The organism is Phyllobacterium sp. 1468, from assembly GCF_031455525.1.
Taxonomy (GTDB): domain Bacteria; phylum Pseudomonadota; class Alphaproteobacteria; order Rhizobiales; family Rhizobiaceae; genus Phyllobacterium.
In genome coordinates, this window is sequence record NZ_JAVDSX010000006.1 from 1 (window position 1) to 115,343 (window position 115,343).

General features: G+C 57.1%; 101 protein-coding genes, 1 tRNA gene and 2 pseudogenes (1 of these 104 running past the window's edge). 78 read left to right on the forward strand and 26 right to left on the reverse strand.

Features of this window, described 5'->3' with window-relative positions; all coding sequences use genetic code 11:
- Positions 1-122: 122 nt before the first annotated feature.
- The gene (locus tag J2X72_RS16705; RefSeq protein WP_210002586.1) at positions 123-1,385 is read right to left on the reverse strand and encodes an adenylate/guanylate cyclase domain-containing protein; all 1,263 of its coding nucleotides are present in this window, start codon (positions 1,383-1,385) and stop codon (positions 123-125) included.
- Between the two features lie 401 nt (positions 1,386-1,786).
- Here J2X72_RS16705 and J2X72_RS16710 point away from each other — a divergent pair, with 401 nt between their 5' ends.
- The 9 genes from J2X72_RS16710 (at position 1,787) to J2X72_RS16750 (ending at position 10,848) form a co-directional block, all read left to right on the forward strand.
- On the forward strand, positions 1,787-2,500 hold the full coding sequence (locus J2X72_RS16710) for a type IV secretion system protein (protein ID WP_310073647.1): 714 nt from the start codon (positions 1,787-1,789) through the stop codon (positions 2,498-2,500).
- Complete coding sequence (virB9, locus tag J2X72_RS16715; protein ID WP_310073649.1) at positions 2,497-3,306, forward strand: P-type conjugative transfer protein VirB9; 810 nt, start codon at positions 2,497-2,499, stop codon at positions 3,304-3,306. Before J2X72_RS16710 ends, virB9 begins: the two co-directional genes overlap by 4 nt.
- 1 nt (position 3,307) lies before the next feature.
- A complete protein-coding gene (gene virB10, locus J2X72_RS16720) occupies positions 3,308-4,663 on the forward strand; it encodes a type IV secretion system protein VirB10 (protein ID WP_310073651.1) in 1,356 nt (451 codons plus the stop codon).
- Positions 4,660-5,775 (forward strand): P-type DNA transfer ATPase VirB11, encoded by a 1,116-nt coding sequence (virB11, locus tag J2X72_RS16725; RefSeq protein ID WP_310073653.1) that lies wholly within the window; start codon positions 4,660-4,662, stop codon positions 5,773-5,775. Before virB10 ends, virB11 begins: the two co-directional genes overlap by 4 nt.
- A complete protein-coding gene (locus J2X72_RS16730) occupies positions 5,772-6,458 on the forward strand; it encodes a lytic transglycosylase domain-containing protein (RefSeq protein ID WP_310073655.1) in 687 nt (228 codons plus the stop codon). Before virB11 ends, J2X72_RS16730 begins: the two co-directional genes overlap by 4 nt.
- Before the next feature lie 4 nt (positions 6,459-6,462).
- Positions 6,463-6,759 (forward strand): TrbC/VirB2 family protein, encoded by a 297-nt coding sequence (locus J2X72_RS16735; protein WP_210002598.1) that lies wholly within the window; start codon positions 6,463-6,465, stop codon positions 6,757-6,759.
- 4 nt (positions 6,760-6,763) lie between these two features.
- Positions 6,764-7,063 carry a VirB3 family type IV secretion system protein gene (locus J2X72_RS16740; protein WP_210002600.1) on the forward strand — a complete coding sequence of 100 codons (300 nt, stop codon included), beginning with the start codon at positions 6,764-6,766 and terminating at the stop codon, positions 7,061-7,063.
- Positions 7,060-9,492, forward strand: coding sequence for a VirB4 family type IV secretion system protein (locus J2X72_RS16745; protein ID WP_310073658.1), 2,433 nt, complete (start codon positions 7,060-7,062; stop codon positions 9,490-9,492). Before J2X72_RS16740 ends, J2X72_RS16745 begins: the two co-directional genes overlap by 4 nt.
- A gap of 195 nt (positions 9,493-9,687) precedes the next feature.
- Complete coding sequence (locus J2X72_RS16750) at positions 9,688-10,848, forward strand: type IV secretion system protein (protein WP_310073660.1); 1,161 nt, start codon at positions 9,688-9,690, stop codon at positions 10,846-10,848.
- A 5-nt stretch (positions 10,849-10,853) separates the two neighbouring features.
- Here J2X72_RS16750 and J2X72_RS16755 read toward each other — a convergent pair whose 3' ends face one another.
- Together J2X72_RS16755 and J2X72_RS16760 are read right to left on the reverse strand one after the other, a co-directional pair.
- Positions 10,854-12,074, reverse strand: coding sequence for a glycosyltransferase family 4 protein (locus J2X72_RS16755; protein ID WP_310073662.1), 1,221 nt, complete (start codon positions 12,072-12,074; stop codon positions 10,854-10,856).
- A 44-nt stretch (positions 12,075-12,118) separates the two neighbouring features.
- Complete coding sequence (locus J2X72_RS16760) at positions 12,119-12,688, reverse strand: MarR family transcriptional regulator (RefSeq protein WP_112531210.1); 570 nt, start codon at positions 12,686-12,688, stop codon at positions 12,119-12,121.
- Between the two features lie 199 nt (positions 12,689-12,887).
- Here J2X72_RS16760 and J2X72_RS16765 point away from each other — a divergent pair, with 199 nt between their 5' ends.
- The 16 genes from J2X72_RS16765 to J2X72_RS16840 all read left to right on the forward strand — a co-directional run bounded on the left by J2X72_RS16765 (position 12,888) and on the right by J2X72_RS16840 (position 36,889).
- Positions 12,888-14,657 (forward strand): type I secretion system permease/ATPase, encoded by a 1,770-nt coding sequence (locus J2X72_RS16765; protein ID WP_310073663.1) that lies wholly within the window; start codon positions 12,888-12,890, stop codon positions 14,655-14,657.
- Positions 14,654-16,072 (forward strand): HlyD family type I secretion periplasmic adaptor subunit, encoded by a 1,419-nt coding sequence (locus tag J2X72_RS16770; protein ID WP_210002608.1) that lies wholly within the window; start codon positions 14,654-14,656, stop codon positions 16,070-16,072. Before J2X72_RS16765 ends, J2X72_RS16770 begins: the two co-directional genes overlap by 4 nt.
- 293 nt (positions 16,073-16,365) lie before the next feature.
- Positions 16,366-17,025 carry a calcium-binding protein gene (locus tag J2X72_RS16775; protein ID WP_112531200.1) on the forward strand — a complete coding sequence of 220 codons (660 nt, stop codon included), beginning with the start codon at positions 16,366-16,368 and terminating at the stop codon, positions 17,023-17,025.
- 67 nt (positions 17,026-17,092) lie between these two features.
- The gene (locus tag J2X72_RS16780) at positions 17,093-19,369 is read left to right on the forward strand and encodes a glycosyltransferase family 2 protein (protein ID WP_310073668.1); all 2,277 of its coding nucleotides are present in this window, start codon (positions 17,093-17,095) and stop codon (positions 19,367-19,369) included.
- The gene (locus J2X72_RS16785; RefSeq protein ID WP_310073670.1) at positions 19,366-20,211 is read left to right on the forward strand and encodes a class I SAM-dependent methyltransferase; all 846 of its coding nucleotides are present in this window, start codon (positions 19,366-19,368) and stop codon (positions 20,209-20,211) included. Before J2X72_RS16780 ends, J2X72_RS16785 begins: the two co-directional genes overlap by 4 nt.
- Positions 20,208-21,467: a glycosyltransferase family 4 protein gene (locus J2X72_RS16790; protein WP_310073672.1), complete on the forward strand. Its 1,260-nt coding sequence runs from the start codon at positions 20,208-20,210 to the stop codon at positions 21,465-21,467. Before J2X72_RS16785 ends, J2X72_RS16790 begins: the two co-directional genes overlap by 4 nt.
- 10 nt (positions 21,468-21,477) lie before the next feature.
- Entirely contained in the window at positions 21,478-22,251 is a 774-nt protein-coding gene (locus J2X72_RS16795) for a hypothetical protein (protein WP_310073674.1), read from the forward strand.
- Positions 22,252-22,268: 17 nt separating this feature from the next.
- The gene (locus J2X72_RS16800; protein ID WP_310073676.1) at positions 22,269-24,509 is read left to right on the forward strand and encodes a hypothetical protein; all 2,241 of its coding nucleotides are present in this window, start codon (positions 22,269-22,271) and stop codon (positions 24,507-24,509) included.
- A complete protein-coding gene (locus tag J2X72_RS16805) occupies positions 24,506-25,834 on the forward strand; it encodes a glycosyltransferase family 4 protein (RefSeq protein ID WP_310073678.1) in 1,329 nt (442 codons plus the stop codon). Before J2X72_RS16800 ends, J2X72_RS16805 begins: the two co-directional genes overlap by 4 nt.
- Positions 25,835-25,872: 38 nt before the next feature.
- Positions 25,873-27,060 carry a polysaccharide pyruvyl transferase family protein gene (locus J2X72_RS16810; protein ID WP_210002623.1) on the forward strand — a complete coding sequence of 396 codons (1,188 nt, stop codon included), beginning with the start codon at positions 25,873-25,875 and terminating at the stop codon, positions 27,058-27,060.
- Between the two features lie 123 nt (positions 27,061-27,183).
- Complete coding sequence (galE, locus tag J2X72_RS16815) at positions 27,184-28,203, forward strand: UDP-glucose 4-epimerase GalE (RefSeq protein WP_310073682.1); 1,020 nt, start codon at positions 27,184-27,186, stop codon at positions 28,201-28,203.
- A 339-nt stretch (positions 28,204-28,542) separates the two neighbouring features.
- Positions 28,543-30,072, forward strand: coding sequence for a DUF6212 domain-containing protein (locus tag J2X72_RS16820; RefSeq protein WP_310073683.1), 1,530 nt, complete (start codon positions 28,543-28,545; stop codon positions 30,070-30,072).
- A 4-nt stretch (positions 30,073-30,076) separates the two neighbouring features.
- Complete coding sequence (locus J2X72_RS16825) at positions 30,077-32,944, forward strand: glycosyltransferase (RefSeq protein WP_310073685.1); 2,868 nt, start codon at positions 30,077-30,079, stop codon at positions 32,942-32,944.
- 2 nt (positions 32,945-32,946) lie between these two features.
- Positions 32,947-34,287: a polysaccharide pyruvyl transferase family protein gene (locus tag J2X72_RS16830; protein ID WP_114430622.1), complete on the forward strand. Its 1,341-nt coding sequence runs from the start codon at positions 32,947-32,949 to the stop codon at positions 34,285-34,287.
- On the forward strand, positions 34,284-35,123 hold the full coding sequence (locus J2X72_RS16835; RefSeq protein WP_310073694.1) for a glycoside hydrolase family 16 protein: 840 nt from the start codon (positions 34,284-34,286) through the stop codon (positions 35,121-35,123). Before J2X72_RS16830 ends, J2X72_RS16835 begins: the two co-directional genes overlap by 4 nt.
- Complete coding sequence (locus J2X72_RS16840; RefSeq protein WP_310073695.1) at positions 35,120-36,889, forward strand: CDC27 family protein; 1,770 nt, start codon at positions 35,120-35,122, stop codon at positions 36,887-36,889. The genes J2X72_RS16835 and J2X72_RS16840 overlap by 4 nt, the downstream gene beginning before the upstream one ends.
- On the opposite strand, the gene pcaF is transcribed toward J2X72_RS16840, so the two are convergent.
- Genes pcaF through J2X72_RS16855 form a run of 3 tightly spaced genes read right to left on the reverse strand, consistent with a single transcriptional unit; the run spans position 36,890 to position 39,740 of the window.
- Complete coding sequence (gene pcaF / locus J2X72_RS16845; protein WP_310073696.1) at positions 36,890-38,095, reverse strand: 3-oxoadipyl-CoA thiolase; 1,206 nt, start codon at positions 38,093-38,095, stop codon at positions 36,890-36,892.
- Entirely contained in the window at positions 38,095-38,868 is a 774-nt protein-coding gene (locus J2X72_RS16850; RefSeq protein ID WP_310073698.1) for a CoA-transferase subunit beta, read from the reverse strand. The genes pcaF and J2X72_RS16850 overlap by 1 nt, the downstream gene beginning before the upstream one ends.
- Positions 38,869-38,879: 11 nt before the next feature.
- The gene (locus J2X72_RS16855; protein WP_310073701.1) at positions 38,880-39,740 is read right to left on the reverse strand and encodes a CoA transferase subunit A; all 861 of its coding nucleotides are present in this window, start codon (positions 39,738-39,740) and stop codon (positions 38,880-38,882) included.
- A gap of 122 nt (positions 39,741-39,862) precedes the next feature.
- Here J2X72_RS16855 and J2X72_RS16860 point away from each other — a divergent pair, with 122 nt between their 5' ends.
- Entirely contained in the window at positions 39,863-40,618 is a 756-nt protein-coding gene (locus tag J2X72_RS16860) for an IclR family transcriptional regulator (protein ID WP_310073703.1), read from the forward strand.
- Here the strand turns inward: J2X72_RS16860 and pcaQ are convergent.
- Complete coding sequence (gene pcaQ, locus J2X72_RS16865; RefSeq protein ID WP_310073706.1) at positions 40,615-41,538, reverse strand: pca operon transcription factor PcaQ; 924 nt, start codon at positions 41,536-41,538, stop codon at positions 40,615-40,617. The two genes, J2X72_RS16860 and pcaQ, sit on opposite strands and share 4 nt — an antisense overlap.
- Positions 41,539-41,635: 97 nt before the next feature.
- On the opposite strand from pcaQ, the gene pcaD reads away from it, so the two are divergent.
- From pcaD to repC, 23 genes are all read left to right on the forward strand, one after another.
- Positions 41,636-42,442, forward strand: a complete 807-nt coding sequence (pcaD, locus tag J2X72_RS16870; protein ID WP_310073708.1) for a 3-oxoadipate enol-lactonase — start codon at positions 41,636-41,638, stop codon at positions 42,440-42,442.
- Positions 42,439-42,843 (forward strand): 4-carboxymuconolactone decarboxylase, encoded by a 405-nt coding sequence (pcaC, locus tag J2X72_RS16875; RefSeq protein WP_310073710.1) that lies wholly within the window; start codon positions 42,439-42,441, stop codon positions 42,841-42,843. Before pcaD ends, pcaC begins: the two co-directional genes overlap by 4 nt.
- 13 nt (positions 42,844-42,856) lie before the next feature.
- Positions 42,857-43,597, forward strand: a complete 741-nt coding sequence (pcaH, locus tag J2X72_RS16880) for a protocatechuate 3,4-dioxygenase subunit beta (protein ID WP_310073712.1) — start codon at positions 42,857-42,859, stop codon at positions 43,595-43,597.
- Positions 43,597-44,211, forward strand: a complete 615-nt coding sequence (pcaG, locus tag J2X72_RS16885; RefSeq protein ID WP_310073714.1) for a protocatechuate 3,4-dioxygenase subunit alpha — start codon at positions 43,597-43,599, stop codon at positions 44,209-44,211. Before pcaH ends, pcaG begins: the two co-directional genes overlap by 1 nt.
- A gap of 3 nt (positions 44,212-44,214) precedes the next feature.
- A complete protein-coding gene (locus J2X72_RS16890; RefSeq protein ID WP_310073716.1) occupies positions 44,215-45,270 on the forward strand; it encodes a 3-carboxy-cis,cis-muconate cycloisomerase in 1,056 nt (351 codons plus the stop codon).
- 182 nt (positions 45,271-45,452) lie between these two features.
- Positions 45,453-46,622: an ABC transporter substrate-binding protein gene (locus tag J2X72_RS16895; RefSeq protein WP_310073718.1), complete on the forward strand. Its 1,170-nt coding sequence runs from the start codon at positions 45,453-45,455 to the stop codon at positions 46,620-46,622.
- 32 nt (positions 46,623-46,654) lie between these two features.
- Entirely contained in the window at positions 46,655-47,518 is an 864-nt protein-coding gene (locus J2X72_RS16900; protein ID WP_310073720.1) for a branched-chain amino acid ABC transporter permease, read from the forward strand.
- On the forward strand, positions 47,515-48,513 hold the full coding sequence (locus J2X72_RS16905) for a branched-chain amino acid ABC transporter permease (protein WP_310073723.1): 999 nt from the start codon (positions 47,515-47,517) through the stop codon (positions 48,511-48,513). The genes J2X72_RS16900 and J2X72_RS16905 overlap by 4 nt, the downstream gene beginning before the upstream one ends.
- A complete protein-coding gene (locus tag J2X72_RS16910; RefSeq protein WP_310073725.1) occupies positions 48,510-49,277 on the forward strand; it encodes an ABC transporter ATP-binding protein in 768 nt (255 codons plus the stop codon). The genes J2X72_RS16905 and J2X72_RS16910 overlap by 4 nt, the downstream gene beginning before the upstream one ends.
- Before the next feature lie 245 nt (positions 49,278-49,522).
- Positions 49,523-50,242, forward strand: a complete 720-nt coding sequence (locus J2X72_RS16915) for an ABC transporter ATP-binding protein (RefSeq protein WP_310073727.1) — start codon at positions 49,523-49,525, stop codon at positions 50,240-50,242.
- 247 nt (positions 50,243-50,489) lie between these two features.
- Positions 50,490-51,323: an iron uptake transporter permease EfeU gene (efeU, locus tag J2X72_RS16920; protein ID WP_310073729.1), complete on the forward strand. Its 834-nt coding sequence runs from the start codon at positions 50,490-50,492 to the stop codon at positions 51,321-51,323.
- A gap of 22 nt (positions 51,324-51,345) precedes the next feature.
- Positions 51,346-52,536: an iron uptake system protein EfeO gene (gene efeO / locus J2X72_RS16925; protein WP_310073731.1), complete on the forward strand. Its 1,191-nt coding sequence runs from the start codon at positions 51,346-51,348 to the stop codon at positions 52,534-52,536.
- Positions 52,537-52,541: 5 nt separating this feature from the next.
- Positions 52,542-53,852 carry an iron uptake transporter deferrochelatase/peroxidase subunit gene (gene efeB / locus J2X72_RS16930; RefSeq protein WP_310073733.1) on the forward strand — a complete coding sequence of 437 codons (1,311 nt, stop codon included), beginning with the start codon at positions 52,542-52,544 and terminating at the stop codon, positions 53,850-53,852.
- Between the two features lie 11 nt (positions 53,853-53,863).
- Entirely contained in the window at positions 53,864-54,691 is an 828-nt protein-coding gene (gene efeO / locus J2X72_RS16935) for an iron uptake system protein EfeO (protein WP_210002675.1), read from the forward strand.
- A gap of 242 nt (positions 54,692-54,933) precedes the next feature.
- Positions 54,934-55,506, forward strand: coding sequence for a GbsR/MarR family transcriptional regulator (locus J2X72_RS16940; protein WP_112531168.1), 573 nt, complete (start codon positions 54,934-54,936; stop codon positions 55,504-55,506).
- A gap of 4 nt (positions 55,507-55,510) precedes the next feature.
- The gene (gene cydD, locus J2X72_RS16945; protein ID WP_310073739.1) at positions 55,511-57,283 is read left to right on the forward strand and encodes a thiol reductant ABC exporter subunit CydD; all 1,773 of its coding nucleotides are present in this window, start codon (positions 55,511-55,513) and stop codon (positions 57,281-57,283) included.
- Positions 57,283-58,971 carry a thiol reductant ABC exporter subunit CydC gene (cydC, locus tag J2X72_RS16950; protein WP_310073741.1) on the forward strand — a complete coding sequence of 563 codons (1,689 nt, stop codon included), beginning with the start codon at positions 57,283-57,285 and terminating at the stop codon, positions 58,969-58,971. The genes cydD and cydC overlap by 1 nt, the downstream gene beginning before the upstream one ends.
- A gap of 84 nt (positions 58,972-59,055) precedes the next feature.
- Complete coding sequence (locus J2X72_RS16955; RefSeq protein ID WP_310073743.1) at positions 59,056-60,633, forward strand: cytochrome ubiquinol oxidase subunit I; 1,578 nt, start codon at positions 59,056-59,058, stop codon at positions 60,631-60,633.
- Between the two features lie 6 nt (positions 60,634-60,639).
- Entirely contained in the window at positions 60,640-61,794 is a 1,155-nt protein-coding gene (gene cydB, locus J2X72_RS16960; protein ID WP_310073745.1) for a cytochrome d ubiquinol oxidase subunit II, read from the forward strand.
- A 15-nt stretch (positions 61,795-61,809) separates the two neighbouring features.
- Positions 61,810-61,935, forward strand: a complete 126-nt coding sequence (cydX, locus tag J2X72_RS16965; protein WP_210002685.1) for a cytochrome bd-I oxidase subunit CydX — start codon at positions 61,810-61,812, stop codon at positions 61,933-61,935.
- A 249-nt stretch (positions 61,936-62,184) separates the two neighbouring features.
- Positions 62,185-63,384 carry a plasmid partitioning protein RepA gene (gene repA / locus J2X72_RS16970; RefSeq protein WP_210002687.1) on the forward strand — a complete coding sequence of 400 codons (1,200 nt, stop codon included), beginning with the start codon at positions 62,185-62,187 and terminating at the stop codon, positions 63,382-63,384.
- 82 nt (positions 63,385-63,466) lie between these two features.
- Positions 63,467-64,429: a plasmid partitioning protein RepB gene (gene repB / locus J2X72_RS16975; protein WP_310073748.1), complete on the forward strand. Its 963-nt coding sequence runs from the start codon at positions 63,467-63,469 to the stop codon at positions 64,427-64,429.
- Between the two features lie 159 nt (positions 64,430-64,588).
- Positions 64,589-65,887 carry a plasmid replication protein RepC gene (gene repC, locus J2X72_RS16980; RefSeq protein WP_310073750.1) on the forward strand — a complete coding sequence of 433 codons (1,299 nt, stop codon included), beginning with the start codon at positions 64,589-64,591 and terminating at the stop codon, positions 65,885-65,887.
- Positions 65,888-66,282: 395 nt separating this feature from the next.
- On the opposite strand, the gene J2X72_RS16985 is transcribed toward repC, so the two are convergent.
- From J2X72_RS16985 to J2X72_RS17010, 6 genes are all read right to left on the reverse strand, one after another.
- On the reverse strand, positions 66,283-66,723 hold the full coding sequence (locus tag J2X72_RS16985) for a hypothetical protein (protein ID WP_310073752.1): 441 nt from the start codon (positions 66,721-66,723) through the stop codon (positions 66,283-66,285).
- A 447-nt stretch (positions 66,724-67,170) separates the two neighbouring features.
- Positions 67,171-67,539, reverse strand: coding sequence for a hypothetical protein (locus J2X72_RS16990; RefSeq protein ID WP_310073754.1), 369 nt, complete (start codon positions 67,537-67,539; stop codon positions 67,171-67,173).
- A gap of 345 nt (positions 67,540-67,884) precedes the next feature.
- The gene (locus tag J2X72_RS16995) at positions 67,885-68,586 is read right to left on the reverse strand and encodes an MgtC/SapB family protein (RefSeq protein ID WP_310073756.1); all 702 of its coding nucleotides are present in this window, start codon (positions 68,584-68,586) and stop codon (positions 67,885-67,887) included.
- A gap of 81 nt (positions 68,587-68,667) precedes the next feature.
- The gene (locus tag J2X72_RS17000) at positions 68,668-68,958 is read right to left on the reverse strand and encodes a DUF1236 domain-containing protein (protein ID WP_210002699.1); all 291 of its coding nucleotides are present in this window, start codon (positions 68,956-68,958) and stop codon (positions 68,668-68,670) included.
- Between the two features lie 131 nt (positions 68,959-69,089).
- Positions 69,090-70,151, reverse strand: coding sequence for a selenide, water dikinase SelD (gene selD / locus J2X72_RS17005; RefSeq protein WP_310073762.1), 1,062 nt, complete (start codon positions 70,149-70,151; stop codon positions 69,090-69,092).
- Between the two features lie 38 nt (positions 70,152-70,189).
- Positions 70,190-71,287, reverse strand: a complete 1,098-nt coding sequence (locus J2X72_RS17010; protein ID WP_310074217.1) for a transglutaminase-like domain-containing protein — start codon at positions 71,285-71,287, stop codon at positions 70,190-70,192.
- A gap of 478 nt (positions 71,288-71,765) precedes the next feature.
- On the opposite strand from J2X72_RS17010, the gene fdnG reads away from it, so the two are divergent.
- The 11 genes and pseudogenes from fdnG (at position 71,766) to J2X72_RS17065 (ending at position 83,710) form a co-directional block, all read left to right on the forward strand.
- Positions 71,766-74,852, forward strand: a complete 3,087-nt coding sequence (fdnG, locus tag J2X72_RS17015) for a formate dehydrogenase-N subunit alpha (RefSeq protein ID WP_310073764.1) — start codon at positions 71,766-71,768, stop codon at positions 74,850-74,852.
- Between the two features lie 9 nt (positions 74,853-74,861).
- Positions 74,862-75,806, forward strand: a complete 945-nt coding sequence (gene fdxH, locus J2X72_RS17020; protein WP_210002705.1) for a formate dehydrogenase subunit beta — start codon at positions 74,862-74,864, stop codon at positions 75,804-75,806.
- Entirely contained in the window at positions 75,803-76,498 is a 696-nt protein-coding gene (locus J2X72_RS17025; RefSeq protein ID WP_310073768.1) for a formate dehydrogenase subunit gamma, read from the forward strand. The genes fdxH and J2X72_RS17025 overlap by 4 nt, the downstream gene beginning before the upstream one ends.
- A 52-nt stretch (positions 76,499-76,550) precedes the next feature.
- Complete coding sequence (fdhE, locus tag J2X72_RS17030) at positions 76,551-77,468, forward strand: formate dehydrogenase accessory protein FdhE (RefSeq protein WP_310073770.1); 918 nt, start codon at positions 76,551-76,553, stop codon at positions 77,466-77,468.
- A gap of 8 nt (positions 77,469-77,476) precedes the next feature.
- Positions 77,477-78,910, forward strand: a complete 1,434-nt coding sequence (selA, locus tag J2X72_RS17035; RefSeq protein WP_310073772.1) for an L-seryl-tRNA(Sec) selenium transferase — start codon at positions 77,477-77,479, stop codon at positions 78,908-78,910.
- Positions 78,907-80,739 (forward strand): annotated as a pseudogene (gene selB, locus J2X72_RS17040) (selenocysteine-specific translation elongation factor); the annotation flags it as partial. The gene selA and the pseudogene selB, both read left to right, overlap by 4 nt.
- A 126-nt stretch (positions 80,740-80,865) precedes the next feature.
- A tRNA-Sec gene (locus J2X72_RS17045) sits at positions 80,866-80,961 on the forward strand.
- Between the two features lie 26 nt (positions 80,962-80,987).
- Complete coding sequence (locus J2X72_RS17050; protein ID WP_310073774.1) at positions 80,988-81,182, forward strand: hypothetical protein; 195 nt, start codon at positions 80,988-80,990, stop codon at positions 81,180-81,182.
- Positions 81,160-81,477, forward strand: coding sequence for a hypothetical protein (locus J2X72_RS17055; protein WP_310073776.1), 318 nt, complete (start codon positions 81,160-81,162; stop codon positions 81,475-81,477). The genes J2X72_RS17050 and J2X72_RS17055 overlap by 23 nt, the downstream gene beginning before the upstream one ends.
- Before the next feature lie 176 nt (positions 81,478-81,653).
- The gene (locus J2X72_RS17060; RefSeq protein WP_310073778.1) at positions 81,654-83,048 is read left to right on the forward strand and encodes a selenium-binding family protein; all 1,395 of its coding nucleotides are present in this window, start codon (positions 81,654-81,656) and stop codon (positions 83,046-83,048) included.
- 35 nt (positions 83,049-83,083) lie between these two features.
- On the forward strand, positions 83,084-83,710 hold the full coding sequence (locus J2X72_RS17065) for a hypothetical protein (RefSeq protein ID WP_310073780.1): 627 nt from the start codon (positions 83,084-83,086) through the stop codon (positions 83,708-83,710).
- Positions 83,711-83,771: 61 nt separating this feature from the next.
- Here J2X72_RS17065 and J2X72_RS17070 read toward each other — a convergent pair whose 3' ends face one another.
- Complete coding sequence (locus J2X72_RS17070; protein ID WP_310073782.1) at positions 83,772-84,467, reverse strand: DUF899 family protein; 696 nt, start codon at positions 84,465-84,467, stop codon at positions 83,772-83,774.
- Here J2X72_RS17070 and J2X72_RS17075 point away from each other — a divergent pair.
- Positions 84,466-84,810, forward strand: a complete 345-nt coding sequence (locus J2X72_RS17075) for a hypothetical protein (protein ID WP_310073783.1) — start codon at positions 84,466-84,468, stop codon at positions 84,808-84,810. The two genes, J2X72_RS17070 and J2X72_RS17075, sit on opposite strands and share 2 nt — an antisense overlap.
- 156 nt (positions 84,811-84,966) lie before the next feature.
- Positions 84,967-86,007 (forward strand): glutamine synthetase beta-grasp domain-containing protein, encoded by a 1,041-nt coding sequence (locus tag J2X72_RS17080; RefSeq protein WP_210002722.1) that lies wholly within the window; start codon positions 84,967-84,969, stop codon positions 86,005-86,007.
- A 46-nt stretch (positions 86,008-86,053) separates the two neighbouring features.
- Here J2X72_RS17080 and J2X72_RS17085 read toward each other — a convergent pair whose 3' ends face one another.
- From J2X72_RS17085 to J2X72_RS17095, 3 genes are all read right to left on the reverse strand, one after another.
- On the reverse strand, positions 86,054-86,416 hold the full coding sequence (locus tag J2X72_RS17085) for a DUF2147 domain-containing protein (protein ID WP_210002724.1): 363 nt from the start codon (positions 86,414-86,416) through the stop codon (positions 86,054-86,056).
- A 215-nt stretch (positions 86,417-86,631) separates the two neighbouring features.
- Complete coding sequence (locus J2X72_RS17090; protein WP_310073787.1) at positions 86,632-87,273, reverse strand: alpha/beta family hydrolase; 642 nt, start codon at positions 87,271-87,273, stop codon at positions 86,632-86,634.
- Positions 87,274-87,352: 79 nt separating this feature from the next.
- Positions 87,353-87,853 carry a hypothetical protein gene (locus tag J2X72_RS17095; RefSeq protein WP_310073789.1) on the reverse strand — a complete coding sequence of 167 codons (501 nt, stop codon included), beginning with the start codon at positions 87,851-87,853 and terminating at the stop codon, positions 87,353-87,355.
- A 199-nt stretch (positions 87,854-88,052) separates the two neighbouring features.
- Here J2X72_RS17095 and J2X72_RS17100 point away from each other — a divergent pair, with 199 nt between their 5' ends.
- Entirely contained in the window at positions 88,053-88,697 is a 645-nt protein-coding gene (locus J2X72_RS17100) for a CDP-alcohol phosphatidyltransferase family protein (RefSeq protein ID WP_310073790.1), read from the forward strand.
- Positions 88,698-88,752: 55 nt separating this feature from the next.
- Here J2X72_RS17100 and J2X72_RS17105 read toward each other — a convergent pair whose 3' ends face one another.
- The 4 genes from J2X72_RS17105 to J2X72_RS17120 all read right to left on the reverse strand — a co-directional run bounded on the left by J2X72_RS17105 (position 88,753) and on the right by J2X72_RS17120 (position 92,561).
- On the reverse strand, positions 88,753-89,805 hold the full coding sequence (locus J2X72_RS17105) for an alpha/beta hydrolase (RefSeq protein ID WP_310073792.1): 1,053 nt from the start codon (positions 89,803-89,805) through the stop codon (positions 88,753-88,755).
- A 48-nt stretch (positions 89,806-89,853) separates the two neighbouring features.
- Positions 89,854-90,273: an organic hydroperoxide resistance protein gene (locus J2X72_RS17110; protein WP_310073794.1), complete on the reverse strand. Its 420-nt coding sequence runs from the start codon at positions 90,271-90,273 to the stop codon at positions 89,854-89,856.
- Positions 90,274-90,483: 210 nt separating this feature from the next.
- Positions 90,484-91,824, reverse strand: coding sequence for a HAMP domain-containing sensor histidine kinase (locus tag J2X72_RS17115; protein WP_310073796.1), 1,341 nt, complete (start codon positions 91,822-91,824; stop codon positions 90,484-90,486).
- Complete coding sequence (locus tag J2X72_RS17120) at positions 91,821-92,561, reverse strand: response regulator (protein ID WP_310073797.1); 741 nt, start codon at positions 92,559-92,561, stop codon at positions 91,821-91,823. Before J2X72_RS17120 ends, J2X72_RS17115 begins: the two co-directional genes overlap by 4 nt.
- 237 nt (positions 92,562-92,798) lie before the next feature.
- On the opposite strand from J2X72_RS17120, the pseudogene J2X72_RS17125 reads away from it, so the two are divergent.
- The 5 genes and pseudogenes from J2X72_RS17125 to J2X72_RS17145 all read left to right on the forward strand — a co-directional run.
- Positions 92,799-94,094, forward strand: a pseudogene (locus J2X72_RS17125) (cytochrome c biogenesis protein DipZ); the annotation flags it as partial.
- Positions 94,095-94,163: 69 nt separating this feature from the next.
- Complete coding sequence (locus J2X72_RS17130) at positions 94,164-94,349, forward strand: hypothetical protein (protein ID WP_210002741.1); 186 nt, start codon at positions 94,164-94,166, stop codon at positions 94,347-94,349.
- 63 nt (positions 94,350-94,412) lie between these two features.
- A complete protein-coding gene (gene msrA, locus J2X72_RS17135; RefSeq protein WP_210002743.1) occupies positions 94,413-94,922 on the forward strand; it encodes a peptide-methionine (S)-S-oxide reductase MsrA in 510 nt (169 codons plus the stop codon).
- 122 nt (positions 94,923-95,044) lie between these two features.
- Positions 95,045-95,971 carry an alpha/beta hydrolase-fold protein gene (locus J2X72_RS17140; protein ID WP_310073800.1) on the forward strand — a complete coding sequence of 309 codons (927 nt, stop codon included), beginning with the start codon at positions 95,045-95,047 and terminating at the stop codon, positions 95,969-95,971.
- Between the two features lie 2 nt (positions 95,972-95,973).
- Complete coding sequence (locus J2X72_RS17145) at positions 95,974-96,735, forward strand: 4'-phosphopantetheinyl transferase family protein (RefSeq protein ID WP_405044734.1); 762 nt, start codon at positions 95,974-95,976, stop codon at positions 96,733-96,735.
- Here J2X72_RS17145 and J2X72_RS17150 read toward each other — a convergent pair.
- Genes J2X72_RS17150 through J2X72_RS17160 form a run of 3 tightly spaced genes read right to left on the reverse strand, consistent with a single transcriptional unit; the run spans position 96,729 to position 102,362 of the window.
- Positions 96,729-98,069, reverse strand: a complete 1,341-nt coding sequence (locus J2X72_RS17150) for a SidA/IucD/PvdA family monooxygenase (protein WP_310073804.1) — start codon at positions 98,067-98,069, stop codon at positions 96,729-96,731. The two genes, J2X72_RS17145 and J2X72_RS17150, sit on opposite strands and share 7 nt — an antisense overlap.
- 26 nt (positions 98,070-98,095) lie before the next feature.
- Positions 98,096-102,091, reverse strand: coding sequence for an amino acid adenylation domain-containing protein (locus J2X72_RS17155; RefSeq protein ID WP_310073806.1), 3,996 nt, complete (start codon positions 102,089-102,091; stop codon positions 98,096-98,098).
- 40 nt (positions 102,092-102,131) lie between these two features.
- The gene (locus J2X72_RS17160) at positions 102,132-102,362 is read right to left on the reverse strand and encodes an MbtH family NRPS accessory protein (protein ID WP_310073808.1); all 231 of its coding nucleotides are present in this window, start codon (positions 102,360-102,362) and stop codon (positions 102,132-102,134) included.
- Positions 102,363-102,530: 168 nt separating this feature from the next.
- Between J2X72_RS17160 and J2X72_RS17165 the strand changes: the two genes are divergently transcribed.
- From J2X72_RS17165 to fhuB, 7 genes are all read left to right on the forward strand, one after another.
- Positions 102,531-103,553, forward strand: coding sequence for a GNAT family N-acetyltransferase (locus tag J2X72_RS17165; protein ID WP_310073809.1), 1,023 nt, complete (start codon positions 102,531-102,533; stop codon positions 103,551-103,553).
- Positions 103,550-104,962 (forward strand): MATE family efflux transporter, encoded by a 1,413-nt coding sequence (locus tag J2X72_RS17170; protein ID WP_310073811.1) that lies wholly within the window; start codon positions 103,550-103,552, stop codon positions 104,960-104,962. The genes J2X72_RS17165 and J2X72_RS17170 overlap by 4 nt, the downstream gene beginning before the upstream one ends.
- Positions 104,959-106,143, forward strand: coding sequence for a PLP-dependent transferase (locus J2X72_RS17175; protein WP_310073813.1), 1,185 nt, complete (start codon positions 104,959-104,961; stop codon positions 106,141-106,143). The genes J2X72_RS17170 and J2X72_RS17175 overlap by 4 nt, the downstream gene beginning before the upstream one ends.
- 187 nt (positions 106,144-106,330) lie before the next feature.
- Complete coding sequence (locus J2X72_RS17180) at positions 106,331-108,487, forward strand: TonB-dependent siderophore receptor (protein ID WP_310073815.1); 2,157 nt, start codon at positions 106,331-106,333, stop codon at positions 108,485-108,487.
- A 10-nt stretch (positions 108,488-108,497) separates the two neighbouring features.
- Positions 108,498-109,277: an ATP-binding cassette domain-containing protein gene (locus J2X72_RS17185; RefSeq protein ID WP_210002759.1), complete on the forward strand. Its 780-nt coding sequence runs from the start codon at positions 108,498-108,500 to the stop codon at positions 109,275-109,277.
- Positions 109,278-109,290: 13 nt separating this feature from the next.
- Positions 109,291-110,145: an iron-siderophore ABC transporter substrate-binding protein gene (locus J2X72_RS17190; protein WP_310073818.1), complete on the forward strand. Its 855-nt coding sequence runs from the start codon at positions 109,291-109,293 to the stop codon at positions 110,143-110,145.
- Positions 110,142-112,136, forward strand: coding sequence for a Fe(3+)-hydroxamate ABC transporter permease FhuB (gene fhuB / locus J2X72_RS17195; protein WP_310073820.1), 1,995 nt, complete (start codon positions 110,142-110,144; stop codon positions 112,134-112,136). Before J2X72_RS17190 ends, fhuB begins: the two co-directional genes overlap by 4 nt.
- On the opposite strand, the gene J2X72_RS17200 is transcribed toward fhuB, so the two are convergent.
- Positions 112,123-112,641 carry a sigma-70 family RNA polymerase sigma factor gene (locus J2X72_RS17200; protein WP_310073822.1) on the reverse strand — a complete coding sequence of 173 codons (519 nt, stop codon included), beginning with the start codon at positions 112,639-112,641 and terminating at the stop codon, positions 112,123-112,125. The two genes, fhuB and J2X72_RS17200, sit on opposite strands and share 14 nt — an antisense overlap.
- Before the next feature lie 313 nt (positions 112,642-112,954).
- Here J2X72_RS17200 and J2X72_RS17205 point away from each other — a divergent pair, with 313 nt between their 5' ends.
- Complete coding sequence (locus J2X72_RS17205; protein ID WP_310073825.1) at positions 112,955-113,518, forward strand: methylated-DNA--[protein]-cysteine S-methyltransferase; 564 nt, start codon at positions 112,955-112,957, stop codon at positions 113,516-113,518.
- A 37-nt stretch (positions 113,519-113,555) separates the two neighbouring features.
- Here the strand turns inward: J2X72_RS17205 and fae are convergent, their stop codons facing one another.
- Entirely contained in the window at positions 113,556-114,095 is a 540-nt protein-coding gene (gene fae / locus J2X72_RS17210; protein ID WP_210002768.1) for a formaldehyde-activating enzyme, read from the reverse strand.
- 394 nt (positions 114,096-114,489) lie between these two features.
- On the opposite strand from fae, the gene J2X72_RS17215 reads away from it, so the two are divergent.
- Both J2X72_RS17215 and J2X72_RS17220 read left to right on the forward strand, forming a co-directional pair.
- Positions 114,490-115,143: a TerC family protein gene (locus tag J2X72_RS17215; protein ID WP_210002770.1), complete on the forward strand. Its 654-nt coding sequence runs from the start codon at positions 114,490-114,492 to the stop codon at positions 115,141-115,143.
- A 117-nt stretch (positions 115,144-115,260) separates the two neighbouring features.
- Positions 115,261-115,343, forward strand: partial view of a DUF930 domain-containing protein gene (locus tag J2X72_RS17220; protein ID WP_310073830.1) — the 5' portion only. It continues 865 nt past the right edge of the window; the window shows 83 of its 948 coding nt (coding positions 1-83); the start codon lies at positions 115,261-115,263; the stop codon falls past the right edge of the window.

A 115,343-nucleotide genomic window follows, 5' to 3' on the forward strand; every position in this document is an offset into this window, starting at 1 on the left:
ACCAACCGAAGTGTTCAGAGACCAGCTTGTTGAAATCATATCGCCACCACTATAGCCTACCCTCGCCCGCCGTTGCATTTGAAGTAGAACCCACAATGGCTGAGTGCCCTATCCGCGAATGCCTATTGAGATTGGGCGGCGTGTTGTGCCCGGCCAGCCGCTCTATATTTTTCGAGGATTATCGGATCAATCGTAAACAATTCCTGCGCTCTGCCTACGCCGCGCAGCGCGAACCGGCCGACGGATACCAGTTTTGCGCGCAGTTCTTCTGGCAAAGCTGCGGCGAAACGGTCGGAAAGAAGAACGTCCTGATCAACCGACCTGCACATGGAGGCAATGCGGCTGACTTCGTTGACTGCAGGTCCAACAACGGTAAAGTCCAACCGTGTATCGCTACCGATATTGCCGTAGAAGACCTCGCCGATATGAACGCCAAGATAAACATCCGTCGCGGGCGCACCGCTGGCTTTGCGTGTCTTGTTGAGTACCACAACGCGCTTGCGCAGGTGCATCTGCGCTTTCAATGCAGCGGTAGCCGCGCTTGCTGAATCCTCTTCGGTGAAAATCGCAAGTATGCCATCCCCGATCAGCTTCAATACATCGCCGCCCGCCTCCTGCACCGATGCAATGACGGCTTCAGCGTAGTCGTTCAACATGGGGATGATCGCATCAGGTGCTGCTGCATCGGAGATGCGAGTGTAATCCCGCAAGTCGGAATACCATAGCACCGCCTCGATGCGCTCGGCCGAACCGCGATTGATCCTCCCGGCAAGCACGCGTTTCGCTGCGTCACGGCCGAGATAGACATCGGCCAGTGTTCTGACGATGCGCGTGAGCGAAGCGCATTTGACGGCGAGAGCGAGACCCCTCACCAACCGTCTGAGCGCGTCTACATCCTGCTCGGAGAAACCCTCTGCATCAGCGGTCGACCAGGAGGAATAGAAGCAGTCCATCTCGCCGATGCTGCCTTCGCTCGAAAACCGATTCATGAAAGCGAGATAATCGGTACAACCCTCGCTCTTGAGAGTCGTCAGATGCCGGAAGCGGATATTATCAACCTCGGCAAGCCGATGGCGCATCTCGTCCTCGCCGATTTGCAGGAGATGGTAGAAAGTCGAATTCTGCCAGTTGTCAGCGCTTTCGCCTTGCTGTGAGGAGCCATATTCGATGATAGCTTTCTCGACTTCTCCATCTCGCCGCCATGGGAATGCCCTGCCCTCATATATCGGATGAAGCGTATCCACAAAGGCGCTCGCACGTTCGAGCTGAATGCCTGCAGCGAGGCATCGCGCGCAGAAGCCGTTGAACAGATCCATCTCTGACATGCCCGACAATCCTTGCAGATCAAGCCAGGTTTCGATTTCGACGATATCGGCTTCGTTCATGGTTTTGGCGCTCGCACTGCTCATTGTCCACGGCTTAACACGTTGCGGTTGTTTGAAAAAGATTGGGGTGCCGTATCGTGCCGAAGTTTTTCAATATTTTCAATGAAAGGTATCTTGGTAGAAATACAACTTAACTCACTGTAAATCGTCTAAATTTTGCCCATTTGGTAGCATAGAACGACGATTTCATAATACTTAAGTCTCATTGACAGAACTAGGCCAACTAAATACTCGCATTGTGTTGCAGGCTTTCACAAAGGCCAATTTTCAACTGACTTTGAATTTTAAACCGCATTTTTTGAACGTAAAGCGTATAATTCAACCGATTTAGGCGGAATGATTTTGAATCCAGTGTTTCAAGTGTCGCGTGCGTGCCCCGCGTTATTTTCCAGCTTTTTTCCATGAGCGACCACGCGTCAAAGCATGAAGAGAAAACCGGCCCTGACGCCCGCTATTTTAGCGAGGCGGTCCGCTGGGAAAACGATGTCATCCGTTCGGTCAAACGTTCTCGCTCCATGGCCTGGATCGTCGCCGGTGTCAGCGCACTGCTCGCGGTTACGGCTATGGCTTGTCTGGCGTTGCTCTTGCCCCTGAAGAGCTTTGAGCCCTATGTCATCGAGGTCGACAAGACCACCGGTTTCATGGAGATCAAACGGCCTCTCGCGGAAGGCGATCTGGCACAATCAGAAGCGGTCACAAGGATGAATGTCGTGCGCTACATACGGGCACGGGAGACCTACGATCCTTCTGCAGTACAGGACAATTTCGATATGGCGCAGATGTTGTCGACCGGTGACGCTGCGCGCGACCTTCTGAACCTGTATGCGCCGTCCAGTCCGACCAATCCCGTAAACCGTTTCAGCAACACCACACGGGTACTGCCAACCATCAAATCAATACAAGTCCCCAACAGCCGCACGGCAATCGTGCGGTTTTCGACGCAGCGCGTCGGCCAGGACACGGGACCGGAAGAGCACTGGGTAGCGTTGATGCATTTCCGCTATTCCCATGAACCGATGACCAATGAATGGCGTTTCGACAATCCGCTCGGTTTCCAGATTATCGATTACCGCCGCGATCGGGAAAGTGTACCGGGAAGCGGTGGCCAGCAATGACCGGGCGACTCCTGCAATTGATCGCGCCCCCTATGCGACTGGTGCTGATTGGCGTGAGTCTTGCGGGATCGATGACACAAACGTCTGCAGAGATAGCCCCGCGGCGTGGTGCGGCAGACGCGCGTGTCCGCACGGTCATCTACAGTTCGGCCAATGTGGTTTCCATCGATGCAAGCCACGGCGTCTCGACGATGATCGTGCTGGGGGATGCCGAAAAGATCGAGACCGTGGCGGTGGGTGACAGCCTCTCGTGGAAAATCGAACCCAACAAGCGTGGCAACATTATCTTTCTGAAACCTGTCGAAGCGAAGACGACAACGAATATGAATGTTGTGAGCGACAAACACGTTTACACCTTTATCCTGCGCGCTCACGCGGAATCGGAAGGCGATCAGACATACATGGTCAAATTTCGCTATCCGGATGAAGAGGCCGATTCAAAACTTCTGGCAGAAGCACAACGGCTCGTTTCGGAGCCGAACCGCGACAATTTCCAGTTTCAGGATACCAATACCAACTATAGTTTCCGCGGCGACAGCGAACTCAAACCCACGAACGCTTTTGACGACGGCGTGAAGACCTGGTTTCGCTTTGAAGGCGATATCCCGGCCATTTTTATCGTCGAAGGGGGCAAGCGCGAGATACTCGCCAACTTCCGCCGCGAGGGGGATTACATCGTTGTCGATAAGATCGCCAAGCAGTGGATGCTGCGGCGCGGCGACTATGCGCTCTGCCTTTTCAACTTGAAAAAAAGCGCCCCGGTTGCCTCCGCTGCCAGCAACTCCTCCGACAGAAGGATGAGGTGAGATGCCTGATCCCGATTACCATCTCAATGTAGAACTCGAAGAGGCTGCACGATCAAAGCTGGCCGAGCCGAAGCGTAGTTTGAACAAGACGGCGCTGATCGTGCTGTTCGCGTTGGTCAGCTTGCCACTGCTCGCAATGCCCTTCTGGCTTCAACGTCCGTCAGCGCCTGATAATGTCGATACGGGAGATGAAAACTTGCTGTCGCCAGTCGGCAAAGTTCAATTGGCAGTTCCGCCCGCAGTCAAAGAATCACCGCCTGAGCCAGCAACCGAGGTAGCGAAGCCATCGCAGACCGATGCAGATGCCGCTGCCGAGCGGGCACGACTGCAAGCGGAGGCGGAAGAAGCACGGCGCATGGCGGAGGCGGAGCGGCTGGCGCGGGAATCAGAGACCGACGAGAAAAAGTGGGAACGCTATCGCTCCCCGATGGTGGTGACCGAAACCGGTCAAACCGAAGGACAGGCAGGCGAGCCGCCGAAGCCACCGGCGGATGGGGAGAAAGCAGGCGCTACATTCCAGGACGCCAATCCCAACGGGCAGTTCTTGGCTGCCATGGCAGCCAAGCCGGTTGAAGTTGCAAAGGCCGAACGGACAAAGCGCATCGATGCACTTGTGCCGCAGGGAACGATGATCCGCGGGGTTCTTGAAACGGCCGTGCAGACGGATCTGCCTGGCATGGTGCGGGCCGTGACGACCGAGGATATCTGGTCGTTCGATGGAAGGCGAATTCTCATCCCGGCAGCATCGCGAATGATCGGCGAATACAATGCAGGCGTTGCACAGGGTCAGAATCGCGCCTTCATCGTGTGGACGCGGCTCCTGCGTGCTGACGGCGTTTCAATGAATCTCGGTTCGATCGGCACCGATGAACTCGGTCGGTCGGGATCAGCTGGTGATGTCAACAACCACTACCTGAAGCGGTTTGGCGCCGCAGGCGTGCTGAGCATCATCAGTGCGGGTACGCAATTGATGGCGGCTGGCAGCACGCACAAGACCACCTACACCGGACCCATACAGACGCTGGTTCCTGATGCTAAGTATCCCGGCGGCTTCAGGTCGGTTACGACCTATCCGGACAATGATGATCGGACCGGCGATTTGGCCATGCAAGGCGCTGCGCTTGCGGTCCAGAATTTCACGCAGCTCGCCCAGGAGGCCCTGAAGGCACAGATCAACATCCCGCCAACTATTACCATTGATCAGGGAACACCGGTGTCGATTTTCGTGCGGCGCGATCTCGATTTCTCCGAACTTTACCCGGATCCGGTCATGCAGAAGCTCAAGGAGCTAAAGAAGGGACGCGGCTGGGATACCGGAGAAGGTACACAGCCAGTCTACAAAGGGGGCACGCCGTGAGCCTTGCAGCACCCCTCTCCGCATTGATCGATTTGGCGTTTGCGCCCCTGCGCCACTTTCTTCAAACGCCGGATGTTGTCGAGATATGCATCAATCAGCCCGGCGCAGTGTTCATCGAACAGGCGGGGGGAAGCTCGGGCGCGGCGATGGTGCGCCATGCGGTGCCTGAACTGACGGCCGAACGAATCCGATTCATGGCGGAACGCGTTGCCGCGGCGAGTCACCAATTCGTCAATGACGAAGAGCCGCTATTGTCGGCCGCTCTGCCGGACGGCGCGCGTATCCAGGTTGTACTGCCGCCTGCCGCGCCGCAAGGGGGTGCCATTGTCCTCCGCCGGCAGGTCGCCCGCAGCCTTTTCCTTTCCGATTACGCGGCTTCAGGGGCGTTGGACTCGGCTCTGGTGACGGATAGCGAGCATCAGTTGACAGACGACGAAGACGATCTATGCAAATTGCTCGCTGCAGGGAATATCTGGACGTTTCTGCGTGAAGCCGTGCAACGTCGCGTGTCCATTATGGTTTCTGGTGGCACGGGCTCTGGTAAGACAACCTTTTTAAATGCGCTAATGCAGGAGATCCCGTCGCACGAGCGGCTGATTACCATCGAGGATACCCCGGAACTGACGCCTCCGCAGGAGAATCATGTCCGTCTTATCGCGACGCGCGGCAGTCAAAATATTGCCCGCATCGAGCCGCGTCACCTGGTCGAGGCATCCCTGCGCATGCGGCCGGATCGATTGTTGCTTGGTGAGGTCCGGGGTGGCGAGGCCCTTGATTTTCTCCAGGCAATCAATACCGGCCACCCCGGCTCGCTCTCGACCGTCCATGCCAACTCTCCGTCTGCCGCCTACACGCGGCTGGCGCTTCTCGTTATGCAAAGCGGCGCCGGCGGCGGGCTAGGTCTCAGCAAGACCGAGATCATCGATACGCTGCGCACGACATTGCCACTGGTCATCCAGCTTGGCCGTCGGGATGGCCGTCCAGGCGTTGTTACGGAGATCTTCTACGATCCCTTCGTTCGCGCCAATCTGCAGCGGCCGGTCGCACTTATGAGCAACGATCTAACCAGATTCGAGAACGCTGGGATCGTTTCGATAGGTCGAAGCCAATGAACAGGCGCGTTTTGTTTACCGCTATCGGCGTCGTTTTGGGCTCGGCTTTCTGCAGCTCGGGACATGCTGCCTCCGGCGAACAGCCTCTGAAGGTTACAGTCGTTCAAGACGACATGGTTTCGAACACGAACGCCGCACCGGCACCACTGCCCTCTGCGGCGGCGCCCTGCAAGCTTGCGTCTCCAATCGATTCAGTTCAGGGCGAGGCCATTGTTCGCAAGGTTGCCGGAGAGGAACGCTTCGACCTTGATCTTGTACTGGCGATCGCCCGCCAAGAGAGTGGCTTTCGCATGAACAGCGTCTCAAGTGCGGGCGCAGTCGGTTTGATGCAATTGATGCCGGCAACGGCGAAGCGTTTTGATGTCGATATCTGCGATCCTGAAGACAATGTGCGCGGCGCGATCCGTTATCTGCGTCTGCTGCAGAAGAGGTACCAAAACCCGCTCTATGTGCTGGCGGCCTATAATGCCGGTGAAGGGGCTGTCGAGCAAAGCCGCGGCGTCCCGCTTTATCCGGAAACCGTTCGTTACGTCTCTGCCATTCTCACCGATCTCTATGGATGGAAGCCACTTGAACCGCCGACAGCGAAGGCGGGTGGGGACGGCACCATCAACAAACAAGAAAAGCCCGAGGATGGCAGTCGGGAAACGTGGTCCCAAGGATTCGTTCTTCATGTGGAGTAATTCAATGTTTTTACGTAAAACAATTTTCAAAGCTTCCGTACTGTTATTATTCTCGATTTTTGCCGGGGATGCCTTTGCACAAAGTCTACAGCCGGTAACAGGTGTGCTGCAGACCCTTATTTCAATTCTCACAGGCCCAATTGCCTCCATGCTCGCAATCCTGGCTGTCATCAGCTGCGGCTTTCTGGCCTGGTCGGGACGCTTCACCTGGAGCATTGCGGGTTCCGTAATTATGGGGATTGTGCTGGTGTTCGGCTCGACGCAGATCGTGGCGTTCTTTCAGAGCGCTTTGGGTCATTGACTAGATGACCGAGGATGCGCCGGACATGACCCCGCTGGTCAAGGCCCTGACGAGAGCACCGACGCTTTTTGGCGTGCCGTACATGTATGCCATGTTCAACATGGTGGTAACCGCGGTGGTCTTCCTCGCAACCAAGAGCCTCTTCACGCTATTTCTGGTTTTGCCTATCCATAGTTTCGGCTACTTCCTCACGCTACGCGACGAGCAGATTTTCAACATTCTCCGGGTGAAAGGCGCAAGGACACCACCGCAGTCGAAAGTCCTGTGGGGCGTTAAAAGCTATGCACCGGGGGACCAGACATGATGTCCCCTCTGGTGCGCAAGGAGATGCGTTTTGGAGCACAAGCCAAGCGGGAGCGTTCCGTTGCCACACACGTTCCTTACGCACGCCATGTCGATGACACGGTGTTGCGCACCAAGGACGGGCTGCTCTTATGTATGCTGAAGCTCGATGGCTTTTGTTTCGAGACTGCGGACATGGCGCAAATCAATGGCAAGCTTGAGGGGCGCAATACGATCCTGCGTTCACTCGGCAGCAGTCGCTACGCGGTCTATGGTCACATGATCCGGCGCCGGCTCGAGCCGAAGCTCGAGGGCGAATTCGACAATCAATTTGCAGCTGAACTGAACCGCCGATATATGGCGCAGCTCGAAGAACGGCGCATGTTCGTCAACGAGATGTATATCACCATCGTCCGCCGTCCTTTGCGCGGTCAGGTCGGATTGATAGACAGCTTGACGCGCAGCCTGTTTGCTCACCGTGGCACCAAAGGCCAGGCGAAGGGTGCCCGGCTGGGAGAGGATGAGGAGCTTCGCGAACTGCACGACGCTGTTCTAGGTGTGCGTGAGGTCCTGCAGGATTATCAGGCGCGTGTGCTCGGTATCCGTGAATCTGCACCAGGGAACTATTTCTCCGAGCCGCTGGAATTTCTGGTTCAGATACTCAACGGGCTTGATCCAGTTTCGATGCGTTTGCCGCGCATGCCGCTCGATGGTGCGCTTGCGATGAAGCGGCTCCACTTCGGACGCAATGCTGTAGAGTTCGTCGGCGCTACACCGCCAAGAGACTCACGGCTAGGTGCCATGCTGTCGGTGCGCGAATATCCGTCCTATACGGGCCCTCTCCTTCTCGACGGCCTGCTGAAGGTTCCGCACGAATTTATCGTCAGCCAGAGTTTTTCCATTGTCGACAAGCCCGTGGCGCAGAACCAGATGGAGCGTGTCTACCGCCAGATTTCCATGGCCGATGAGGCCGGTTCGATTGTCGGAAATCAACTCGCCGGGGCACGCAATGAGCTTTTGAGCTCGCGCTCCATCTATGGCGAACACCACCTGTCGGTCATGTGTCTCGGCGGTGACAAAGCCGAACTCGATCGCTGCATCCGCTCCGTCGGAGCTACGCTCACCGATCAATCCATTATCTGGCTGCGCGAGGATCTGAACTGCGAACCAGCATTCTGGGCGCAGTTGCCGGGCAATTTTTCGTATATCGCCCGGTCGGCGATGATTTCGTCGAAGAATTTTGCCGGGTTTCTGTCGTTGCACAATTTTCCCAGCGGCCAGAAGGAAAGCAATCACTGGGGCAGCGCCATCTCACTGCTGGAGACAACCAGCCAAAGCGCATATTTCTTTAATTTTCACGTCAGAGATCTCGGTAATTTCACTATGGTGGGGCCGTCCGGCTCCGGCAAGACGGTGGCCCTTTCGTTTCTGATGGCGCAGTCGCAGCGCATCAAACCAACGCCACGCTGCATTTTTTTCGACAAGGATCGCGGCGGCGAAATTTTCATTCGAGCACTAGGAGGCAACTACGAAGTCCTTCAACCAGGTGCGCCGACGGGGTTCAATCCCCTCGCCCTGCCCGACACAGCGGGAAATCGCGAGTTTCTGTTCCAGTTGTTTTCGTTGATGCTGCGCCGCCCGGATGGTTTGTCGCTGCCTGCCAGCGAGGAAAGCGTCATCCGCGCAGCCATTGGACAGATCATGTCGACCGGGTCGGATAGCCGGTCGCTGCCGGCCTTTGCAACTTTGCTGCGTGGCCGGATACGCGCCGGCGATGACGATCTTCTGGCCCGGTTCGAGAAATGGCTTCGCCCTGATCAATTGGGCTGGTTGTTCAACAATCCGCAAGATCGGTTCACATGGTCGGAGATTTCAGGCTTCGACATGACGAAAATCCTGGACGATCCCCTCACCCGCAGCGCCGCGCTGATGTATATTTTTCATCGGTTGGATGAATTGCTCAACGGCAATCCTGTCCTGATTTTTCTGGATGAAGGTTGGCGGCTACTCGAAGATCCGGTGTTCGCGTCCTTCATCCGTGACAAAATGAAGACAATCCGCAAGTTCAACGGAATTATCGGTTTCGGTACACAAAGCGCCTCGGATATCGTCAATTCCCAGATCGCCAATACAATAATCGAACAAAGTGCGACGCATATTTTCTTTCCCAACCCACGCGCCGATCTGGAAAGTCACGGCAGTGGGCTTGGCCTCTCGTCGAGGGAAGTCGAATGGATCAAGACAACGGATCCGGCAAGCCGCTCCTTCCTGATCAAACACGGTCAGGAATCAGTGATAGCCAGACTTCGTCTGAACGGTATGGACGATCTATTGAAGGTGCTTTCCGGCCGGGCCGAAACAGTCCACGAACTGACGGTTCTGCGCGAACAGCTCGGGGATGATCCAAAACAATGGCTGCCGGTGCTTTGCGGGCAAGGAGACAAGCCTTGAGAATAATACCCGTTATCGCTGTGCTTTTCGCCGCTGCAATGTGCGTGGGGTGCGGAGGCGGTCATAAACTGAAGACGCCTTGCGACCTGCCCGCCTCGGCCTTGTCCTATGGTGCCCGGGACTGCGGCCCGCTGCGACCCGTCAACGAGGCGTTCGACATTGTCATCCGGCCGCCAAAGCCATCGGGAGTGTCCAGTGGAGGGAGCTAATTCTATAGCCGCACTATCGAGTAACATCGACAGCCTGGGGACAAATTTTACGGCTGCTACCTACGGCGTCTTCGCCTTTTATCTCACACCCGTCATGGCCGCGCTGTTCACGCTTTACCTGATCTTTTGGGGATTCCGGTTCTGGCAGGGACAGGGTGGCAGCATCGCCGGTATGGTGTTCAAGCTCGTCCGCATAGCCATCATCTTCTCGCTCGTGACCGCATGGGGACCTTTTCAGGTCGCGCTGTACGGACTTTTCACCAACGCGCCCTACATGGTGAGTTCCGTCATGCTCAACAATATTGTCAATCCTCGCAGTGGCAAAGCCATGGGATTTAGCACTCTCGCCAACGACCTCAACTCTGTCTACGGTTTCGCGCTGACTGCGTCAGCCAAAATCGAACAGTCGGCAGTCGCGGCAGCCCCCTCTCTGCCTCAACCGGGTCCGGAACAAGGCAGTCCGCCAAACCCGGCAAAATCAAGCCCGATTGCGCAAACAAAAAATCCCGCGGAAAATCCGCTGACAATTCCATTGAGTTCATCGGTGCAGGCAGCGATCGTGTGGATTGCCGCCGCCTTGTTCGTTGGCTATGCGGTTGCCCTCCTCTTGTTTGCAAAAGTTGCGTTGTGGATCATGCTTGCGCTCGCTCCATTTTTTATCGTGTTGCTGATGTTCCAAATCCCGTCACGGTACTTTTCCGGCTGGCTCACGGGCACGATCCAGATAATCCTGATACCGATCTTTCTGACAACCTTCCTCAGTTTCTACAATATCGGTATACAGGATGTCGTGAAAGCGCTGGTGTTAAGCCTTGCAAAGGGCAGCATACCTGCCATGAAGGATGCCGGTCCCTTTGTGCTCGTTTGTCTGACGGGATTTTTCTTGCTTATTCAGATCGTGCCGCTCAGCGGCCGAATTGCGACAAGCAGCCAGGAATGGTTTACCAATCTTGCGTCTCACGCGGGCAATGCCAGCAGACACGTCGTCGGTTCTATGGCCGCAGGACGTGGTGTCCGCAATTCATCTGGAAACACTTCAATGGCTTCTGCGCCTGCACAACTTTCGCACGAACACACGGGCGAAACGAACCTGCGCGAGGTGCAAGACAGAAATGCGGCGGTCAATCGGCAAAGCAGAAACCGATAGCGGGGTCATGCAGCTTTGACGACGGAATTGATCAGAGCTTTCTGCCGCGAAAGACAATCCACCAGTCGGAAGCGATTCTCGATCGTCTTACGGGCAGCGATGCGTAGCGGCAGAAAATCCTCAGGCTTTTGGAGGACTCGAAGGATCGTATCGGCCAAAGCATCGGTATCAAAAAATGGCACGAGGAGGCCATTCGTCCCGGATCGGACAATTTCCTGAACCGGCTGCGTATCAGAGCCGATTATCAGGGCGCCACAAGACATTGCTTCGATCACTGACCACGACAGCACGAAAGGATATGTCAGGTAGATATGAGCAGTTGATATCTGGTAGAGCTTACGCAAGAGATCGTGCGAAATGGCCCCGGGAAAAACGATTCTGTCCGGCGGAATGTCATGGCTGGCGAGTAGCGCATCCTTCCAGGAGCCTCCACCAGGTGGTGGCGTTCCATAACTGACGCCATTGCCGCCGACAAATACGAAAAGCGCATCCGGATTTTGGCGTATGACCTTTGCCGCCGCCGCGAGTGCTTGCGGAAAACCGCGATAGGGTTCGAGGTCTCGAGCGACGAAAGTGATGATCGGCGGATCGCCCGCTTTCAACAAGCGCCCATCGGGCAGCCGCAGCGACGCGTTGCGGTCAGGGCGGAAAATTTCCGTATCGACGCCCTCATGGCAGACAGCTATCCGACTTCGGGCAAAGACCGGATAAAGACTCTTTTGCCAGTGGGTAGGGCTGATCCCGCCGTCGATCGCTTCCAGTGAGAGAAGCTGCGCGACATTGCGCAGTCTCAATCGTTTACGGGTTTCGGCGTCCGGATGATCATCGGGTGCAAAACCGACGTCGGCGCCCTCGGCCTTGTAGAAAAATTCGCAATAGCCGATAGCCGGCACTTTTGGCAGGATATCCTTGACGAACATCATGCTACCCCAGCCTATATGACCGATGACGATATCCGGCCGTTCGCCATGGCGCACCATCGCATCGAATGTTTCCGCGACACGGTGACCAATGCGGACATGGTGGTCCGGAATGCCCAGATGCCTGGCCATCCGGGCATCTGCCCGGGGGCCAGGTTCTGCACGGTGCAAGATCACGCGAACCGACGGGAGGCGTCGGTCCACGGTCTCACAAATAAGGCTGACATCATGCCCGCTCGTTGCAAGATGCTCAGCCAAGGCTGCGAATTGGCCAAAACCACGCCTGTGAACTAAGGCCACATGCATGAAATCAGCCCCTTCCGGGACTCAAAAGACTGATCGAAGCCGAGTTAGATGCCATAACGCGCGGCATTGCCCCAAACTAGCTCTAGCCTGTGCAGCGTCTGGAACGCGATTTCGAGATTGCGGAGATCATCGGCATCTCTGGCAAGAACGCGATTATATGCCCCGCCAGCGTCACGCAGATTGGCGCAAAGCTGTTCTCCCTTTTCCGTCAATCGAATCCTTGCAGACCGTTTGTCCCGCTGTGAAGCGACCCTGTCGATGTAACCCCCATCGGCAAGCTGTTTCAGGTAGTAGGAAATGTTCGAACCGACATAGTGCCCCCGGTCCAGCAATTCCCCAACGGAGAGTTCGACGTCGCCGATTGCCATCAGGACCATTGCCTGTGCCGGACCGACGTCTTCAATCCCCAGTTTCGTCATTTCTGTTCTGAGCAGACTGGCGAAACGGCGATTTACTCTCTCAATCATTCGAGCTAGCTCGAAGTGTGTAACTACGACCGTATGAACCGGGTGTCTATGTCCCTGTTTTTCCGCTGTAATTTCGGGGAAATCGGCGGCGTAATATCCATCAATAGATGTTTCGACTTCCACTCCTTCGTGCAGAAGTTTCTGTATCATCTTTGTCTCCATGGTCATTTTACTTCAAATTTTGAAGTAAGTTGCGAGTGTATTTTCGGTGCTCCTTCGCTATTTCCCCCATCATATAAACTTTTTTCTGTCACATTCTGCACGGTATTACTTTACTAGTCTCTGGTCTTAGACCAAGGTCGTTGGGGCTAACTGGCAGCTGTGTCATTTCCAAGGCAGATTACACATGAATGATACTCGTCAAATCGATACAAATGGCAAGAGCCATGTGGGAAAAAAAGCGACGACGCCGGAAGTCCCGACGCCGCAAGCGCTGATTTTCAAGGCCCGCCGGGTTTTTCTGGCGGGTCTCCTCTACGCCGTATTACTTAGTTTCTGTATCAGCCTTTTGCAACTTACGGTACCCCTTTACATGTTGCAGGTGCATGACAGGGTATTGAACAGCCGCAGCACCGACACTCTGCTTATGCTGACGATCCTGGCTGTGGGCGCTTTGCTGGTATACGGCATTCTCGAATTTATCCGGGCTTTGTCGTTTCAGGCCATGGGCAGCGCGCTGGTGCGCCGGCTAAATCTGCCGATTCTGACAGCCGCCGTGCAGGCGTCAGTGGATCAGGGCCTTCCCAAGGCCACGCAATCCTTGCGCGATCTCACCGAGCTGCGTACCTTTTTGACTTCCTCCGCGGTAAGCGCGCCACTGGATGCAGCCTGGTCGCCTATCTTTCTCGCCGTGCTCTTTCTGTTGCACCCGGTTTTCGGGATCATCGGGGTCGTGGGGGTGATCATCCTTGTTTGTTGCGGCGTAGTTACTGATCTCTTAACCCGCAGCCTCCTCAAGGATGCAAATCAGGCCAACATTGAGGCCATTTCAAAAATCGGTGCAACGCTGCGGCACGCCGAAGCCATCGAGGCGATGGGAATGTTACCCGCTCTGGCAAGACGCTGGCGGGGTTTGCAGATGAATGCGCTGGATCTGCTCGATCTTGGAGGGACCCGCAGTCGGGCGATGGCGTCCATTGCGCGCACATTGCGCTTCATCATCCAGGTCGCAACGCTGGGCGCAGGAACCCTGCTGGCGATGGAACAGGCGATCTCACCCGGTGCAATGATCGCGACCAGCATTATCGTTGGTCGGCTGCTGATGCCGTTTGACCATGTGGTCGAGACCTGGCGTCAATGGGTGAACGCGGTTGGCAACTGGAAACGCATCCAGGCCCTGCTTGCACAAAATCTTGCTGTGCGCCAGACAATGCCAACGCCCCGGCCTCATGGCGACCTGATCATCGACAAGCTGGTCTATGCGGCTCCGGGTGTCGAGATGCCGATCATCAAGGGTATTTCCTTCAGCCTGTCGCCAGGCGAAGTACTTGGCATTGTCGGCCCATCCGCCGCCGGCAAATCGACACTTGCACGACTCATGATCGGGATCGTCAAGCCGACATCGGGCGGCGTATTTCTCGACGGGAACAATGTCTATCTCTGGGAACGTGGCTCCTTCGGAGAGATTGCCGGCTATCTGCCGCAATCGGTGGCACTGCTTGAAGGCACCATCCAGGATAATATCGCGCGGATGGGCGACGGTGATCCGCATCGTGTGCTCGAAGCGGCGCGGCTTGCCGATGTTCATGAAATGATCGGGCGGCTGCCACTTGGTTACGACACGCCGGTGGGTGACGGGAAGTTGACGCTTTCCGGCGGTCAACGTCAACGCATCGGCCTCGCCCGTTGCCTCTACAATCGTCCTCGCCTGATCGTTCTTGATGAGCCGAACGCCAATCTCGATGCAGTCGGCGAAAGAGCGCTGATGCGCGCGATCGAACAGGCCCGTGATGATGGAGCGATCGTGGTGATGATTGCCCACCGTCCAACAATCATGCAGGTGGCTGACAAACTGCTCGTATTGGAGAACGGGCGCATCACACAGTTCGGCCCTCGCACGGACGTCGTGTCGTCCATTACCCCGACCGGTCCAAAAATGGGAGCCACCGCATCATGACGGGCAACACGAATCTGCAGAAACGCGCCCCTCAACTATTGGCGCCGCGTACCGTGTCGGGCGGCGAAACCCTCCCCACCAAGTTCGGGTCCGTCCGTCCGGAATGGGTCACCGATCTCGAGCGGGAAGATAGAAAGTCCCCCCTGCGCAAGTTGATCATCGCAGGTGTGTCAACGATTTTGATCGCGTTTGGCGGGTTTTTTGGATGGGCCTATTCTGCAGAACTTGGCAGTGCTGCCGTTTCACTCGGAACTGTGATCGTCGATTCGAAGCGAAAGACAGTCAGTCATCTCGAGGGGGGCATCCTCGATCGTTTGCTGGTGCAGGAAGGCGATGAAGTGAAAGTCGGTCAGCCGCTCGTCCGCCTTGACGACACCAAGGCCCGGTCCGAATTGCAATCCCTGCAGAGCCGCCGGGTGGGGCTTATCGCAAAGTTAGCCCGGCTGCGTGCCGAGCAGGCAGGAGAGACTGAAATCATATTTCCGCAGAACTTCGGCGAAATGGGCGATATTTCCGCTGAGAGTGCAATAAGGGCTGAGAGAATATTCTTTGAGAAACGCTACGCGCAAAAAATGAGCCGCGTGGACATACAGAAGAAAACGATTGAGCAATATACGGAGCAAGCGAAATCGTCCGATGCGCAGATGGCAGCGACAGACCGACAGATCGAGTTGATCAATGAACAACGTGAGGCGATCGCCGGGCTTGTTAAAAAAGGCTTTGCCCAGAAGTCGAAGTTGACCGAAATCGACACCAGATTGAGCGAACTCGCGGGAACCCGCGGAGAGTATGCGGGTGACAAAGCCAAGGCCGAGCAGGCAAAAGCAGGCGCGGAATTTTCTCTCATAGGTATTGAAAGCGATCTGCAATCGGAGATTGCAGGAGAAATCACGACGAGCCAGGTTGATCTTGCCGACACTGAAGAGCGCATCGTGGCGGCCAAAGACGTCATGCGCCGTGTCGAAATACGCTCGCCGCAGGCAGGCGTCGTCGCCAATATCCGTTTGCGGACACCTGGCGGTGTGGTCGCCGCTGGTGAAGCCATACTCGATATCGTTCCGGAAAATGAACCGCTGGTTATCGAAATGAAAATCAGCCCGCGCGACATCGACAGCGTGATTGTCAGTTCGCCGGTGCAGGTTCGCCTGACAGCCTATAACCAGCGTTCGCTGTCGCCGCTCGACGGCAAAGTCACTTACGTCGCCGCGGATCAGGTTATCGATGAAAAGACCGATACGGCGTACTTCGTGGCGCGTGCGGAAATCGCTGCTCAATCGCTGGCTTCCAACCCGACGATCAAACTTTACCCGGGGATGCCAGCCGAGGTGCTGATCGTCCACAAGCCGCGCAAAGCGATCGAGTACATCATTTCCCCCATCTCCGACAGCTTTAACCGCGCCTTCAGAGAGGATTAATTTGGATATTCTCACCGCAGTGCACCATGTTTAGAGATATTTCAAATTTCAAATTAAATTGCACTTAATACAAATCGATATAACAAGTAGTTTTGCTTTAAACAGGAATTATAGATTCTAATATAAAAGTGTCATAATACATGGACGTAATAATTTGTTACTATGGATTGCCACATTTATATTCTTAGTCTAGATTGCAATTCGATTTGGTGCAGCGCACAATCGTTTAGGCATCGATCGTCGGAATCTTTCCGGCAATTTGTAGACTCAAAGCAGGACAGAAGGAGAAGCAGATGGCCACTTTAGAAGGCGGCGCCTACGACGACGTTTTGTTTGGCTCGCGTTTTGACGACTTCATCCACGCCAATGGCGGTGATGACGTTGTTTTTGGCTCGAACGGAAATGACTCGATATTCGGTGACGCCGGCGACGATTTGTTGTTTGGCGGCAACGGCAACGACTCGATTTTCGGCGGCGAGGGAACTGACATCCTCTTCGGCGACAATGGAAACGACATACTGAGCGGTAACGAGGGAAATGACGTTCTCTTCGGCGGCCACGGAGATGACGTTCTTACCGGTGGTGCCGGTTCTGATCTCTTGTTCGGCGATGCCGGAAACGATGTTCTTTCCGGCGGTGCCGGCGACGACACTCTCTTTGGCGGCGCAGGCAATGATACCCTCATCGGCGGCGCAGGCAGTGATGTATTCCTGTTCACTGGCGGCGGCGGCAATGACGTTGTTCTCGATTTTACCCCTGGTGAAGACGTCCTCCAGATCTCCAGCGGTATCAACGGGCAGGATATTCATTCGGCTGACGATCTTGCCGATCGTGTTACGCAGGTTGGTGGCAATGTTGTCGTCGATCTCGGTCATGGCGATTCCGTCACGCTCGTTGGCGTCAATGCCGACGATGTCACGGAACATCCCGGCGATTACTTCGTCGTTCATTGATAGTAATTATGGCGTGCCCTGCCCTTCGGCCGGGCGCGCTTTTTTCTGACGTGAATGAAAGGGCAACGTGTTGAACCTCGACCATTCGACGGATATTGCTGGCGATATCGAGAGCATTTCAATCTCGCGTCTCTGTGCAGATGTGGCCGTCGTGATCTGGGACCTTCCGGCTTCCATACGGGCATCAACGAAATGTACGCTGGAGACGCCGGAACCGTTCGTTCCGCTCATCAGCTTGACTATTCCCCTTGAAACGGGCGGCCAGCGTATTCTATGGGCCATGCGCACAAAAGATGAGCCGATCCACCTCACCATGTCCGCCGGTGCGCTCGGGCCGACTGAACAAACTGTTCTTTATCCGGCCGTCGAGCTTGGCTCTTTCGATGTTGACCGTGCTGTCGATAATCTCGCGGCTGCCGGACATATCAAGCTGCTCAACAATATGTTGAGCACATGGCGCAGCGCCTTTCGCCTGTCGCAGAATCCGATTTTTGCCAGCGTTGTTCGCGAAATCACCCTGGCGCTGACGCCCGAGCCCCGGCAAGTGCGCGGCTGTGGTCAGCCGATTGACGGACAGCACCTGTTGGAAACCGCACTGGATCCGGACCTTGGGGACGTGACTGCCATCCATGCAATCAGCACCAATTCCATAACGGCGCTGCCGACGAAGCTGGGTCTAGGGCGCCAATCCAAAAAGGGCTGGCAGGCGTGCCACCTCCTGGTGGAGTCCGCCCGGGCGTTGCCGCAATCATTGCACTTCGTGTTTACGGGGAAAAACGGTATCGCCGTCCGCAAATTATCGGACAGCGATGGCCAGCTCGACTTTTCCAAGTGGTGGCAAAAGCGGCAGAACGATATGGAACTGCGTGAGTTCCTCGTGCGCCAACTGGCGGAGGTCCCCGGTTCTGGCGCTGCCATTGCTATCGATATGCAGATGCGCGCCCCATTGCCAGTTCGCCAGATCGCAAAGTCAGGGACGCATCCTGCCGCCGAAATCGATCTCGCGATCGCACTCGATGGCGGCCTGCTCGTCGGCGGTTGGACCCACGATCCCGCAGCGATGCTGTCCCGTATCGAATATATTTCGGGCAATGGAAGCGCTCTGCCGCTCCAGCCCAATTTCTACAAGTTTCCTGGCAAGACTGGCGAACGCGCGGATGGACTTGGCGCCGACGTGACCGGCTTTGTCGCCTGGCTGCCTCAAGCCAAAAATCTTGGACCATTGCTGCAGCCGCGCTTTCAGATGCGGCTCGTCTCGGGCACGACCGCGCTGCTGGTGCCGCCAATGCAGCCCTTTGAACCGTCGGCACAGCGCAACCGCATTTTGCGGGCAGTACCGCCACAACATGCACGTAGCCAGGTATTCGAAAATATTCTTGCGCCAGCCCTGAAAGAAGTCGAACAAAAGCTCGGCCAGACGGTGAGAATTGCAGATATCAAGGAATTCGGTGTGGGACCGGCATCTCCTCTGATCTCGATCGTAATCCCCCTCTATCGCAATCTCGATTTTTTGCGCTTCCAGCTTTCGGCCATGGCAACCGATCCTTGGCTTGTGGCGAATGCAGAAATCATTTTTGTGCTCGATTCTCCGGAAATCCAGGACGATACAGAGCACATGCTTGGCGGACTGCATATTCTGCATGATTTGCCGATGAAGCTCGCCACCATGAATCGCAACAGCGGCTATGCCCGTGCCTGTAACGCCGGTGCTAGTCTTGCGACAGGTACCATGCTGGTCATGTTGAATTCCGACGTTGTTCCCTGCGGCCCGGGCTGGCTGGACACACTCACCCGGCCCTTGCTCGAACAGAAGAAGCTGGGTGCGATCGGGCCGAAACTGCTCTTCGAAGATGGCTCCCTGCAGCATGCCGGGTTGTACTTTGCCCGTGACCATCGCGGCGTTTGGCTCAACCATCATTTCTACAAGGGTATGCCGGGCTATTATTCGCCGGCTCAAATTGCGCGAACAGTGCCGGGCGTAACCGGTGCATGTCTCGTTACCCGCAAGGACATTTATGATCTTGTCGGCGGGTTCACCGAGGACTACGTCATCGGGGACTACGAGGACAGCGACCTATGCCTGAAAATTCGGCAGATTGGTTTTCAGGTGGCTTACGAGCCGAATGTTGCGCTCTACCACTTCGAACGCCGATCTATCCGTCGCAGCAGCGACTACATGCGAGGTCTCGCAAGCCAATATAATTCCTGGCTGCATACACAACGCTGGGACGACGACATCACAGAATTAATGACGACCTATCTCGATGAAGCGGTGCCCGTTCAAATAAACGGGGACACCGTCACTTCTTTCGTCAAGGAAAAGTCTGAAAGGAGCGCCGCTTGACTGAGGTTATTGCACTCAAGACAGCTTTTACCGAACATGTCCCCGCATTCAATAACGATCATGTTGAATGGCTGATGGAAGCGGTCCTGCGCAACCGGTTTCTACCCTGTCCTGACCCGGATAGCATTTTCGTCGGAGACGGTAATTACCAGGCCGTCGGCGCGGAGTTCCTCGGTCATTTCATCCGCAAGGGTGGTGTGCGGCCAGATAGCCGGGTCCTCGATATCGGTTGTGGTATCGGGCGCATGGCTGTCCCGTTAACCCAGTATCTTGACTTTGCGAAAGGCAGCTATTGCGGCATCGATCCAGTTGCCGGCGGGATCAACTGGTGCCGCCAGATGATCAGCCCTGTGTATTCCAACTTCGAATTCCGCCATCTGGATATCGCACACTCGCTGTATAATCCGAAGGGTGCGATCGATGGGCTCGAATTGGTTCTCCCGTATGAAGACCGGCAATTCGATTTTATCATCATGACGTCCGTCGTTACCCACCTGCCTGACGAAGAGGTTAGCGCCTATCTGCGCGAGGTGGAACGCGTTCTTGCGCCGGGTGGCCGCCTATTCATGACATGCTTCGTCGTTGATAAGGTTGCATCGGAGAACCCCTTGAAAAAGCGTGACGCGCGGCTCGGATTTCAGCGTTACGATGAAGGTCCGTGCTGGTTCGTTCCAGAACTGCCGCCGCTGGCTGCGGTGGGTTTCGACGATGGATTTCTGGATGGTGCGCTGACGCGTGCCGGTTTGTCGGTCACAACCAAGTCATTTGGTCACTGGCGCGGTGTCCCTTCGGATCATTATCAGGATCTGTTTGTGGCCGAGCTCACTAGGGGCGATCGATGACCCGCGTCCTTGTGGCTGCACATAATCATCCGGCTTTGCACCCAGGTGGCACGGAAATATTCGCTCATGACCTTTTCCGTGCTTATCAGCGGGCCGGATGCGAAGCGCTGTTCCTCGGCGCCACCAATCATATTCACCGTGAGGCACGGCCGGGAACGAGCTTCCAGAGTATCGGCACCAACGGTGATGAAATTTTGCTGTGGTCGGGGCACTTCGACCGATTCTTCATGAGTCAGGTCGATCTTTATGGCGTCGTTCCGGACATCGTCGAACTCCTGCGCGACTTCCGGCCGGACGTCGTGCATTTGCATCATCTCCTGCTTTTGGGTGCCGAGTTTCCGCATATCGTGCGCCGCACATTGCCCGAATGCCGGATAGTCATGACGCTGCATGATTACTACCCGATCTGTCACCACGATGGTTTGATGGTGCGCACAACGAGCAAAGAATTATGCCACGGTGCCAGTCCGGACCGGTGCCACAGCTGTTTCAAGGAAATTGCGCTTGATAAGTTCGTTCTGCGTGAACGCCATTTGAAGTCTCTTCTGAGTGCCGTCGATGGGTTTGTGTCGCCGAGCGAATTTCTCAAGCAGCGCTATGTCGACTGGGGCATTTCTGAAGATTTGATCAGCGTGATCCCCAACGGTCAGCCCAAAAGGGTCGAGGTGAAAAGGCGAGAAGTCGCTCAACGCATTAAACCGGTCTTTGGTTACTTCGGTAATCTCAATCCATGGAAAGGTGCGACTGTCCTGCTCGAAGCAGCAAAGCAGCTGATTTCCGAGGATTTCGAATTCGAACTGCGGGTTCATGGTGCGGCGCCGTTCCAGAGCGAAAGTTTCGTTGCTGATATAGATCGCCTCTTCGCGGAAACGTCACCCGCCGTACAGCGTCGTGGAGCTTACCGGCGTGAAGATATAGGCCATCTGATCGCCACGGTCGATTGCGCGATCATGCCCTCGATCTGGTGGGAAAATGCGCCGCTGGTAATCCAGGAAGCGCAAAGCCAGGATTGTCCGGTAATCACAAGCAATATCGGTGGAATGGCCGAAATGATTGACGACGGCATAAACGGGTTGACCGTCGCGCCTAATGATCCAATGGCGCTGGCGGCCGCCATGCGACGTATCGCTGAATTTCCTGACTTACGCCAGACTCTTGTGCTTGGGGCTCGCCACCCCGACACAATCGACAGGACGGCTGAGCGCTATCTCGATTTGATCGAGACGCTGCGTCCGGCACATGTCGAAGCAGCCTGAGAGGACCATTATGTCAATAATCACAAACGTGTCGGCACAGGCGCCAATTCAGCCGAGTGCCGCTCCCCAACAGGACAACACACAGGCCAAAAAACTTGAACCGACAAAGGGACGGGTCGACGCTATCGATGACGGCCGTTTGTTCGGTTGGGCTTTCGATCCAGCTGCGCCAACCAAGAGGCTGACTATTCGCGTGCTTCTGGATGGCAAGCCTATTGCAGAAGCTGTCGCCGACAAAGACCGCCCGGATTTGAAGCGTTCAGGGATTGGCGATGGCGCGCATGCATTTGATGTGATGCTCCCGCAATTTGCGGCCATGCGCGCCGGTGAACTCGTAGTCGTTGCAATAAATGGCGCAGGTATTGAACATGCCTTACGCGTACCAAAGCCTGATGAACAAGCCGCCGAGGCCCTGATCGCTGCGCCGATGACGCGTATCCTCGACAAGCTCGATATGTTGATGGCGGCACAACGGCAATTGCAGGTCAACCAGCGTTCGTTGCAGCGTATCGCGCCGGTCATCGATGGATCAGGCGGTAGCAATGCAGTCGACGCTGCCGATGTGAGCAATTCGATTGAAAATCTCCGCGGTGACGTCAACCAGCGCCTGACGGAACTGGATGTTCATCTGATGCGAATGGACGGTGTCGTAGCAGCTATGGAAAAGCGCATGGAGTCACTGCAAAAACGCTCCGGTGGCGATGTTAAACCGTTGCTTTTGCTTTTATTCGTTCTCGTGGGCTTTGCTGCCGGGGCTATTTTGTCAATGTCAGTCATGCCTTGATCATGGAGCAGATTTGAATGCTTCGAGACGACAAAAACGTTTTGCCGATAAAGACTGGTAAAGCCGCGGAACGTCTCCCCGTGGTGATGCAAGGCGAAACCGTGGTTGGCTGCCCCATAGACGACACGCTTGTTCTTGTGCTCGGCATCGGCAGCCTGACTTCCGAACAGGCCACGGTTTTTCTCAATGGCGATCCCGCCATGAGCGTCAAGGTTACCCTTGTAAGCTGGCCGCTGAAAGATGCATCCCCCGCGGGCACCCACGGATTTGTGGCGATTGTTCCGACCAATATCCTACGCCGCGGCGCGTTGAAAACCATCATGTTCCAGCACAAGGCAAACGTGACGCGCTATGCTTTTGCCAGCCGCGCTGCCTCGGTTGGCGAGCTGATTGCCATGATCACCGACCTTTCCGGTTCCAGCTTGCCTTCCGTGATCGATGGACTCGTTGAAGGCCTGATCTCTGGACCGATCGGTCGTAAGAAGCTTTCGGCGATCACCATCCTTTTGCAGGCAGGCGCACGCTCAGATGGTTGCATCGAACTGATCGGCGGCAGCGATGAGGGTGAGATTTTCGTGCAAGGATGGGCGCAGGACCTTACGCCTTCCGTCACACGGCTTTTGATCAGCGGCCGGTCGCCTTCACTTGCTGAATGTGCGATCAGCGTTTTCGCACGCCCCGATCTGAACGAACAATCGTCAGGATTTGCTGGGCTTTTGCTCGCCAACGAAATCGTCGAGCCGAACGACATCGAGCGTCTTCTGTTTCGCGGGCGTCGCGGCTGGCGCTTCACCGAGGTTTACGACCGCCGTCTGATTTCAGGCGCGCGTGAAACGCCCAGCCATGTGCGAGCGATTCTGCCTCGTGTTCGCAGCTCTACCGAGATTCTCCTTCGTATGCGCTCAGCCGCTAATCGCTTCGATGGAACCGAGACGATCTCCAGCCTCCCCTTCCCGGTACGCATGGGCATCGACCACGTGTTTCGTGTGGAGGGTAGCGGCCTGCTCGTCTCCGGCTGGTTGCTCGATCCCGACAATCATGTGGGGGACGTCAAATTGCGCCGGCATCGCGGCGAAACGCAGCTCGATGCAAACTGGACCCGTATCGACAGGCCCGATGTCACGCGGGAATTCGACAACAAGCCGCCGTTCAACGCCGGGCTTGACCCCACTCGCCATGCCCATGGGTTTGTTGCCTTCGCACCCGAACTCGATGGGGACAGCACTGCACCTTTCTATGTAGAGCTCGGTCTGAGCGATGGGCGCCGCGCGTTCATGCCTCTGACACCGACGAGGATCACGTCGCGCGATGCGGTTGTCCGGCAGATCCGCGCGATTGACCCGAACGCTTGGGCGCTACGGCATATTGTCGATCAACAACTCGTGCCGCTGCTACGTGGAGTGAACCGCCCTGCTCCTGCAATCTATGGTGTGGTCGATCTCGGCTCGTTCGAGGACGTTCTTGGACCGGCGCTGATTATTGGCGTTGATGAACGCGTAGAAGAGGTTGCACCCCTCATTGCGTTGCTAGCCCTCGACCCGGAAACGCGTCGGGCACCTATCGTTATTGCTGCGGCGACTGAGATTGTCGACCGCATTGGGGTCCAGGTCCGACGGCTTGCCGATTTCTACGGTCTGCATCTGCGCCTCGTTTCGGCTAGCGGCTCGGAAGATCTTTACGATGCCCTTGAGGTGGGCGCCCGGGCCGTTTCCACCGAAACGGTTGTTTTTCTCGCGGCCTCGCTGCTTCCACGTAATCCGGGATGGTTCAGCAAATTACTGGCGGCCTATGAAGCGCGCAAGGAATGCGTCCTCTCGCCCACTCTTGCCTACGAAGACGACTCGATCCGCTGGGCTGGCACATGGGTTGCGGGCGCGCAATCCGACCGCGCTCTGATCAGCCGTTATGCCGGATATCCCATTGATGCCGTAACAGGAATGGCAACGACGGAAGTAGCGACCGCGACATTCGAATGTTGTGTGATGCCGCGAGAGGCGTTGTTTTCGGTCGATGGGTTTACACGCGGATATCTTGGCACGCATGAAAAGGGCCTCGACCTCGGTCTGAAGCTCAAGCAGTCGGGCCTGAAATCCTACTGGCTTCCATCTGCCCAGATGCTGGGATCCGACGACATTTCCGTTGCCGACAAGGCGTCAACGATTGCGCTCATCGAACGTATCGATCGTCAGGTCTTCGATGCGCGCTGGGCAAACATTCTCACAAAAGATCGTGTGACAACGACGGAGGCAGCGGTATGACCGAACAACTCCGGGTTCTGGTGATTTCGCACGCGCATCCGAGCATCTCACTCGGCGGTGGCGAGATTGCATCCTACAATCTCCACAAGGGGTTGAATACGTTGCCAGGCGTGCAATCCGTCTATCTGGCGAGAGCAAATCATCCAATACCACGCCATGGCACGACGGCCCTGATGAGTCTGCGGCGCAGCAGTGACGAGATACTCTTTCACGCGGATGAATATGACCACTTTTATATGTCGAACAACAACACCGACGAAATTCGCCGCGATCTTTTGCGCTTTATTGGGGATCTCAACCCGCACGTCGTGCATTTTCATCACGTCATGGGCCTGGGTTTGGAAACCCTTTACGCCATACGCGAGGCCTTGCCTGATACGGCGATCCTCGTGACGTTCCACGAATATTTGTCGATCTGCAATAATGACGGTCAGATGGTAAAAGCCGGCTCGTCGAAACTCTGCAACGAGGCATCGCCGATCGATTGCCACGCCTGTTTCCCCGACGTTCCCCCCGCCCGCTTTCTGAAGCGCGAACGATTTGTCCGCGGAATGCTCGAACTTGCCGATGCCTTCGTTGCGCCAAGCGTCTTTCTTGCCCGGAAGTATGCGGAATGGGGTCTCGATGCGGACAAGTTGCATGTGATCGAGAACGGCATCTCCGTTGAAAGCGTAACGCCGCCAAGGGAGCTGACAGGCCCAAAACCGCGTCGCAACCGTTTTGCCTATTTCGGACAGATGACACCCTACAAGGGGATAGATGTGCTGGTTGATGCCGTGTCCCGTGTACCGGAAGAAACATGGGGCGCGGATTCTCGCCTGATGATTTTTGGCGGTAATCTTGAAAAACAGCCGCGCGAATTTCAGGAACGCATGGAAAAGCTGATCGGCGAGGCCGGCTCGCGCGTGCGCTTCTATGGAGCGTATCAGAACGCTGAAATGCCACGCCTGATGCAATCGGTCGACTGGGTCGTCATGCCTTCAATATGGTGGGAGAATTCGCCAATCGTTATTCAGGAAGCATTGCATCATCGCCGACCGATCATCTGCTCCAATATTGGCGGGATGGCCGAAAAAGTACGCGATGGTGAGGATGGCCTGCATTTTCGCGTTCGCAGCGCCGAGGATCTTGCAGACCGTTTCATGGAGGTGTTGTCTGATCCATTGATTTGGGATCGTCTTCATCACAGTGTCCGCCGGCCGACGAACTACATCGATTGCGCCGAAGAGCATGTTGCCCTCTATGGCGACCTGCTCAAATCGGGCCGGCAACAGCCCATCAACATAGCCGCAAGGACCGATGTCGTTCTTTCGCAAGCGAGCTGAATTTTCGCCAGCTTTCAATGCCACGAGAAGGAAACCCCATGGCACGTGTACTGGTAATGATCCCATCGGGCGAGGTCTACGATCACGACAGTGTTCGCTGGTATCAGCACAGCGATGTGCAACGTAGTATCAATCACTACCATAATATCGGCGATGCTTTTGTTTTCGATTCGTCGTTGAAATTGATGAACTACGAAAAGCAGGCTGAATTGCCGATTATGAATCCGAACATGGATCACATCGATCGCCTGCGGGAGGAATATGACTACGTCATTCTTCGCGGCTCGAACTATGTTCACCAGCACATGGACTGGACCGATGCCATCCCGGTTATGAAGCGGCTCGGTCTGCCGGTGATTGCCTTTGGCATAGGAGCGCAAGCTCCGGTGGAAGGCCAATTGGAACTCTCCGAGCAAACGAAGACAGTTCTGAAGGTGATAGCGGACTCAACGGTTTCCGTCGGTGTGCGTGGAGCTTATTCTGCACAGGTCATGAGCGATATCGGCATTAACAACGTTCGCATTATTGGCTGTCCGACCGCATTTCGTCGCAACGATCCCGAGATGCGAATAAAGCTACCGCGGCTTGATGACGTGCGAAATATCGGGATCACCATCCGGCGTGAGGTCTCACCGACCTACGCTCAGGATATCGAGCGTTACCTGACGTTTCATCGCGATCTCGTCAAGGAAATGGCAGGTCGCTTCGATGCGACCCTGATGGCACAGGGCGAAGTCGAAGAAAAGAAACTGGTTTTCGGGACCGATGACCAGAAAGAGGAAGCGATTGCCGCTCTGAGAGCAAACAAATGGGTTTCCGACTGGTATCTGGATGAGACGGTGGAAAAGCTTTATCGCGAGCGCATGTTCTACTCCGACGTCGTCGCCGATTATGAAAGTCTCGTCCGGACAAAACAACTTGTTCTCGGTTATCGGCTGCATGGCAATCTCATGGCCTTGGCCAATGGCGTGCCTTCCATCTACTTCACCTATGACAGCCGCACCGTGGAGTTTGCAGAGACCTATCAAATTCCGAGTTTCGATGTGTTTAGCGGCGGGAAGTTCAGGCTGGAGGACTATTGGGACCAGGCACTCTTCGACAAATATAATCAAGCTAGGTACCGGACCTATGGCGAAATGTACCGCTTTCTGACGGAAAACGGTGTGGATCACAAAATGGTCGACACTGAAAAGCAGGTGCAAGATTCGGTTCGCCGCGTCGCATGATACCCAGCGCGACTTTCTTGGGGGGAAACGCAGCAGGTTGAGGAGGTCTAACCAAAATTCGCTAATTGGCAAAAGCCGGGTCCTTACAAACAATCCCTCAAACAGAATTCCAGGAGTTCCCCAATGACCGTTCTTGTTACAGGTGGTGCTGGCTATATAGGCAGCCACATGGTGCTCGCATTGAAAGACGCGGGACGATCCGTTGTCGTGCTCGACGATCTGAGCTGCGGCTTTTCCTGGCTGGTGCCCGAAGACGTTCCGTTCATCCAGGGCGATGTTGGCGATCAGGCGCTCGTGCGCGACGTGATCCGCACGCACGGAGTGACTGCGATCCTGCATTTTGCCGGCTCTATCGTTGTGCCGGATTCCGTTCGCGATCCGCTTTTCTATTACCGCAACAACACGGTGCAGTCGCGCGCGTTGATCGAGGCGGCTATCGCCGAAGGTATCCGGCATTTCATTTTTTCGTCGACAGCCGCCGTCTATGGCGAGCCCGAGAAGACGCCAATCACCGAGGACATGCCGCATCAACCCATTTCACCCTATGGCACGTCAAAACTGATGACGGAGTGGATGTTGCGCGACGCGGCAGCCGCTCATCCGGATTTCAACTATGTTGCGCTACGTTATTTCAACGTGGCCGGCGCCGATCCGCAGCTGCGTTCCGGACAATCTTTCCCCCGCGCAACGCATCTGATCAAGATCGCCAGCCAGGCTGCGACGGGCGAACGCTCTCACATCGAGGTTTACGGTACGGACTACCCGACAGCGGACGGAACCTGCATCCGCGATTATATCCACGTCAGCGATCTGGCTCAGGCGCATCTCTGCGCGCTGAATTACCTGGAAGCTGGAGGCAAAAGCACCTCAGCCAATTGCGGATATGGTTATGGCTACTCGGTGCTTGAGATCATCGATGCGGTCAAGCGTGTGTCGGGCGTTGATTTTTCGGTGCGCATGGCGCCTAGACGTGCCGGTGATCCAGCTATTCTGGTGGCTGGCAATGATCGGGTCTGCAATGAATTTGGTTTCTCACCCAAGCGTGCCGATCTTGATCTGATTGTTGGGGACGCTCTTGCTTGGGAACGAAAACTGCAATCGATGAGAGCAGATGACGAGCCGGAAAAGCGCATTGCCGTCTAGAGCAAGTTTTGTCTGTTCAAAGCCAGTTCTGTTTCCCGGATGGCGAGACAATCCACGCGGAAGGCGGCGAGGCCGATGTATTTCCATCGTCCGACGCCGCCTGACAAAGTGGTTGGCCGCCAGCGCTGCTATAGTAACATGCAATAAGTCACAAGATACTTTGAATTTTGAAATAAATTACTTTTACAATGATTGTAAGTTACGCGAAGAATAAAACGCGCACAATCAAATATTTTAGTGTTGCGCTGCAATATATTTATGTGACAAGCTTCATCAATCTGCCATTCTATTTGTATAGAGACACGGTTAGCCGCCTGTGGTTGGTCAAGGATGAGGGAAATGACGGTTCAGACTTCGTACAAGCTTTCGCCGGTTGCGAAATCCTTGAGAGAAATAGATTTGTTGAAGGAACCGATCCTGCTTCGCATGGGTATTGACCATGACGAGCTGCCCGAAGGCTTGTGGAAATCCATAAAAATCCTGGGCTTCGAAGGTGTCAAGGATGACGCCGCTATGCTGTCGGATTCATCGGGCAGAAAATTCGAGATGCATGAGGCGCCTTTGTGCACACTGGCTGTGCTCATCAATCCCGTTCACCGGGGTAGGGAAAAGCGACTTCTAGACTGGTTGAAAAGCCGTGGTGTCGTAGACGAACCAACCGTTTTTGAATGGCATGCTGGGCGGGAGATTGAAACGGCAGGTTTGATTATCCAGAAGCTCGCCAGCCTAGTGGTGTTCGAAGCGAGGAAAATCACCCAGTCAAATCGCGAATTGCTTGCCTTGCGCACCTTGAATGACAATCTTCAGAACAGGTTTGCTGCTGTCGAGAGTTTCGTCGACAGGCAGGGATTGCAACCCTTCGATCTCGCCTTCTCAAACGAGCCGGTCAGCAGTTCCTCGCGCTCCAACGTTCTGGCCGATGCTTCTTTCGAAGGGGTATCGCAAATCCTTCCAGTCGCCAGCGCAGGCGTGAGCGCTATCGCCATCCATTTCGAACGTCTGATGCAACGTGATGATACCACCCTGCATGCCCAACTGGTCACGCTGGAAGATATGTGTGTTGTAGAGAGCTGGGTGGTGCCGCTTTCAAAACTTGGTCAGGGTTGGAACTATCTGGGACTTTCGCGAACGCTTGCCGGCTTGCGGCGGACGTTGAGCCTGCGCCTTCGTATCGAGGGCATGGATGATGAAATGCCGCTGTTGTCACTTGGCGGACTTCAACCGCTCGACATGTTCCAGGTGCGCGACGCAGCAAACGACACACCGCTGCTGAAGAACAGCCTTGCGATGCAAATCTGGTGCGGAATGCCCGGTGTTCTGCTTCCGAGTTGGGCAAACTATCTGCCAGCTCAATCCCACGACGCGAGAGGTGGCGGCTTTCGGGAAATGCCGATGGCAGTCGGCATTCTCGAACTGGCAGACCTGTCCAATACGGACGAGATTTCATTCGACTTCGCAGCCATTCTTCCTCTGCCCGAAGAAAGAGCCATCGGCTGCCATCCGCCATCAACGGGAATAACGATCGGCCACATCCCCGCGGCCTGCCCGCCTAATATTCTCCGCATCTCGTCCAGTGCAGTCGTCGATAATGAAGAGTCGAAGGATGTCGATTTTGCCCTGGTAATTGCGAGCGACATCCGCAATGCCCGTCAGCTATTCGATGAGCACCGGGCACCCGGCGCCGGCGAAGGATTTTCAGGCTGGATCAGTGTTACGCCGGGTGAAGAGCCGCGGCTCAACGCCTTCATCACTGAGCAGGTTGGCGTGTGGCAAAACATCTACATCGCGACCCGAATGAAGGAGAATCCGGGAGACAACGCTTTCGCTTGGGCGAAATTCCGTAACATCAGCCTCATGGTCAATGGATAATTTCATGCTGGACCAGATCAAACGTCTCCGAGAACAAATCAGCACGCAATTGCCGTCCGATATCGACTCGGATGGTCCACCCCGCACCAGGGTCGCAGTGCTCATTCCGGCATACAAGCACTCTGTGCTTCTTGCCGAAGCAGTGGAATCCGTTTTGGCGCAGGAAGCGCCTTTCGGGATCGCAGCAGTGATCATAGATGACGGCTGTCCCTATCCGGAAACCGGCGAAATCGGACGCACATATGCGCTGGCTCATGCCAACGTCTTTTATCTCCGCAAGGCCAATGGAGGACTGAGCTCCGCCCGCAATTATGGCATCGAGTTTGCACTCCGTAATTTCCCAAATCTCGAGGCCGTCTATTTTCTCGACGCCGACAATCGCATTACGCCTACGGCGATCCGCGACATTCTCGGTTTCATGAAGTCGGACGACAAGGTCGACTGGATCTATCCGAATATCGACAAGTTCGGCATCGAGTGGAATGGAAACTACACAACGCAGTACTCGCGCCTGCTGCACCTGACGTTTGACAATATATGCGAAGCCGGCAGTCTGGTTTCGCGGCGTATGCTCGATGCTGGCGTGCGCTTCGACGAGAGCATGAAGGCCGGTTTTGAGGACTGGGACTTCTGGCTGCAGGCGATCGGACGTGGCTTCCTTGGTGCGAACTATCCTTTCTTCGGCTTCGAATACCGGCAGCGCGCCGAGAGCATGTTGCGCGATTCAAATCGCACGCGAGAAGGCATTTTGACCTACATCCGGCAGAAACATAAGAAACTCTTTGCCGCCGAAACGCTACTTGCCTGGGAACACGAGGAAACGCCGCGCTATGCTGCGATCGGCATGGGTACGTATGCGGTGGATTTATTCACCGATCCGACAGTCGAGCATGCCAAATGCAGTCTGGAAGATTTTGTCACGCGTTTCTGGGCTGCGAAGGCTGAACCGGAAACCTTCGGTGTTCCGCCGTTTCTATTATGGATGACGGCGGCACACAGAGAGGCCCTGACCCGGCTCGGCTTGATCCACAATTTGCTGTGGCTGGGCGAGCGGATTGCTCAAAAACACCATTTCGTCGCCATTCGCTTCGAGCGGAACAACGCCAAGGTCGGCATTGACATACGCAAGATCAGCGATGCGGAACCGCTTGCCGACAAGCCTTTCGGCTGGATGTGTACGTTCGATATTTTCTCGACCTGCGCAGATGATGCATCCGACGATTGGGCACGCTCCCTGCACAAGCCGGTTCCAAGCCCGAATGTCATCGAGATTGTCATCAGCGGACCATTCACGTCGAGAGAAATGCAAAGTACCGCCTTGTCTCCTACCAATGCGCTTCTCGCCACATTGGGGGCGCTGCGCGATTCCGGTTATAGACTGCAGTCCAAAAACCGCTGGCTCTGGCGTTCCGTCTATTTTCCCAATCGCAGCCGCTATTTCGAATTGCTGCGGCATGCCGTGGGCGCAAGACCCGTAATGCCAAGACTCGCTCACGCGTCCAATCCACTGCGTGTCGGATTCCTTTTGCCCATCGGCAGTTTCGGCGGTGTCGAAAAAGTCGCCTATGCTGTGGCGCAGGCGTTGAAGAATGCAGGCTGCGAAGTCCACCTCTTCCTGCTTGGCAAGCCGGTTTACAATCGCATTCCCGAAAACGATGGCGTGTTCAAGACGGTCAACTTCCTCGCAGATGATTACCCGCTCTGGGGCGGTCCCAATCAGTTTGCCGGGCATGATTTATTGATGGGCCATGATGAGGCCGCGAAAGCCGAGCTGATCATGGGCTTTCTGGCCGGGCTGGATGTGGTGATCAACAATCAGGCGGCACCGGTCAATTCCATGCTCGGTGAACTTCGCCGGCGCGGTATGAAGGTGCTGAACTATGTTCACGTGCTCGATAAATCGAAAATGGGACGCGATGCAGGCCATCCGTACCTCACTCTCGCCTTCGAGCATGTCTACGACACCATCCTGACCTGTTCCCGGGACATGGCCGAGTGGTTGCATGGTATGGGCGTCCCGGATGCCAAACTCATGCACATCCAAAATGCAGCAAGTTATGCGCTTTCCTCAAAGGAACAGGAGGTTGCCCTTGCAGCGCGCCGCAACAGGCCGCAGCGGGACAGGCTCAATGTTCTTTTCCTGGGACGGCTCGACGCTCAAAAGGGTATTGAGCGATTGTTCTCCTCTGTTCGCGACCTGCGCCAGCGCTCAGCGCCGATCGACTGGAAGATCATTGGTAGCGATGTCATGGACGCTGGTGCCGGGGGTTCGTGGAAAGAACGTTTCGCTGAAGTTGGTGTTCATGTCGAACCGCCAGTCTTTTCGAGCCGGCATCTGAACAAAGCCTTTGCCTGGGCCGACGTGGTGGTGTTGCCTTCGCGCTGGGAAGGTGCACCCCTGACCATTATCGAGGCTCAACGGCTGGGCTGCGTGCCCATCGCAACGTCAGTCGGCGCGGTCGGCGAACTCATCGATCACGGTGTCGATGGTCTGCTGATCGAGGCGACGGACGACAACGTTATCAGCCGGGAACTGACTGAAATCATCATGGCATTGTCAGAGGATCCCGCTGCGTTGCGTCGCCTCTCTGAAGCTGCCGCGGAGCGCGGCGGTTCTCTCATGTGGGAACACAGTGTCGAACCATTGGTGAACCAGTTGAAGTCATGGTTCCCCGACCGGCTCCCCACCCTCCCGGTGGAGACGACCCTGAAGCTTGTCGAACAGACAGCGCCAACCACGCCCGAGCGCGTACCGCATTTCGAACGGTTTTCGCGCGAGGCAGCGCCAAAACAGCGTGACGAAATTTCCGAAATCAGGCCGCTGCAGATCGCTGCTGCCGGATCAGCCCACATGCATAATTTGAGGAACTAACGATGAAGAAACTTTTTGTTCTGAATGGTGGCGCCGCGGTCAAGCCTGGCAACAAATCCGCCTATTTGAAGTTTGAGGATCCGCTCGCGGCCTTCAACAAGGGTGGCATCAACACAGGCGACGTTCTCGTCTATGACGCCACGCTCAAGGCCCTCGCCTATGACGACATCAAGAACGTGCAGTTCTCGCACGCCGGTAACGAAAAGCTCTGGCCACAAGACGGCACTTATGATGCTACGGTCGTGCGCGGTTCGAACTATCTGACGGAAACCGTCGATCTTGCCCATGTCGTACCACTGCTCAAGAAGCTCAAAGGCCCGGTCGTCGCCATCGGGGTCGGTGCACAGGCCGGCAAATACAAGAAGCTCAACGTGCCGAAAGGTACCGTCGAGGCGTGGAAGGTCATCGCCGACAAATGCGAGACGATTGGCGTTCGTGGCTTCTACAGCGCGGAGATATTCAACGATCTCGGCATCAAGAATGTGCGGGTGATCGGCTGCCCGAGCTTTTACCGTTCCTTACGCCCCTCGATCACGATCAAATCCATCGATCCGGCGACTGCCCGCGTCGGCCTGACCCTAAATAAATATCTTTCTGCTGACTACGCCAGCAACGCAACCAAGACCAACAGGATGCAGCGCGCGCTGATCGATGCGGTTGCCAAGCGTCCTTCGAGCAAACTCTACTCGCAGGGCGAACGCGAAGAGACACTTGCTATTTTCTCTTCCGGCAAAGAGAAGCAGGACAACATTAAGGCTATCCTCACCAAGTTCAATCTGCTTGGCCACGCTGAAGCGGAAGAGATGCTCAACAATCGCATGAGCGCCTTTTTCGATATCGAAGAGTGGGCGGCCGACGCAGCTGCAAACGTTGATGTTATGGTTGGCTTCCGGCTGCACGGCAATGTTATAGCCCTGCATCAGGGAATTCCGGCGGTATTCTTCACCTATGATTCGCGTATTCGAGAATTGTCCTCACTGTTCGCAATTCCATCGATCGAGATCGAGGACTACCTGCCGATCAACCTCGAAAAAATGCTCGAAAAAGCGGACTTCTCCAAAGTCCAGCATATTTATCGCCTGAACTATGCCGAGTACCATCGCTTCCTGACCGAAAACAAGCTCAACCACGTACTGCCAAAGCCCGTGGCTGCACCGGCAGACAAGCCGCTCTCGGTACCCAATCTGGTTCAGGTTCCGCACAACATCCATGAAGCTGTGGCTTGGTTCCGCAGCGAGATCGATTTCATGACCGGAGAGGTGGAAACCTTGCGTAATCGTGCCTGGAATCTCGAAACCAGCCTGCGCAGCCTTAAGGAGGCTCCAGCCAAGGCCGCGGTATGACGCAGAGCCGCGCGCAATTCAGCCGACGTTCCTTCCTGAGCCTCGCAGGCTTGGGAATTGCTTCGGCCGGATTGCTGGCGCGGCCTGTACTTGCCAACGCGCTTTGCTCGGATATTCCCGTTCCACTTCAGCGCGCGCAGGGAAAATGGCGACTTTCGTTCAATGACGATTTCACCGACAATGCCGGCTTCGATCAACGCTGGATCAAGGTAAATGACAGCGGCGGAGAGACCAGGAGTATTCGGATACCCGGGAATGTTGCAATTTCGGGCGCCGGGCTTTCATTGAAACTTGGCCGCAACACTGGCGCGTTGAGTGATAAACGACCGTTCAGCGGCGGATACGTGCGGACGCGTGATTTTCGTCAATGCTACGGCTATTTCGAGTGCGAAATGAAAATCGCCAATGAGCCCGGTGTAAACAACGCGTTCTGGCTTACCTCCGTGCGCGAGAGTGAAGGCGATACCCGCTTTGAGCTCGACGTGGCAGAGGCCAAGTATCCCAATCTGGTTCAGGTGACAGCGCGCCGCTGGCGACCTGACAGGCAGGTTTTGTCCAAGACTTACCGGCCGCGCTTGAAACTGGCCGACGCTTTCCATCGCTACGGCATGCTGTGGAGCAAGGACCGGTTTCAGTTCTTCTTTGACGACCGGAAAATATACGAGGTGGGAAACACCTTCGCATACACGCCTGCGCAGCTTCTCTTCAGCAACGCGGTCGCGTCTTTCGCCGGTAAAGATGACGGCGATGTGAATGGCGCGGCAACCGCGGTGAAAAGCATTCGCGTATTCCAAAACAGCGAGTGGCAGGACGTGCCGCTCTGGAGGTGTTCATGAGTGATGATTTCGTTTCCACGTCGCGCGCAGACAAGAGCAAGAAATATCTCCTGGGCAAAAATGGCTGGATTTTTCTCGATCATGATTCAAATCGCGTTATCGACCAGATCACCGGCCGTCATTTGCTGGATCAGCAAGGCGTCGACGCCTGGCGAAAATTGGTCCTCGAACGCGATCAATATGTGGCCTCGCTCGGTGCTCAACATCTGATGTTCGTAGCTCCGAACAAGGAGCTCGTCTATTCAGAACAACTTCCGGACTGGGTGGAAATTGCCGAACAACGCCCCATCCACCAGATCATGGCTGCCCTTGGCCCGCAACGCGCGCGGAAGATCATTTATCCTCTTGAGGCAATCCGCGCTGGGAAAATGCAAGGGTTAACCTATCCGAAAAGCGATACGCACTGGAGCGGATTTGGCGCCTATATCGGCTATCAGGCCTTTTGCGCAGGCCTTTCAAACAGTGGTATCGAACCGCTGCGGGTCGAAGCCTCACGCGTGGCTTTTGAAGAGGTCCCGTATGTCGGTGATCTTGGCATCAAGTTCGAACCGCCTGTTTCTGCGCCCACTTTGTCGGCCCGCATCGAAGGCGCCGCTGGCCGCCTCGCCTTCGACAACCGCATTCCGAACCGCGGGAGGATCAGGGTTTTTGTCAACAAGGACACAACGCTGCCACGTTGCGTGATGTTCGGCGATTCCTTTGGCGGTAACCTGTTGCCTTTCCTCAAAGAGAGCTTCAGCACGCTCGTCTATGTCTACGGCAAATCATTTGATCGCGAGTTGATCGAGGCCTACCAGCCGGACGTTGTCCTGTCGCAATTCGTCGAACGCTTCTTGATCGAGCCACCCATCGATACGCCGAGCTTCACCTACGCTTCGGTGGTGCGTACCAAGCTGAAGCTTCTATCGAAGGAGGATTTGGCATTCGCAACACACCAAGCGGCCAGCATCGAACCTGCCATCTTCCCGGTTCGCGCTGTCTATCAGGCGCTGTTGTCCGCACATAGCGGCAAAGCCATTCCTCCGCATCTTGTTGCGGAGCTGAAAAACCATCATCCGGACAATCCCGAAGCACAGCATATGGTCTCGGTCGAATTGTCCCGGCTTGGTGAGAAGCTCGATGAGGCGCGCATTTACGCGGAACGCGCGGTCAGCTCTGAGCCGTGGAACGCGCGCTCGCGGCATCAACTCGCCTTGACGCTGATGAGGCTGGAGCAGCCTGAAGAGGCTGAGGCCCAGCTGCGCAAAGCCGTCGAACTCGATCGCAGCGTCGACTGGTGGAATTATCAGCTCGCGCAAGTGCTGTTCCGGCAACAGAAATACCAGCCCTGTACTGATGCCTTGCACGAATATATTGCTCGCCGTCCGGATTCGTCCGATGCTTGGCAGTTGCTCGGGCGCTGCCACGAAGCTTTGGACAATATCGAAGAAGCTGCCGAGGCGTTTGTGCGCGCATCGGATGCCAAGCCCGAATGGACCTGGCCGCTGCTGAAGCTTGCCAACCTCCGCGTTCGCACCAAGACCAATCCGGAACAGGGTCTGATTGCCACAGATCGTCTGCTTGAAGCTCTCTTCCATGCGCGCGAACGCGCGGAAGTCTATCTGTTGAGATCGCAGCTCCACGAGGTGAACGGGCAGCGTGATAAAGCCATCGACGCTGCTGTTCGAAGCACCGAACTTGCGCCGGATTGGCAATGGGCGGAGAATACCCTGGCGCGGTTACGCGCACAAAAAACGCGCCGGGCCGGCATAGCCAAATCTGCGTAATCAGACTCTTTCGAGTGCGACGGCAATCCCTTGCCCGACACCAATACACATAGTGGCGAGTGCACGTTTCGCGCGACGCAGATTGAGTTCTAGCGCGGCGGTGCCTGTGATGCGGGCACCGCTCATGCCAAGTGGATGACCCAGCGCAATGGCGCCGCCATTTGGATTGACGAACTCTGCATCATCGGCAATGCCGAGCGCCCGAAGTGTCGCGAGTCCCTGGGAGGCAAAGGCCTCGTTGAGTTCTACGATATCGAAATCTTTCGGCGAAATGCCAAGCCGGGCAGAGAGCTTCACCGAGGCTGCGATGGGCCCGACACCCATGATACGGGGCGGTACGCCGGCAGTTGCGCCACCGGCAATACGGGCAATCGGGGTCAGGCCATATTTCTTCGCGGCGGCTTCGGAAGCGACGATCAGGGCCGCCGCGCCGTCGTTGACGCCCGACGCATTCCCCGCTGTAACCGACCCGCCTTTACGGAAAGGCGTGGGGAGTTTCGCCAGTTGCTCGATCGTGGTTTGGGGACGCGGATGTTCGTCCCGGTCGACGATGATTGCATCACCCTTACGCTGCGGAATCGTGACCGGCGTGATTTCGCGGGCAAGGCGTCCGTTCGCCATCGCCGCCCCGGCCTTTTGCTGGGATCGCACGGCAAAAGCATCCTGATCGGCGCGTGATACATTGAAATCCTCGGCAACGTTCTCGCCAGTCTCCGGCATTGAATCGACACCGTATTCCTGCTGCATCAGTGGATTGATGAAACGCCAGCCGATCGTCGTGTCATGGATTTCCGCATGACGCGAAAACGCACTCTCCGCTTTCGGTATTACGAAAGGGGCACGAGACATAGATTCCACACCGCCGGCGATCGCAAGTTCGATTTCGCCGGCCTTGATCGCGCGGGCGGCAGTGATGACGGCATCCATACCCGAACCGCACAGGCGGTTTATCGTCGTACCGGGGACGCTGACTGGAAGCCCGGCGAGCAACAGCGCCATGCGCGCCACATTTCGATTGTCTTCACCAGCCTGGTTGGCGCAACCAAAAATCACTTCATCGATAGCTTCCCAATCGACACTTTTATTGCGTTCGATCAGTGCCTTCAACGGAATAGCGCCAAGATCATCGGCGCGAACGGAGGCCAGGGACCCGCCAAAGCGGCCGATGGGGGTGCGTATGTAATCGCAGATGTAAACTTCGGTCATCAGGCGGCCTCATGGGCTTTTTTGGTGCGGGCGTTGATGTCGCGGAGCACAGAGATTTCGGTTGTCGTCGGGGCCGGCGTCTCCGCAACCGTCTCCGCAAACCGAACTGGCCAGCCGCAATTCTCTTCGACCGACGCACGGCTCACGCCGGGATGGATCGACACAACCGTTAGTTCCTTGGTAGCGGGATCGGGCTCGAATATGCACAGATCGGTGATAACGCGCGTCGGACCCTTGGTTTTCATCCCAAGCCGCGCCCGATGATCGCCGCCCTCCCCGTGCCCCATCGACGTGATGAAGTCGAGATGGTCGACGAAACCTCGTTTGTTGAGCGCCATGGTTATGTAGATCTGGCCGCAATTGCTGGCGATTTCGGGTGCGCCACCACCACCCGGCAGGCGGACTTTCGGCTTGTCATAGTCGCCGACAACGGTGGTATTCAGGTTGGCGAACCGGTCGATCTGCGCGCCGCCGAGAAACCCTGTGGTAATGCGGCCGCCTTGCAACCAGTAGCGGAACATCTCCGGCACGGATACCGTGCACAAGGCGGTATCGCACAGTTCTCCATCGCCGATAGAAAGCGGCAGAACGTCGGGTTTGGTACCGATCGTGCCGCTTTCGTAGATTAGTGTGATATCCGGAGCGTGGGTGAGCCGCGCAACGTTACAGGCTGCCGACGGCGCTCCGATGCCGACGAAACACACTTCATCATTGGTCAAGGCGCGGGCTGCGGCGATTGTCATCATCTCTGTCGGTGTAAATTCAATGGACATGACGATACTCCTTACGCTGCTTTTGCAGACCGCTTGCCGACATGGCGGGCGAAATCTTCGGGTTTTCCGCTACGAACGTTCTCATTGATCCAGGCCGTAAAACTATCGCGGTCGCGGGCAATTTTGTCCCAGGCAATGTAAAAAGCGTTGGAGCGCGGATAATAGCCGTGCGCATAGGACGGAAACGCACCACCTGGAACGTGAACAACAGAACTGACGGCCCACGTCGGCAGAACCACCGCATTGGGCGACGGCGGATTGAGTTCATCAACGATTTCTTCGACCGTGACGATCGAGCGTTTGGCCGCAAGCACCGCTTCTTTCTGGACGCCGGCGATGCCTTCGATCACCACATTGCCTTTGCGGTCTGCGCGCTGGGCGTGGATGATGGACACGTCAGGGCGAATCGACGGCACCGCCGCCAGGACTTCGCCTGTGAACGGGCAGGTGATCGATTTGATATTCGGATTAACCTTCGCAAGATCCGCGCCGATATAGCCCCGGAGCATCGCGAATGGCAGGTTGGCTGCCCCTGCCTCATAGGCGTTGGCCATGGCGGCGTGCGAATGCTCCTCGATTTCGAGCGGACGTGGCCACTGGTTCTCGACTGCATCGCGAAAACGGTGCAACGAACCAACGCCCGGATTGCCGCCCCAGGAGAATTTCATACCGCGTGCTGCGCCGACGCCGATCAACTGGTCGTAGATCAGGTCTGGCGTCATCCGTATAAGAAAAAGCTCCTTGCGATCCTGCCGGATGATTTCGTGGCCGGCCGCATAAGGGATCAGGTGTGTGAACCCTTCCATCGCGATGGAATCGCCGTCCTTGACATTCTCTTCAATCGCTTCGGAAAGCGTGCAAATCCGCGCCACATTTCTCTCCCTGTCCCGAATTCCTCATCTTTTGATTAGTGCTTCAATGGCTCAAAGGTCAAACAATTTGTGCGTTATATGATTTTTGTTCGTATATCGCACAAAACGTGCTATGGTCTGGTATGCGAGAAACGGACTTCATCAGTGGTTTTGCCAAGGGCCTCTCGGTAATCGAGGCGTTCGACGCGGCAAATCCGCGCCTTTCGATCACCGATGTCTCGAGGATTACCGGCCTCGAACGCGCGACGGCCCGGCGTTGTCTGTTGACCTTGGCACAACTCGGCTATGCCGACTATGACGGCAAATTCTTCTCGCTATCGCCGCGAATACTGCGTCTTGGCCATTCCTATCTTACAGCGACTCCCCTGCCCCGGCTGCTGCAGCCTTTTCTCGACCAACTGTCGGAAAAGACCGGCGAAAGCGCATCGGCTTCGGTCCTCGATGGCAATGAGATCGTCTATATCGCCCGGGCATCGCACAAGAGGGTAATGTCGATCAATCTCAATCCCGGAAGCCGCCTGCCCGCCTATTGCTCGTCCATGGGGCGAGTCTTGCTCGCCGCGATGAATGAAGGCGACGCGAAGAGTATTCTGGAGAGTAGCAACCTTAAGGCAAATACGCCGAATACGAAGACCACCATTGCTGACTTGATGGCTGAGTTACAACTGATACGCGAGCAGGGATATGCTGTCATCGATCAGGAATTGGAGATCGGTCTCTGTTCGATTGCCATCCCGGTGCGCAATATGCGGGGTAACACCATTGCGGCACTTAACGTCGGCGCACAGGCGCCGAGGGTTGCCGTTGAGGAGATGATTGCAACCTATCTACCGGTAATGCGATCAACTCGCGATACGCTTGCGGGCCTATTGGTCTAGGCAGCGGATGCTTCTATTGCTGCTTCGCGGATAGTCTGCATCAGGATCATCAGCGGTAGTGATGGCGTCATGTCAGCACGCATCGTGAGACCTACCGGTCCGCGCGTCTCGCTTGTGTCTAGAGGCAATAAAGCCAAACTCCCGTCGTCGACATCATCGGCGACAACCCCCGATGAGATGATCCAAACCGCGTTACTCGAGCGAACAAAGGCGCGGCCGAACGCATCCGAAACAGTCTCGATGTGGGTAGGCAGGGCGGCCACTCCATTGGCAATGAGAAAGCGGTCGACGAAGGGTCGAATGATCGATGCCCTGGTCGGCATGAGAATCGGGAATTCGGCAAGAAGCGAAAAGATATCCTCTTGTGAACTCAAAAGCGGATGGTTGGCGCTGACGGCGAACACCACTTGCTCGGAATAGAGATGTTCGAAGGAGAAACCTGTCATTTTCTCTGGAGCTGCAAGACGGCCAACAACAAGATCGAGATCGCCTAGGCGAAGCTGCTCCAAAAGGACTGCGTTTTCGCCCGTAACAATCTTGATCCGGCTTTGTGTTTCCTCTTGCAGGAACAAACTGATGGCATGCGGCATCACGCGGGTGGACACGGTCGGTAAAGCGCCAATCCGGATGGGGACACCCTCCCCCGACCGTTCATTGGAAACGGAGTCAATGCCTTGACGCAATGCCGTGATGGCAGCGCCGGCATGGCGCAGGAACACCTCGCCATAGCGCGTGATCCTGATGCCGCGGCCGTCGCGTTCAAAAACGGCAACCCCAAGCTCGCTTTCCATTTCACGGATTGTTTTGGTTACAGCCGGTTGACTGATATGAAGGATTGCAGCTGCCTTCATTACACTCTTCTGACGTGCGACTTCCAGAAACGTTTGTAGGTGGCGAAACTTGATGCGACTGTCGATCATGGCATTTCATAACCCACTAGTTAAGAGAATGCGATAGAATATCATTTTACCTAACCATACGGATAATCCATGATGGTTTATTGAATGGGAGGCTTCTGTGCAGTTCGTTTCCATTAATGGCGTAACACTCCACTATCAGTTGATCGGCGCGCCGGAAGGCAAGCCTGTACTGGTCTTTGCCAATTCGCTTGGCACCGACCTACGTATCTGGCGCGATGTCATCCTTCGCCTTGTCGGCGATTTCGCCATCGTGACCTACGACATGCGAGGACATGGTCTTTCGGATATCGGTATCACACCCTATTCCATTGATGACCACACTGCTGATCTTGCAGGGCTCCTTGATTATCTTGAGGTCAGGAATGCGATTATCTGCGGTCTGTCGGTTGGCGGGCTGGTGGCACAAGGGCTTTATGCGACACGGCCAGATCTGGTGCGTGCGCTGGTCCTTTGCGATACCGCCCATAAGATCGGCTCGGCGGAGATGTGGGCTGCCCGCATTGCGGCGCTTGAGCAAGGCGGCATTGAAGCCATCGCGGATGGTGTGCTCGAAAAATGGTTCACTCCACCTTTCCACAAGCAACGCCGCGAGGAACTTGCCGGGTATCGCAACATGCTGACCCGGCAGGCCATAGGAGGATATATCGGGACGTGTGCCGCGTTGCGCGATGCCGATTTTACAACCGAAGCCTCGCGCATCGCCGTCCCGACCATTTGCATCGTTGGGGATCAGGATGGGTCGACGCCACCGGAGATTGTGCTTTCTCTGGCGAAGCTCATTCCTCGTTCACGTTACGAGGTGATCAAGGATGCCGGACATATTCCCTGCGTGGAGCAGCCGGAAGCGCTGACGGCGGTGATACGGGCGTTCATCGACGGGTTCCAACTTGGAGAAAGAGCATGACTTCTACAGACGTTCCTTCCCAACGCTATGCCGAAGGCACGGCGACGCGCCGGGCTGTCCTCGGCGATGCGCATGTCGATCGGGCTGAGGCAAACAAGACGGACTTTGACAAGCCCTTTCAAGAGCTTATCACTGAAGCTGCTTGGGGTCATGTCTGGTCGCGGCCGGGCTGGACGAAGCGGCAGCGCTCGATTGTGACCATCGCGCTGTTGGCGGCATTGGGACAGGACGAGGAGCTGGTCATGCATATCAAGGCGACGGCCAACACTGGCGCGACCCAGGACGATATTTGCGAGGCGCTTCTCCACGTTGCAATCTATGCGGGCGTTCCAGCGGCCAACCATGCGATCAAACTGGCGAAGCAGGTCTATAAGGACCTCGCCACCGCAAAGACAGCCTGACGGGAGGCATACAATGTCCAACAGGAAGCCGGAAACCGGCGCATTCTTTCAGCGGGACAGGCAGTGGCATCCGCCAGCCTATACGCCGGAGTACAAGACAAGCGTTGTGCGCTCACCTCAGAGGGCATTGATTTCATTCGACAATACGCTATCAGAGATCACCGGGCCGGTGTTCGGCCATTCGCTGCTGGGCGAGCTCGACGCCGATCTTATCTACAATTATGCGAAGCCCGGCGAGAGCGCGATCGGGCAGCGCATTGTTGTTCACGGCAGAGTTGTTGACGAGCGCGGCAAGGGCGTTGCGGGTGCGCTCCTGGAATTCTGGCAGGCCAATGCCGGCGGGCGCTATCGGCACAAGCGCGAGGGATATCTTGCGGCGCTCGATCCCAATTTTGGCGGGTGCGGCCGGACGATAACCGACGATGATGGGTACTACCGTTTTCGCACGGTCAAGCCGGGCGCATACCCTTGGCCAAACGGTGTGAATGACTGGCGCCCGGCGCATATCCACTTCTCGGTGTTCGGCCATGGTTTCGCGCAGAGGTTGATTACCCAGATGTACTTCGAGGGCGACCCAATGATCTGGAATTGCCCGATCGTCAAATCCATTCCGGATAAGGCAGCGATAGAACAACTCATCGCGACGCTCGATATGAACAACACCATTCCGATGGATGCACGCGCCTATAAATTCGACATCGTGTTGCGCGGCCGCCGCTCGACCCTGTTCGAGAACCGGATGGAGGGCAACTGATGGTGCAACAATTAGGCTACCTCAAGGAAACGCCGTCGCAGACAGCGGGACCATATGTTCATATCGGCTGCACGCCGAATTTCTGTGAAATTACAGGAGTTTACGAGAACGATCTTGGCACCTCCATGGTCAACGACAAGACACTGGGCGAGCGAATTACCCTCCGTGGCCGGGTTTTCGACGGCACCGGAACGCCATTGCGTGACGCCTTGCTCGAGATCTGGCAGGCCGACAGCAAGGGGCTCTACAACAGTCCATCCGAGTTGCGCGGCACCGCCGATCCCAATTTTACCGGGTGGGGACGCTGTCCGACGGATATGGAATCGGCCGAATATCGCTTCGAAACCGTGAAGCCGGGACAGGTTCCCTACAAGGACGGGCGTTTGATGGCACCGCATGTCACGGTCTGGATTGTAGCGCGAGGGATCAACATAGGGTTGCAGACGCGGATCTATTTCGACGACGAGAAAGAGGCGAATGACAAGGACCCGATCCTGCAACGCATCGAGCATCGCAATCGCGTCCCGACGCTGATCGCGAAACGCGATGGGTCGAGCTATGTCTTTGATATCTATCTGCAAGGCGACAAGGAAACCATCTTTTTCGATGTATAGGCGATGAGTATTTCTCCCTTTGATCATCCATTTTTATCCGGTTTGATGGGCGATGAAGAAGCAGCGAATTGCTTCTCGGCGGAGAACGATATTGCCGCAATGCTTCGGTTCGAAATTGCTTTGGCCGAAGCGCAAGCCGCTGAAAATATTATAGAAAATGCGGCAGCGGAGGCGATCAGGGATGCGTGCCAGAATTTCTCGGCTGACATGGCTGCGCTGAAATCGATGGTTGCATTGGATGGTGTCGTTATCCCGGAACTTATCCGGCAATTGCGCGACATCATTCCACTGCAACATCGCGGGTCTTTGCATCTCGGGGCGACCAGCCAGGATGTCATCGACACGAGCCTGATGATCCGGTTGAAGCCGGTCGTAACTCGCCTCGAAACCGGATTGTCCGATATCATCGCCGATCTGGATAAACTTGAAAAGACGTTTGGCAACAATGGCTTGATGGGGCATACCCGCATGCAGGCCGCCATCGCGATAACAGTCGGGGATCGTATCGAATCCTGGCGTGGGCCGCTGCTGCGTCATCGCAGGCGCCTCGATATATTGAAGCGCGATCTCCCGGTGATCCAGTTCGGCGGGGCGGCTGGAACGCTGGAAAAACTGGGGGATAAAGGACCAGCGGTTCGCGAGAGAATGGCCGGGTTACTCGGCCTTCACGATTCGCCGCAATGGCACAGCCAGCGTGACATAATCGTTGAATTTGCTGACTTTTTATCGCTGATTTCTGGTTCGCTCGGCAAGATCGGCCAGGATATTGCGCTTCTCGCACAAGGCTCGGCCGAGCTCAAATTGAGCGGTGGCGGGAAGTCGTCGGCGATGCCGCACAAGCAAAATCCTGTCCTTGCTGAACTTCTGGTTGCGCTCGCCCGTTACAACGCCACGCAGATTTCCGGCATGCACCACGCCTTGGTTCACGAGCAGGAACGTTCGGGTGCCGCATGGACTTTGGAGTGGATGATATTGCCATCCATGGTTGCGTCGACGACGACCGCATTGCGTTCCGCAAGTAGCCTGCTTGGTTCGATTGAGAGCCTTGGCAAGGCGTGATCACAACCACACGCAACTAAAATGCAATTGCGAGTGGAAAAACTTGCGCCAGAATCGGTATTTCTTGCATAAGAATCGCTCGGTTTTGAGTGAGATCGCATCTTTTCGTTTCATTCGTGCTTCGGAAACCGCGGGTCGTGTGCAATGTTCTGAAAAAGCCGTTTTCGATTGAGGGAGGAACCATGAAAAAGCTTATTCTGGCTGTCGCCGCATCAATTTTGATGAGTGCAAGTGCCTATGCCGAGGTCATCAAGATCGGTGTTGTCGGTCCCTTCTCGGGACCATTTGCGATCCAGGGCAAAAACTTCAAGGCCGGCATCGACGCCTATATTGCAACCCATGGCGACAAGGTCGGCGAGAATACGATTGAAGTCCTCTACCGGGATGTGCCGCAGGCCGACCCGGCCCAGTCGAAAGCATTGGCGCAGGAACTGGTGGTCAAGGAAGGCGTGCAATATCTCGCCGGCTTCTATTTCACGCCGGACGCCATGGCGGTCACGCCGCTGCTCAAGCAGGCGAATGTTCCGATGGTCATCATGAACGCGGCGACGTCGGCGATCGTCACCAAGAGCCCGTTGGTTGTCCGCACGTCATTTACCACATGGCAGACCTCGGCGCCGATGGCGAAGATCGCGCGCGAGCGCGGTGTGGAGAAGGCAATTACCGTCGTCAGCGACTATGGTCCGGGTGTGGATGCGGAGAACGCATTCAAGACGACGTTCGAGAAAGAAGGCGGCAAGGTCGTCGAATCGATCCGCATGCCCCTGTCGACCAACGATTTCAGCCCGGTGATGCAGCGGGTGCGCAATTCCGGGGCACAGGCGGTTTTCGCCTTCCTGCCGTCGGGCCCAACCACCCTTGGTTTCGTCAAGGCCTATAATGAGAACGGCCTGAAGCAGGCGGGCATCCAGTTTCTCGCGCCGGGCGACCTGACGCAGGAATCCGATCTGCCGGCCATTGGCGATGCGGGCCTCGGCATCCTGACGACGTTTCATTATTCGCTGGCGCACAATTCGCCGGAAAACAAGGCATTCGTTGCCGCCGCCCAAACCGCAATCGGCAACCCGGCCGAACTCTCCTTCCCTTCGGTCGGCGCCTATGATGGCATGTTTGTCATCAGCAAAATGATCGAAGCGACCGGCGGCAAGCAGGATGCACAGAAGGCGGTCGATGCAGTGAAGGGTCTGGCGTGGGAAAGTCCGCGCGGTCCGGTCTCTATCGATCCGGAAACGCGACACATCACCCAGAACATCTATCTGCGTGAAGTATCGAAGGGTGCCGATGGAGTCTATTTCAACAAGGAAATCAAGACGTTCGAGAAGCAGCCGGACCCGGGATTGGCTGCAAAGTAGCCCGTGCCCAATGCGCCAACCGGAATGATCTGATGCAGACGTTCTTCAGTATCGGCGTTGATGCCCTGGCCTACGGGATGATCCTGTTCATCATCTCGATTGGCCTCTCGGTGACCATGGGCCTGATGCGCGTGATCAATCTCGCCCACGGCGCATTCGCCATGATCGGCGGCTATATCGCCTCCTATGCGGCGCGGGATCTCGGGCTCGGCTATGGCCTGGCGATCGTGATTGCGGTGCTCGGCACGATCATCATGGCTGTTCCGCTGGAGCGTTTTCTCTACCGGCGGATTTACGGCGCACCGGAGCTGACTCAGGTGCTGATGACCATCGGCATCACGTTTTGCGTCATCGGCCTCGCCAATTACGTGTTCGGTCCGACGCTGAAGACGATCCCCCTCCCCGCTGGACTGCAGGGTCCCGTGGATATCGGTTTCCGCACCATCGCGGCGCACAAGCTCTTTGCCATCGGCTGCGGTGTGGTTGTCGCGTTGGGGCTTTGGTATCTGATCGAGCGCACGTCCTTCGGTGTCAAATTGCGCGCCTCGGTGGATAATACGGCAATGGCGGCGGCGCTCGGCGTTCGCACCAAGATCGTCTATGCGGCAAGTTTCGCGCTTGCTGTCGGGCTTGCAGCCTTTGGCGGGGTGATCGGTGCGGAACTGCTGCCTGTAGAACCCTATTACGCCCTGCGTTACATGGTCACGTTTCTTGTCGTCGTTTCGGTCGGCGGTGCGGGCTCCATCCCCGGCGCGCTGATCGCTTGCCTGCTGCTCGGCGCCATCGATACGACCGGGCGTTACCTCGTGCCGGAATATGGCGAGTTCTTCTTCTATCTCGCGGTGATAGCTATCGTCTGGGTGTTTCCACGCGGTTTGATGGGAAGAGCCAAATGAGCGCCGGGGGTTATGTTACGGCAATACCCGCGCAGACCAGGAGCTGGTGGCACGACCTCATTGGCATCGCCGTCATCCTGATTGCAGCCACAGCCGGATACTTCCTGTTTCCCGACAACCTGGCGCTGTTGACGCGCATGATCGCGATCATGTTGCTGGTGCTGTCGCTCGATCTGGTAACCGGATATTGCGGCGTTGCGACGCTCGGCCATGCCGCACTTTTCGGCGGGGGTGCCTATGCTGCCGGAATCGCCGCGGCGCATTTCGGCATTACCGAACCGATCACCATGATCGCCATCGGCGCAGTTGGCGGGGCTTTGGCGGGCCTGATTTCGGGCATCGTCATCCTGCGCGGACATGGCCTGGCCCAACTCGTGCTGTCCATCGCCATCATCCATTTGTTTCACGAGGCGGCCAACAAGGCATCGGAATATACGGGCGGCAGCGATGGGCTTTCCGGCATCACGCCCGATCCCATCCTCGGCCTCTTCGAATTCGATCTCTGGGGCCGTACCGCCTATGTCTTCGGCATAGTCCTGCTCCTGCTTGTATTCATACTTCTGCGCATTCTGGTTCGCTCACCCTTCGGCATGCTTTGCCAGGGTATCCGGCAGGATCCGGTCCGGGTCAGCGCTATGGGTGCCTCGGTCAAGCTCACCCTGATCAAGATGTATGTGATCTCGGGGTTGGTCGCGGGTGTCGGCGGCGCCTTCAACGCGGTATCGACACAGGTCGTCGGCCTCGACAGCCTGAGCTTCACCAATTCCGCTGAAGCGCTGGTCATGCTGGTCCTGGGCGGAGTGGGGTCGCTCTACGGAGCGCTGATCGGCACCGTAGCTTTCGTCTGGATCGAAGATCTGGTTTCTGCGGCCAATCCGTTCCATTGGCTGACGATCGTCGGCGCGCTGCTGATTGCCGTGGTGCTGTTTGCACCCAAGGGCCTTTACGGCACGGCCGCGACCTTCGTCGAACGATACAGGCGAGGCAGCAAATGACGACGCTTTTCGAGGTCGATCATCTCCAGAAGACCTTCGGCGGGCTGAACGTTACGCATGATGTGTCGCTGACGCTGGGCAAGGGTGACCGCGTGGCGCTGATCGGCCCGAACGGTGCCGGAAAAACCACCTTCGTCAATCTGGTGACCGGCCATTTGCGTCCAGACTCCGGAAAGGTCCTAATGGACGGCGAAGATATTTCGACATTCAAGCCGATGAGGCGTGTGCGAGCCGGGCTCGTTCGCTCGTTTCAGGTGACCCGGCTTTTTGCCGAGATGACCCCGGAAGAGCATGTGTCGCTGGCGATCCTGCAGCGGCAAGGCAAGTCCGGCCGGATGGCTGGTTCCTTTCAGGCCATGCCTGACGTGATGCAGGAAACCTATGAAATTCTCGAGACGCTCAATCTGACGGCGCTGGGAAGGGTTCCGGTCAGCGAGATCGCCTATGGGCAACAGCGCCTTTTGGAAATTGCGCTGGCGCTGGCGCTTCGCCCGAAGGTACTGTTACTCGACGAACCGGCCGCGGGCGTGCCGCACAGCGATACGTTCCTGATCGAGAATGCATTGGCGCAACTGCCGGCCGATCTCGCGGTGCTGATGATCGAGCATGACATGGATCTGGTTTTCCGTTTTGCCAAAAGGGTGATCGTGCTGGCGGCCGGTGAAATCATCTTCGACGGCCTGCCTGTCGATGCGACGAATGACGTGCGGGTGCGCGAGGTCTACCTAGGTCGTGAACTCATAAATCTGATGGAAATGCTATGAGGCCATCTTTTCGGATACAAGGAGCAAGGACGATGGAAATGTTTATCCATTTTCAAGTCCCTTGCAACGCTATTGCCGGGAAGATGGACCATATCCTCCGGACGCTGAAACGGCGGCAAGCTGCAGCGTCGAACCGCTCGGCCGGGGGAAAGACCCCGCCCTTCACGCTTCTCCTCGCATCTTCTTGCCGTTTCAGGCGCCATTTCTACCAGATTTATGAGTTTACGACCTAGGAGAATATGCCAATGCCGGCAGCGCAGCTTGAAGTCAAAGGTCTGAGTGCCGGTTACGGCCCAACCCGGGTGCTCGAAGATATTTCCTTTGCCGCCGAGGCCGGTTCGCGCATCGCGGTGCTTGGCCGAAACGGCGTCGGCAAGACGACGTTGTTTGCAACGCTGGTGGGGCAGACGCGGCGCTATGACGGCACGATTAAACTCGGCGATGCGGACCTTACCCACATGGAAAGCTCCGCGCGGGCCTGGAGCGGGCTCGGCTTCGTACCGCAATCACGCAGCATTTTTCCATCGCTGACTGTGGAAGAGAACCTCTTTGTCGGGTTGAAGGGAAGGCCGCGCACCGCATTGCAGGAGGCCTATGACATGTTCCCGCGCCTCTACGAGCGGCGGACGAATTCCGGGGCAAAACTTTCCGGAGGGGAACAGCAGATGCTCTCGACTGCCCGCACCATATTGGGCAAGCCGACTGTGCTGCTGCTCGACGAACCGCTGGAGGGGCTGGCGCCGGTCATCTGCGAAGAACTGATGGCAGCGTTTTCGCGCCTCGCCTCGAGCGGCGAGATGACTATCCTGCTCGTCGAGCAGCGTATCCAGAGCGCTCTCGAATTTGCCGAGCGGGTGATCATTCTCGAACGCGGCCGCATCGTGTGGGACGGTTCCTCGGAGCAGCTGGCGGGTGATCGGGATACGGTCGATCAACTGCTTGGCGTGGCGGGCGTTGCGCATTGATTTCGCGACCACCGGGAGGAATTGTGGAAAGAATGTGGCGGTGCAGGGGGACGCGTCCACGTCGGGTTGCATTCGATTGTGGATTGAAACAATCAACATATTGGAATAATTGACAAATTTCCTCCGGTTATTCCTTAGAATTCTTCTAATATATTGTTATTGCTTCGCTTTTCGCGACAGTCTATGACTCCCGCGGTCCCAAGGCGCGTCTCGAAGAGACGTCAATGGTTGGCCGAGGGTCTGATTTATGCTGGTTCCATTCCTGATAATGCTGCGTGAGGGCATCGAGGCGGCTCTGATCGTGGGCATTGTCGCGAGCTATCTGAAGCAGACCGGTCGGGGCGAATGGATGCCGGCGGTTTGGGTGGGGATTCTGCTTGCCATAGCGCTTTCGCTCTTCGTCGGAGCCGGGCTGCAGATGGTCAGCGCGGAGTTTCCCCAGAAGGCCCAGGAATTCTTCGAGGCCATTGTCGGGCTGATTGCCGTCATCGTCTTGTCGTCGATGGTGTTCTGGATGCGCAAGGCAGCCCGCTCGATCAAATCGGAACTGCACCATTCGATCGACTCGGCGTTTTCTCATTCGACAGGACAGGCTCCCGCGCTGATCGCCATGGTGTTCTTCGCCGTGGCCCGCGAAGGGCTCGAATCGGTATTTTTCCTGCTCGCCATCTTCCAGCAGAGCACCAACAGCGATGCGCCGCTTGGCGCGCTTCTCGGCATTCTGGTGTCGATCGTGCTTGGCTACGGCATCTATATGGGCGGTATCCGCCTCAATCTGCGCCGCTTCTTCTTTTGGACGGGGCTTTTCATACTGGTGGTCGCTGCCGGGATATTGGCGGGCACATTGCGCCATTTCCACGAGGCGGGTGTCTGGAACAGCCTCCAGACTGTCGTCATCGACCTGAGCGGGATCCTGCCGGTCAGCAGCCCATTGGGTACGCTGCTCTCGGGAATGTTCGGTTATCAGGATATGCCGACGCTGGGTGAAGTCATCGTCTATGTCGCCTTCCTATCCATCAGCATCTTCATGTTCCTGCGTCCAACGGGCCGTCGTACGGCCGCGGCCCAACCTTCCCATTGATCGCCACCCCGAAAGAAATTTTATGACGCAAACCGCTGGCTCCAGTTCTCCCCGTCCGTCATCGCAAAAACTGATGAAGCTGGCGGTTGCCGGGGCCGCCCTTCTCGTTGTCGCAGGCGGCGTGGCCTTCTACTATGCATCGAAAGGTCTGAAATCGGCGGGTTCAAACGGGGCTATCACTGTCACGATCAACGACAGTGCATGCGTTCCCAATGAGATTACGGTTCCGGCCGGGCGTTCGACATTCACTATTGTCAACAAATCCAATCGCGCGCTTGAGTGGGAAATCCTCGACGGCGTGATGGTTCTGGAAGAGCGCGAGAATATCGTGCCGGGCTTTACCCAGACGATGCAGGCAAAACTGAAGGCCGGAACCTACGAGATTACCTGCGGCCTGCTCAACAACCCGCGCGGAACCCTGCACGTCACGCCTTCGGCCGAATCCGAGGCCGAGGCCGCACGGCCGGCGCTGGCATCGTTTATCGGTCCGCTGGCCGAATTCCAGGTGTTCATGGCGATGCAGGCGAATTCGCTGGTGAAGGCGACGAAGGCGCTCGATGACGCCATCAAGGCCGGCGATCTCGAAAAGGCGCGGGAATCCTATCAGAAGGCGCGCGCTCCCTACAAACAGATCGAACCGATGGCAGACCTCTTTGCCGATCTCCACAACGCCATCGATCCGGTCGCGGACTACCTCGAAAAGCGTGAGGAAGACCAGGGATTCACCGGTTTCCATCGCGTGGAATACGGCCTCTACGCCAAGAACAGCCTTGACGGGCTGGCGCCGGTCTCGGCGAAGCTGCTGGCTGATGTGACGGCGCTGAAGGACCGGATCCGCGGGTTGCGTATTCCGCCCGAGCAGATCGCCAAGGGTGCGGAACGGCTTGTCGGGCAGATTGCCGATACGAAGATCACCGCGGGTGAAGATCACTACGCCCAGACCGATCTTGCCGATTTCGGAGCCAATATTGCCGGGGTTTCGCGGATGATGGCGCTCTTGAAGCCCGTTGCGGTGCAGGCCGCACCGCAGGTGGTGGCCGATATCGACGGCCGCCTGACAGAGACCACCAGCGCGTTGGCTGCCCTCAAGGGTCCGGACGGCTATCCAGCCTACGACAAGGTGAGTGCGGATAGCCGCAAGGCGCTGGCGCAGAAGATGCAAGGGCTGGCCGAGGCGATCGGCAAGCTCAATGCGGCCGTAGGACTGGAGTAACGGCGATGACAACCAACGACAACAAACTGGTGACAACACGGCGCAACGTGCTTTTCGGTGTCGGTGCCGCAGGGAGCGCATTGGCCACGGGATTGACCACGGCACGCGCGGCGGAAAAGCAGCAGGGGGGACAGGTCACCGATGCGCCGGTCAGCGACAAGACGCAGGAGCGCCAGTCGTTCTACGGTCTGCACCAGGCGGGCATTGTCACGCCGCGCCCCGCTGCAGGCATGATCGCCTCGTTTCACGTGCTGGCGGAGACGCCGGCCGACGTGGAGCGGCTGTTCCGGACGCTGTCGAGCCGCATCGCTTTCCTCATGCAAGGCGGCACGCCGCCAGAACTGGACGACAAGCTGCCGCCGGCGGATTCGGGACTGTTGGGGCCGGTGGTGCCGCCTGACAACCTGACCATCACGGTTTCGCTCGGTTCTTCGTTCTTCGACGACCGCGATTGGCTGGCGCCGCACAAACCTGTGCGTCTTTCACGCATGAAGGCTTTCCGCAATGATGCGCTGGATGCCGATCTGTGTCATGGCGACCTGGCGTTGCAGATCAGTTCGAACACCCCCGATACGAACATTCACGCCTTGCGCGACATCCTGAAAAACCTGCCGGACCTGATGGTGCTTCGCTGGAAACAGGAAGGCTCGGTGCCGGTCCTGCCGCCGAAACCGGACGGAGCCCACGAAAGCGCGCGCAATTTCCTCGGTTTCCGCGACGGTTCAGCCAATCCCGATGCCAATAATGCTGCGCTGATGGACAAGATCGTCTGGGTGCCGGAGAACGGGACCGAGCCTGAATGGACCCGCGGCGGATCCTATCAGGCTGTGCGCATCATCCGCAATTTCGTCGAACGCTGGGACCGCACGCCGCTTGGCGAGCAGGAACGCATCATTGGCCGCAAGAAGGCGACCGGCGCACCGCATGGCGGCGGAAATACCGAGCATGACGTGCCTGACTATTCCAAGGATCCGGAAGGGACGGTAACGCCCCTCGACGCGCATATAAGGCTTGCCAATTCTCGCACGAAGGCTTCCGAGGCAAACCTCATTCTTCGCCGCCCGTTCAACTATTCAAACGGGGTGAGCAAATCCGGCCAGCTCGAACAGGGGCTCCTGTTCATCTGCTACCAGGCGGATCTGGAGAAGGGCTTCATCACGGTACAGCGTCAGCTCGATGGCGAGCCGCTCGAGGAATACATCAAGCCCATTGGCGGCGGCTTTTTCTTCACGCCACCCGGCCCGCAGGACGAAAGCGATTTTGTCGGCCGGACATTATTGGAAGCAGCGGGCCACGACGTGGTCCGCAAATCTTAAGGGGACTAAGGATGAAACTCAAACTTGTACTGTCTGTCAGCCTGTTGACACTTGCAGCTGCAGCTTTGCCGCGAATGGCAAATGCCGAGGTTGCGCCGCTCGATCTCGTGCAACCGATTGCCGACTACAAGATCTACGTGTCGGAAAACCTTGAAACACTCGTGACTGACACAAAGGCATTCACGGATGCGGTCAAGGCAGGCGATGTGGACAAGGCCAAGTCGCTCTTCGGTTCGACGCGCATGAGCTACGAAGCGATCGAGCCGATCGCAGAATTGTTCAGCGATCTCGACGGTTCGATCGATTCACGCGCCGACGACCATGAAAAGGCGGAAAAGGATCCGGAGTTCACCGGTTTCCACCGTATCGAATACGGCCTCTTCGCCGAGAACAGCACCAAGGACCTCGGACCATTTGCCGACAAGCTGATGGCCGACGTGACCGAGCTCAACAAGCGCATTACCGACTTGACGCTGCCACCCGAGAAGGTCGTCGGCGGTGCGGCCGCGCTGATGGAAGAAGTCGCGGCGACCAAGATTTCGGGTGAAGAAGACCGCTACAGCCACACCGATCTTTGGGACTTCAAGGCGAATTTCGATGGCTCGCGCAAGATTTTTGATCTCGTGCGTCCGCTGGTCGAAAAGGAAGACAGCGCTTTCGTGACCAAGGTATCGGGCAATTTCGACAAGGTCGATACGACATTGGCCAAGTACAAGACGGCTGACGGCTATGAGCTCTATGACAAGCTCACCGAAGATGACCGCGCCGTGCTGGCTGCTGCCGTGAATACGCTGGCCGAAGACCTGTCGACCTTGCGTGGGAAGCTGGGCCTGAACTAAACCCTTTCGGCTGATGCCAATTGTCTCTCCTCGCAAGGGGGGAGATAGACGCGGCGCATACGGACACTTTTCTGACCCGGCTCGATCGCCCCGATCGGGCCGGGCTTTTTTGTTGCGTTTTTTGGACCCCTCCCCTGCCCCTTTCCTGTGACATTCCAAATTCACCCCCTTGCAAATTTACGATTTGCTAAATATCGTGATTTCAGTAATTACTGAAATAACAGTTGCAACGGGATAAGCCGATGAATCTACCGCCCCTCGTTCAATCCTTCGTTCTGCATTTCGGCGAGATGGGAAGCCGTTGGGGAATCAACCGCACCGTCGGCCAGATCTACGCGCTGCTTTATGTTTCGCCCGATCCTCTCAATGCCGAGCAGATCGTCGACGCGCTGGGAATTTCCCGCTCGAACGTGTCGATGAGCTTGCGCGAATTGCAGGCGTGGAACCTTGTCCTGCTCAAACATCTTCCCGACGACCGCCGCGACTTCTTCACGACGCCGGACGATGTCTGGCAGATTCTGCGCACACTTGCAGAGGAACGAAAGAAACGAGAAGTCGATCCGACCTTGTCTGTTTTGCGCGAAATCCTGATGCAGCAGCCGGCCAGCGACGCAGAACGCCATGCGCAGGCACGGATGGGTGAAATGCACAGCCTCATCGAGCAACTGACCAATTGGTACGACGACGTCAAGAAACTTGAGACGGACCGCTTGGCGACCCTATTGACGCTGGGTGCGAAAGTCACAAGACTGCTGGAGGCGAAGGACAAGATCGTATCCCTCGGCAGGTCGAAGCGTTCTCCCGAGAAGGGTTGAAGTGATGGCACCGGCAGCACATTCGTCCTCGATAGCGCTTCGCACGCAGAGTGGTTTTGCGGACGACAGTGCAGCGGTGCGGACCACGTCATCAAATGTAGCGGAAAAATCCGCAAGTTCTCGCCACGCTGCACGCGCCGAGAGGGCAGCGCCCATTGTGCTGGTCCTTGCACCCCTCCTGTGGTTACCGCAGGCTTTGCTCCTCGCCACAGGTGTGGGTGACATCGTTGCCGGCAAAGGAATGGCGAGCATCCACTGGCTGGTTCTTGGCGTCGTTGTGATTGGCATGTTCCGGACGCTGCTCGACGCGGTTGGAAGCCGGCTTGCTTTTCGGGCAGCCCGCGCCGTGCTGTCCGGGAAGCGGGACAAAGCTGTGGCGGCGCTGGCCCGGCGCTCCCCGCTGGATGTGAATAGAGCCGCTTCCGGCTTCGCGGCCAGCGTGCTGGCCGAGCAGGCAGAGGCCATCGTGCCCTATCTTTCGCGCTTTCGCCCGGCGCGGTTGAAGGCAACAATTGTTCCCGTCGCTATTATGCTTTGTGTTCTGCCGTTGTCGTGGGCGGTAGCTATAGTCCTGCTCATTTCCGCTCCTCTTATTCCGGTTTTCATGGCGCTGATCGGCTGGCGTGCCAAAGCGGCGAGCGAAAAACAGCTTGTCGAAATGGGCGGCATGAATGCGTTCCTGCTCGACCGGCTGCGCGGTTTGGCCACCATCCGTTCACTGGACGCCGTGGATTTGACCGCACATCGCTTGCGCGACAATGCCCAATCGCTTCGGATGCGTACGATGGCGGTACTCAAAATAGCGTTTCTGTCATCCGCGGTGCTCGAGCTGTTTGCAGCACTGGGTGTCGCCATGGTCGCCGTCTATGTTGGTTTCCACCTGCTCGGCCAGTTGAACTTCGGCGCCTGGGGCGCGCGTTTGAGCCTGACCGAAGGCCTGTTCATTCTTCTGCTTGCACCGGCTTTCTTCGAGCCTCTGCGTGAGTTGTCCGCGGTCTGGCACGACCGCGCTGCGGGTGGGGCTGCGCTCGAAGCGCTGGACGCGCTGTCGAGCGGCGGGGTTGTCATGCCGGGTGCCGGCAAAGGCGCTACGCACACAACGGCGGTACATGCGGGAGTTCCCGGCGTCCGCGTTGAAGAAATGACGTTCCACCACCAGGGTAATAGCCCAGCGGTTTTTGACCGGTTCAGCCTCGATGTTTTGCCGGCTGAGCACATTGCGGTGCTGGGCTCAAGCGGCTCGGGAAAATCGACCCTTCTCGCTTTGATCGCGGGGCTCGCGCCCCAAGAAAGCGGGCGGATCGCAATTGGAAACGTTCCGCTCACGCTGGCCACCGCGGCAGAGCTTCGGAAAGGCATTGCCTGGGTTGGACAGAAGCCCCATATTTTCGCGGGCACGGTTGCCGACAATGTAGCGCTGGGCCGCCCGGAAATCGGATCCGATGAAGTCGGAACTGCGCTCCGCAAGGCGGCCTTGCAGGACGTAGCCAATGCGCACGCAAACGCGCCGATCGGTGAAGGCGGATCAGGCCTTTCCGGCGGGGAAGTCCTGCGGCTGGCTTTGGCGCGTGCGGCGGCCAATCGGGACGCGGGACTGATTCTCGCGGATGAACCCACCGCTCATCTCGACGCGATCACTGCCAATGAAATCATGGATATCCTGCTGAGAACCGCAGCCGGCAAGACGCTCATCGTCGCGACGCACGACCCTGTCCTCGCGAGGCGTATGGACCGAGTGGTCATCCTGCCGTCGAAAACATCGCAGGAGGGCGTGTAATGGCCCTGTGGAGCTACTTGCGGCCGATATTGGCGCTATTCCTCGCTGAGCGGCGCGCGGCGCTTCTGGCGGGCGCTCTGCTCGCGGCGGCAACAGTGCTCGCCGGTATAGCCCTGCTTGGCCTTTCCGGCTGGTTCATTACGGCCACGGCAATAGCGGGGCTGGCGTCAGCCACCGCATTTGCCTTCGATGTCTTTGCGCCTGCCGCAGCGATCCGTTTTCTGGCTCTTGCCCGCACTGCCGCTCGCTACGGCGAGCGCTTGACCACGCATGACGCAACACTTGGTGTGCTGGCGGGATTGCGCGTAGAGGTTTTCCGCAATTGGGCTCGACCGCAAGCGGCCCAGAGACTGTTGAAGCGTCCGGCAAGGCTGCTGTTTCGACTCACGGCCGATATCGATGCTCTCGATTCGCTCTATCTGCGCATTATTGTCCCTGCAGCTGTCGCGCTTTGCACCGCCCTCACCATCGCTGTCGCTCTCGGGCTCATGCATCCGCTGTTGGGTCTTGCCGCAGAATCGTGGCTGCTGCTGACCGGGTTCGGCATTCCACTCATCGCTGCACGCTTCGCCCTAAAACCATCGCGCCGTCGCGCTCACGCCCTTGAGACCCTGCGCTCGCGCGCCATCGATCTCGTCGCCGGGCAAATCGACCTGGTCATGGTCGGACGGCTGGACGCCCAGCGGAATACAGTGCTGGCTTCCGATCGTCGCCTGTCGCAAACGGATGACGCGCTAAATCGTATCGAGATGTTCGTCACGGCCGGTTTCGGCATGGCCTCGGCAATCCTGCTCGGCGGAACACTTTACGCGGTCGCTGTGTTGGTCAGCGACGGGGTGATCGGTGGGCCTGTTGCGGCCCTCGGTCTGCTGATCGCGCTGGCGGCGCTGGAACCCTTTGCGGGGCTGCGTCGTGGCGCGGTTGAACTCGGGCGGACCGTGCTTGCCGCAAAGCGCATCGGGCCGAACGTCGCCCCCCTCCCCTCCCCCGAACCACCGGTTCCGCCACGGGGCGAACTGGTGGTTCAGCTTGAGGACGTTTCGGTCAGCTACGATGGCTCATCCCTCCCCACGCTCCGGCATCTCTCACTGTCGCTTGTTTGCGGTGAACGCCTCGCGCTTGTCGGGCCGAGCGGTGCCGGCAAGTCCACACTGCTGGCACTGATCGCCGGCGAGATCGCGGCTAAAACCGGCAGCTTCGCATGCCTTCCCGCTACGCTTCTCACGCAGAACACAGAGCTCTTTCAGGACAGCCTGCGTGACAATCTCCGGCTTGCCGATCGGGATGCCGACGATGCACGTCTTCTCGGCGTTCTCGCTGTTGCAGGCCTGGGAGAACTCGTCGCCGCCCTGCCGGCCGGTCTGGATACCATGCTTGGCGAAGGCGGGTTTGGGATTTCCGGCGGTCAGGCACGCCGTCTGGCACTGGCGCGGCTGCTTTTGCGCGATACGCCACTCTGGCTGCTGGATGAGCCCACCGAGGGTCTCGATGGAGACACGGCCCGCGATGTGCTTCAGCGCCTTCAGGCGCAAATGCATGGCCGTTCCGTCGTCATCGCGACGCATATCAGACGAGAGGCGATGATCGCCGACCGGCTGCTTATTCTCGAACGCGGACGCATTGCCGGCGCGCCGCGACGGGGAGAAGAGGAATTCGACGCTGCCCTCGCCGCGCTGCGGCCAGACTGAGACAAGACTGAGGCAGCCATTTCATTCGGCATTCACTCCAGGTGAATGCCGCTAACAGGGGGCCGGGATGACCCGGTAAAAGTAATGGAACTCGATATCGTGGCGCTGTCGCGCCTGCAATTTGCGATCACAGCTCTCTATCACTTTCTCTTCGTGCCCTTGACGCTTGGACTGTCGATTCTCCTTGCGATCATGGAGACGGTCTATGTGATGACCGGACGCGTCATCTGGCGGCAGATGACCAAATTCTGGGGTACGCTGTTCGGCATCAATTTTGCTCTCGGCGTCGCCACCGGCATTGTCATGGAATTCCAGTTCGGCATGAACTGGAGCTATTACAGCCACTATGTCGGCGACATTTTCGGCGCACCGCTGGCGATCGAAGGGCTGATGGCGTTCTTCCTCGAAGCAACCTTCGTCGGGTTGTTCTTCTTCGGTTGGGATAAGCTTTCGAAGGTCGGACATCTGGCGGCGACCTGGGCGGTGGCGGCGGGGTCGAATTTCTCCGCGCTGTGGATCCTCATCGCCAACGGATGGATGCAAAACCCCGTGGGTTCCGCCTTCAATCCGCAGACGATGCGGATGGAAGTGGTTGATTTCTATGAGGTTTTGTTCAATCCGGTCGCGCAGGCAAAGTTTGTGCACACGGTGTCTGCCGGCTACGTGACGGCATCGATTTTCGTCCTCGGCGTTTCGGCCTGGTATGCCCTCAGGGGCAGGCATATCGAGATCGCCAGGCGTTCGATGACTGTCGCAGCGTCGTTCGGCCTCGCCTCCGCGCTTTCCGTTGTCGTCCTTGGCGACGAGAGCGGCTACCTCTCCGGCGAGCATCAGAAGATGAAGCTCGCGGCCATCGAAGCCATGTGGGAGACTGAACCGGCGCCGGCGGCCTTCACGGTCTTTGGTCTTCCCGACACCGAGGCGCGCGAGACGCATTATGCCGTGCGCGTTCCCTGGGTCATGGGCCTGATCGGCACGCGGTCGCTGACCACCGACATTCCCGGCATCAAGGAGTTGGTCGATCGCGCCAAAGTCAATATCCGCAACGGACTGCTTGCCTATGATGCGCTCCAGCGTATTCGCGAAGCGGGCAGCACCACCGCTGTCGGTCAGGAGGTGCGCGATGCCTTTGAGACGAACGGCGGCGACCTTGGCTATGCGCTGCTGTTGAAGCGCTATGTGGACGACCCGCGCCAGGCGACCGATGAACAGATCGAGAAGGCCGCCTGGGACACGGTGCCAAACGTACCAACGCTGTTCTGGTCGTTCCGCATCATGGTGGGACTGGGTGTGTTCTTCATCCTCTTGACGGCAACGTTCTTCATCCTCTCCATACGGCGCAAGATTGACGCCTATCCGCTCCTGCTGCGCATTGCGGTGTTTGCGATCCCCCTCCCCTGGATTGCGGCGGAACTCGGATGGGTCGTTGCCGAAACCGGCCGCCAGCCATGGACGATCGAAGGCATATTGCCAACGGCGGCTGCGGTTTCCAACCTCGGAGCGTCTTCGCTGCTGTTAACGATCGCCGGGTTCGTCGCGATCTACACGACGCTTTTCGTCGTCGAGATGGGGCTGATGCTCAAGGCAATCAGCAAGGGCCCGGAACCCGATTTCGAGCCGGAAGCAAAGCTGATTTCCCCCAACATCGTACCGGCGGAGTAAACCATCATGATCCTGCATCAATTTATCGATTATGAAACCTTGCGCGTGATCTGGTGGCTGCTGATCGGCGTCCTCCTTATCGGCTTCGCCATCACCGACGGCTTCGACCTCGGCACCGGTACGCTGCTGCCGTTCGTGGCAAAAACCGATATGGAACGGCGCATCGTCATCAACACGGTGGGACCGGTCTGGGAAGGCAACCAGGTCTGGCTTATCGTTGCTGGCGGAGCGATCTTTGCCGCCTGGCCGCCGCTCTATGCGGTATCCTTCTCGGGCTTCTATCTCGCCATGTTCGTCATACTGGCATCGCTTATCCTGCGCCCTGTCGGTTTCAAGTACCGGTCGAAGCGGGATAGCGACACCTGGCGCGCTGCCTGGGATTGCGCCTTATTCATCGGCGGCTTCGTGCCGGCGCTGATCTTCGGTGTGGCTATGGGCAATGTTTTGCAGGGCGTTCCCTTCCGGTTTAACAATGACCTTCGCATCTTCTACGAAGGCTCGTTCTTCGGTCTTCTGAACCCGTTCGCGCTCCTGTGCGGTCTCCTCTCGGTCGCCATGCTGGTCATGCACGGCGGCGCATGGCTGGCGTTGAAGACTTCGGGACCCGTGGCAGAGCGTGCACGCGGATATGGCGTTATTGCCGCGCTGATCACCATCATCCTGTTCTGCCTCGCCGGGCTGTGGGTATGGGCCGGGTTCGGCGGTTATCGCATAACCAGCCCAATTGACCCTACAGCCGCGTCGAACCCCCTTTTGAAAACCGTCGTTGAAGAAAGCGGCGCATGGTTTGCCAATTACGGCAGCTATCCCGTGCTGCTTCTGGCACCGGTCTTTGGCTTCATCGGTGCGGCTGGCGCGTTTATCGGGCTGAGAGCAAGATGGGAGATCGCGACGATCCTCTCAAGCGCACTGTCGATCTTCGGGATCATCTCGACGGTGGGCGTTTCGATGTTTCCGTTTATCCTCCCGTCATCGCTCGATCCGAGATCCAGCCTGACCGTATGGGACGCATCGTCGAGCCATCTGACCCTGTTCATCATGCTGGTTGTCACGGTGATCTTCATTCCGCTGATCGTCGCCTATACGAGTTGGGTCTACCACGTCCTTTGGGGCAAGGTCGACGAGGACACGATCAACGACGAGAGCGGTCACGCTTACTAACGAAGGGACAAGAACATGTGGTATTTCGCCTGGCTCCTCGGACTGCCTTTCGCTGCCGCCTTCGCAGTACTGAATGCGATGTGGTACGAACTGGTGGAAGACGACAAATCAAGAAAGAAAACGGCAGAGAGGGAGTTGTAAGGATATTTCCTCCTCAAGATCCGCTGATATTTACTGCGGTAAAATCAGCGGATTTATCGAGCAAAAACAAATCCGTGCACTCCAGGAGTCACTTATCCGAAATTCAAAATTGTACAGTAAAGTTGTTAGCTTCACGCGCGTTAACCTTTTGTTAACCTAAAAAATCTTGCCGGATCAATCGAATCGGAGCTTAATAGCGGTTCTTAAAAGGATTGCTTTGAAAAAGCGCTATTAGAGGTTTCGATTCCGATGAACATCGCAATGCCTCTGCCAAAGTTCGAGTTCGACGACAAGATTCTCGATCAGGGTGCGGAGATTTCTCGCCGGCTGAATCAGCTTCGGATGGAAAAATTTCCACCGAATGCGAAGAAGACATTGCGGCAGTTCTCCATGGCCGAGGTAGCACATTACCTTGGTGTGACGCAGAACAATCTCAAGCGCCTGCACCTCGAAGGAAAAGGTCCGGTCCCTGCCCAGGTATCGTCAGGCCGCCGTTCCTATACGGCCGAACAGATGCTGGAGCTGCGCCATTATCTCGACCGCAACGGCCGCACCGAAGTGAAGAAGTATGTTCCGCACCGCAAGCAGGGCGACAAGCTGCAGGTTATCGCCGTCGTCAACTTCAAGGGCGGGTCCGGCAAGACCACGACTGCGGCACATCTCTCGCAATATCTGGCGCTGACCGGCCACCGCGTGCTCGCCATCGACCTTGATCCACAAGCCTCGCTGTCGGCACTGCATGGCTTCCAGCCGGAACTCGACCGGAACCTGTCGCTCTACGAAGCCATCCGTTACGACGACGAGCGCAGGCCCGTGGCGGAAGTCATTCTTCCGACCAATTTTCCTGGCCTCGACATCATTCCCGCCAATCTCGAATTGCAGGAATATGAATATGACACGCCGCTTGCCATGCAGGACAAGACATCGCGTGACGGCCGCCAGTTCTTCACCCGCATCGCCAGCGCGCTTGAGGAAGTGGATGGCCGCTATGACGTGGTCGTTATCGATTGCCCGCCGCAACTGGGCTATCTGACGCTGACGGCCATGTCGGCTGCGACATCCGTATTGATCACCGTGCATCCGCAGATGCTCGACCTCATGTCGATGTCGCAATTCCTGCTGATGCTTGGCGGCATCCTCAAGACCGTCAAACAAGCAGGGGCACGCGTCGAACTCGATTGGTTCCGCTATCTGATTACACGCTACGAGCCGATGGATATCCCGCAAGCCCAGATGGTCGGGTTCATGCAGTCCATGCTGGCGGAGGAGATCCTCACCAATCCGATGTTGAAATCGACGGCGGTATCGGATGCGGGCCTGACCAAGCAGACACTCTACGAAGTCGAGAAAACGAGCTTCACGCGCACGACCTATGAACGCGCTATTGAATCGCTGGACGCTGTGAATTCAGAAATTACAGCTCTCGTCCACAGAGCGTGGGGGCGCTGAAATGACAAGCGGCTTTACGGCGGTAAAAACCAAGCTTTTTGCTTGTGAAATCAGTTTGTTAATCCGAAACGGGAGCAGATAGATGGCCCGTAAAGACATTTTTAGCAGTGTGATGAACCCGGCGCCGGCAAGACCCGAGCGCAATGACGCATTGTCCTATGTCGTCAGCGGCGCTTCGCGTTCGATCAAAAGTTCCTTCGAAGAACTCGCCAAAGGCAGTGTTGTCGAACTTGACCCGACACTTGTCGACGGCTCTTTCGTGTCAGACCGGATCGACGACGACGACGAGGCTTTTCAGGAACTGCTTGCCGCCGTGAAGGAGCGGGGCCAGGACTCGCCCATACTGGTGCGTCCGCATCCCGCCGCTTCGGGCCGCTATCAGGTTGTTTTCGGACATCGCCGCGTCAAGGTTGCCAAGCAGCTCGGACGACAGGTTCGTGCCGTCGTCAAGCCGATGGCCGATCAGGATCACGTGATTGCTCAGGGCCAGGAAAACGCTGCCCGATCAAATCTGTCGTTCATCGAACGCACATTGTTTGCCAAGCGTCTCGCCGACCTCGGCTATGATCAGTCAGTCATCAAGTCCGCTCTTGCCCTGGATGCGACGACATTTTCGAAGATGCAGTCGGTCGCGGCTCATATTCCGGAGGCGATCATACTCGCGATCGGCTCGGCCAAGGCTACCGGGCGGGACCGTTGGTGGCAGCTGTCAAAGCTCCTGCAGATGCCGGGCAATGCCGAGAGGGCGGCAAACTTCACAAGATCGGATGATTTTGCCGCTGAAACCGGCGATGCGCGGTTTGCTTTGCTGTCGGATTTCCTGGCAAAAACCAAGCGCCCGGCGAAAGGCGTGGCGCCGGCGGCCAAAGCCTGGGCGGCACAGGACAAATCGGTGAAGGTGGAAATCAAGGATAGCGGCAAGGCATTCACACTGGCTTTGAAGGCGAAGAACGCCTCACGCTTTGGCGCATACATTGCAGACAACCTCGACGAGCTCTATCGGGCTTTCCAGGGGTCGCAAGCTTCAACCAAAACAGGAGATTAATCCGCAAAAGAAAAAAGCCCACCTCAACATCGCTGTCTCGGAAGGCTTCTCTCATATCTCTAGCAGGATCGAGAATCGCATTTCCCCGAATCAGTGTCAAGACTTTTTGACGTCGTTTTGGCGAGCGGATTTCTTTTGCCTTTAGAAAGGTAAGAGACAATGCAGACGGGGAATGCATTCACGACGCCCTTCGGGCGGCGGTCGCTGTCGCTTGGCATGCTGGCAACGCAGGCGCAGGCGCTGGAGATCGATCCGAAAGCGTCGATCGACAAATGGAAATTGTTTCGGAGCCTGTGTGAGGCGAGGGCACTCATCGGAATCTCCGATCGGGCGCTTGTCGTTTTGAACGCGCTTTTGACATTCTACCCACAGACGGATCTTTGTGAGGCCAACGGTCTCGTGGTGTTTCCATCGAACATGCAACTTTCGCTGCGCGCACACGGTATGGCCCCGGCGACGCTGCGGCGGCATTTGAGTGCGCTGGTGGAAACCGGACTGATTTTCCGCAAGGACAGCCCCAATGGCAAGCGCTACGCCCGCAAGGCGAGGGCAGGGGAGGGCGGCGAGGCATTCGGCTTCTCCTTGGCGCCATTGGTCTCGCGTGCGGCTGAATTTGAGGCTTTGGCCGAACGGGTGCGTTCGGAGCGATTGCAACTGAAGCTGATGAAGGAGCGCGTCACGCTGCTGCGCCGCGATATCGTCAAGCTGATCGAACTTGGCTTTGAAGAACTGCCGCACATTGACTGGAGCGCCCAGTATCAGCGGTTTCGCGCGGTGATAGATGATATACCGCGTCAGGCAACGATCGGCGATCTGGAGCCCGCTGTCGATGGACTGGAATGTCTCCAGCTGGAGATATCCAATCTATTGGAAGATAAGCTCAATTTTCAAAAAACAAGCGCCAAAGAGTCTCATTCTGAGCGCCACAAACAGAATTCAAACACCCAATCCCAATCTGATCTTGAACCTGGCTTCAGAAAAAACCAAGGGTCAAAAACTGCGCTGGAACCTGAAACAGAAGTGGCCATTGAAACACGATACGGCAAAGCGATCACAATCCCGTTGGAAAGGGGAGGGGGCGATGGTACAGACCCGGGGCTCCCTGATGCCAAACCCGTGCCGCTCGGCCTTGTCCGACAAGCTTGTCCGCAAATCACAGCCTATGCGAGGAACGGTATCGCAAATTGGTCGGATCTGATGGCAGCAGCCGTGATCGTCCGCTCCATGCTTGGCGTCAGCCCCTCAGCATACGAGGAAGCCTGCGATGTCCTCGGACAGAAAAATGCGGCCATCGCCATTGCGTGCATCCTCGAACGAGCCGAGGAGATCAATTCCGCCGGCGGCTATTTGAGAGCGCTCACAGACAAGGCGGGGAGGGGCGAGTTCTCGGTCTGGCCGATGGTGTTGGCGCAACTTAGAGCTAGCGGCTCGCACGTCCGCTTGGTCACCGCGAAATGAACCAACATTTGCAATGTCAAAGCAGCGACGATATCTTCGGATGCCAGCGGCTTACGCGTATCTCGAATTCAAGGCCAGGCGTCCAAGATGGAAGAGACGAAAACCCAACGGCGAGCGCTATAGCTCAAAAGATTTAGGGGATTAGGAAGTCCAGTGAACGGAACTTAACTGGAAGTTAGATGCGGTATGAAGAAAAATATTAACCTAAACAGGTCCTTAACAAGAACTCGCCTACCGTAAGAAAGTGCGGGCCGCAAAGTCGGAAATAAATTCAGCTTTGCACCGCAAGGATGTTCCGCTCTATTTCTTCTGGATCATCCGTACACACAAAGCTTTGCCTGCGGCCGCTGGAGGAGCGTGCCGCTTTAAAGGAAGACCTTGAAGCGCCGACGGTTCTAACCGACAAACATCTCGCGCAACCGAGCCAACATGCCTCGCCTTGTCCCTGTGGGCACGAGCCGACGGATGTAATAGGCAGCCGTCGCGGCGTTTACCGTCGCGCCAAAATGGCAATAGCAAATAACGTTGTGCAACTGGCGGTCAGTCAGTTCGAAGAAGCGTTTGGCTTCCCCATAGCTGTCGTTTTCCAAACCGGCAGCACGCAGGACAGGATCGTCGAACGCCACCGAGATCGGGGAGCCCTCTCCACGCATGGCAGCGCGCTGACTGGCCGGTTGATACTCTGTTTGATGCAACGTCGAAAGGCGCCGCTCGGGATTCCGTTCAAGCAGCGCCGCCCAACGCTCAAGACGTTGGCTTTTGGATAAGGTTTGGCGAGGGTAGTCCTGATCGACCTCGGCCACGATCTGCAGTTGTTCAAGGGCATGATGCTTCATTTTGGCCTCCTACTCTGACAATAGTTGGTCCGCCCATTGCAATAAAACCCCACCACAAAAGTGACTCCAAAGGATCACGAAGTCCAATCACGTTGCGGCCTGGGCTATTGCGTTCACAAAAACGTGCTCCCGCCCAAGCAAAAATTCCGGCTTACGCTCTCGCGGGGTCAGCCTTCAAATGCCCGAAATGGAACAATTGGTTGCATAGGAACGTTGTTCTGCCAGACCAAACGCGTGCGCGGTCGCTAAGCAACTTAGGAGGCCACCCATGGATCTCACCACACTTCTTATCATCGTGCTTATACTGCTTGTGCTGGGCGGAGGCGGCTGGTACGGCCGCGGACGCTGGTACTAGATTACAACTGCGTATAAAAATGACCCGGCTTAAAATGCAAGCCGGGTCCCGGTACGGAGGGGAGGTCGGTTGATCTCCCCTCGTCATTTTAATCAATCCTTACAATCCTCTGCTTTGGCCAAGGCGGTTTTATCGCCTTTTTGTTGAGCCGTAACGTCCTGCTGCGACGTAGCAAGATTAGGGTCGCCGCCACCTTCCTTGTTGGCTAACGGCATGGTCTTACCGTCTTTTTGGACCGCCTGACCTTCACTGCTACTGGTCGTCGTCCCAGTGCTTGCTGCTCCGGTTTGAGTCTGGCTATTGGCGTCACTTTCCAGTGGCGCCTTGCTGCCATCCTTGGCGATGCCCTTTTGAGCTTCAGCTTTCACTGACCCTGTGGTGTCTGGACATGCAGCCAAAGCGGTACCCGACGCAAAGGCGATCGCGCCAATGGCGATTATAGCGGATGTGATCGTTTTCATTTCCATCATCCCTCTTGGTTGACATGCCAGATAAACCGATATCCGGGGCAATTGTTCCTGATCGATGCCGATGGGGCGGTTTGGTCGCGGTCCACCGGGCAAGGAGAAAAGATCAACGCCTTATTCAGTCCGCCAGCAGACGAAGGGGGAACCAATTCGGATTTCATTTGTTTTTTGGACGCTGATTTTCCAGGTCAGCTGAGCCCATGATGCAGCTACGCCGCCCATATTCAGGGCTCACCAACTTGGCGGCGAGTCCTCAAGCTCGCCGTCTTTTTTGGCTTTTCCTCGATTGGTCAAATGCTTGGTTAGTGTCTGTCCCGACCGCCGCAAGGATGGTCTCTGTTAATCGGATTGCCTTATCGTATCAAACCCATCGACCGAGTAATTCTTTTCCAGGAATTCCAGAAGATCGGTGGGCGGAGCTCCTGTTTCAGGCCGGCGCCACCGAATCTCGTATGAAACAATCGAGTGGCCGTTTTCGGCGCTTCGAACTTTTTTCACGAAACGCGCCCGATAGCCGAGAGGACGGATGCCACTTTCAATATCCGGCAAGGGTTCGCCCGATGTGTGGATGATGGACAATATCGCTCTGTGCTCCCGGGGGATACGGTTGTCCAACCATTTCAAGGCCCACAGCGTCAGAAATGCCAGCGCTGTGACCATGCCTGCCAGGGCAAGTTGACCACCACCGAATGCCAGCCCGATTGCGGTCATGACCCAGAGCGTGGCCGCGGTGGTCACGCCGGTAACAATGTCGCCGCGTTTGAATATGGCTCCGCCGCCGATAAAACCGACGCCCGTGAGAATGCCGAGTGGAAGCCGCAGGACGTCCATATTGACGAAGAACCCGGGCTCTTTGCCGTCCGTGGATAACAAGAGATTGGCCTGAATCATCGCCGCGCAAGCCGCGAGGCCCACAAGGATCGTCGTGCGAAAGCCGGCGGCACGCCCGCCGGCTTCCCGGTCAAGCCCGATTATCGCGCCCGCAGCGACGGTCAGCAGCAATCGAACGACAATATCTTCCAGAGTTGGATTAAGCGGCATTGGGCTTGTCACCTCGATACCGAAGCCCGCTACGCGAGGCAGCGGGCTTTTTCTCCATTCATCAGATTGGCAAAGCTTTAATCAATGGGACAGATAGACAACTTTTCGATCTTTCGTCGAAACGATGACCGGCTGCTTCTTAACATAGACATAACTGTAGTCCGGGCTGTCCGGTATAGGCACCAACCGGACATCCTCGGGGATTGCGGTTCCGACGGCCACATCGTCATCGATCATGATGTCTTCAGACGGGTTGGCGATCACATAGTCCCGCGCCGGCTGGGGCACTTCAACGATGACGGTATCTTGCGCGAGAACCTGACCGGCTCCCGCGAACATCAAGGCAGCGGTTAGAAGAAGTATGCGTTTCATGAGTTTACTCTCCCTGGATTTACCCTTCCCTTCAACATGCCTAATCGACGATGGGCGATTTGGTTCCGAACCCGAGACCAGATACCTGTCGCGGAACGCTCGTTGCTCAGAGGGAGAATGTCGGGCGATTGTCAGGCAACGACGTGCAATCCAGGCTCACCCGCCTCAACGGATCCAATGATTCGGGCTGCAGGATAACCCGCAGCGGTGATCTGCTGGAGCAGGTCCTCGGCACGTCCTGCGCTGCAGGAAACGAGAAGCCCGCCAGAGGTCTGGGGATCGGTCAGCAGGTGACGCCGCCATACCGGGAAATCGTCGGGCAAGACGATGTCTGTATCGTAGCTCGCCCAATTGCGATGCGAGGCACCGGTGACGAAACCTTCCTTTGCGAGTTGGGCGCCGTGGGTGAAAACCGCAATATCGTCCGCGCGCAGCGAGATGTGCACATTCGATCCCCTTGCCATCTCGAGGGCATGGCCCAGAATGCCGAAGCCGGTGACGTCGGTAATGGCATGCACATCCGCATCCTTGGCGAGTTCACTGCCGATGCGGTTGAGGTGCGTCGTCGATGCGATGAGTTCGGAATAGGCATCCGCCGGCAACATGCCTTTCTTGAACGCCGCCGAGTAGATACCGACACCAAGCGCCTTGGTCAGGATCAGCGCGTCGCCGGGCCTGGCACCGCTATTGCGCCGCAGATTGGCGATGGGGCAGGTGCCGACGACCGCAAGACCATAGATCGGCTCGGGAGAATCGATCGAATGGCCGCCGGCGACAGGGATACCGGCCTCGGAGCAGATCGCACTTCCGCCCCTCAGGATCTCGCGCACCATCTCGGCCGGCAGTTTGTCGATCGGCATGCCGAGAATGGCGAGTGCCATAATCGGTTTTCCGCCCATTGCATAGACATCCGAGATGGCATTGGTTGCGGCGATCCGGCCGAAGTCGAAAGGATCATCGACCATGGGCATGAAGAAATCCGTCGTCGCGATAACGCAGGTTTCGTCATCGAGCTGCCAGGCGGCGGCATCGTCACCGGTCTCGGTGCCGACAAGCAACCGGGCAAACGGTCCGGTGACGGGTTGATCCGCAAGCAATTGCTGCAGGACAGACGGTGCCAGCTTGCATCCGCATCCGCCACCATGGGACAGCGAGGTGAGGCGTACCGGCGACAATGACGTTCTATCATCCATGATGCGGCTCCATGCGATTTTTCGAAGTCTGGATCGGGTCAGATCGTGATCTCTCGTGACCGGATCGCATATCTGAACGCATCGGGTTCAAGGCAATCTAGCCTGACCGATGCAACTTCGGCCTGCGGGTACATCAGGAAACCGAGCGCCGCTCCGCTCGAACCGGGCAATATCACGTCGCGGCCGTCATTATAGGCGATCCAATTGCCTTCCCAGGCGCCAAACAGCGTCTCGCGCGCCGCAACCACCTTGGGACTGTCAGCCGGAAGACCGCCCTCCGCCTCCTCAAGCATGACCTTTCGAACATCCGCTGGATCAACAGGCACCCAGCCAAAGTCAGAAAGATAGACTTCCGCCCGGCAATGCTGTGCTTTGGTGACGATCTCGTTCTTGGCGCCGAGGCTCTTGTAACCGAAGCTGGATGGCGCAACGCGGAGACCGTAAACATCGCGTGCAGGCAGACCGGCGGCTCGGGCAAGGCCGACATAGAGAGCGTTCAGATCGGCACATTTGCCGCCAAGGTTGCCGCTCCTCAACATGGACACGACATCACCGGAACCGCAACCGCGCGTGGCCGCATTCCGGTATGTGTTCTCAACAACCCAATCGTAAATCAACTTCGCCTTTTCGATCTCGTTCGCAGTATCGCCGACGATCCTGTCGGATGTTTCCTTGACGATGCCATCAGTGGGGACAAGCCAGCTTCCGGCCAGATATCGTGCGCGCTCGACACTGTTAAGCGGCGTGGGGCTCACTGGCTTGGAAAGATCGATGGCACGATCGCGTGTGGCAACACGGCTGATGATCTCGACGGCAGGTGCTACGCTGCCGGCTTTCCACTCGACAAGCAGCATGTCAGTGTCATTGGTCGGACTATGAACGATCCTGGCGCCGGTCGCATTGGTCGTCCATGTGCTTGTTTCTGGCCGGTTCCAGTCGCTGGCGCTGAAACCGGGCAATGGAATCCACGCCCGCCCGCTGCCCTCGGTGCCTGAGGGCTCGATACGGGTTGTGATTTCGAAGGTCCGCCAGGCGGCAGGTTTTGGCGCAAAAGCAGGACCCGCAAACGCCCGTCCTGGCATTGCGGCCATCACTGCCGTTGCGGCCCCGATTTTCAGGAATTCGCGGCGATCTATCATTTCATGCCCTCCCGATTTGATGACATCAATGGCACTGGCAGACGGCTAAACTGTACGTGGTGAAAGCTTTTCGGATTTTGCGGAAGACAGGAAGGCGCACTCCAGAAAAAGCCCGCCGCAACCGGGGAGCATTCTGCGTCTGAAGCACCATCACAACTGCCCCGAAACTCGGGAGCGACAAGTAAGCTCACGCATTTATTCTTGTCCATTTGAGATTGAACGTCAATTCGTCATTGCTGACATTCGCGTGTCCCCGAATTGAGCAGTAAAGGCGGCGAGTATTGTACTGCCGCCATTCACCAAGGGTGCTCAGAGCACGCATTTTAATCTGATAATTACATTCATGTTTGATGGCTTCTTATTGATTTGACAATAAAATATGGTCAGGTAGGATTTTACTTGAAATGCCAATGGTTTGTGTCTGATCTCCGGCATGCTTTATCGGCAGTGCCGGTTTAAAGGGAGATAACATGCTATGAACATGGAACTCTCGCGGCGCCAGTTTCTTGCGGCGACCGGCGCGGGTGTTGCCGGTACGGCGCTTGGCGCTTTTGGCTTTGGCGAGATCGAAGCCGCCCATGCCGAAGCGATACGCGCTTTCAAACTCGTAAACACCACCGAAACCCGGAACACCTGCCCCTATTGCTCGGTTGCATGCGGTATCATCATGTACTCGAAGGGCGACCTGAAAAAAGGCGAAAAGGCCGAGATCGTCCATATCGAGGGCGACACCGACCACCCGACAAATCGCGGAACGCTGTGCCCGAAGGGCGCCGCCCTGCTTAACTTCGTCAAAGCCGAGACGCGTCTGAAGTATCCGATGGTCCGTAAGCCCGGCTCGGACAAGTTCGAGCGTATCTCCTGGAATGACGCGCTTGATCGCATCGCCCGGTTGATGAAGGACGACCGCGACGGCAATTTCGTCCAGAAGAACAATGACGGCGTGACCGTAAATCGATGGACGACGACCGGCTTCCTTGCCGCCTCCGCAACAACGAACGAAACAGCGTTTGCCACCTATAAGGTCGTGCGCAGCGCAGGTATGCTGGTATTCGATAACCAGGCACGTGTCTGACACGGCCCAACGGTGTCCAGTTTGGGCCCAACATTTGGCCGTGGTGCAATGACCAATTCCTGGACTGATATCAGGAATACGGACCTTGTTATCATCATGGGCGGCAATGCCGCCGAAGCACACCCTTGTGGTTTCAAATGGGTCACGGAGGCCAAGGCCAACCGTGGTGCCAAGCTTATCGTCGTCGATCCCCGCTTCACGCGTTCTGCGTCGGTGGCTGATTTCTATGCGCCCATCCGTCAGGGGTCGGACATAGCCTTCCTGCTTGGTGTGATGAATTACTGCATCCAGAACAACAAGGTGCAGTGGGACTATGTGAAGGCATTCACCAATGCCGCCTTCATCGTCAAGGACGGCTTTGAATATAAGGACGGCCTGTTTACCGGTTACGCCGAGACAAAGCGCGACTATGACAGGTCGACCTGGAATTATGTGATCGGCGACGATGGTTACGCTGTGGTCGATGACACGCTGACCAATCCACGCTGCGTGTGGAACTTGTTGAAAGCGCATATCTCCATCTATACGCCCGAAATGGTCGAGCGCATCTGCGGCACGCCCAAGGAGAAGTTCCTGAAGGTTGCGGAGATGATCTCGCAATGCTCGACGCCGACCAAGACGATGACGTCCATGTATGCGCTCGGCTGGACCCAGCATTCAAAGGGTTCGCAGAACATCCGCTCGATGGCGATGCTACAACTCATCCTCGGCAATATTGGCGTACGCGGCGGTGGCATGAACGCGCTGCGCGGGCACTCCAATATTCAGGGGCTGACGGATGTAGGCCTGATGTCGAACCTGCTTCCGGGCTACATGACGCTGCCAAATGAAAAAGAGGTGGATTTCGACACCTACATGTCGACACGCGGCTTCAAGCCGCTCCGGCCCAACCAGATGAGCTACTGGCAGAACTATAGGAAGTTCTTCGTCAGTTTCCTCAAGTCGATGTGGGGCCCGGCGGCGACGCCGGAAAACCATTTCGCTTTTGATTGGCTGCCCAAGCTCGATGTGCCGGGTTACGATGTGCTGCGCGCCTTCGAACTCATGAACCAGGGCAAGATGACAGGATACATCTGCCAGGGGTTCAACCCCCTGCTTGCAGCGCCAAACAGAACGAAGCTGACCGCATCCCTGTCCAAGCTCAAATTCCTCGTGACGATGGATCCCCTCGACACGGAAACCTCGCGGTTCTGGGAAAATCACGGCGAGTTCAACGACGTTGATTCTTCGCAAATCCAGACGGAAGTCTATCAGCTGCCTTCGACCTGCTTTGCTGAAGACGAAGGCTCGCTCACCAATTCCGGGCGTTGGCTGCAGTGGCATTGGCCCGGCGGTACCGCTCCCGGCGAAGCGAAGACGGATAACTGGATCATGGCGCAAATCTATACGCGCCTGCGAGACCTTTACCGCAAGGAGGGCGGAGCATTCCCCGATCCGATCCTCAACCTTGATTGGTCGTATGCCGATCCGGGCGAGCCGACTGCCGAGGAACTTGCCAAGGAACTGAACGGCAAAGCGCTGGCTCCGGTGATGGATCCGGCAGATCCGACCAAGGTGGTAGTTGAAGCCGGCAAACTGGTGCCAAGCTTCGCCGCGTTGCGCGATGATGGCTCCACGGCAAGCGGATGCTGGATTTATTCCGGCTGCTTCAACGAGAACGGCAACAACATGGCCCGGCGCGATACGTCGGACCCTGACGAGACCGGCGCTTACTCGAAATGGGCATTTTCGTGGCCCGTCAACCGCCGTATCCTCTATAATCGGGCTTCGGCGGACCTGAATGGCAAGGCCTGGGACCCCAGTCGCAAGCTGATCGAGTGGGACGGCCAGAAATGGTCAGGCTACGACGTGCCGGATATTGCCCCGACCGCCAAGCCACAGGATGTCGGTCCATTCATTATGAATGCGGAGGGCGTATCGCGCCTCTTCGTCGTTGGGATGATGCGGGATGGTCCATTCCCGTCGCACTACGAACCGTTCGAGTCACCAGTGACAAACCTCATCGCCCCGAAAATCCGGGGCAATCCGGTGGCGCGGGTGTTCAAGGGCGATTTCGCGCAGTTTGCCGAACCCGCGTCCCAGGAATTTCCTTATGCGGCAACGTCCTACCGTCTTACCGAACACTTCCACTACTGGACCAAGCATGTCTGGGTGAACGCCGTCCTGCAGCCGGAATTCTTCGTCGAGATATCGGAAGAACTTGCGAAGGAGAAAGGCATCGTCAAAGGCGGCTGGGTACGCGTGTGGTCCAAGCGTGGATCGGTCAGGGCCAAGGCTGTGGTCACGAAGCGGATCAAACCGTTGATCTGCGACGGCAAGCCGGTTCATGTGGTGGGTATTCCGTTGCACTGGGGTTTCACCGGGGCGGCGAAGAAGGGCTTCGGCCCCAATTCCCTCACGCCTTTCGTCGGTGACGCCAATATCGAGACGCCTGAATACAAGGCGTTCCTGGTCAATATAGAGCCCATCGCCGGGCCGGTGGCATAGGAGGTTACCATGTTCCCGCCTGTCCCAAACCCGACGACCCAGCCTGTACCGCCGAAATTCGGCGATCAGGATTTGATCCGCCGGTCGGCCTCAAACGTGACACCACCCGCACAACGGCAGACCGAAGTGGCAAAGCTCATCGACGTCTCCAAGTGCATCGGTTGCAAAGCCTGCCAATCGGCCTGTATCGAGTGGAACGACACGCATCCGGAAATCGGAATCAATACCGGCGTCTACGATAACCCGCATGACCTGACGCCGGATATGTTCACGCTGATGCGGTTCACCGAGTGGGAAAACCCGGAAACGAACAATCTCGAGTGGCTCATCCGCAAGGATGGTTGCATGCATTGCGAGGATCCGGGCTGCCTCAAGGCTTGCCCGGCACCCGGCGCCATCGTGCAATATTCGAATGGCATCGTCGATTTCGTCCACGAGAACTGCATTGGCTGCGGTTATTGCATCAAGGGATGCCCGTTCAATATTCCGCGCATCTCCGAGGTCAGTCACACCGCCTACAAGTGCACGCTCTGCTCCGACCGCATCGCCGTTGGGCAGGGACCAGCCTGTGCCAAGGCATGCCCGACGCAAGCGATCGTTTTTGGTACAAAGGATGAGATGAAGGAGCATGCGGCAGGGCGCATCACCGATCTGAAATCGCGCGGTTTTGCCAATGCGGGACTTTACGATCCACCGGGCGTCGGCGGCACGCACGTCATGTATGTGCTGCATCATGCGGATAAACCGGAAATCTACGCAGGACTGCCGAACAATCCGCGCATCAGCCCGATCGTAGAGGCCTGGAAGGGTGTCACGAAATATGCAGGGCTCGCTGTGATCGGTTTTGCTGCTGCAGCCGGGTTCATGCATTATCTGGTTGCCGGTCCGAACCGGGTTTCCGAGGAGGATGAAGAGGCCGCTGAAAGGCTGGCCGGAGAGGAACCTCGTCCATGAGCACGGATTACGACGTGGAGAAGGGCGATAGCGTTCATCCAGGCAAGCCCGTTACCGTCGACCGCTACACGGCAGGTGCGCGCGTCAATCATTGGATCACGGCGACGAGCCTTGTGCTCCTGGCGCTGTCCGGCCTTGCCTTGTTCCATCCCCGCCTCTTTTTCCTGACTGGGCTCTTTGGCGGAGGCCCGTTGACGCGGATCATTCATCCGTGGATCGGCGTTCTCCTGTTCTTCAGTTTTTTCGGCCTGTTTTTCCGCTTCTGGAAAGCCAATCTCTGGAAGAGCGAGGATGGCACCTGGCTTGCGCGCATTCGGGATGTGCTGACGGGAAATGAAGAACGCTTGCCGGAGGTGGGTAAATACAATGCGGGACAGAAATTTGTCTTCTGGTCGATGTCGGCTCTTATCATCGTGCTGATTACAACGGGCCTGATAATCTGGGATCAGTATTTCTCGGTGTTCACCACAATCGAGCAGAAACGATGGGCCGTGCTTATTCACGCGATTGCCGCTATTTGTGCGATCAGTGTCTGGATCATCCATGTCTATGCAGCGATCTGGGTGCGCGGTACAATAAGGGCAATGACCCGTGGTTCTGTGACTGGCGGCTGGGCGTGGAGGCATCATCGCAAATGGTTGCGTGAGCTGGTCGGCAAAGCATCAAAAGGCAAATCGACGCCCGCCGAGTAACAGGGCGTTCAACATCGGTCCACGTGGCCCGGCGGGTTCGTGAGGGAGTTTTATGAGTCGTAAAAGCGCGGTCGTACCGGATCCAACAGCGATTGGGAATATTGCGTCACCGCCCTTTGCACGCCTGCCCGATCCCGCTTCGCTGTTTTCTACCAGATCAAGACGTCTGCGCCAGTTGGCTGAAACAAGCGATCTGGCACCCTATCTGAATTTCCTTGCAGACGTCGCCCAAGCCCAAAACGATATCCAGCCGGATTTGCCTCGGCCGGAAAGCCCGGACGCCGAAGCGATTGCGCGTGCACGCGCGTTCGAAATGCCACCACTCGACCGAAGTCTGGTCGAGGGCGATCGGTCGATCGGCACTTTATTCGATCGCCTGTTCGCCGCGGCTGCCACAATCGAGAAGCCCGTTGCCGCGGCCAAAGCGCTGGCTCGCGTGACAGCAGCCGACCCTGCCAAACGTCTTGCGATGGCGCAGACCGTATTCTCCAACACATTGCCCGGCGATGCGATTGCCGAGCATGTCTTTGTATGGGCGGGGCTGCAGCTATATTTCGCCCGTCTTGCATCCGTTCTTGATGTGACCGCGCTGGCGCCGGTCGCCGATGGCGTTTGTCCCGTCTGTGGTGGCGCCCCGATGTCTTCGATGGTCGTCGGCTGGCCCGGTTCGCACGGCGCACGGTTTTGCTCTTGTTCACTCTGCGGCACACTCTGGCACTATGTCCGGGTCAAATGCGTGCTCTGCGGTTCCACCAAGGGCATCGGTTATCAGGAGATCGACGGACAAGGCGGGATCGTCAAGGCCGAGACCTGCGATGAATGCCATGGCTGGTCGAAGATACTGTATCAGGACAAGGAGCCCGCGGCCGACCCCGCTGCCGATGATGTGGCGAGCCTGAGCCTCGATCTGGTGATGCGGGATGGGCCTTATCACCGCGGCGGGTTTTCTCCGCTGTTGGCCGGCTTTTAGGAGATAAAATGGACAGCAATGCCAGCTTGCGTCGCATTCCTTCGGTAGACCAGCTTCTGCAGTCGGCGCCGGCAGCTGGCATCATCGAGCGGTTTGGACGTCCGGCTTTCACCGAAGCCTTGCGGAGCGCCTTGGCCCAGGCACGTGCGGACGTGCGCAATGGCCATAACCCGCCATCGGTGGAAACCGTCATGGCTGCTGCGCTGGCCAGCCTCGAGGCGACCGGCAACTCATCGCTGCGGCCCCTGTTCAATTTGACCGGTACGGTACTGCACACCAATCTCGGTCGTGCATTGCTGGCGCATGCGGCGATCGAGGCTGCAACGGCGGCCATGCGCGAGGCCGTTTCTCTCGAATTCGATCTCGACAGCGGCAAGCGCGGCGAACGCGACGATCACCTGCGATCTTTGATTTGCGAACTCACGGGCGCGGAAGAGGCGACCGTCGTCAACAATAATGCAGCGGCTGTTCTTCTGGTCCTGAACAGCCTGGCGGGGGGCAGGGAAGCCATCGTCTCGCGTGGTGAGTTGATCGAAATCGGCGGGGCCTTTCGCATGCCCGATATCATGGCGCGCGCCGGCACGCGTCTAGTCGAGGTCGGTACCACGAACCGCACCCATGCCCGGGATTACCGCGATGCCATCGGTCTCGATACGGGTCTGATACTGAAGGTCCATACTTCCAACTATCGCGTCGAAGGCTTCACCAAGGAGGTGGGCGCGCGCGAACTGGCTGGCATTGCCCGCAGCAAGGGCATTCCCCTGGTCAATGATCTCGGTTCAGGCACCCTGACGGATCTCACCCGTTTCGGGCTTGCCCAGGAACCGACCGTGCGTGAAGCGATCGCTGAGGGTTCGGACATCGTAACCTTTTCCGGTGACAAGCTTCTGGGCGGCCCGCAAGCCGGTTTCATCGTCGGTCGCAGGTCGCTCATTGAGACGATCAACAAGAACCCGATGAAACGGGCGCTGCGCGTCGATAAAATCCGCCTGGCGGCGCTCATTGCCACATTGCATCTCTATCGCGATCCGGCTCGCCTGAGCGAGCGTTTGCCCACCATGCGGCTGCTGACCCGTTCGCAGGGCGACATCGACGCGCAGGCGCAGCGATTGGCGCCCCTGGTGCAGCACGCACTGGCAGGCGCTTTCAGCGTTGCCGTTGTCGCGTGCGAGAGCCAGATCGGCTCGGGAGCCTTGCCGCTTTCCACCGTGCCGAGCGCTGGCTTGGCCCTGACGCCGACGGAGAGCAGCGGGAGCATGCTCGCTGAACTCGCAGCTGCACTCAGGCGGCTTCCGATGCCGGTCATCGGCCGTATCGAGCGCGGAGCGCTGGTGCTGGACCTGCGCTGCGTTGAAAACGAGACCGGTTTTGCGGCCAATTTTGCCGGCATCGCAAATTTTGATGTGGGCGTGACGCGTGTCAACAAGGCCGGCGAGCCATGATCGTCGGTACCGCAGGGCATATCGATCACGGCAAGACATCGCTGGTCAAGGCACTGACCAACGTCGACACGGATCGGCTGAAGGAGGAAAAAGTCCGCGGTATCTCGATCGATCTCGGCTTTGCCTATTTGCCTGTAGAAGGGGCAGAGATACTTGGCTTTGTCGATGTGCCGGGGCACGAGAAGTTCATCCACACCATGCTTGCCGGGGCCAGCGGCATCGATTTTGCCCTGGTGGTCGTCGCGGCCGATGACGGAGTAATGCCACAGACACTCGAACACCTCGCCATCATCGATCTGCTTGGCATCGAACGCGGTGTCGTTGCACTTACAAAGGCTGATCTGGTGCAGGAAGAGCGGCTCATCGAGGTGGAAACCGCAATACGAACTGAACTCGCGGGCACGGCGCTTTGCGAGGCTCCGATCATTGCCGTTTCAACGGTTTCGGGTCGAGGCATCGCAGCATTGCGCGATGAAATCGTTGATGCTGCTCGCAAGTTCGCCCGCCGCCAGGCAACTGGCCGCTTCCGGCTGGCGGTCGACCGTTCATTTACAATACAGGGGGCAGGTACGGTTGTAACCGGAACTGTCCTTTCAGGAATGATCTCCGTTGATGAACATGTGACGGTAAGCCCCTCAGGCCTTTCCGCCCGCATCCGTTCCATCCATGCACAGAACCGGCCGAGTGACGTTGGCAGGGCCGGTGATCGCTGTGCTCTCAATCTCGTCGGCGCAGACATCACGAAGGCGGCGATCAATCGCGGCGACGTGGTGCTTGACGCCACCCTGCATGCGCCGACGAGCCGGATTGACGCAACGTTGCGTGTGCTTGGCTCCGAACGCAAGCCGATCGGTCACTGGTTCCCCGTACGGCTGCATCATGCGTCGACCGAGACAGGCGCTCGCATCGCTTTGCTGACTGATGAGCCAGTAGCGCCGGGGGCACGTACCCGCGTACAGCTTGTGCTCGACCGGCCGATCGCTGCAGCGGCTGGCGATCGCTACGTCATCCGCGACACGTCTGCGCGGCGCACGATGGGTGGCGGCCGCTTCCTGGATTTGCGTGCCCCGGCCCGCAAACGGCGCACGCCGGAGCGTAGGGCACAGCTCGATGCGCACGAATTGCTCGAGCCGGGTCGGACGCTGGAAGCATTGCTTGGAGTGCCGCCATTTTATCTGGACGTTACGACCTTTGCCCGCGACCGGGCCCTGGCGACGGCAGATGTCAGTGCCTTGGCGGGGCTCGCGGGCGCGGTGCAGCTGCCTGTTGATGCTTCGGTTGTCGCCATATCGTTTGCGCAGTGGAAGAAATTCCAACGAGATCTTCTGGACCGGCTTGGAACTTTCCATGCTGACAATCCAGATTTGCTGGGGATCGGCATTGAACGGCTGCGCACGCAGCTTGAGTTGCGCCTGCCCGTACCTGTGTTCCGTTCAGCCTTGCAAAGTCTTGTCCGTGGCGGGGAGATAACGCTGGACGGAGCCTGGGTCCGTCTTTCCGGGCACGAAGTGACGATGGCCCCGCCTGACGAGCAGCTGTGGAATGCTATCGAACCGCTCCTTGGCGGAGCCGAACGTTTCCGCCCGCCGCGCGTCCGCGATATCGCCGCGTTGTTTGCTGTGCCGGAGCCGCAGGTGCGCCGGTTGCTGAAGCTGGGCAGCCGCATTGGCAAGGTACATGAGGTGGCACACGACCATTTCTTCCTGCGAGGCACGGTTGCAGAAATGGTTGCCATTATCGTCGAGATCAGCACAGCTTCCGCTGAAGGCTGGTTTACCGCCGCGCAATTTCGTGACCGGGTCGAAAATGGCCGCAAGGTTGCAATCCAGATCCTTGATTTCTTCGATCATCACAGCATTACATTGCGCCGGGGCGACCTTCGCCGGGTCAATCGACACCGTCTAGATCTCTTCGCGGATACGTCAGAGGGTACGACCGGTGAAAATACTGCTTCTGGAGGAGAATCGTCCCCGGTGGGGCGTCCGGACTTCAAATCCGGGAGGGGCCGAGAGACGGTCTTTGGTGGGTTCGACTCCCACTCTCTTCCGCCATCGTCCGGCCACTCCGGCAGCTCCCGATGACGGCGGTAACCGCTTATATCGAGCAGCTGCAGCAAGCAGCCGACAAGGCGCAATCGGCCGAGACCGCCTATCGGCGGGAGGCGGCAACACACATAGCGACACTCGAGCGCGAACGTGCTTTCGCCTTTCGCCGGATGAATCTGATGCGGGCGCTCGCCGGGGGCGGCAATGCCGCAAATGGAGGACGATAGTGACCCTGCCGAACGGAGCGCTGAGGAAATCGCCGTCGCGCGCGCTCTTGCGCTGTTGCGGGTGAGGCTGGGCTGGTCGTCGGATAGTGAAACCCGGGATGCAACGCTTGCACGTTTCGCGCCTGTGGCCATTGCGCTTCATCGTGCTTCGGGCAGCGCGGAGATGCCTGATGCAATGTCAGGTATCGATGATGCGCTTGGGCGCTTCGAGACCTGGTACGAGGAGACCCACGGGGTTTCGTTCTGGATGCTTTTTGAGATTCCGATGCAGGACACGCCGCGTGTCGACTTCTGAGAGCCCGTGTGTAAACTCTACGGCGACGGACGTCTCGCTTTGAGAGCTCTAGAACCGCGTCTGTCAGCAAATGACTTGATTGGACAGCGCTTCTTCCAGATGCGAAGATCGCCCGTCACATTCATTTTCGGAAACCACTGCGCAAGACTTCGTTTTGGTCAAGAGGAAGTTCCATCATGGCAACCTGGCAACCCGATCCCTCATTTTATCCCTCGCCGAGAATGGCCGCCAAGGCGCCGGCAGAAAAGCTGGCCTATGTGGCCGCCTTCGATCCGGATCGCAAGAAACCCGATGCAATCGCCGTCGTCGATGTAGATCCGAAATCGCCCTCCTATTCCCGGATCGTCGGCCAGGTCAACATGCCGAATGCGGGTGACGAACTGCATCATTTTGGCTGGAATGCGTGCTCGTCGTGCCTTTGCCCCAATGCGCCGCACCCTCACATGGAAAGGCGTTATCTCGTCGTGCCGGGTCTGCGGTCGTCGAGGCTGCACATCATCGACACGAAGCCCGATCCGCGAAATCCCATGATCGTCAAGGTTATCGAGCCCGAAGAAATTGCCGAAAAGGCAGGATATTCCCGGTTGCATACCATTCACTGCGGACCCGAGGAGATTTATGTCAATGCGCTTGGAAACGCCGAGGGCAAGGCGCCCGGTGGCATATTCCTGCTCGATCCTGAAAGCTTCAATGTGCTTGGCCAATGGGAGATGGATCGCGGGCCGCAAAAGCTCGCCTATGATTTCTGGTGGCACCTCGGCCACGACACGATGATCACAAGTGAATGGGGTACGCCCGATACGTTCGAGGATGGGCTTGTCCCGGAGATTCTGCTCGGCAGCAAATATGGACGCAGACTGCATTTCTGGGACCTCCACAAGCGCAAGCATCTGCAGGAGATCGATTTCGGTGAAGAGCACCAGCTCGTGTTCGAACTACGCCCTGCGCATGATCCGACCAAGGCCTATGGTTTCGTTGGCTGCGTCATCAGTTTGAAGGACCTCTCGGCATCGATCTGGACGTGGTACCGCGATGGCAACAAATGGGCCGTGAAAAAGATCATTGAAATTCCTGCCGAACCTGCCGATGCCTCACTGCTGCCGCCTGTGCTGCAGGGCTTCCAGGCGGTTGCCCCACTCGTCACCGATATCGATCTGTCGATGGATGACCGCTTCCTTTATGTTTCATGCTGGGGCACCGGCGATATGATCCAGTATGACGTATCGGACCCTTTCCACCCGAAAGAAACCGGCCGGGTCAGAATTGGCGGGATCGTTTCGCGGGCCACCCACCCGAAGGCCAACAATCGTGCGCTCAATGGCGGGCCGCAAATGGTCGAGATCAGCCGGGACGGGAAGCGTGTCTATTTCACCAATTCGCTCTATGGCGCCATTGATCCGCAGTTCTATCCCGACGGCATCGACGGCTGGATGGTGAAGCTGGACGTGGGGGAGAACGGCGGGATCACGTTTGACGAGAATTTCTTCGTTGACTGGCCGAAAGGCCATCGTCCGCATCAGGTGCGGCTGGAAGGGGGCGACTGCTCATCGGACTCGTATTGCTATCCTTGATGCGGCCGGCATCCGCAAAACGAATGGCAGCATAGATGGTAGCCATTTCCCCGTGGCTGGTGCTTGCTGGCCTTGGCGTTTTTCACGGTCTCAATCCCGCAATGGGCTGGCTCTTCGCCGTGGCACTCGGTCTGCACAGAAGGAGCCGCAGAACGGTTTTCCTGTCGGTAGTTCCTATCGCCATTGGGCATGCGATTTCGATCGCTGTCGTTGCATTTCTGGCCGTATTGCTTGGCCTCATCATCGACCAGCGCGTTCTCGAAATCATCGCGGGCGCGGTGCTGCTCGGATGGGCTGCCTATTACGCCACCTATGGCCATCGCCACCGTGTCAGGGTCGGCATGACCACCGGAATGACAGGGCTTGGGTTGTGGTCCTTCCTGATGGCGACCGCCCATGGGGCAGGCCTCATGCTTGTTCCGGTTGTCGTCCCACTTTGCCTCTCGGCCAGCCCCGCCAAAGAGCTGACAGCAGTGGGTTCATTGCCGATAGCCCTGGCGGCAATCGGCACGCATATGGCGGCGATGCTGATGGTGATCCTGCTGGTCGCAATTGCGGTTTACGATTGGTTTGGCCTCGCCTTCTTGCGCCGCGGATGGATCAACTTTGATGCCATCTGGATCGCGGCGCTTGCAATCACGGGTGTTGTCCTGATTGTTTGAGGTTACAGCGTGAATCTCAATAGCCCTTCCAGGAAGCGTGGCTTATCCAAACCAATTCTGTTCAGTAGTCGAGCTTCGGATACCAATCCTTGCCGCGACCCTCGGGCGTTGCATCGAGAATGGTCCACAGTGGCATGAGGTCCGGTGCGCCGCGCGGGTCCTGCCCGGGATCACCGGTGGCGCCCATTTCCTCGCTCCAGAAGTGGCGGATTGTGCCATCGCGACGGGTGAAGACATTGAAGGCAGCGATATCCTCATCCTCCGCACTCACATAGTCGCGGGTGTAATCGCCGCTCATGTCGGAGTAGAGCTTGAGGCCGTGCCAGCCACGTTCCCTTTTGAAGGCGGCAAGCCGCTCGATCGGCGAGCGCGCGATCACTGCCAAGGCGACGCGCTGTTCGACATCACGGGCCTCGCCGTCCCAAGCGCTGAGCAGTGAGGTGCACATGGGGCATGGCCGTTTGCGCTGTGGCCCGAACATATAGCTATAGGCCACAAGTGTCTGTTTGCCATTGAACAGATCGGCGAAACTCACCGGGCCGTGCTCACCCTCGAACCGATAATTCCTGGAGACTTCGCCCCCCGGTGGCAATGCCCGGCGTTGCTCGGCAACACGCTCGATATGGCGCCTCAATTCGATCTCTTCCGCCAACAGAGCATTGCGCGCCTGCCGGTATTCATTGCTTTCATTCGGAAAGTGCGCCTCGCTCAGCTTCACGAGCTCCGCCGCGGGTGTCAGTGGATGGGTGGTGGTCATGATCGATCCTTTGGGTGATTGTGTATTCGATCCGGCGGCCCAGTCGCAGGGAAGAGCCTGCCACAGAAAAGTCTATGCCATTATAAGGTTGATATCAACGTATTATATCGCCGGATGTTCCGCCCAGACCGCCAACTCGGCTTTCGCGTGCTCCCGCTTGAAGCAAATTAAATTTTGCGATGCTCAAATTAAAATCACTTTGATGCTTTTTAGGGCGGTTCGTTTACCTGCGCTGAAACCAGAGGCGATTGTTCCGCGCATATTGCTGGTGCACTGGCTACGTCGCGATCGAAGGGAAGATATCTGCGACTGCCCCGCCCGTCATGAATCGTTCTTATTTTGACGGCTGGCGTCTCTGGACGCTGCAATTTTTGAAGAATTTCAGGACGACCAGGTCAATTGGCATGGAACATGCTTCGTCTTCTCATGGTGCAAGCTGGCGTTACTCGATCATCGGAATATCCTGGATCGCTACGCCTTCAGACAAGGAAGGTAAAAAATGACAAAATACAAGCTCGAGTATATTTGGCTGGATGGATATACCCCGGTGCCGAATCTTCGCGGCAAGACGCAGGTCAAGGAGTTCGACGGTTTTCCCGCGCTTGAGGATTTGCCGATGTGGGGATTCGACGGCAGCTCCACGATGCAAGCCGAGGGCAGAAGTTCGGATTGCGTGTTGAAGCCAGTGGCCATCTATCCTGATAGCGAGCGCAAGAACGGTGCTCTTGTCATGTGCGAAGTCATGATGCCGGATGGCGTTACGCCGCACCCTTCGAACAAGCGTGCGTCCATTCTGGATGACGAGAATGCATGGTTCGGATTTGAACAGGAATATTTCTTCTTTAAAAATGGCCGTCCGCTCGGCTTCCCCGAAGCCGGATATCCAGCACCGCAGGGGCCATATTACACGGGCGTTGGCTATAGCAGCGTCGGCGATATCGCCCGCAAGATCGTCGAAGAGCATCTCGATATCTGCCTGGCAGCGGGCCTCAACCACGAAGGCATCAATGCCGAAGTGGCTAAAGGCCAATGGGAGTTCCAAATCTTCGGAAAGGGTTCCAGAAAGGCTGCCGACGAGATTTGGCTGGCGCGCTATCTATTGCAACGTTTGACCGAAAAGTATGGCATCGACGTTGAATATCATTGCAAGCCTCTCGGCGATACCGATTGGAATGGTTCGGGCATGCACGCCAATTTCTCCACGCAATATATGCGCGAAATCGGCGGCAAAGAGTATTTCGAGCAGTTGATGAGCGCGTTCCAGAGTGCAACGGCCGATCACATCGCCGTCTATGGCCCCGACAATCACCTGCGCCTGACTGGCAAGCACGAAACGCAATCCATCCATACGTTCAGCTACGGCGTGGCTGATCGCGGCGCATCCATCCGCGTTCCGCATAGCTTTGTAAACAATGGTTACCGTGGATACCTCGAGGACCGCCGCCCGAACTCACAGGGCGATCCCTATCAGATAGCGTCCCAAATTCTCAAGACCATCGCATCCGTTCCTCTCGAAAGCGACATTTCGGTCGCTGCCTAAGGACGCAAAGTGCGGCAAAGATCGCTGATCCTTGCCGCACTTGACCCTACTCGCGCCGCCACGTCTGGGATTTGCAGAGGAGGCCGCCTAGCACGCAACCGGAGAGTTGAACGCTCGCTTCGGAAAATTTTGCCTTGCCCGCATAGGTCTTGCCGCTCTCGGTATCGTAAAGAGAGCCCGTATACGATCCAGATCCGGTTGACTTCAGGGTGACTGCCTGAAGACCAACCACCGGACGGTCGTGTTTGGAAGCGTCGGGATTGTTGACGTCGTTGACCGGATTTTTCATCCATATGATCGTGCCGCAAACGCCGGCATCACACTCGCTTAGCCGGACTTTCGTGCCGCCTGACTCGTTGACATAGGTTCCAACAATCTTTGGTTCTTGCGCCATTACGGCAGTTGTCATGCTCCCTGCCAAAACGAGGGAGAGAATAGCTTTCTGGGTACCGAACAAATCGTGGCTCCGTCTTACATTGTGGTGGAAAATCGCTGCGCTTTTAGCGCGGATGGCTACAGTTTGTGGCGATCAATACAGAAGAAATTGGACAGGAATAGGGAGAAAGCAAGTTTGGTGACTAATGATTAAGCGTGAATCTGGAGCGCCCGTATGAAAAGCGCGGGTCACAGCGCCAGCCGGCCCGTCCACTCCGTCACGGCCGCCGCCAGCGTCCGCAGATGGTCGGCGGCCGTGAAGCCGGATACGCTCTTGCGAGGCTTGAGATCGTGGTCACCGTCCTCCAGCCAGAGAAGTTCGATCTTGTGTGCCAGCGCGTAACCCGAAACTTCTTCTCGCGTGCCGAACTCGTCGCGTGTGCCCTGGCAGATCAACGCAGGCGTCGTCAGCCCGGCGAGATGCTTCGTTCGAAGGTGATCCGGCTTGCCCGGCGGATGAAACGGATAGCCAAGACAGAGGAGACCGGCGACTTTTCCGGCAGAATGCAGATCGTCAGCGATCATGCTGGCGACACGTCCACCCATCGACTTGCCGCCAATGATCAGCGGACCTGTCGCGCCTAATTCCGAGACGGCTGCGACGTATTCCGGGTTGAGTTTTTCGGCGCGAGGCGGCGGCTTTCGCACGCCTGACGTACGACGGGACGCCATATAGCCGAACTCGAAACGCGCAACGCGAAAACCCGCCGCGGCAAGAGCCCTGGCCACGGCTGTCATCGAGGCTGAATCCATCGGCGCGCCTGCACCGTGCGCAAGAAGAATGGTGACCGGCGCATCCTCCGGTCCGTCGAACAGAAATTTGTCATGCATTTTCAAGCTGCCGTTTCTTACCCGCGATTGTTGTGACACGGTACGCTGCGGTGGCGGAATGGAGAATATTTTTGCCCAGCTAATTGCGCACGAGATTTATTTCACTCGTGACAACGGACGTACGGGATCGGGGATCCATGTCGGTCGTCGTCAGCACCATACCGTTATTGCCGACTTTCCGCATGGTTATCTGTGCTTTGCGGTCGCCATTGACATTTTTGGCCCAGAGAATGCCGAGGTTAATGGCGTTTCCGCGCCGTGTTCCGGAAAGGCGCGCTACACCGGTGGCTGATCCGGTATAGGAGCCTGTGTATCTGCCGCCGCTCGATGTCAAGTTGACGGCAACAGCGCGCGACATGACCATCAAGCCGGTACAACTGCCCTCCAGCGCAAGCGATGAAGGGGTGGTCGACGAGTCGAAGGTACAAGAAACCGTCATGGACGGGACGTTCGTGCGTATGCGCACCGCGCCCTTACCCGCCCATTTGCCCTCGAGGGATCGGAGGAACGCCGCTTCGTCAGCACGTGCAGCTTCCGCCACTGTAAAAGCCAAAATCAGTCCCGCTAGAATCTGTCTCATGGCGGCATCTTTCAAAGCTTGAGCAAAGCCAATGTGCAACGCGCATCTCGAGGGTGGGTTCCGCTAGGGAAAACGGGCCCACATCCGCTTACTGTACAACTGGCAACGCGTCGGCGCAGCAAAAATACCGGCAACCACTTTCAATTTCGATTGCGGAAGGGCAATCTCGGCGAGCGTGTCGGCAGGTGGGGGGAAGTGAATGAGTAAACTGCAAGAGGAAGTCGCGCGCCGCCCTATTTCCAGCCGATCGTCTCCCTGGGCCATCAGGCTCAGCAAGTATCTCGCACAAGTGGGTGTCACCGCCAACAGCATTTCGCTGCTGTCGATAGCGTTTGCGGTCGTGGGGGGCGCGCTCATCGGGTTTTCGGTCCATCCAATCGCGTGGCTTTGTGCGGCCGCCTGCGTGCAGATGAGATTGATCTGCAACCTTGTCGACGGAATGGTCGCGATCGAAGGCGGCAAGAAAACACCGAGCGGGCCTCTCTACAACGAATTTCCCGACCGGATCTGCGATAGCCTGTTTCTTGTTCCTGTTGGATATGCCGTAGGCTACCCTTGGCTTGGCTGGCTATGCGCACTGCTCGCCGCCTTGACCGCCTATATCAGGGTTTTCGGTGGATCGTTGGGATTGGCTCAGGATTTCAGCGGCATCATGGCGAAACAGCGCCGCATGGCAATGCTCACCGCGGGTCTCGTTGCACAGGGCATGGAAAAATGGCTCTTCGGGAGCTACTGGTCGCTTCTTGTGGCTTTGGTCATCATAACGATCGGTAGTCTCGTGACCTGCGTCACGAGAACGATCAGCATTTCCCGCGCATTGGCAGTCCGGTCTGGTCCCGAATGACTTGGTGGCTTCGTGAAAAGACTGCGGACCCGCGTCTGCGAGACCGCAGTATTCGCTAAAAGGTATCGACGTCGAGGACGGCTTGAGCGAAGTCGCGCGGTGCTTCCTGTGGCAGATTGTGGCCAATACCGCCGCTACTGGTCCGGTGCTCGTATTTTCCCGAGAATTTGTTGCGATAGGCTGCAGGTTCCGGGTGCGGCGCGCCATTGGCGTCACCTTCAAGTGTTATCGTCGGAACTGCGATCACCGGGAATGTTGCCAGCCGTTTTTCCAGATCTTCATATTGTGGCTCACCTTCCACCAGGCTCAAGCGCCAGCGATAGTTATGGATGACGATCGCGACATGATCCGGGTTGTTGAACGCCTCTGCCGACCGGTCAAACGTTGCGTCGTCGAAATTCCATTTCGGTGACGCGAGCTGCCAGATGAGCTTGGAGAAATCATGCCGGTTGCTATCGTACCCTTGGCGACCGCGTTCGGTCGCAAAGTAGTACTGGTACCACCAGGCAAGCTCTGCCTTCGGTGGCAACGGCTTCTTGTTCGCCTCCTGGCTGCCGATCAGATAGCCGCTTACCGAGACCAGAGCTTTGCAGCGCTCGGGCCATAGCGCCGCAATAACGTTGGCCGTGCGCGCGCCCCAGTCAAAGCCGGCAAGGATTGCCTTTTGTATCTTCAGTGCATCCATCAACGCGATGATGTCGACAGCAACAACGGCCTGCTGGCCGTTCCGGACAGTATCGCCAGAAAGGAATTTGGTGGTGCCGTAGCCGCGCAGATAGGGCATGATCACGCGGTAGCCTGCGCCGGCAAGCACAGGTGCGACGTCGGCGAAACTATAGATATCATATGGCCATCCGTGCAGAAGAATGACCGGGTAGCCGTCGGCCGGGCCAGCCTCGGCATATCCAACATTGAGGACGCCGGCGTCGATCTGCTTGATTGGACCAAGAGAAGTATTCGTGCCCGGCTTGATGGCAGGCAGTGCGGCCGATTTTGCCGCGCCGGTCTGCGCGTTTGCCCTGACAGACTGGATGAGTGCTGCGGCAGCAAAAGTCGCGGCCGCTATACCGAGAAGCCCCCGGCGACGATGGTTGATTTCTTGCGACATTTTTATCGTATCCATTGCTGAAGTTGATTCAGACTGATGCTGGCAGGCCTAGACGACGTTGAGCACGACATCGACGTTACCGCGTGTGGCTTTGGAGTACGGACAGGTCTGGTGTGCGCCTTCGACTATCGCCTGTGCCACGTCACGCTCGAGACCTGGCAGGCTGACGCTGAGCCGGGCCTGAAGGAAATAGGCGCCATCGACATTGCACAAATCCACTTCGGCATCGACGGCAGTGTCTGCCGGCATGGCGACCTTCATCTTGCGTGCTGCAAGGCCCATGGCGCCGATGAAACATGCCGACCATCCGGCAGCAAACATCTGTTCCGGATTGGTGCCGCTGCCTGCGGTGCCGGGGGTTGAGAATTTGACGTCGAGATGGCCATCATCACTGCGGCCAGAGCCACCATCCCGCCCGCCCGTGGTGTGGGTTCTGGCTGTGTAGAGCACTTTTTCGACTTGGGTCATTGTATGGTCCTTTGAACGTTGATGTGCTTCAGGAATTTGCTCTAGAGACGTATCCCGCATGTGTCAAAGTTGGCGGGAATTGAAACGAATTGTGTAGGGACGCGAGCCCGGTACATTGAGATACAAATGTGCGGTACGTTTTCGACAGAGTATTCCACCAGTTCCATTTGTATGTTCGCGCAGACGCAAGCTGATCGTAAAGGCGCGGTTCTATTGCGGCTTGAACGTTGGAGGCAATACGATCACGGCGGAAAGTCCTCCACCGGTTCTGTTTGTGAGGTTAAGCGTCCCCTCGATGGCGAGCGTTAGTTCCTGCGCGATTGCCAGTCCCAGCCCCGTGCCGCCTGTTCCCCTATTGCGCGACTGTTCCAGCCTGAAAAATGGCTGGAGGACTGCCTGAAGTTGATCTTCCGGAATGCCCGGGCCGCGATCGAGCACTTTGATGATGACTGTCCCCTGGGGGTCTTTCTCAAGAGCAACCTCGGCGCTTCCACCGAATTTCAAGGCATTGTCGATCAGATTGGTGAAGATGCGGCGCAGGGCGTGCGGCCGGGTGACGATCGCAGTTTCGACTTTTCCGCTCAGGGTCACGGCCTTGCCGGTATCCTGATAGTCATAGACGAGGCTTTCCATGAAAGAGTCCACGTCCAGACGGGAGGCTTTTTCTGTATTTCCATGCGCGCTGCGCGCATAGGCAACGCCTTCGTGGACCAGTCTCTCGATTTCGGTCAGATCCTGAACCAGTTTGTCCTTTTCAACGGACTCTTCGGCAAACTCCGCACGAAGCTTCATGCGGGTTATCGGCGTTTGAAGATCGTGGGAGATGGCCGCAAGGATCTGCACGCGCTCTTCAAGGTATTGCGCGATCCGATCTCGCATGGCGTTGAAAGCTGTTGCGGCATAGGCGACCTCGCGCGGGCCCGTCTCGCTCAACCGCGGTGTTTTCTTGTTCGGGTCGAGCGCGTTGGCCGCATTTGCAAGATTTATGAGGGGGCGGATTGCCTGCTGAACGGCAAACCATGTGCAAAGAATGAGGAGAAGCAGCTGCGCGACGAGAACATAGGGCAGCCATTGCGCCAACGGCATGATCGACGCCGGATTCACATCGATTGTCAGCGGATTTCCGTCACTCAAGGTCAGATGAGCCTGCAGCCGTTTGCCACCGCCCGGGATGGACTGGAATGTTATGGGGAAGCGCGGATCGACAGCTTGCCTGATCTTCGCCGCGATACCCGCACCCTGGTCGGTCAGGGTGTCGATGCCGGGAAGTCCGGTGCCCAACTCAAATCGATAGGTTCCCCTGTCGAGGCGCTGAAGCCAGTCCGCCCGCTCGGACGCCGGCAGGCGATCGAAAATAGCTACCGACGTCGCGACATCGTTCTCGAGCGTGTTGAGCATCACGGCCTTGGCGGCCATGTAACGCTCAAGAAACTGGACGCTGAAGGTGAGTCCTTGCGCAAGCAGCAAACCGGCAAGCAGGATAAGGAAAAGTCTCGATCCTAGAGTGCGCGGCCATAAGCGCAACGGCCGAAGCACGGCACCGATGCTCATGGGCGAACCTCGGAAATCTCGACCGGCATTGCGAGGACGTAGCCTTCGCTGCGAACGGTCTTGATGTAGGCTGGTTCGCGCGCATCATCGCCAAGCCGCTGGCGAAGGCGGCTTACCAGAAGGTCGATAGACCGGTCGAACAATTCAGCCTCGCGCCCTTGGGTGAGGTTCAACAGTTGATCACGATTAAGCACGCGCTGCGGATGATCGACGAACACGCGGAGCAGGCGGTATTCGGCGCCGCTAAGTGCTATGGCGGTTCCCTCGCGGTCGAGCAGATGCCGGCCGGTAGTATCGAGTTGCCAATCACCAAAGGTCAGAAGCTGGCCGACCTCGGTTACCTGGAGATTGGGCGGTAGCATGCGCGTACGGCGCAAAATCGCCTTGATGCGGGCCAGCAACTCCCGTGCGGCAAAGGGTTTTGCGAGATAGTCATCTGCGCCCATTTCCAGGCCAACGATGCGGTCGGTTTCGTCGGTTCGGGCTGTCAGCATAAGAATTGGCGTCGCCTTGTGCTTGCCACCCCGAAGTTCGCGGCACAGGACCAGCCCATCGTCGCCGGGCATCATTATATCGAGAACGATGAGATCGACGGAATCCGTCTCAAGAAATGATCGCATGTGCCGTCCGTCTGCTGCCACAGTGACGCGCAAGCCATTCTTCTTGAGGTAACCTGAAACAAGTTCCCTTATTTCGCGATCGTCATCGACGATCAGGATGTGGTCGATGTGATCCATCGCGCAACGCCTTCCATTTATTGATCCCACTACATTAGCAGGCATTTTTCGCACGCGGGCGAGGGTCTTGCGGAAAAATTGTGGGCCAATGTATCCAGGCGCAACGCGGATACATTGGCTTACAATTTTGGCTGGTTGAGACACATGCGGGATACGTCGCAGGCGTCTTGTCCCCGCAACGGTCGAACTTCGGCCGCTGCGCTTCGGCGCTCCTTTAACGATCCAAAGGATACGATGATGACCCTTCCGGTTATTGCTTACCTTGCAGGCGTGCTGACAATCCTCAGCCCATGCATCCTGCCTGTCCTGCCATTCGTTTTCGCACGGGCCGAACAGCCGTTCGTCAAAAGCACGCTGCCGCTGCTCGCGGGCATGGCGATCACCTTCGCTCTTGTCGCGACACTGGCGGCGGTCGGCGGCAGCTGGGCGGTTCACGCCAATGAATATGGTCGCTACGCTGCAATCGGGCTGCTTGCGATCTTCGGCTTGACCCTCGTCTCGCCGCGGCTTGCAACAACCCTGACACGGCCCGTCGTTGCGTTGGCCAACAGGCTGTTGAACGCGACAGGTGGACCACGCTCGATGCCGACGGCCGGTGGTTCGCTGGTTCTCGGTGTTGCAACGGGTTTGCTGTGGGCGCCCTGTGCAGGCCCAATCCTCGGGCTGGTTCTGACCGGTGCCGCCCTGCAGGGTGCGAATGTCCAGACAACCTTGCTTCTGCTTGCCTATTCGGCGGGCGCAGCAACTTCGCTGGGCTTGGCACTGCTCATCGGTGGCCGCGTGTTCACGGCCATGAAGCAATCGCTTGGAGCGGGTGAGTGGGTGCGCCGCGGCTTGGGCATTGCGGTACTTGCAGGTGTTGCCGCCATTGGTTTTGGTGCCGACACCGGGTTGCTTGCGCGGCTTTCAGCAGTCGGAACGAGCAGGATAGAACAGGCACTTCTAGACGGATCGCATACCAAGAAGCCGGCATCAGCTAGCGCAACGGTCACAACTGACGGTCCTCAGCTTGCGCTCAACTCCAGCCAAGCATTCCGCAGCGATCTGCCGGTTGAGGGCCAGTTTCCTTCACTCGATGGAGCAGTCGAGTGGCTGAACTCGCCGCCACTCACGACAGAGCAGCTTCGCGGCAAGGTGGTGCTGGTCGATTTCTGGACATTCGCTTGTATCAACTGCATCCACACCGTGCCCTATGTTCGGGCCTGGGCGGAAAAGTACAAGGATCAGGGCCTGGTCGTGATTGGCGTGCACGCGCCGGAATTCGCCTTCGAACGCAAGATCGAAAACGTCAAAAAGGCCATAGACGAATTCAAGATTGATTACCCGGTCGCGATCGACAACAATTTTGCCATCTGGAAAGCGTTCGACAACAGCTATTGGCCAGCCCACTACTTCATCGATGCCAAGGGCCAGATCAGGTACCACCATTTCGGTGAAGGCGACTACGAGGAGTCCGAGAAGGTGATTCAGGATCTGCTGGCCGAGGCGAAAGGCCAAGAGGCCGCCAAGACTGTGTCGGCTCCGATGGCAAAGCAGGGCTGACCGCAGATGGCCATGCCTCGGGCGACAGGCCCGAGGCCAAAACTTTGAAGGAGACACATCATGCGATTTGCCATTCTATCCCTTATCGGCATGGCAGTACTGATTTCGCCATGCGTCTACGATACCGACCCTCGGGAACCGTCCCCTCTGGCTGCGTTGATTGCGCAAGGCAGGCCTCAACTCGCGGGTGCCGGGATTGAATTCTCGAGCCGCAATCCCGACATCTCTACCAAAACGATGCAGTGACAGAGTGTGCCTCAAAGGCATAAGGTGCTGCAGATTCCATCACAAATGAATGGAGGACATCCAATGACACAAGAACGGGCAGTGCTGGCCGGCGGCTGTTTCTGGGGAATGCAAGATCTTTTCCGACGCTATGACGGTGTCATCTCGACACGCGTCGGCTATTCCGGCGGCGACGTGCCGAATGCAACCTACCGTAACCACGGAACCCATGCGGAGGCCATCGAGATCATCTTTGATCCCGACCGCATCAGCTATCGGCAAATACTCGAGTTCTTCTTTCAGATCCACGATCCGAGCACACGTAACCGTCAAGGCAATGACGTTGGGCTGAGCTATCGTTCGGCGATCTACTATACGTCGGAAGAGCAGGAGCGGATTGCAAAGGACACCATTGAGGATGTCGACGCCTCGGGCCTGTGGCCTGCCAAGGTGGTGACGGAAGTTGCACCTGCAGGGGATTTCTGGGAAGCCGAGCCCGAGCATCAGGATTATCTCGAGCGCATTCCGAACGGCTATACGTGCCACTTCATCCGGCCGGGTTGGAAACTTCCGGTTCGAGAGAAGATAGCCTGAACCATTGGAACCAACAAAAAAGGCCGGTGTTCGCACCGGCCTTTTTATTGCGCATGGTTTCGCGAAATAAAATATTGACGAAATCAGTCATGTTTTATAACTGAAACGGCAAGGGCCGCTCCATGAGCAGACCTCTACCGAAATCCCACAGCGATGGATCTATGCGAGCATTTCCGAATTCATCGCCCGCCTTGGTCGGACATACAACATTTCACGATGTGATTTCCGATGGAAACGGCGCGGTCTACCGGATATTTGTCTATTCTCCGCCCGGAGAAGCACCTGAGCAGGGTTGGCCGGTGCTTTACATGACGGACGGCAATGCGGTGATCGGCACGGCAGCCGATGTCATGCGGGCGCAGGCGAGTTATCCGAGCGGTACGAATGTCGGCCATGGAGTCATTGTGACGATCGGTTATCCCGTCGACGCTGCATATGATCCCCTGCGCCGCTCCTGGGATCTTAGCCCGCCGCCCGGTCGAACCTATCCGCCATTCTACGAAAACAGCCCGGTAGTGAAAACCGGCGGTGCCCATGAATTCCTGGAGCTTATCGAGCAACAGATAAAACCGGTCGTCGAGGCAACGCATCCGATCGACCGGAGCCGCCAAGCGCTCTTTGGCCACTCCTTCGGCGGTCTTTTCGTGCTGTACAGTCTTTTCACTCGGCCTTCGGCCTTTACAACCTGGATCGCCGCCAGTCCATCGATCTATTGGGAAGACCGCGTGATCGATCAATTCTATGCGTCATTTGTTGCCGCCCCGAAGACGAGGGAGAACGCGAAGCTGTTCCTCTCTTGCGGTGAGTACGAAACCGACAAACTCGCGCCGTTTCAGCTTGGTGCAGCCGACGAGGCTGAGCGGCTCGAACAGAAGAAAGTCACGCTGAACGATATCAACGCCATGGAACTGATGGAGCGGCTGAACAGCCTGCCAGGCCAGCCGATACAGTCGCAGTTTGAAATCCATCCCGGTGAGAATCACATGTCTTTGCTGCCGGTTGCGGTCAATCGTGCGATCCAGAATGCATTCGCCGTCAGAAGAATATAGTCATGTTCCTGCCGTGCGATTCCCTGTCGGATTTGCCAGGTGTTCGCGTTGATCGAGTGGCATCCGGTGTTGATATCTGGTGGTGGGCCTATGGGCCTGACACGGACTGGACCAGAATAAGTGTCGCGTTGGTCCCCGACGATCGGGCGCGAGCTGCGAGCTTTCATTTTGAAAAAGCTGCTCGAGCGTTCATGGCGGGGCGCTACCTGCAGCGGTCGGTCCTCTCGTTTTATACGGGCGTGCCGATCGCCGACCTGGACATCGTCGCTGGACTGCACGGCAAACCCGCTCTTGCCGGGCAATCCGACGGAATCACCTTCAATCTGTCCAATACGCAAGGGTTCGCGGCCTTCGCGATCAGCCGGGACGCCGTGGCACTGGGTATCGACGTCGAAGCCCTCACGACGGTGATTGAACCCGGGACGGCTTCATTGTTTTGCTCGGCGGCAGAGTCCGAGATGCTCTCGGTGCTGCGCGGCCCGGCGCGTCAATCCCGGCTTCTGAGCTATTGGATATTGAAGGAGAGTTACCTCAAGGCGACAGGCACCGGCCTGACCGCAGCGCCGGAACAACTGAATATCCGGTTGGATCACCAGACAAACGCTATTCGCATGGATAAGATGCCGGGCGGCGATGACGCCTTGTGGCATCACCGCCTTTTTCTTGCCCCCTCCGGTCATTTGATTGCTGTTTCAGCCCAGTCGGGGGGAGGGGAATTGCTCTTTCGTCAGCGTGAATTTGCCGCCCCGGTTGGTCGTCAATAGTCGACGGCAATGTCCAGCCCCCGAGCGTCATGTCCGCTCGAAAGCCAGTTCACCTGCGAGTCGTGCGGCTCCAGATCGAAGTGCGGCCGGCCCACGAGCGCGTTGATGATATGCGCGCTGCGCCATGCCATGAGGCTCAGCTGCGAGTCAGCAATCCCATGACTGTACCGTCCCGCATTCTGCGCAAAGATCCGGTTCTGTTTTGGGCCGCTCCAATTGAGGCAGTATCTGTCGTCCAAGACGGGCCTATCGTGACGGTCGAACTGAATGCGGTCCTCTAAACCGGCCAATGCGTCGGGAAGCTTGAACTGATACCCCGTCGCCAGGACAATTGCATCGGCATGGGCGACCTCAACGCCCCCATCAAAACGATTGCGGACAATCAGGCGATAGCCATCCTTGTCGGCTTCCACCTGGATGACATCGCGGTTGGGCGAAAGTTTCGCCTCGAGGTTCCGGTTTTCCAGGTAGCGCAGGCTGTAAAGTCGCCGGTAGATAGCGTTGATTGTCGAAATAGATAGCCCGTCGCTCGTCAGGATCGAAGCTTTCAGTGCGTCCAGTTTCTGGTCGCTGTTGAGATTGAGATAGGCGTAGACATATTCCGGCGAAAAGACCTGATTGGAAAATGCCGTATCGTTGATGGGCTCGAAATTATGCCGGCGGCTGAACCAGTTGAGTTCTTTAAGAGCTGACTTTGAGTTCAGTAGTGCTTCCACGACTTCACCGCCGCTCTGTCCACCGCCAATAACCGCAATGCGCGACGCCTTGAGGCCCGGCAGGCGGTGCTTTGCCTCCGAATTGTGAAAACATCTTTCACCGAGGAAGGGTGTCGCCCAGGACGGTACGGATGGTGTAGTTCCCGTACCGAGCACAAGATTTCTGGCGGTTACCGCACTGCCATCAAATTGGACAAGAAATTTATCCCTGTCGAATCTGACCTCTCGCACGGTAGCGTTGAAACGGAGGTTTTTGAGCCGGCTAGCTACCCACTCGAGATACCGGGCAAATTCACGTCGGGGCACCGCATCATAATGGGCGTTGAGAAAGGCGTAGAGCCTCTTATGCGCTACGAGGTAGGAAATGAACGACCATGGGCTGGTCGGCATGACCGGAGTGACGAGGTCTTTCAAATAGGAAGATTGCAGTTCGACATCCGGCAGCATCATGCCCGGGTGCCAATCGAAACTTGCACGGCTCTCGTAGAAATGCGCCCTGACGTTCCCGACGCCATCGAGGAGCGATGCCAGGCTGAGATTCGAAGGTCCGATACCAATACCGGCCAAATCCAGGGTATCGCTGGCGGGACGATCATTGTTTGCAAACATCGCAGTCATCAGAATTCCTTTCGGTGACGCGTTGGTCAAAGAGCTTCACTCAGCCGGTGTGCCAGCCGGCTGTGAAACGCCTGGGCGCCGATCACGTGCAGATGGTTGGTGCCGGAGATGATTTCCGCAGGGTTGGCTCGAGGGGAATAGCGGCGCCAATCAATGAGGTTGAGGCCCCGGTTCAGACTGTCGTCTGCCGCCCAGGAGTGGATGGGTACATTGTGAGGTTGCAGTTGATGACGCCGGAAGATCAGGGCATTGTCGATCAGGATCCAGAATGTGTGTTCGCGACTGCTGATATCGGGACCATCTGTTGGAAGTTTATCCTTCTCGTCGCCGACGAAACGCAGGAACTGGTCGTAGGTATCGGCGTCCATGACACCAAGCAGCCGGTCCCATTCGGCGCGCATCGCAGTTTGCGATAGCCACTCCTGCACCATCTGGTGCAATTGGTCGCGCTCACCGGGTTTGAATCGCGGCGTGGAACCAATGGCGAATTCGGTTCCGAGGTCGCAGACATCGACCATGGTGATCAGACGCAGATCGATCTCGTCGCCGAGCCTGCGCGCCGCCTCATAGGCAAGCAGTCCGCCCCATGACCAGCCGAGAAAATAGCAAGGTTGGCCTTTGCTGTGGCTCCTGATGTAGTCGACATAACTCTCGATGATCTCATCGACCGAGGCACCGATCTGCTTTTGCTCGGAGAGCGAATAGCAGATGAAGCCGGTCGCGGGCTGGTCCGCTCCGAGATAGTCGACCAGCTTGACATATTCGCGCGTGCTGACCAGCAGACCTGGGAAACAATAGAGCATGGGCCTTGTGCCCGAAGCGCGTAACACAATGACCTCGCTCCCAGCCTGATCGTTGCCGGCTTCAATAACTTTGGCGAAGGAGCGAATTGTCGGATTGTTGAAGAGGTCGGCAATTGTGGTGCGGTTCTGCGGCTTGCGCTGACGCAACGCGGAAAGAATCCGGATGGCGCCCAGTGAATTGCCGCCGATGGCGAAGAAGTTGTCCTCGACGCTGATTGGGCTGACGCTCAGGATCTGTTGCCAGATATCGAGAACTTCTGCTTCCGCCGCGTTTTGAGGCTCGATGATCGTTCGCGAGAGGGGTGTTGGCGCCGGCAGTGCGAAGCGATCGAGCTTGCTGTTCGGATTGATCGGCATGCTCGTGAGCGGAACGATCGCAGAGGGAACCATATAGGCGGGCAGGGCACGCTCGAGCGCCGATTGAATATGGACGATCTCCAGTTGTCTTCCCTGTTTTGGCACCACATAGGCGACGAGCACCTTCTGCCTGGTCGCATCGTCGTCGCGCAGAACGACGAGCGCTTCGCCAACGTCATCCTGTTGCAAAAGTGCAGCTTCCATCTCACCGAGTTCAATGCGGTAGCCCCGCAGTTTCACCTGATGGTCGACGCGGCCGACAAACTCCACCGTGCCGTCCTCGCGCCAGCGCGTGAGATCGCCGGAACGATAGAGGCGTCCGCCTTCCTTTGAAAACGGGTCGGGAATGAAACGGTCGGCGGTAATGTCAGGCTTGCCGATATAGCCACGGGCCATGCCTTCGCCGGCGATATAAAGTTCACCGGTCACTCCGATGGGGCAGGGGTTCAAATCAGGGTCAAGCACATAGACGCGGCGATTGCCAACCGCGCGACCGATCGGCGCGTAGGTCCCTTCGAATTTCTGACCAGCCCGCACTTTCCAGACCATCGGCGTCATGATGGTTTCGGTGGGACCATATCCGTTAATCAGCCATTCCGACTTCAGGGCTTTCGACAAAAGATCGAAAGTCTGCTGGGCGAGTCCCTCGCCGCCAAACGAATAAAGCCGCATTGGGGGCGCGCTGTCGGTCAGATCGGCCCATTCTGCCAGCTGCTGGAGATAGGTCGTCGGAATGCTGGCATTGTTGGCACCATGCTTGCGCATCGCTGTCAACGTTTCTTCCGGGGTCCAAAGTGGTTGGTCGGGAAGGATGATACTACCGCCTTCCATAAGCGGATTCATCCATCGTTCGTGCCCGCCATCGGAACTGAAGGGCAGAAATGGCAATTCGCGTGATACCTCGCTCATGCCATAGACGCGGGAGGTATTCTGCATATGGTGGGTCAGGGGACCGTGTTCGACGGCCACTCCCTTGGGAAGTCCGGTCGAACCGGACGTATACATAATATAGGCGAGCTGGTCCTTGTGTACCTGCACATCAGGGGCTGTGTCGGCTTCTTCGCTCAGGTCAAGCTTGTCCAGCTCCAGAATGATAGCGTCAAGTCCGGCAGGAATGCGATCGAGCAGCCAGCTGTTGGTCAGGACCACCTTCACCCCGCCATCGCGCAGGATATGGTGATTGCGCGTTGTCGGGTGATCGGGCTCCACCGGAATATACGCACCGCCTGCTTTCAGCGTTGCAAGGATGCCGACAATGGCCTCCGGCGAGCGCTTCACCGCGATGGCAACGCTTATGTCGGCACCAACGCCGAGCTTGATCAAATGATGTGCAAGTCTGTTGGCGCTTTGGTCGAGCTTGGCGTGGCTCCAGACTTCGTCGGCATAGATGATGGCTGTCTTGTCCGGCGTGCGTGCCGCATGGGCGGCAATGTGTTCGTGCACGGGGCGATCGTCATTGACGCCCTCATCCTCATAAGGAGCGGAGAGGATGTCGAGTTCATCCTCGTCAATGAGCTGGATATCCTTGATCCGGATGTCCGTCCCACCGATGGCTTGGGCCAGGATCCGGCAAAAATGGATAGAGGCCCGCTCGATCAAGCCCGGTTCGTAGATATCCTCCGCACAGTCGAACAGCGCATCCAACCCGCCCGATTCATTAGGTGAAACAACGAGCGCAAGCTCGATATCGGAACGTGGGGCGAGGGTAAACGACGAACCCGGCGCGAGATCGGATTGCGCGCGGGGTTCGCGGAACTCGAACAGCGATTTGACTATCGCATCCTGTTCCCGCTCCTCATGCGTCTGGATTTCCTGCACCAGTCGCTCAAACGGCACCAGATTGCGCCTGCCAGTTGCAATTGCGGAATCCACCACACGGCAAACATCGAGCACGCGTGCTCTGGGGGTTAGCTCGAGTTTGAGCGGCAAAATCTGTTCCACGCGGCAGACGATTTGCCCGCGTCCTTCTGCATCCCGGTTTGCTAGAAGGACGCCGTGCTGCAAGCTGTAGTAGCCGCTGTAACGGGCGAGGAGAACTGCAAATGCTGCGGACAGCACGAGATCCGTCTTCAGCTCGTGCTGCTTCGCGTAGAGCTTGATACTGGTCCATAGTGTTGAATCGAGTTCGAACGGGCGGTGGTGGCGCTTGGCACCCGCATAGCCGGTCGCGTTGAAACGTGTCGGCAAAGTCGTTGCGGTATATTCCTCGCCGATCAGATTGCGCCATTGCGCGAGCGCAGTGGTGAAATCGGTCGTCTCAAGCCACTCTTCTTCGCGGGCCCCGCGCAACAGGTTGTCGTCGATGACCGGGGCCAGTGCCTCATTGTTGACGAGCGCGATCAGGTCCCGTTGCAGGATCGAGAGAGCGGCATCGTCGCAGACAATCGGATGGAGGACGATGGTCGATTTCAGCGTGCCTTGCGCCGTTACGATCAACTGGCAGCGGGAGGATACGCCGCTGAGCAAATTAAAAGAGCGGGAGATAAACTCGGCCGCGTGTTCTGCCGCTTCAATTGCTGTCAGAGGATTGCTGTCGCTTCCAAGCGTCTCTGTCGGCGGAGTTTCGCCGAGGTCTGAAAATTGTTCGATACGCCCCCCGGCGAAACGGCGGAAGCGTGTGCGCAGAGCGCTATGACGTTTTGCCAGTTGCGCCACCGCCTGCTGCAATTGATCCGGTGTAACGGAGGTGTTCCAGCCGAGGGTGAGAACCTGCAAAGGGAAAACGGTGCTGTTGCCGATCTGCTCAAGCGACCAGATGCGCTTTTGTGCAAGGCTTAAAGGAAAGCTGTCGGAGACACCGCGAGAAACGTCATCCAACACGACGGTATCGTTCGCCTGATTGGGTGCGAATAGCTTGTTCATATTTTCACCGGTCCATTATCTGAATTTGCGAGCGTAGGGCTTAAGCCATGGCCTGACGCAGGCCGAGCGGCCTTGGATCAATCCAGATTTCCTTGATCTTTTGCAGGCACTCATCACGCGTGCCGCTGATCGGCTCCCTGCTCCAACCGGCAGGCAGCGCCTTGTCGTCAGCCCAGACGGAATAGCGGTCTTCGCGGTCGCGAACGACGCTCCAGGTCTCGGGCCAGGTTTCTGGCCAAGTCTCCGGCAGTAGCTCTCCTGCAGACATCATGCAGACTCCCAAACAGATGAACATGATGAAGAGACGGACGAGGTTGCCTTCAATTTAAGCGAGAATGGAGAAAAATTTTTCAAAGATTGGCCTAAATCGACGCCGGCTTAGCGCGTCTCTGTAGGAAAGCCGCGGGTAACAGTTGCGGTGTGATGCTCGGAGTGTGCCATGACCCTCATATCCAACCTCGCCAAAGAAACACGCGTTGAGCGGCTTCCCGTCTCATTCCGCTTCCTGACGAGGGCTGTGCAGCCAACGCCGGAGACATTGCGGATTTCGACCGCCAGCGGCGTTCATACGATCTTGGTGCAGACGACACCGGACGGGTTGAAACTCGGTTTGCCGGATCTCAAGGAGTGCGACGCAATTCCGGTCTTGTCGTCCGCCATCGAATTCATGACCGCACAGTCACGCGACATCGGGACTATCGAGGTCGGCAATATGCCGGCGTCTGACTTCCCGCTTGGCACATCTGATGGTGATCGCCTGTTCATCGATCCGCGAGCGTTCTGGCAATGGGCGGCGCCATGGATTGCAAAACCGGCTTATCCGAACCCGCAAGTGTATGTCTTGACCAATGGACAATATCATCCGAAACGGCCGCGAAAGCCGGCAGGCATTGTCTACGACCGTTATATTCCATGGCTCGATCAGAGCCTGTCTTTTCGGGTTGCGGACCCCGACGCCGATCTCGAGCATTTCCATCGCTGGATGAACGACGAACAGGTCAATTTGATCTGGGAGGATGCTGGTGACAGGCAGAAGCACGCGGCTATTCTCGAGGAGCGACTGAATGATCCGCACATGCTCGCGCTGATCGGCTGTTTCGACGGTGTGCCTTTCGGGTATTTCGAGGTCTATTGGGCCAAGGAGAACCGTCTCGGCCCCTATTATGATGCGCAGGACTATGATCGCGGCTGGCATGTCGCTATCGGCGACCCGGCTTATCGCGGCAAGCGATGGATCACCGCCTGGCTCCCGTCATTGATGCATTTCATCTTTCTCGATGATCCGCGTACACAGCGCATCGTCGGCGAGCCGCGCGCCAGCCACGAGCAGCAGATCCGCAATCTCGACCGCTCGGGCTTTGCAAAGGTCAAGCACTTTGACTTCCCCCATAAGCGGGCATTGCTGGTAATGTTGACGCGGGAACGCTTCTTTGACGATCGTCTCTGGGTTCCGGCACCATGACCTTGAAGCCGAAGCGGTCCTATTTTGCACCCGATGATCTGAATGATCCGGCACTGTCTCGTCTTATCTTCCGGCTCGGCATGCCTGCGGTTGCAGGCCTGTCGATCAATGCCGTCCATCACACGATCAATATGGTCTTCGTCGGCATGATCGGCAGTCATGAGATCGCGGCGATCACCGTAGTCCTGCCGATCCTGATGATGGTCGGAGCAATTGGCGAAGGGCTCGGCGTTGGCGTTGCCACAGCCGTCGGCCGGGCTCTCGGGGGCGGCGATCCGCGGCGGGCCAGCATCACGGCGTCAACCCTCGTCACACTGGCGATACCGCTTGGGCTCGGGCTGACGGTTGCAATTCTCCTTTTCAAGCGTGAGCTGCTCATCCTTTTTGGCGCCAGTGAGGCTATTCTGCCCTTGGCCGAACACTATCTCGCCATCGTCGCCTTTTCAGTGACGCTGACCATGCTGCAGATACTTTCGGATTTTATCGCCATTTCAGAGGGCAACACCCGCTTCAGCATGTGGACGTTGATGGGCTGTTTTGCCCTCAACATCGTCCTTGATCCAATCATGATCTTCTGGTTCGATTTTGGGCTCGCGGGAGCAGCGGTCGCCACCATCATATCGCAGCTTACAGCGCTCGGCGCCTATTTCCTCTACTTCCGCAGGCGGATCGGGACCTTGCACGTTGCGGCACGGTTCATGGCACTGCGCCTCGATGTTCTCAAGCCGGTCCTCCTCATCGGATTGCCGGTAACGCTCACAAGCATGTTGAGCAGTATCAGCTTCGCTGTGCTCTTCACTTTCGCCGGATTCTATCGTGGGGACGACGGCATTGCCGGGGTCGGAATTGCAATGCGCGTCCTGACTCTCGGCATGCTGCCGATTGTTGGCCTCTCGCTCGGCGGGCAGGCGGTGTTGAGTTTCGCCAGCGGCTCGAAAAATGCCGCTCGGTTGCTCTCGGCATCTGGAACGCTGCTTGTGCTCACGTCCATGTTTGCCGTCATATACGGTCTTGGCGCCATACTGCTGCGCTATCCTGTTGCCGCGATTTTCACAAATGACATCCAGATCGCGGACATTGCGGCGCAGACACTCGTCGTCACGCACATCCCGTTCGTCTTCTTCGGCGCAAGGCAAATATTGCTGGTACTCTTGCAGGCCCAAGGCCGGGCACGTCTGGCGGGATTTATCAGCGTTGCGCAGAACGGCTATTTCCTGCTGCCGCTGCTCTTCATCCTGCCGCACTGGTTTGAATTCCAGGGAGTCCTGGCCAGCCTCTTTCTTGCGCCCGCTCTAACTGCGCTCATGTCATTGGCTATCCTTGTCATGACCCTGCGCCAGCTCCGTAACCAGTCGTCATTCAATCCGATCACCAGTTTCAACAGCATCGCGTCTGAGAGGGTCTCATGAACAAAGCCATGCCACCGCAGGAATTCAATGCCGAAATGCCGGACGATCTGTTTTCGCCAGTCGATAATGCAGCGTTCAACGCGGTTTCGCCGCCGATATTTCAGACCTCCCTGTTCACCTACGACAGCTATGAGGCCATGGAGGATGTCTTCGCTGGGCGGTCCCGCAACTATATCTATTCGCGCGGTGATAATCCTACGGTGCGAGAGTTCGAACTGCTTACGGCCCGGCTGGAAGGTGCCGAGGACGGGCGCGGTTTTTCCAGTGGCACCGCGGCGATAACAGCAACGATCTTGAGCCTTGTCGAAGCCGGTGACCGGGTTGTCGCGGTGCAGCATCTCTACAATGATATCTACCGGCTTTTCGTCAAGCTGCTGGCCCGTTTTGGCGTCACTGTAGACTTTGTCGATCCGTCCAATCATGACGAGGTCCGTGCTGCCTTGCCCGGCGCGAAGCTGCTCTACCTCGAAAACCCGACCTCGATGGTTTTCGAATTGCAGGACATCGAAGCGTTGACGGCGATGGCCAAGGAATATGGCATTACGACTGTCATCGACAATTCCTGGGCAACCCCGCTGTTCCAGAAGCCGATCCAGCATGGCGTCGATATCGTCATTCACGCTGCCTCCAAATATCTTGGTGGCCACAGTGATACAGTTGCCGGCGTGGTTGTTGGTCCGCGCGATTTGATCGCCAAGATCAACAGCTCGACCTATCCGTACATCGGCGCAAAGCTATCACCCTTCGAGGCCTGGCTGCTTCTTCGCGGTATGCGCACATTGAAGGTGCGGCTGAAGGAACATATGCGTAACGGACTCGTGCTCGCCAAGCATCTTCAGCAACATCCGGACATTGCCCTCGTTCGTCATCCCGCTTTTTCCGATCATCCGGGCAAGAAGACGCTGACGGGCTTTTCCGGACTGTTCGCCTTCGATCTAAGCCCCGATATCGATGTGGCGCGTTTCGTCAACGCCTTGCGTCATATCCGGCTTGGTGTCAGTTGGGGCGGACCGGAAACGCTTGTGGTTCCAGCAAAGGCGGCGCTGCAGATTCCTGACCGCATGACTTCCTTCGTTCGTTTCGGCGTCAATCCGCAAACCATACGCTTTGCGGTCGGTCTCGAGGAGCCGGAAGTGATCTGGAGCGATATCCAGCAAGCGCTGCACGGTGCGCGTCTGTAGCATCGAGGCCACAGCCTCTTGCTGATTGGGCCGGGCGCTTCAAAAAAAATCGGCATTTTACCGATCGCGCCTTGACTCACATAAGATGACAAATGTAGTCATCTTTAAATATGAGTAACGAACTCATATAAATTATCAAGCAGAGTCAAGCTTTTACAAGGGGTGTGTCATGCGGGGATGCAAGGCAGTGATTTGGATCGAAGCCAGTTCATCAAGGCGACAGCGTCGTGCCCGATTGCTGGTGACGACGTCGATTGCCGGGCTGATGATGGCAAATATCGCAGCTGCCCAGGAAGCGCCAACAATCCAGCTGAACACTATCGTCATCGATGGCGATACCAGCCCTGTTGGGCCTGACAAAGGTTATATCGCCAAGAATACGATGACAGGCGCCAAGACTGACACGCCGATCCGTGAAATCCCCCAATCCATTTCGGTTGTTACCCGCGAGCAGATGGACGACCGTTTCTCGGAGCAGATCGAGGATACGATAGCCTACACTTCCGGCGTGACGGCCTCACCTTGGGGTGTTGACGACCGCTTCGATCAATTCCTGATCCGTGGCTTTGACATTGGCCCGTACGCCGTTTATCGCGACGGCCTGCCGCAAAAGGCCATCGACTTCTCTGGTTTCAAAGCCGAGCCATACGGATTGGAACGGGTAGAGGTGCTCAAGGGGCCGGCATCCGTCCTCTATGGCTCGAATGAGGTTGGCGGCATTGTCAACCTCGTGACCAAGCGGCCGACCCAGGACCCCCTCTACAGCGCCTATGGCAGCTACGGATCCTTCAACACCTATGAGACGGGGATTGATTTGGGCGGTCCGCTCGACAAGGAAGGGGTATGGACCTATCGCCTGACAGGTCTTTTCCGCGATGGGCAGACGGAAACGGATTTTTCCAAGAACAACCGGGTATTCATCGCACCCGCCATCACCTGGTCACCCAGCGCCGATACCTCGTTGACGATTCTCGCCAACTACCAGTGGGATGAACTGACGCCGAATACATTCCTGCCAATTGCAAGTCCGGCTTTCCCGAATATACCCAAATTCTCTCGTAGCTTCACCGCATCTGATCCGAATTTCGACCGGTTCGATGCTGACCACGGCTCCATCGGCTATGAGTTCGAGCACAGCTTCAATGAAGAATGGAAGATCTGGCAAAATCTCCGCTACTCGCAGCAGGAGACCGATTACAGACATCTTTATTATTCCAGCATGATCGATGATGACACCATGAACCGCACGGCGTTCACGGTTGACGAAACGGCAACGCTCTTCAGCGTCGATACCGGTGTTCAGTACGATTATGAGGGCAAACGCATCAAGAATACCTTGCTGATAGGCCTTTCATACGACCGCCAGACTGTTGATGGTCAGAATGGTTTCGATACCGGGCCGAGCCTCAGCATCACTGACCCCGTTTACGGCATCGATGTTCCCTCTCCTCCAATTTATCTCGATCGCCGTGAGACCGTCGATCAGGTCGGACTCTATGCACAGACGCAGACCAAATTCGACGATCACTGGTTGCTTACTCTGGGTGGACGCCAGTCCTGGGTCGAGGACAAGACCTTTGACCGCTTGAGCAATTCAACCAGCGAGCAATCCGACGGTGCCTTCTCTGGAAGGGTAGGTCTCGGATATTTGTTCGATAATGGCCTGACACCTTACATCAGCTATTCTGAATCCTTCACGCCAACCATCGGTCAAAGCTTTGACGGACAGGCCTTCTCGCCTTCCGAGGGCCAGCAGTATGAAGCAGGCGTGAAGTATGAACCGGATTATTTCCCGGGAACGGTTACCGGTTCGATTTTCGAAATCACCAAGACCAACGTGCTGACGCCGGACCCCGATGATCCCAATTTTCAGGTTCAGACGGGTGAGGTGCGGCATCGCGGCTTCGAGCTCGAAACCGTCGTGAACCTCTTTCACGGCGTCAGTCTGACAGGCAGCTACACCTATCTCGATGCCGAAATTACGTCGAGCAACGTCGAAGGCGAAACTGGCAATAGGCCAGCACTCGTACCGGAACATCAGGCGTCTCTCTGGGCCAAATACACCTTCGAGAGCGGGACATTCGAAGGTCTTAATATCGGTTCCGGTGTTCGCTATGTCGGCAGTTCGTTCGGTGACAACGCCAATCAGATCGAGGTCGGGTCCTATACCCTTGTGGATGCGGCTATCAGCTACGAGAAGAATGGCTGGAAGGGTTCACTCAAAGCGAGCAACGTTTTCGACAAGGAGTACTACGCGACGTGCGCTGGTGACGACAATGGCTCGCCGATGTGCATCTATGGCGAGGGACGCGCCGTCAAGGCTACCCTTTCGGCCAAGTTCTAGCGAGTATGTGATGAACGCATCCGCTTTTTCGCTCAATGGTATCGGATACGACGTCGATGGACGGACGCTGCTCCATCCATTGACGCTGGACATTCCGCAGGGCGAGGTGGTCGGTATCCTTGGCCACAACGGGTCCGGAAAATCCACATTGCTGAAAATATTGGCGCGTTTTCAGTCGCCGACGCACGGCCGCGTCGAATGTCTGGGGCAGGCGCTGGGATCGTTCCGGTCCAAGGAATATGCCAGGAAGGTTGCCTATCTACCGCAACAGACTCCCGACACCGATGGCATGACCGTAAGGGAAGTCGTTGCTCTCGGCCGCTATCCCTGGCACGGAGCGCTTGGACGTTTCTCCAGCAATGACAGGGCCAAGGTCGGGGAAGCACTGGAGCTGACATCCATGACGGCGATGGCCGATCGTATTGTGGATACGCTGTCCGGCGGTGAACGCCAACGCGCCTTCCTGGCGATGCTGGTCGCACAGGATACCGAATGCCTGCTTCTTGACGAGCCGATCTCAGCTCTCGACATCAATCATCAGATCGAAGTTATGCGCCTCATCCAGAAGCTGGCGCACGATCACGGTCGCTCCGTGCTCATCGTTCTGCATGACATCAATATGGCAGCGCGCTATTGCGACCGGTTGATTGCACTTTCCGGCGGCAAGCTCGTGGCTCACGACGAGACCGAGACGCTGATTACTGCGGACAGGCTCGATGCGATTTATGGCGTGCGTATGGGGATATTCCGGCATCCGGAAACGCAAACGCCGATCAGTTACGTCCTCTAAGCCAATGTCCTCAATGCATAGACGCGACTTTCTGTTTGGTGCGGCGGCAACGCTTGGTTGGTTGCCAGCAAAGGCGGAGGGTGGACGTTCTGCTCCGAGAGTCGTTTCGCTGGACTATGGTCTGGCGCAGACATTGATTGAGCTTGGCGTGCCGCCAATCGGGCTGATCGATACGACGGGATGGGCGAACTGGACGGTGGAACCGCATTTGCCGCCGAACGTGGCCAATCTTGGCTCCTCGCATGAGATCAACATGGAGCTGTTACAGCTTTTGAGACCCGATCTGATTTTGTCGACGCCGTATCTTGAATGGGTCAGGCCACAACTTGAACAGATCGCGCCGGTCAAATCGTTCCCGATACACGCGCTCGGGACATCACCGTTTCCCCATATCATTGACGCGACGCGGGAACTGGGCCGAATGCTGGGGCGAACGGCAGAAGCGGAAGCACTCATCGAGCGCTCTGAGATGGAACTGCGCGCAGCACGGGCGGCGACGAGCCATCTCGGAAAGATCGCAGTCATTACCTTCATCGACGAACGCAATATCCGGATATATGGATCCGGTGGCATCTTTCAGGATGTGTTCGACCGTCTCGATCTGGAGAATGCCTGGACGCGGCCAACCAACGAATGGGGATTCGGCGATATCGGTATGGCCGATCTGTTTGATATTGGCGACGCGCGGCTGTTTTACATGGATCCTGTACCGCCGGATGTGCTGGCAAACTTGCCGGGCAGTCCCCTTTGGCAAAGCATGCCGTTTACGCAAGCAGGCCATGTTCGGCGTATGGCGAGCGTGCTGATGTTTGGCACATTGCCTGCGGCAACTCGTTTTGCCCGATTGCTTGTCGAAGGCAGCGCATGAAACATATTGGTGCCCGTCCATGGTTCGCCACCGGCTTGTTGTGGTGCATCGCCGCCGCCATCGCGGCGTTCAACCTCGGTCCTCTAGTCGGCGGCACCGGAGTACATGCTGTCTTTTCGCCGCCGTCCGCCGGTGATAGCCAGGCGGTTCTTCTGCACTATAGTCTATTGCCCCGGCTGGTGATGTCTTGCGTCTGCGGCTTTGCGCTAGGACTATCCGGCGTGCTTTTCCAGCACGTGTTGCGCAACCCGCTCGCTTCACCTTCCACCTTGGGCGTAGAGGCGGGGGCCCAACTCGCCCTCGGCGTCGCGATGCTTTGGTTTCCGGCGCTTCTCGGCTGGAGCCGCGACACGGCAACGGCTTTCGGTGGCTTCGCCGCAATGGCCGTCGTCTTTGCCGTCGCATGGCGATTCAAGTTCCAGCCGATTGCCGTCATCCTGACAGGCCTGGTTACCGGCCTCTACTGTGCGGCAATCGTTACGCTGCTGACGCTGATGAACGACCACTATCTTTCAGGTCTGTTCATCTGGGGTGGCGGATCGTTGAACCAGAATGACTGGCGCTCGGTTGCCGGACTTTTCCCGAAAATTGTCGGCTGTACCATGCTTGCGTTGCTGCTGGTCCGGCAGCTGGGCGTCCTGACGCTTGGTGAGGCAGCGCAAGGACTTGGAGTTAAATTGCAGTTTGTCCGGGCTGCTGCGCTGTTTGTCGCCGTTGCCCTGACGACGTTCACGGTCAGCGCTGTAGGTGTGATCGGCTTTCTCGGCCTCGCTGCGCCTGCGATCGCGAGGGCCGTTGGCGCCCGGCGGATCAATACCCGGCTCATAGCTGCTCCGCTCATTGGCGCTGGATTGCTGATCATCGTTGATCAGATCATGCAAATTTACGCCGAAAAAACAGGAAGTTATGTTCCGACCGGTGCGGCGACTGCCCTGATCGGAGTTCCGGTACTTCTGTTCGTCATGTTGAACCGTGGCGGTTCGCTGCAAACGGCGGTCAGGACCGGAGGGTCGCCCGCCGCGAGCAGCCGGCCTCTGATCCTGATAGCGGCGCTTGCCGCTCTCGTCCTGGCCGTAGCAATGGTCGCGATATTTTTCGGCAGGGGAATCGACGGATCGTGGATAAGCAGCACCGGCGCGACACTGCAATCCCTGCTGCCATGGCGGCTTCCCCGGCTCGTAGCCGCAACTTCCGCGGGTATTATGCTGGCGCTTGCCGGCAGCCTGCTGCAGCGTCTGACCGGCAACGCCATGGCAAGTCCTGAGGTTCTGGGTGTCAGTGCCGGAACGGCGTTCGGATTGCTATGCATCCTGTTCGTTGTACCGGAACCGACCATCGGCCATCGACTTATCGGCGGTTTTTTGGGTGCCGGGACAGTTCTCGCTATCCTCTTCGCGATGAGCCGCGCGGCGCACTCCGGTAACCAGTTTCTGATGTTTGGTGTATCACTGGGCGCATTTCTAACGGCCCTGATCTCTGTCGTGCTTGCCTCCGGCGACCCCCGTGCCTTGTCACTGATCAGCTGGATGGCCGGCTCGACCTATGGTGTCAGTAGTGCCATGTCCTTGACAATATCGGCACTGGCCATCGTCGGCGCGATCGCGGTTATGCTCCTCGTTCGTCCGCTACAGCAATTCGCCCTGGGCGATCTGTCGGCGCATTCACACGGCGTTGATGTGAAGAAGCTGCAGGTCGTGATCCTGGCAGGAGCCGCGCTGCTTACTGCCGTGGCCACGCTGATCGTAGGCCCGTTGAGCTTTGTCGGCCTGATGGCTCCTCATCTCGCTCAGCGGCTTGGGCTGACACGCGGCCTGCCACACCTGATGGGCTCGGCCCTATGCGGAGCGTTGCTTATGGCAACGGCCGACTTCATCGGCCGCACCGCCTATTTCCCGTGGCAATTGCCGACAGGGCTTGTCGCTACGCTGCTGGGTGGACCGGTGTTTGCGTTGCTACTTGTCCGCAGCCGCCCCTTGTCTAAGCTGCGCTGAGGGTTTGCTGACAGGCCCGGTGCCCATCTCTGATCATGAAATTGACGAGGGTTCTGGATACCCCGAGTTCTTCGGCAATATCCTTTTGTGGAATACCATCGATGCGATGGCGGACAAATGCGTCCTGAGTGCGCTTCGGCAGATTGTTCAAGGAGCTCAGTACCTCCCATAAGGTTTCGGCAGTCACCAGACAGTCAAGCGCGCTGACGCTCGGGGCGGGGATGGATTCCATACCGTCGACGGGTGTCATGTTGAGCCGTTCATAGGACCGTTTGCGGGCCTCATCCAACGCCAGATTGTAGACCATGCGGCAAGCATAGCCGACCGGACAGCGGACGCAGCTTGACCGCATGGTGCATGCCTTAAGGACAGCATCATGAAATATATCTTCCGATTGCACGCGGGAATGCAGAACACCTTCGGCAATTTTCAGGAGTTTTGGCTTATATCGTATCAATACATCGATAAGGGTATTGTCGTCGTATAGATTTATTTCTTTTCTCATTTTGATATCTTCGTGACAGATGATTGCAATGAGGAATAAAATGGCTCTCATCCGTGCATTTGTATTTTAAATGCCCGAGTAAAATCGCCAGCGATGTCGCAGGGAGTGCTATAAAATAATATGATAAAAGGAGTCAAGTTATTAAATCAAAATAGTTAGATGCTGGCTTGCACATTGTTTCGACGCCATCGAACATTGGAAACCAAGATGATGGGATGGGACGGCTTCTGCGATGTTGTAAGAGCAAGAATCGGGTTGAATTCGCGCGCCGATTGCACGATTTTTATGGCAGTTGAAATGCGAAGGCGGTGCGATGGGCCGGACAGTGCAACATTATCTTATCTTTGAAACCGCGGGTGGCTTCTGCGGTATTGCCTGGAGTGACGTCGGTATCACACGCTTTCAGTTGCCGACCAAAAATGCTGACGCGGCAGAACGGTTGCTGCTCCGCAGGATACCTGGCGCTGAACCCGGCCGGCCCTCCGAGCAGGTGCTTCAGGCTGTGGCCGCGGCAAAGCGCTATTTCGAGGGCGAAGAGATCGATTTTTTCAGCTTCAAGCTCGATCTGGGCGAACAGGACGGATTTTTCGAGCAAATCTACGCTGCGGCACGGCAGCTGGGTTGGGGTCATACGACGACCTATGGTGCCTTGGCCAAGCAACTTGGCGCAGGACCGGAAGCTGCGCGTGATGTTGGCCAAGCTATGGCCAAGAACCCGGTGCCGTTGATTATTCCCTGCCATCGCGTATTGGCGGCCGGGGGCAAAGTCGGTGGTTTTTCCGCGCCCGGAGGCTCCGTTGCCAAGGCGCGCATGCTCGAGCTGGAGGGTGTTCATTTCGAATCACCGCAACCACCGCAGAAATCGTTTGGGTTCTAAGGACCAAGCCAGGTAGTCCGCGGGGCACCCCGACCGTTCAATAATCGATGATGCCTTCCAGCGCGTAATGTTTGACTGTCTTGCGGTTGGCGATCAATTCTTCGACCGAGGGCTTACCGGTCATTGCCCGGGAAATTGCAAGCTTTGTCGCTTCGTAATTGGTACGGTAAAGATCCTTATGGTCGAGATTTTCATCGTCGACGCAGCGGGGATCGAGCCAGACTGTAATGATCATGCAGAGGTCATCGGCTTGCTCGCGAGGGAGAATGTCTTCGATCAGACAGTCGACGATCGCATCGCCCATCGCAGCTTGTACGACCCCGCCAAGCAGTTCCGCGTAAGCCATGCTCTTGATTGTGACTTTGGTGGTCATCATCGTTGCCGGGCGTACCGCCTGGTTGAGATCCCGCACCACGAACATACGTGTGTGCCCCTTGACCTGTCCCATCATCGACGCAAATGCCTGCCCGACCGGCCCCCTGACCGAGCCGATGACAACCTCGGGCATGGCGTCGGTCACCTGACCCTCCGCAGCCAAAACCGTTGCTTCACCCGTACGAAACCAAATATCAGTCATGTGCTTCCCTCTCGATTGCAAGCAGAACCTAGAGCCTTTCATGCCTGGATGTAAGCGTTCTGCCGGAGGGAATTTGGTTCAAGGTCAAGGGATTTGGCGAGGCCGATGAGCGGATCGAACCACAGCCTGATTTCGAATCCGGATATGACCTCTTGAGTTCGCGGCGCGATTCGAATAGGAATGTCGCATCAGGCCGGGCCCCTCTGGCAGTTCTTGGAGCTGCGATGTCGGACTGAGTGTTCAACTGGATGGCCTGGTTTCCTGGAATATAATCGACCGTAATTTTTTCACAGTTCAGTCCGCATTCGAAACGAAAGTGCAGATTGCCGTTGCTTTGTGATTTCGGATATTTCACGGAATTTGGGCGCCCCCAATTTATGGAAACGGGTACCACATGAGCGAACTTCTCAGTGCCAGCGCACTTTCAGCGCTTCTCCAGGTCATCATGATGGATCTGGTCCTGGCTGGCGACAATGCAATCGTCATCGGCCTGGCCGCCGCTGGTCTGCCAAAGGATCAGCGCGCCAAAGCCATTCTTCTCGGTATTATCGCTGCCACGGTGCTGCGCATCATCTTTGCGATCGCCACCACCCAGTTGCTGCAGATCATCGGTCTGTTGCTTGCGGGCGGTATCCTGCTGCTTTGGGTCTGCTGGAAAATGTGGCGGGAGCTGCGCACCAGCCATGCCGAGGAGACCGAAGCGAATGAGGCGCTTTTGCGGGGGGATATTGATGGTGACGGGCAAGTTGCTGCGGGTGCTCCGCGCAAGACTTTCGCGCAAGCGGCGTGGCAGATCGTCATCGCCGATGTTTCGATGTCGCTCGACAATGTGCTGGCTGTAGCCGGCGCTGCGCGCGATCATATTGAAATACTGGTTTTTGGCTTGATCCTGTCGATCGCCCTTATGGGTGTTGCTGCAAGTTTCATTGCGCGCTTGCTTCAACGTCACCGCTGGATCGCTTATGTTGGTCTTCTGATCATTCTTTACGTGTCGTTGGAGATGATCTATCGCGGAGCCAATGAGGTTTTGGCATACGCCAGCGTCTGATCGAATTGCCGGCGGGGCATTGCGCCGCCGGCAACTCGACTATCCGATCGCGGCCTCTTGTTGCCGACCCTGCTAAAGCCTAGGTTTCAAGGATGCGGGTCCGGTATCGTCTGAACAATGCAACACTATAAGAAGCCGTGGAGGGGATGGGGCGCACTCGTGTCTGTCGCCCTGCATCTGTCGGTGGCATTTCTGTTGCT

Coding starts and splice junctions, on each gene's coding strand:
- J2X72_RS16705 (WP_210002586.1), bottom strand. CDS start 1,385: ATGAACGAAGCCGATATCGTCGAAATCGAAACCTGGCTTGATCTGCAA.
- J2X72_RS16710 (WP_310073647.1), top strand. CDS start 1,787: ATGAGCGACCACGCGTCAAAGCATGAAGAGAAAACCGGCCCTGACGCC.
- virB9 (WP_310073649.1), top strand. CDS start 2,497: ATGACCGGGCGACTCCTGCAATTGATCGCGCCCCCTATGCGACTGGTG.
- virB10 (WP_310073651.1), top strand. CDS start 3,308: ATGCCTGATCCCGATTACCATCTCAATGTAGAACTCGAAGAGGCTGCA.
- J2X72_RS16730 (WP_310073655.1), top strand. CDS start 5,772: ATGAACAGGCGCGTTTTGTTTACCGCTATCGGCGTCGTTTTGGGCTCG.
- J2X72_RS16735 (WP_210002598.1), top strand. CDS start 6,463: ATGTTTTTACGTAAAACAATTTTCAAAGCTTCCGTACTGTTATTATTC.
- J2X72_RS16740 (WP_210002600.1), top strand. CDS start 6,764: ATGACCGAGGATGCGCCGGACATGACCCCGCTGGTCAAGGCCCTGACG.
- J2X72_RS16745 (WP_310073658.1), top strand. CDS start 7,060: ATGATGTCCCCTCTGGTGCGCAAGGAGATGCGTTTTGGAGCACAAGCC.
- J2X72_RS16755 (WP_310073662.1), bottom strand. CDS start 12,074: ATGCATGTGGCCTTAGTTCACAGGCGTGGTTTTGGCCAATTCGCAGCC.
- J2X72_RS16765 (WP_310073663.1), top strand. CDS start 12,888: ATGAATGATACTCGTCAAATCGATACAAATGGCAAGAGCCATGTGGGA.
- J2X72_RS16770 (WP_210002608.1), top strand. CDS start 14,654: ATGACGGGCAACACGAATCTGCAGAAACGCGCCCCTCAACTATTGGCG.
- J2X72_RS16775 (WP_112531200.1), top strand. CDS start 16,366: ATGGCCACTTTAGAAGGCGGCGCCTACGACGACGTTTTGTTTGGCTCG.
- J2X72_RS16790 (WP_310073672.1), top strand. CDS start 20,208: ATGACCCGCGTCCTTGTGGCTGCACATAATCATCCGGCTTTGCACCCA.
- J2X72_RS16795 (WP_310073674.1), top strand. CDS start 21,478: ATGTCAATAATCACAAACGTGTCGGCACAGGCGCCAATTCAGCCGAGT.
- J2X72_RS16800 (WP_310073676.1), top strand. CDS start 22,269: ATGCTTCGAGACGACAAAAACGTTTTGCCGATAAAGACTGGTAAAGCC.
- J2X72_RS16805 (WP_310073678.1), top strand. CDS start 24,506: ATGACCGAACAACTCCGGGTTCTGGTGATTTCGCACGCGCATCCGAGC.
- J2X72_RS16810 (WP_210002623.1), top strand. CDS start 25,873: ATGGCACGTGTACTGGTAATGATCCCATCGGGCGAGGTCTACGATCAC.
- galE (WP_310073682.1), top strand. CDS start 27,184: ATGACCGTTCTTGTTACAGGTGGTGCTGGCTATATAGGCAGCCACATG.
- J2X72_RS16820 (WP_310073683.1), top strand. CDS start 28,543: ATGACGGTTCAGACTTCGTACAAGCTTTCGCCGGTTGCGAAATCCTTG.
- J2X72_RS16825 (WP_310073685.1), top strand. CDS start 30,077: ATGCTGGACCAGATCAAACGTCTCCGAGAACAAATCAGCACGCAATTG.
- J2X72_RS16830 (WP_114430622.1), top strand. CDS start 32,947: ATGAAGAAACTTTTTGTTCTGAATGGTGGCGCCGCGGTCAAGCCTGGC.
- J2X72_RS16835 (WP_310073694.1), top strand. CDS start 34,284: ATGACGCAGAGCCGCGCGCAATTCAGCCGACGTTCCTTCCTGAGCCTC.
- J2X72_RS16840 (WP_310073695.1), top strand. CDS start 35,120: ATGAGTGATGATTTCGTTTCCACGTCGCGCGCAGACAAGAGCAAGAAA.
- pcaF (WP_310073696.1), bottom strand. CDS start 38,095: ATGACCGAAGTTTACATCTGCGATTACATACGCACCCCCATCGGCCGC.
- J2X72_RS16850 (WP_310073698.1), bottom strand. CDS start 38,868: ATGTCCATTGAATTTACACCGACAGAGATGATGACAATCGCCGCAGCC.
- J2X72_RS16860 (WP_310073703.1), top strand. CDS start 39,863: ATGCGAGAAACGGACTTCATCAGTGGTTTTGCCAAGGGCCTCTCGGTA.
- pcaQ (WP_310073706.1), bottom strand. CDS start 41,538: ATGATCGACAGTCGCATCAAGTTTCGCCACCTACAAACGTTTCTGGAA.
- pcaC (WP_310073710.1), top strand. CDS start 42,439: ATGACTTCTACAGACGTTCCTTCCCAACGCTATGCCGAAGGCACGGCG.
- pcaH (WP_310073712.1), top strand. CDS start 42,857: ATGTCCAACAGGAAGCCGGAAACCGGCGCATTCTTTCAGCGGGACAGG.
- pcaG (WP_310073714.1), top strand. CDS start 43,597: ATGGTGCAACAATTAGGCTACCTCAAGGAAACGCCGTCGCAGACAGCG.
- J2X72_RS16890 (WP_310073716.1), top strand. CDS start 44,215: ATGAGTATTTCTCCCTTTGATCATCCATTTTTATCCGGTTTGATGGGC.
- J2X72_RS16895 (WP_310073718.1), top strand. CDS start 45,453: ATGAAAAAGCTTATTCTGGCTGTCGCCGCATCAATTTTGATGAGTGCA.
- J2X72_RS16900 (WP_310073720.1), top strand. CDS start 46,655: ATGCAGACGTTCTTCAGTATCGGCGTTGATGCCCTGGCCTACGGGATG.
- J2X72_RS16905 (WP_310073723.1), top strand. CDS start 47,515: ATGAGCGCCGGGGGTTATGTTACGGCAATACCCGCGCAGACCAGGAGC.
- J2X72_RS16910 (WP_310073725.1), top strand. CDS start 48,510: ATGACGACGCTTTTCGAGGTCGATCATCTCCAGAAGACCTTCGGCGGG.
- J2X72_RS16915 (WP_310073727.1), top strand. CDS start 49,523: ATGCCGGCAGCGCAGCTTGAAGTCAAAGGTCTGAGTGCCGGTTACGGC.
- efeU (WP_310073729.1), top strand. CDS start 50,490: ATGCTGGTTCCATTCCTGATAATGCTGCGTGAGGGCATCGAGGCGGCT.
- efeO (WP_310073731.1), top strand. CDS start 51,346: ATGACGCAAACCGCTGGCTCCAGTTCTCCCCGTCCGTCATCGCAAAAA.
- efeB (WP_310073733.1), top strand. CDS start 52,542: ATGACAACCAACGACAACAAACTGGTGACAACACGGCGCAACGTGCTT.
- efeO (WP_210002675.1), top strand. CDS start 53,864: ATGAAACTCAAACTTGTACTGTCTGTCAGCCTGTTGACACTTGCAGCT.
- J2X72_RS16940 (WP_112531168.1), top strand. CDS start 54,934: ATGAATCTACCGCCCCTCGTTCAATCCTTCGTTCTGCATTTCGGCGAG.
- cydD (WP_310073739.1), top strand. CDS start 55,511: ATGGCACCGGCAGCACATTCGTCCTCGATAGCGCTTCGCACGCAGAGT.
- cydC (WP_310073741.1), top strand. CDS start 57,283: ATGGCCCTGTGGAGCTACTTGCGGCCGATATTGGCGCTATTCCTCGCT.
- J2X72_RS16955 (WP_310073743.1), top strand. CDS start 59,056: ATGGAACTCGATATCGTGGCGCTGTCGCGCCTGCAATTTGCGATCACA.
- cydB (WP_310073745.1), top strand. CDS start 60,640: ATGATCCTGCATCAATTTATCGATTATGAAACCTTGCGCGTGATCTGG.
- cydX (WP_210002685.1), top strand. CDS start 61,810: ATGTGGTATTTCGCCTGGCTCCTCGGACTGCCTTTCGCTGCCGCCTTC.
- repA (WP_210002687.1), top strand. CDS start 62,185: ATGAACATCGCAATGCCTCTGCCAAAGTTCGAGTTCGACGACAAGATT.
- repB (WP_310073748.1), top strand. CDS start 63,467: ATGGCCCGTAAAGACATTTTTAGCAGTGTGATGAACCCGGCGCCGGCA.
- repC (WP_310073750.1), top strand. CDS start 64,589: ATGCAGACGGGGAATGCATTCACGACGCCCTTCGGGCGGCGGTCGCTG.
- J2X72_RS16985 (WP_310073752.1), bottom strand. CDS start 66,723: ATGAAGCATCATGCCCTTGAACAACTGCAGATCGTGGCCGAGGTCGAT.
- J2X72_RS16990 (WP_310073754.1), bottom strand. CDS start 67,539: ATGAAAACGATCACATCCGCTATAATCGCCATTGGCGCGATCGCCTTT.
- J2X72_RS16995 (WP_310073756.1), bottom strand. CDS start 68,586: ATGCCGCTTAATCCAACTCTGGAAGATATTGTCGTTCGATTGCTGCTG.
- J2X72_RS17000 (WP_210002699.1), bottom strand. CDS start 68,958: ATGAAACGCATACTTCTTCTAACCGCTGCCTTGATGTTCGCGGGAGCC.
- selD (WP_310073762.1), bottom strand. CDS start 70,151: ATGGATGATAGAACGTCATTGTCGCCGGTACGCCTCACCTCGCTGTCC.
- fdxH (WP_210002705.1), top strand. CDS start 74,862: ATGTTCCCGCCTGTCCCAAACCCGACGACCCAGCCTGTACCGCCGAAA.
- J2X72_RS17025 (WP_310073768.1), top strand. CDS start 75,803: ATGAGCACGGATTACGACGTGGAGAAGGGCGATAGCGTTCATCCAGGC.
- fdhE (WP_310073770.1), top strand. CDS start 76,551: ATGAGTCGTAAAAGCGCGGTCGTACCGGATCCAACAGCGATTGGGAAT.
- selA (WP_310073772.1), top strand. CDS start 77,477: ATGGACAGCAATGCCAGCTTGCGTCGCATTCCTTCGGTAGACCAGCTT.
- J2X72_RS17050 (WP_310073774.1), top strand. CDS start 80,988: ATGACGGCGGTAACCGCTTATATCGAGCAGCTGCAGCAAGCAGCCGAC.
- J2X72_RS17055 (WP_310073776.1), top strand. CDS start 81,160: ATGCCGCAAATGGAGGACGATAGTGACCCTGCCGAACGGAGCGCTGAG.
- J2X72_RS17060 (WP_310073778.1), top strand. CDS start 81,654: ATGGCAACCTGGCAACCCGATCCCTCATTTTATCCCTCGCCGAGAATG.
- J2X72_RS17065 (WP_310073780.1), top strand. CDS start 83,084: ATGGTAGCCATTTCCCCGTGGCTGGTGCTTGCTGGCCTTGGCGTTTTT.
- J2X72_RS17075 (WP_310073783.1), top strand. CDS start 84,466: ATGATCGATCCTTTGGGTGATTGTGTATTCGATCCGGCGGCCCAGTCG.
- J2X72_RS17070 (WP_310073782.1), bottom strand. CDS start 84,467: ATGACCACCACCCATCCACTGACACCCGCGGCGGAGCTCGTGAAGCTG.
- J2X72_RS17080 (WP_210002722.1), top strand. CDS start 84,967: ATGACAAAATACAAGCTCGAGTATATTTGGCTGGATGGATATACCCCG.
- J2X72_RS17085 (WP_210002724.1), bottom strand. CDS start 86,416: ATGACAACTGCCGTAATGGCGCAAGAACCAAAGATTGTTGGAACCTAT.
- J2X72_RS17090 (WP_310073787.1), bottom strand. CDS start 87,273: ATGCATGACAAATTTCTGTTCGACGGACCGGAGGATGCGCCGGTCACC.
- J2X72_RS17095 (WP_310073789.1), bottom strand. CDS start 87,853: ATGAGACAGATTCTAGCGGGACTGATTTTGGCTTTTACAGTGGCGGAA.
- J2X72_RS17100 (WP_310073790.1), top strand. CDS start 88,053: ATGAGTAAACTGCAAGAGGAAGTCGCGCGCCGCCCTATTTCCAGCCGA.
- J2X72_RS17105 (WP_310073792.1), bottom strand. CDS start 89,805: ATGTCGCAAGAAATCAACCATCGTCGCCGGGGGCTTCTCGGTATAGCG.
- J2X72_RS17110 (WP_310073794.1), bottom strand. CDS start 90,273: ATGACCCAAGTCGAAAAAGTGCTCTACACAGCCAGAACCCACACCACG.
- J2X72_RS17115 (WP_310073796.1), bottom strand. CDS start 91,824: ATGAGCATCGGTGCCGTGCTTCGGCCGTTGCGCTTATGGCCGCGCACT.
- J2X72_RS17120 (WP_310073797.1), bottom strand. CDS start 92,561: ATGGATCACATCGACCACATCCTGATCGTCGATGACGATCGCGAAATA.
- J2X72_RS17130 (WP_210002741.1), top strand. CDS start 94,164: ATGCGATTTGCCATTCTATCCCTTATCGGCATGGCAGTACTGATTTCG.
- msrA (WP_210002743.1), top strand. CDS start 94,413: ATGACACAAGAACGGGCAGTGCTGGCCGGCGGCTGTTTCTGGGGAATG.
- J2X72_RS17140 (WP_310073800.1), top strand. CDS start 95,045: ATGAGCAGACCTCTACCGAAATCCCACAGCGATGGATCTATGCGAGCA.
- J2X72_RS17145 (WP_405044734.1), top strand. CDS start 95,974: ATGTTCCTGCCGTGCGATTCCCTGTCGGATTTGCCAGGTGTTCGCGTT.
- J2X72_RS17150 (WP_310073804.1), bottom strand. CDS start 98,069: ATGACTGCGATGTTTGCAAACAATGATCGTCCCGCCAGCGATACCCTG.
- J2X72_RS17155 (WP_310073806.1), bottom strand. CDS start 102,091: ATGAACAAGCTATTCGCACCCAATCAGGCGAACGATACCGTCGTGTTG.
- J2X72_RS17160 (WP_310073808.1), bottom strand. CDS start 102,362: ATGATGTCTGCAGGAGAGCTACTGCCGGAGACTTGGCCAGAAACCTGG.
- J2X72_RS17165 (WP_310073809.1), top strand. CDS start 102,531: ATGACCCTCATATCCAACCTCGCCAAAGAAACACGCGTTGAGCGGCTT.
- J2X72_RS17170 (WP_310073811.1), top strand. CDS start 103,550: ATGACCTTGAAGCCGAAGCGGTCCTATTTTGCACCCGATGATCTGAAT.
- J2X72_RS17175 (WP_310073813.1), top strand. CDS start 104,959: ATGAACAAAGCCATGCCACCGCAGGAATTCAATGCCGAAATGCCGGAC.
- J2X72_RS17185 (WP_210002759.1), top strand. CDS start 108,498: ATGAACGCATCCGCTTTTTCGCTCAATGGTATCGGATACGACGTCGAT.
- J2X72_RS17190 (WP_310073818.1), top strand. CDS start 109,291: ATGCATAGACGCGACTTTCTGTTTGGTGCGGCGGCAACGCTTGGTTGG.
- fhuB (WP_310073820.1), top strand. CDS start 110,142: ATGAAACATATTGGTGCCCGTCCATGGTTCGCCACCGGCTTGTTGTGG.
- J2X72_RS17200 (WP_310073822.1), bottom strand. CDS start 112,641: ATGAGAAAAGAAATAAATCTATACGACGACAATACCCTTATCGATGTA.
- J2X72_RS17205 (WP_310073825.1), top strand. CDS start 112,955: ATGGGCCGGACAGTGCAACATTATCTTATCTTTGAAACCGCGGGTGGC.
- fae (WP_210002768.1), bottom strand. CDS start 114,095: ATGACTGATATTTGGTTTCGTACGGGTGAAGCAACGGTTTTGGCTGCG.
- J2X72_RS17215 (WP_210002770.1), top strand. CDS start 114,490: ATGAGCGAACTTCTCAGTGCCAGCGCACTTTCAGCGCTTCTCCAGGTC.